At 30.6% G+C, this 115,343-nt stretch carries 120 protein-coding genes, 2 tRNA genes and 3 pseudogenes (1 of these 125 running past the window's edge); 42 read left to right on the top strand and 83 right to left on the bottom strand.

Features of this window, described 5'->3' with window-relative positions; genetic code table 11:
* Nucleotides 1-173: 173 nt before the first annotated feature.
* Nucleotides 174-884 (bottom strand): nuclease-related domain-containing protein, encoded by a 711-nt coding sequence (locus tag QNK89_RS02475; protein WP_340169389.1) that lies wholly within the window; start codon nucleotides 882-884, stop codon nucleotides 174-176.
* Nucleotides 885-1,349: 465 nt separating this feature from the next.
* Here QNK89_RS02475 and QNK89_RS02480 point away from each other — a divergent pair, with 465 nt between their 5' ends.
* On the top strand, nucleotides 1,350-1,847 hold the full coding sequence (locus QNK89_RS02480; RefSeq protein ID WP_340169390.1) for a hypothetical protein: 498 nt from the start codon (nucleotides 1,350-1,352) through the stop codon (nucleotides 1,845-1,847).
* Between the two features lie 180 nt (nucleotides 1,848-2,027).
* On the opposite strand, the gene QNK89_RS02485 is transcribed toward QNK89_RS02480, so the two are convergent.
* Nucleotides 2,028-2,104, bottom strand: a tRNA-Asn gene (locus QNK89_RS02485).
* A 67-nt stretch (nucleotides 2,105-2,171) separates the two neighbouring features.
* Nucleotides 2,172-3,518 carry an RIP metalloprotease RseP gene (gene rseP / locus QNK89_RS02490; RefSeq protein WP_340169391.1) on the bottom strand — a complete coding sequence of 449 codons (1,347 nt, stop codon included), beginning with the start codon at nucleotides 3,516-3,518 and terminating at the stop codon, nucleotides 2,172-2,174.
* A gap of 169 nt (nucleotides 3,519-3,687) precedes the next feature.
* Between rseP and QNK89_RS02495 the strand changes: the two genes are divergently transcribed.
* From QNK89_RS02495 to QNK89_RS02510, 4 genes are all read left to right on the top strand, one after another.
* Nucleotides 3,688-4,359 carry an SCO family protein gene (locus tag QNK89_RS02495; protein WP_340169392.1) on the top strand — a complete coding sequence of 224 codons (672 nt, stop codon included), beginning with the start codon at nucleotides 3,688-3,690 and terminating at the stop codon, nucleotides 4,357-4,359.
* 76 nt (nucleotides 4,360-4,435) lie between these two features.
* Nucleotides 4,436-4,669: a FeoA family protein gene (locus QNK89_RS02500; RefSeq protein WP_340169393.1), complete on the top strand. Its 234-nt coding sequence runs from the start codon at nucleotides 4,436-4,438 to the stop codon at nucleotides 4,667-4,669.
* On the top strand, nucleotides 4,662-6,764 hold the full coding sequence (gene feoB / locus QNK89_RS02505; protein WP_340169394.1) for a ferrous iron transport protein B: 2,103 nt from the start codon (nucleotides 4,662-4,664) through the stop codon (nucleotides 6,762-6,764). The genes QNK89_RS02500 and feoB overlap by 8 nt, the downstream gene beginning before the upstream one ends.
* Nucleotides 6,765-6,896 (top strand): FeoB-associated Cys-rich membrane protein, encoded by a 132-nt coding sequence (locus QNK89_RS02510; protein ID WP_340169395.1) that lies wholly within the window; start codon nucleotides 6,765-6,767, stop codon nucleotides 6,894-6,896.
* A gap of 45 nt (nucleotides 6,897-6,941) precedes the next feature.
* Here the strand turns inward: QNK89_RS02510 and QNK89_RS02515 are convergent, their stop codons facing one another.
* A complete protein-coding gene (locus QNK89_RS02515) occupies nucleotides 6,942-7,364 on the bottom strand; it encodes a hypothetical protein (RefSeq protein WP_340169396.1) in 423 nt (140 codons plus the stop codon).
* Between the two features lie 120 nt (nucleotides 7,365-7,484).
* Between QNK89_RS02515 and QNK89_RS02520 the strand changes: the two genes are divergently transcribed.
* The 6 genes from QNK89_RS02520 (at nucleotide 7,485) to QNK89_RS02545 (ending at nucleotide 13,062) form a co-directional block, all read left to right on the top strand.
* Nucleotides 7,485-8,144 carry a metal-dependent transcriptional regulator gene (locus tag QNK89_RS02520; RefSeq protein WP_340169397.1) on the top strand — a complete coding sequence of 220 codons (660 nt, stop codon included), beginning with the start codon at nucleotides 7,485-7,487 and terminating at the stop codon, nucleotides 8,142-8,144.
* Nucleotides 8,131-8,931 (top strand): transporter, encoded by an 801-nt coding sequence (locus QNK89_RS02525; RefSeq protein ID WP_340169398.1) that lies wholly within the window; start codon nucleotides 8,131-8,133, stop codon nucleotides 8,929-8,931. The genes QNK89_RS02520 and QNK89_RS02525 overlap by 14 nt, the downstream gene beginning before the upstream one ends.
* A gap of 17 nt (nucleotides 8,932-8,948) precedes the next feature.
* Nucleotides 8,949-9,863: a zinc ABC transporter substrate-binding protein gene (locus QNK89_RS02530; protein ID WP_340169399.1), complete on the top strand. Its 915-nt coding sequence runs from the start codon at nucleotides 8,949-8,951 to the stop codon at nucleotides 9,861-9,863.
* Nucleotides 9,864-10,044: 181 nt separating this feature from the next.
* Nucleotides 10,045-10,782, top strand: a complete 738-nt coding sequence (locus QNK89_RS02535) for a metal ABC transporter ATP-binding protein (RefSeq protein WP_340169400.1) — start codon at nucleotides 10,045-10,047, stop codon at nucleotides 10,780-10,782.
* On the top strand, nucleotides 10,782-11,909 hold the full coding sequence (locus QNK89_RS02540) for a metal ABC transporter permease (protein ID WP_340169401.1): 1,128 nt from the start codon (nucleotides 10,782-10,784) through the stop codon (nucleotides 11,907-11,909). Before QNK89_RS02535 ends, QNK89_RS02540 begins: the two co-directional genes overlap by 1 nt.
* Entirely contained in the window at nucleotides 11,902-13,062 is a 1,161-nt protein-coding gene (locus tag QNK89_RS02545; protein ID WP_340169402.1) for a metal ABC transporter permease, read from the top strand. The genes QNK89_RS02540 and QNK89_RS02545 overlap by 8 nt, the downstream gene beginning before the upstream one ends.
* Here the strand turns inward: QNK89_RS02545 and QNK89_RS02550 are convergent.
* The 3 genes from QNK89_RS02550 to QNK89_RS02560 all read right to left on the bottom strand — a co-directional run bounded on the left by QNK89_RS02550 (nucleotide 13,059) and on the right by QNK89_RS02560 (nucleotide 14,655).
* Nucleotides 13,059-13,550, bottom strand: coding sequence for a hypothetical protein (locus tag QNK89_RS02550; RefSeq protein WP_340169403.1), 492 nt, complete (start codon nucleotides 13,548-13,550; stop codon nucleotides 13,059-13,061). The two genes, QNK89_RS02545 and QNK89_RS02550, sit on opposite strands and share 4 nt — an antisense overlap.
* 157 nt (nucleotides 13,551-13,707) lie before the next feature.
* The gene (locus tag QNK89_RS02555; protein WP_340169404.1) at nucleotides 13,708-13,839 is read right to left on the bottom strand and encodes a hypothetical protein; all 132 of its coding nucleotides are present in this window, start codon (nucleotides 13,837-13,839) and stop codon (nucleotides 13,708-13,710) included.
* The gene (locus QNK89_RS02560; RefSeq protein ID WP_340169405.1) at nucleotides 13,840-14,655 is read right to left on the bottom strand and encodes a TerB family tellurite resistance protein; all 816 of its coding nucleotides are present in this window, start codon (nucleotides 14,653-14,655) and stop codon (nucleotides 13,840-13,842) included.
* Between the two features lie 289 nt (nucleotides 14,656-14,944).
* Between QNK89_RS02560 and QNK89_RS02565 the strand changes: the two genes are divergently transcribed.
* The 3 genes from QNK89_RS02565 (at nucleotide 14,945) to QNK89_RS02575 (ending at nucleotide 16,850) form a co-directional block, all read left to right on the top strand.
* Nucleotides 14,945-15,355 carry a BrxA/BrxB family bacilliredoxin gene (locus QNK89_RS02565; protein WP_340169406.1) on the top strand — a complete coding sequence of 137 codons (411 nt, stop codon included), beginning with the start codon at nucleotides 14,945-14,947 and terminating at the stop codon, nucleotides 15,353-15,355.
* A 108-nt stretch (nucleotides 15,356-15,463) separates the two neighbouring features.
* Nucleotides 15,464-16,201: a lysophospholipid acyltransferase family protein gene (locus QNK89_RS02570; RefSeq protein WP_340169407.1), complete on the top strand. Its 738-nt coding sequence runs from the start codon at nucleotides 15,464-15,466 to the stop codon at nucleotides 16,199-16,201.
* Nucleotides 16,194-16,850: an HD domain-containing protein gene (locus tag QNK89_RS02575; RefSeq protein ID WP_340169408.1), complete on the top strand. Its 657-nt coding sequence runs from the start codon at nucleotides 16,194-16,196 to the stop codon at nucleotides 16,848-16,850. The genes QNK89_RS02570 and QNK89_RS02575 overlap by 8 nt, the downstream gene beginning before the upstream one ends.
* A 62-nt stretch (nucleotides 16,851-16,912) precedes the next feature.
* On the opposite strand, the gene QNK89_RS02580 is transcribed toward QNK89_RS02575, so the two are convergent.
* The 6 genes from QNK89_RS02580 to QNK89_RS02605 all read right to left on the bottom strand — a co-directional run bounded on the left by QNK89_RS02580 (nucleotide 16,913) and on the right by QNK89_RS02605 (nucleotide 22,593).
* Nucleotides 16,913-17,695, bottom strand: coding sequence for an enoyl-CoA hydratase-related protein (locus QNK89_RS02580; protein ID WP_340169409.1), 783 nt, complete (start codon nucleotides 17,693-17,695; stop codon nucleotides 16,913-16,915).
* Between the two features lie 48 nt (nucleotides 17,696-17,743).
* Nucleotides 17,744-19,195 (bottom strand): ATP-binding protein, encoded by a 1,452-nt coding sequence (locus QNK89_RS02585; RefSeq protein ID WP_340169410.1) that lies wholly within the window; start codon nucleotides 19,193-19,195, stop codon nucleotides 17,744-17,746.
* Nucleotides 19,196-19,461: 266 nt separating this feature from the next.
* Entirely contained in the window at nucleotides 19,462-20,010 is a 549-nt protein-coding gene (locus tag QNK89_RS02590; protein WP_340169411.1) for a CopD family protein, read from the bottom strand.
* Nucleotides 20,011-20,012: 2 nt separating this feature from the next.
* Nucleotides 20,013-21,053, bottom strand: coding sequence for a ferrochelatase (gene hemH / locus QNK89_RS02595; protein WP_340169412.1), 1,041 nt, complete (start codon nucleotides 21,051-21,053; stop codon nucleotides 20,013-20,015).
* Nucleotides 21,054-21,345: 292 nt separating this feature from the next.
* Nucleotides 21,346-21,594: a hypothetical protein gene (locus QNK89_RS02600; protein WP_340169413.1), complete on the bottom strand. Its 249-nt coding sequence runs from the start codon at nucleotides 21,592-21,594 to the stop codon at nucleotides 21,346-21,348.
* A gap of 99 nt (nucleotides 21,595-21,693) precedes the next feature.
* A complete protein-coding gene (locus QNK89_RS02605) occupies nucleotides 21,694-22,593 on the bottom strand; it encodes an AraC family transcriptional regulator (protein ID WP_340169414.1) in 900 nt (299 codons plus the stop codon).
* Nucleotides 22,594-22,775: 182 nt separating this feature from the next.
* On the opposite strand from QNK89_RS02605, the gene hemA reads away from it, so the two are divergent.
* From hemA to QNK89_RS02670, 13 genes and pseudogenes are all read left to right on the top strand, one after another.
* A complete protein-coding gene (gene hemA, locus QNK89_RS02610) occupies nucleotides 22,776-24,035 on the top strand; it encodes a glutamyl-tRNA reductase (RefSeq protein ID WP_340169415.1) in 1,260 nt (419 codons plus the stop codon).
* Entirely contained in the window at nucleotides 24,028-25,611 is a 1,584-nt protein-coding gene (hemC, locus tag QNK89_RS02615) for a hydroxymethylbilane synthase (RefSeq protein ID WP_340169416.1), read from the top strand. The genes hemA and hemC overlap by 8 nt, the downstream gene beginning before the upstream one ends.
* Nucleotides 25,612-25,699: 88 nt before the next feature.
* Nucleotides 25,700-25,786 (top strand) — tRNA-Ser (locus QNK89_RS02620).
* A 91-nt stretch (nucleotides 25,787-25,877) separates the two neighbouring features.
* Nucleotides 25,878-26,903, top strand: a complete 1,026-nt coding sequence (gene hemE, locus QNK89_RS02625; protein ID WP_340169417.1) for a uroporphyrinogen decarboxylase — start codon at nucleotides 25,878-25,880, stop codon at nucleotides 26,901-26,903.
* Nucleotides 26,904-27,009: 106 nt separating this feature from the next.
* A complete protein-coding gene (locus tag QNK89_RS02630; RefSeq protein ID WP_340169548.1) occupies nucleotides 27,010-27,300 on the top strand; it encodes a GNAT family protein in 291 nt (96 codons plus the stop codon).
* A gap of 29 nt (nucleotides 27,301-27,329) precedes the next feature.
* The gene (hemF, locus tag QNK89_RS02635) at nucleotides 27,330-28,232 is read left to right on the top strand and encodes an oxygen-dependent coproporphyrinogen oxidase (RefSeq protein WP_340169549.1); all 903 of its coding nucleotides are present in this window, start codon (nucleotides 27,330-27,332) and stop codon (nucleotides 28,230-28,232) included.
* A gap of 1 nt (nucleotide 28,233) precedes the next feature.
* Nucleotides 28,234-28,623: a YchJ family metal-binding protein gene (locus QNK89_RS02640; RefSeq protein WP_340169418.1), complete on the top strand. Its 390-nt coding sequence runs from the start codon at nucleotides 28,234-28,236 to the stop codon at nucleotides 28,621-28,623.
* Nucleotides 28,624-28,630: 7 nt separating this feature from the next.
* The gene (gene hemB, locus QNK89_RS02645; protein ID WP_340169419.1) at nucleotides 28,631-29,620 is read left to right on the top strand and encodes a porphobilinogen synthase; all 990 of its coding nucleotides are present in this window, start codon (nucleotides 28,631-28,633) and stop codon (nucleotides 29,618-29,620) included.
* Nucleotides 29,621-29,648: 28 nt separating this feature from the next.
* Nucleotides 29,649-30,240, top strand: a pseudogene (locus QNK89_RS02650) (DUF21 domain-containing protein); the annotation flags it as partial.
* A 119-nt stretch (nucleotides 30,241-30,359) separates the two neighbouring features.
* Nucleotides 30,360-31,505, top strand: coding sequence for a serine hydrolase (locus tag QNK89_RS02655; protein ID WP_340169420.1), 1,146 nt, complete (start codon nucleotides 30,360-30,362; stop codon nucleotides 31,503-31,505).
* A gap of 33 nt (nucleotides 31,506-31,538) precedes the next feature.
* On the top strand, nucleotides 31,539-32,252 hold the full coding sequence (locus QNK89_RS02660) for a 3'-5' exonuclease (RefSeq protein ID WP_340169421.1): 714 nt from the start codon (nucleotides 31,539-31,541) through the stop codon (nucleotides 32,250-32,252).
* Between the two features lie 117 nt (nucleotides 32,253-32,369).
* Nucleotides 32,370-32,816 carry a nuclear transport factor 2 family protein gene (locus tag QNK89_RS02665; protein ID WP_340169422.1) on the top strand — a complete coding sequence of 149 codons (447 nt, stop codon included), beginning with the start codon at nucleotides 32,370-32,372 and terminating at the stop codon, nucleotides 32,814-32,816.
* Between the two features lie 28 nt (nucleotides 32,817-32,844).
* Nucleotides 32,845-34,530, top strand: a complete 1,686-nt coding sequence (locus QNK89_RS02670; RefSeq protein ID WP_340169423.1) for an ABC transporter ATP-binding protein — start codon at nucleotides 32,845-32,847, stop codon at nucleotides 34,528-34,530.
* A gap of 35 nt (nucleotides 34,531-34,565) precedes the next feature.
* Here QNK89_RS02670 and QNK89_RS02675 read toward each other — a convergent pair whose 3' ends face one another.
* From QNK89_RS02675 to QNK89_RS02705, 7 genes are all read right to left on the bottom strand, one after another.
* Complete coding sequence (locus QNK89_RS02675) at nucleotides 34,566-34,922, bottom strand: hypothetical protein (RefSeq protein ID WP_340169424.1); 357 nt, start codon at nucleotides 34,920-34,922, stop codon at nucleotides 34,566-34,568.
* 199 nt (nucleotides 34,923-35,121) lie between these two features.
* On the bottom strand, nucleotides 35,122-35,775 hold the full coding sequence (locus tag QNK89_RS02680; protein WP_340169425.1) for a CoA transferase subunit B: 654 nt from the start codon (nucleotides 35,773-35,775) through the stop codon (nucleotides 35,122-35,124).
* 93 nt (nucleotides 35,776-35,868) lie between these two features.
* Nucleotides 35,869-36,570: a CoA transferase subunit A gene (locus QNK89_RS02685; protein ID WP_340169426.1), complete on the bottom strand. Its 702-nt coding sequence runs from the start codon at nucleotides 36,568-36,570 to the stop codon at nucleotides 35,869-35,871.
* A 97-nt stretch (nucleotides 36,571-36,667) separates the two neighbouring features.
* Nucleotides 36,668-39,019: a transglycosylase domain-containing protein gene (locus tag QNK89_RS02690; protein WP_340169427.1), complete on the bottom strand. Its 2,352-nt coding sequence runs from the start codon at nucleotides 39,017-39,019 to the stop codon at nucleotides 36,668-36,670.
* A gap of 56 nt (nucleotides 39,020-39,075) precedes the next feature.
* Nucleotides 39,076-39,555 (bottom strand): gliding motility lipoprotein GldH, encoded by a 480-nt coding sequence (locus tag QNK89_RS02695; RefSeq protein ID WP_340169428.1) that lies wholly within the window; start codon nucleotides 39,553-39,555, stop codon nucleotides 39,076-39,078.
* Nucleotides 39,545-40,762, bottom strand: coding sequence for a regulatory iron-sulfur-containing complex subunit RicT (gene ricT / locus QNK89_RS02700; RefSeq protein WP_340169429.1), 1,218 nt, complete (start codon nucleotides 40,760-40,762; stop codon nucleotides 39,545-39,547). Before ricT ends, QNK89_RS02695 begins: the two co-directional genes overlap by 11 nt.
* A gap of 213 nt (nucleotides 40,763-40,975) precedes the next feature.
* A complete protein-coding gene (locus QNK89_RS02705) occupies nucleotides 40,976-42,043 on the bottom strand; it encodes a rhodanese-related sulfurtransferase (RefSeq protein WP_340169430.1) in 1,068 nt (355 codons plus the stop codon).
* 475 nt (nucleotides 42,044-42,518) lie between these two features.
* Here QNK89_RS02705 and recA point away from each other — a divergent pair, with 475 nt between their 5' ends.
* From recA to QNK89_RS02725, 4 genes are all read left to right on the top strand, one after another.
* Nucleotides 42,519-43,523, top strand: a complete 1,005-nt coding sequence (recA, locus tag QNK89_RS02710; protein ID WP_340169431.1) for a recombinase RecA — start codon at nucleotides 42,519-42,521, stop codon at nucleotides 43,521-43,523.
* A 116-nt stretch (nucleotides 43,524-43,639) separates the two neighbouring features.
* Nucleotides 43,640-44,047, top strand: a complete 408-nt coding sequence (locus QNK89_RS02715; protein ID WP_340169432.1) for a hypothetical protein — start codon at nucleotides 43,640-43,642, stop codon at nucleotides 44,045-44,047.
* A 25-nt stretch (nucleotides 44,048-44,072) separates the two neighbouring features.
* Nucleotides 44,073-44,618, top strand: a complete 546-nt coding sequence (locus QNK89_RS02720; RefSeq protein WP_340169433.1) for an RNA polymerase sigma factor — start codon at nucleotides 44,073-44,075, stop codon at nucleotides 44,616-44,618.
* Entirely contained in the window at nucleotides 44,618-46,321 is a 1,704-nt protein-coding gene (locus QNK89_RS02725) for a hypothetical protein (RefSeq protein WP_340169434.1), read from the top strand. The genes QNK89_RS02720 and QNK89_RS02725 overlap by 1 nt, the downstream gene beginning before the upstream one ends.
* Nucleotides 46,322-46,429: 108 nt before the next feature.
* Here the strand turns inward: QNK89_RS02725 and QNK89_RS02730 are convergent, their stop codons facing one another.
* Entirely contained in the window at nucleotides 46,430-47,170 is a 741-nt protein-coding gene (locus tag QNK89_RS02730; protein WP_340169435.1) for a lysophospholipid acyltransferase family protein, read from the bottom strand.
* Nucleotides 47,171-47,287: 117 nt separating this feature from the next.
* Between QNK89_RS02730 and trpS the strand changes: the two genes are divergently transcribed.
* On the top strand, nucleotides 47,288-48,256 hold the full coding sequence (gene trpS / locus QNK89_RS02735) for a tryptophan--tRNA ligase (RefSeq protein ID WP_340169436.1): 969 nt from the start codon (nucleotides 47,288-47,290) through the stop codon (nucleotides 48,254-48,256).
* Nucleotides 48,257-48,339: 83 nt separating this feature from the next.
* The gene (locus QNK89_RS02740; protein ID WP_340169437.1) at nucleotides 48,340-48,882 is read left to right on the top strand and encodes a hypothetical protein; all 543 of its coding nucleotides are present in this window, start codon (nucleotides 48,340-48,342) and stop codon (nucleotides 48,880-48,882) included.
* Nucleotides 48,883-48,912: 30 nt separating this feature from the next.
* Here QNK89_RS02740 and dprA read toward each other — a convergent pair.
* Nucleotides 48,913-50,017, bottom strand: a pseudogene (dprA, locus tag QNK89_RS02745) (DNA-processing protein DprA).
* 104 nt (nucleotides 50,018-50,121) lie between these two features.
* Between dprA and QNK89_RS02750 the strand changes: the two are divergent.
* Together QNK89_RS02750 and QNK89_RS02755 are read left to right on the top strand one after the other, a co-directional pair.
* Nucleotides 50,122-51,060, top strand: coding sequence for an SPOR domain-containing protein (locus QNK89_RS02750; protein WP_340169438.1), 939 nt, complete (start codon nucleotides 50,122-50,124; stop codon nucleotides 51,058-51,060).
* 144 nt (nucleotides 51,061-51,204) lie between these two features.
* Nucleotides 51,205-51,714, top strand: a complete 510-nt coding sequence (locus QNK89_RS02755) for an acyl-CoA thioesterase (RefSeq protein WP_340169550.1) — start codon at nucleotides 51,205-51,207, stop codon at nucleotides 51,712-51,714.
* Between the two features lie 2 nt (nucleotides 51,715-51,716).
* On the opposite strand, the gene QNK89_RS02760 is transcribed toward QNK89_RS02755, so the two are convergent.
* From QNK89_RS02760 to QNK89_RS02890, 27 genes are all read right to left on the bottom strand, one after another.
* Nucleotides 51,717-51,908, bottom strand: coding sequence for a hypothetical protein (locus QNK89_RS02760; protein ID WP_340169439.1), 192 nt, complete (start codon nucleotides 51,906-51,908; stop codon nucleotides 51,717-51,719).
* An 80-nt stretch (nucleotides 51,909-51,988) separates the two neighbouring features.
* Nucleotides 51,989-53,218 (bottom strand): peptidoglycan DD-metalloendopeptidase family protein, encoded by a 1,230-nt coding sequence (locus QNK89_RS02765; RefSeq protein WP_340169440.1) that lies wholly within the window; start codon nucleotides 53,216-53,218, stop codon nucleotides 51,989-51,991.
* The gene (locus tag QNK89_RS02770; protein WP_340169441.1) at nucleotides 53,218-53,994 is read right to left on the bottom strand and encodes a DUF4292 domain-containing protein; all 777 of its coding nucleotides are present in this window, start codon (nucleotides 53,992-53,994) and stop codon (nucleotides 53,218-53,220) included. The genes QNK89_RS02765 and QNK89_RS02770 overlap by 1 nt, the downstream gene beginning before the upstream one ends.
* Nucleotides 53,995-55,359: a tetratricopeptide repeat protein gene (locus QNK89_RS02775; protein ID WP_340169442.1), complete on the bottom strand. Its 1,365-nt coding sequence runs from the start codon at nucleotides 55,357-55,359 to the stop codon at nucleotides 53,995-53,997.
* An 85-nt stretch (nucleotides 55,360-55,444) separates the two neighbouring features.
* Nucleotides 55,445-56,464, bottom strand: coding sequence for a sugar phosphate nucleotidyltransferase (locus QNK89_RS02780; RefSeq protein WP_340169443.1), 1,020 nt, complete (start codon nucleotides 56,462-56,464; stop codon nucleotides 55,445-55,447).
* Nucleotides 56,465-56,571: 107 nt separating this feature from the next.
* Nucleotides 56,572-56,862 carry a dUTP diphosphatase gene (gene dut, locus QNK89_RS02785; RefSeq protein ID WP_340169551.1) on the bottom strand — a complete coding sequence of 97 codons (291 nt, stop codon included), beginning with the start codon at nucleotides 56,860-56,862 and terminating at the stop codon, nucleotides 56,572-56,574.
* A complete protein-coding gene (locus QNK89_RS02790; protein WP_340169444.1) occupies nucleotides 56,763-57,005 on the bottom strand; it encodes a hypothetical protein in 243 nt (80 codons plus the stop codon). The genes dut and QNK89_RS02790 overlap by 100 nt, the downstream gene beginning before the upstream one ends.
* A 35-nt stretch (nucleotides 57,006-57,040) precedes the next feature.
* Nucleotides 57,041-58,501 (bottom strand): oligosaccharide flippase family protein, encoded by a 1,461-nt coding sequence (locus QNK89_RS02795; protein ID WP_340169445.1) that lies wholly within the window; start codon nucleotides 58,499-58,501, stop codon nucleotides 57,041-57,043.
* A 124-nt stretch (nucleotides 58,502-58,625) separates the two neighbouring features.
* Nucleotides 58,626-59,156: a hypothetical protein gene (locus QNK89_RS02800; RefSeq protein ID WP_340169446.1), complete on the bottom strand. Its 531-nt coding sequence runs from the start codon at nucleotides 59,154-59,156 to the stop codon at nucleotides 58,626-58,628.
* Between the two features lie 131 nt (nucleotides 59,157-59,287).
* Nucleotides 59,288-60,127 (bottom strand): hypothetical protein, encoded by an 840-nt coding sequence (locus QNK89_RS02805; protein ID WP_340169447.1) that lies wholly within the window; start codon nucleotides 60,125-60,127, stop codon nucleotides 59,288-59,290.
* Nucleotides 60,128-60,224: 97 nt separating this feature from the next.
* Nucleotides 60,225-60,482, bottom strand: coding sequence for a hypothetical protein (locus QNK89_RS02810; protein WP_340169448.1), 258 nt, complete (start codon nucleotides 60,480-60,482; stop codon nucleotides 60,225-60,227).
* A 30-nt stretch (nucleotides 60,483-60,512) separates the two neighbouring features.
* Nucleotides 60,513-60,674 carry a hypothetical protein gene (locus QNK89_RS02815; RefSeq protein WP_340169449.1) on the bottom strand — a complete coding sequence of 54 codons (162 nt, stop codon included), beginning with the start codon at nucleotides 60,672-60,674 and terminating at the stop codon, nucleotides 60,513-60,515.
* Between the two features lie 123 nt (nucleotides 60,675-60,797).
* On the bottom strand, nucleotides 60,798-60,923 hold the full coding sequence (locus tag QNK89_RS02820; protein WP_340169450.1) for a hypothetical protein: 126 nt from the start codon (nucleotides 60,921-60,923) through the stop codon (nucleotides 60,798-60,800).
* Between the two features lie 107 nt (nucleotides 60,924-61,030).
* Nucleotides 61,031-61,891, bottom strand: coding sequence for an ATP synthase F1 subunit gamma (atpG, locus tag QNK89_RS02825; protein WP_340169451.1), 861 nt, complete (start codon nucleotides 61,889-61,891; stop codon nucleotides 61,031-61,033).
* A gap of 59 nt (nucleotides 61,892-61,950) precedes the next feature.
* Nucleotides 61,951-63,531, bottom strand: coding sequence for a F0F1 ATP synthase subunit alpha (gene atpA / locus QNK89_RS02830; RefSeq protein WP_340169452.1), 1,581 nt, complete (start codon nucleotides 63,529-63,531; stop codon nucleotides 61,951-61,953).
* 59 nt (nucleotides 63,532-63,590) lie between these two features.
* Complete coding sequence (atpH, locus tag QNK89_RS02835) at nucleotides 63,591-64,127, bottom strand: ATP synthase F1 subunit delta (protein ID WP_340169453.1); 537 nt, start codon at nucleotides 64,125-64,127, stop codon at nucleotides 63,591-63,593.
* 5 nt (nucleotides 64,128-64,132) lie between these two features.
* Nucleotides 64,133-64,633 (bottom strand): F0F1 ATP synthase subunit B, encoded by a 501-nt coding sequence (locus QNK89_RS02840; RefSeq protein WP_340169454.1) that lies wholly within the window; start codon nucleotides 64,631-64,633, stop codon nucleotides 64,133-64,135.
* 89 nt (nucleotides 64,634-64,722) lie between these two features.
* A complete protein-coding gene (gene atpE, locus QNK89_RS02845) occupies nucleotides 64,723-64,911 on the bottom strand; it encodes an ATP synthase F0 subunit C (protein WP_194551881.1) in 189 nt (62 codons plus the stop codon).
* A gap of 32 nt (nucleotides 64,912-64,943) precedes the next feature.
* The gene (gene atpB / locus QNK89_RS02850) at nucleotides 64,944-66,071 is read right to left on the bottom strand and encodes a F0F1 ATP synthase subunit A (RefSeq protein WP_340169455.1); all 1,128 of its coding nucleotides are present in this window, start codon (nucleotides 66,069-66,071) and stop codon (nucleotides 64,944-64,946) included.
* A gap of 473 nt (nucleotides 66,072-66,544) precedes the next feature.
* Nucleotides 66,545-66,766: an AtpZ/AtpI family protein gene (locus QNK89_RS02855; protein WP_340169456.1), complete on the bottom strand. Its 222-nt coding sequence runs from the start codon at nucleotides 66,764-66,766 to the stop codon at nucleotides 66,545-66,547.
* A complete protein-coding gene (locus QNK89_RS02860) occupies nucleotides 66,738-67,139 on the bottom strand; it encodes a polymer-forming cytoskeletal protein (protein WP_340169457.1) in 402 nt (133 codons plus the stop codon). Before QNK89_RS02860 ends, QNK89_RS02855 begins: the two co-directional genes overlap by 29 nt.
* A 26-nt stretch (nucleotides 67,140-67,165) precedes the next feature.
* A complete protein-coding gene (locus QNK89_RS02865) occupies nucleotides 67,166-69,715 on the bottom strand; it encodes a hypothetical protein (protein ID WP_340169458.1) in 2,550 nt (849 codons plus the stop codon).
* 157 nt (nucleotides 69,716-69,872) lie between these two features.
* Nucleotides 69,873-70,580, bottom strand: coding sequence for an ABC transporter ATP-binding protein (locus QNK89_RS02870; protein ID WP_340169459.1), 708 nt, complete (start codon nucleotides 70,578-70,580; stop codon nucleotides 69,873-69,875).
* Between the two features lie 7 nt (nucleotides 70,581-70,587).
* A complete protein-coding gene (locus tag QNK89_RS02875; RefSeq protein ID WP_340169460.1) occupies nucleotides 70,588-72,063 on the bottom strand; it encodes a DUF5687 family protein in 1,476 nt (491 codons plus the stop codon).
* A gap of 88 nt (nucleotides 72,064-72,151) precedes the next feature.
* Nucleotides 72,152-72,337, bottom strand: a complete 186-nt coding sequence (locus QNK89_RS02880; protein WP_340169461.1) for a hypothetical protein — start codon at nucleotides 72,335-72,337, stop codon at nucleotides 72,152-72,154.
* Nucleotides 72,338-72,879: 542 nt separating this feature from the next.
* Nucleotides 72,880-73,374 carry a hypothetical protein gene (locus QNK89_RS02885; protein ID WP_340169462.1) on the bottom strand — a complete coding sequence of 165 codons (495 nt, stop codon included), beginning with the start codon at nucleotides 73,372-73,374 and terminating at the stop codon, nucleotides 72,880-72,882.
* Complete coding sequence (locus QNK89_RS02890; RefSeq protein ID WP_340169463.1) at nucleotides 73,374-73,712, bottom strand: PadR family transcriptional regulator; 339 nt, start codon at nucleotides 73,710-73,712, stop codon at nucleotides 73,374-73,376. The genes QNK89_RS02885 and QNK89_RS02890 overlap by 1 nt, the downstream gene beginning before the upstream one ends.
* 95 nt (nucleotides 73,713-73,807) lie before the next feature.
* On the opposite strand from QNK89_RS02890, the gene QNK89_RS02895 reads away from it, so the two are divergent.
* Entirely contained in the window at nucleotides 73,808-74,863 is a 1,056-nt protein-coding gene (locus QNK89_RS02895) for a ferredoxin--NADP reductase (RefSeq protein WP_340169464.1), read from the top strand.
* A 53-nt stretch (nucleotides 74,864-74,916) separates the two neighbouring features.
* Here the strand turns inward: QNK89_RS02895 and QNK89_RS02900 are convergent, their stop codons facing one another.
* Complete coding sequence (locus tag QNK89_RS02900) at nucleotides 74,917-75,933, bottom strand: glycosyltransferase family 9 protein (protein ID WP_340169465.1); 1,017 nt, start codon at nucleotides 75,931-75,933, stop codon at nucleotides 74,917-74,919.
* Between the two features lie 74 nt (nucleotides 75,934-76,007).
* Nucleotides 76,008-76,613, bottom strand: a complete 606-nt coding sequence (locus QNK89_RS02905) for a DUF4254 domain-containing protein (RefSeq protein ID WP_340169466.1) — start codon at nucleotides 76,611-76,613, stop codon at nucleotides 76,008-76,010.
* A gap of 74 nt (nucleotides 76,614-76,687) precedes the next feature.
* Between QNK89_RS02905 and upp the strand changes: the two genes are divergently transcribed.
* Entirely contained in the window at nucleotides 76,688-77,347 is a 660-nt protein-coding gene (upp, locus tag QNK89_RS02910; protein WP_340169467.1) for a uracil phosphoribosyltransferase, read from the top strand.
* Here upp and QNK89_RS02915 read toward each other — a convergent pair.
* Nucleotides 77,336-78,259 carry a DUF6427 family protein gene (locus QNK89_RS02915; protein WP_340169468.1) on the bottom strand — a complete coding sequence of 308 codons (924 nt, stop codon included), beginning with the start codon at nucleotides 78,257-78,259 and terminating at the stop codon, nucleotides 77,336-77,338. The two genes, upp and QNK89_RS02915, sit on opposite strands and share 12 nt — an antisense overlap.
* A 43-nt stretch (nucleotides 78,260-78,302) precedes the next feature.
* On the opposite strand from QNK89_RS02915, the gene QNK89_RS02920 reads away from it, so the two are divergent.
* Nucleotides 78,303-78,530 (top strand): uracil phosphoribosyltransferase, encoded by a 228-nt coding sequence (locus QNK89_RS02920; protein WP_340169469.1) that lies wholly within the window; start codon nucleotides 78,303-78,305, stop codon nucleotides 78,528-78,530.
* Here QNK89_RS02920 and purD read toward each other — a convergent pair.
* From purD to QNK89_RS02980, 12 genes and pseudogenes are all read right to left on the bottom strand, one after another.
* A complete protein-coding gene (purD, locus tag QNK89_RS02925; protein WP_340169470.1) occupies nucleotides 78,525-79,796 on the bottom strand; it encodes a phosphoribosylamine--glycine ligase in 1,272 nt (423 codons plus the stop codon). The two genes, QNK89_RS02920 and purD, sit on opposite strands and share 6 nt — an antisense overlap.
* A gap of 183 nt (nucleotides 79,797-79,979) precedes the next feature.
* A pseudogene (locus QNK89_RS02930) lies at nucleotides 79,980-80,075 on the bottom strand (glycosyltransferase family 2 protein); the annotation flags it as partial.
* Between the two features lie 89 nt (nucleotides 80,076-80,164).
* Nucleotides 80,165-81,574, bottom strand: coding sequence for an exopolysaccharide biosynthesis polyprenyl glycosylphosphotransferase (locus QNK89_RS02935; RefSeq protein ID WP_340169471.1), 1,410 nt, complete (start codon nucleotides 81,572-81,574; stop codon nucleotides 80,165-80,167).
* Between the two features lie 3 nt (nucleotides 81,575-81,577).
* Complete coding sequence (locus QNK89_RS02940; protein WP_340169472.1) at nucleotides 81,578-82,570, bottom strand: UDP-glucuronic acid decarboxylase family protein; 993 nt, start codon at nucleotides 82,568-82,570, stop codon at nucleotides 81,578-81,580.
* On the bottom strand, nucleotides 82,570-83,868 hold the full coding sequence (locus QNK89_RS02945; RefSeq protein WP_340169473.1) for a UDP-glucose/GDP-mannose dehydrogenase family protein: 1,299 nt from the start codon (nucleotides 83,866-83,868) through the stop codon (nucleotides 82,570-82,572). The genes QNK89_RS02940 and QNK89_RS02945 overlap by 1 nt, the downstream gene beginning before the upstream one ends.
* A gap of 72 nt (nucleotides 83,869-83,940) precedes the next feature.
* Nucleotides 83,941-85,905: a nucleoside-diphosphate sugar epimerase/dehydratase gene (locus tag QNK89_RS02950; protein ID WP_340169474.1), complete on the bottom strand. Its 1,965-nt coding sequence runs from the start codon at nucleotides 85,903-85,905 to the stop codon at nucleotides 83,941-83,943.
* 94 nt (nucleotides 85,906-85,999) lie between these two features.
* On the bottom strand, nucleotides 86,000-87,124 hold the full coding sequence (locus tag QNK89_RS02955; protein WP_340169475.1) for an aminotransferase class I/II-fold pyridoxal phosphate-dependent enzyme: 1,125 nt from the start codon (nucleotides 87,122-87,124) through the stop codon (nucleotides 86,000-86,002).
* A 70-nt stretch (nucleotides 87,125-87,194) separates the two neighbouring features.
* Nucleotides 87,195-87,395 (bottom strand): sugar transferase, encoded by a 201-nt coding sequence (locus QNK89_RS02960; protein ID WP_340169476.1) that lies wholly within the window; start codon nucleotides 87,393-87,395, stop codon nucleotides 87,195-87,197.
* 271 nt (nucleotides 87,396-87,666) lie between these two features.
* Complete coding sequence (locus QNK89_RS02965) at nucleotides 87,667-88,509, bottom strand: formyltransferase family protein (protein WP_340169477.1); 843 nt, start codon at nucleotides 88,507-88,509, stop codon at nucleotides 87,667-87,669.
* 2 nt (nucleotides 88,510-88,511) lie between these two features.
* Nucleotides 88,512-89,075 (bottom strand): sugar transferase, encoded by a 564-nt coding sequence (locus QNK89_RS02970; protein ID WP_340169478.1) that lies wholly within the window; start codon nucleotides 89,073-89,075, stop codon nucleotides 88,512-88,514.
* 10 nt (nucleotides 89,076-89,085) lie between these two features.
* Complete coding sequence (locus tag QNK89_RS02975) at nucleotides 89,086-89,784, bottom strand: PIG-L deacetylase family protein (RefSeq protein ID WP_340169479.1); 699 nt, start codon at nucleotides 89,782-89,784, stop codon at nucleotides 89,086-89,088.
* 269 nt (nucleotides 89,785-90,053) lie between these two features.
* Nucleotides 90,054-90,812: a glycosyltransferase family 2 protein gene (locus tag QNK89_RS02980; RefSeq protein ID WP_340169480.1), complete on the bottom strand. Its 759-nt coding sequence runs from the start codon at nucleotides 90,810-90,812 to the stop codon at nucleotides 90,054-90,056.
* A 233-nt stretch (nucleotides 90,813-91,045) separates the two neighbouring features.
* Here QNK89_RS02980 and QNK89_RS02985 point away from each other — a divergent pair, with 233 nt between their 5' ends.
* Complete coding sequence (locus tag QNK89_RS02985) at nucleotides 91,046-91,804, top strand: LamG domain-containing protein (protein WP_340169481.1); 759 nt, start codon at nucleotides 91,046-91,048, stop codon at nucleotides 91,802-91,804.
* Here the strand turns inward: QNK89_RS02985 and QNK89_RS02990 are convergent.
* The 14 genes from QNK89_RS02990 to QNK89_RS03055 form a co-directional block, all read right to left on the bottom strand.
* Entirely contained in the window at nucleotides 91,801-92,877 is a 1,077-nt protein-coding gene (locus QNK89_RS02990) for an O-antigen ligase family protein (RefSeq protein WP_340169482.1), read from the bottom strand. The genes QNK89_RS02985 and QNK89_RS02990 overlap by 4 nt on opposite strands.
* 211 nt (nucleotides 92,878-93,088) lie before the next feature.
* A complete protein-coding gene (locus QNK89_RS02995) occupies nucleotides 93,089-94,282 on the bottom strand; it encodes a hypothetical protein (protein ID WP_340169483.1) in 1,194 nt (397 codons plus the stop codon).
* Nucleotides 94,279-95,337, bottom strand: coding sequence for a glycosyltransferase (locus QNK89_RS03000; RefSeq protein ID WP_340169484.1), 1,059 nt, complete (start codon nucleotides 95,335-95,337; stop codon nucleotides 94,279-94,281). Before QNK89_RS03000 ends, QNK89_RS02995 begins: the two co-directional genes overlap by 4 nt.
* A 65-nt stretch (nucleotides 95,338-95,402) precedes the next feature.
* Nucleotides 95,403-96,482, bottom strand: coding sequence for a hypothetical protein (locus QNK89_RS03005; RefSeq protein WP_340169485.1), 1,080 nt, complete (start codon nucleotides 96,480-96,482; stop codon nucleotides 95,403-95,405).
* A 166-nt stretch (nucleotides 96,483-96,648) separates the two neighbouring features.
* Nucleotides 96,649-97,911 carry an oligosaccharide flippase family protein gene (locus QNK89_RS03010; protein WP_340169486.1) on the bottom strand — a complete coding sequence of 421 codons (1,263 nt, stop codon included), beginning with the start codon at nucleotides 97,909-97,911 and terminating at the stop codon, nucleotides 96,649-96,651.
* 46 nt (nucleotides 97,912-97,957) lie between these two features.
* On the bottom strand, nucleotides 97,958-99,229 hold the full coding sequence (locus QNK89_RS03015; RefSeq protein ID WP_340169487.1) for a nucleotide sugar dehydrogenase: 1,272 nt from the start codon (nucleotides 99,227-99,229) through the stop codon (nucleotides 97,958-97,960).
* A 121-nt stretch (nucleotides 99,230-99,350) separates the two neighbouring features.
* Nucleotides 99,351-100,208: a dTDP-4-dehydrorhamnose reductase gene (rfbD, locus tag QNK89_RS03020; RefSeq protein ID WP_340169488.1), complete on the bottom strand. Its 858-nt coding sequence runs from the start codon at nucleotides 100,206-100,208 to the stop codon at nucleotides 99,351-99,353.
* An 82-nt stretch (nucleotides 100,209-100,290) separates the two neighbouring features.
* Complete coding sequence (rfbC, locus tag QNK89_RS03025; RefSeq protein WP_340169489.1) at nucleotides 100,291-100,839, bottom strand: dTDP-4-dehydrorhamnose 3,5-epimerase; 549 nt, start codon at nucleotides 100,837-100,839, stop codon at nucleotides 100,291-100,293.
* Between the two features lie 12 nt (nucleotides 100,840-100,851).
* Entirely contained in the window at nucleotides 100,852-101,715 is an 864-nt protein-coding gene (rfbA, locus tag QNK89_RS03030) for a glucose-1-phosphate thymidylyltransferase RfbA (RefSeq protein ID WP_340169490.1), read from the bottom strand.
* The gene (gene rfbB, locus QNK89_RS03035) at nucleotides 101,716-102,732 is read right to left on the bottom strand and encodes a dTDP-glucose 4,6-dehydratase (RefSeq protein WP_340169491.1); all 1,017 of its coding nucleotides are present in this window, start codon (nucleotides 102,730-102,732) and stop codon (nucleotides 101,716-101,718) included. It lies immediately after the preceding gene.
* On the bottom strand, nucleotides 102,722-103,789 hold the full coding sequence (locus tag QNK89_RS03040; RefSeq protein ID WP_340169492.1) for a hypothetical protein: 1,068 nt from the start codon (nucleotides 103,787-103,789) through the stop codon (nucleotides 102,722-102,724). Before QNK89_RS03040 ends, rfbB begins: the two co-directional genes overlap by 11 nt.
* 15 nt (nucleotides 103,790-103,804) lie before the next feature.
* Complete coding sequence (locus QNK89_RS03045; protein ID WP_340169493.1) at nucleotides 103,805-105,493, bottom strand: hypothetical protein; 1,689 nt, start codon at nucleotides 105,491-105,493, stop codon at nucleotides 103,805-103,807.
* 28 nt (nucleotides 105,494-105,521) lie between these two features.
* The gene (locus tag QNK89_RS03050) at nucleotides 105,522-107,021 is read right to left on the bottom strand and encodes a GH3 auxin-responsive promoter family protein (protein WP_340169494.1); all 1,500 of its coding nucleotides are present in this window, start codon (nucleotides 107,019-107,021) and stop codon (nucleotides 105,522-105,524) included.
* A gap of 1 nt (nucleotide 107,022) precedes the next feature.
* Nucleotides 107,023-107,895 (bottom strand): M23 family metallopeptidase, encoded by an 873-nt coding sequence (locus QNK89_RS03055; RefSeq protein WP_340169495.1) that lies wholly within the window; start codon nucleotides 107,893-107,895, stop codon nucleotides 107,023-107,025.
* Between the two features lie 127 nt (nucleotides 107,896-108,022).
* On the opposite strand from QNK89_RS03055, the gene tatA reads away from it, so the two are divergent.
* Nucleotides 108,023-108,208, top strand: a complete 186-nt coding sequence (gene tatA / locus QNK89_RS03060; protein WP_340169496.1) for a twin-arginine translocase TatA/TatE family subunit — start codon at nucleotides 108,023-108,025, stop codon at nucleotides 108,206-108,208.
* A gap of 69 nt (nucleotides 108,209-108,277) precedes the next feature.
* On the opposite strand, the gene QNK89_RS03065 is transcribed toward tatA, so the two are convergent.
* From QNK89_RS03065 to QNK89_RS03075, 3 genes are read right to left on the bottom strand one after another with little or no spacing between them, the layout of a single operon-like run.
* Nucleotides 108,278-109,264, bottom strand: coding sequence for a DUF4837 family protein (locus tag QNK89_RS03065; RefSeq protein WP_340169497.1), 987 nt, complete (start codon nucleotides 109,262-109,264; stop codon nucleotides 108,278-108,280).
* 25 nt (nucleotides 109,265-109,289) lie between these two features.
* The gene (locus QNK89_RS03070) at nucleotides 109,290-110,873 is read right to left on the bottom strand and encodes a LysM peptidoglycan-binding domain-containing protein (RefSeq protein WP_340169498.1); all 1,584 of its coding nucleotides are present in this window, start codon (nucleotides 110,871-110,873) and stop codon (nucleotides 109,290-109,292) included.
* Between the two features lie 57 nt (nucleotides 110,874-110,930).
* A complete protein-coding gene (locus QNK89_RS03075; RefSeq protein WP_340169499.1) occupies nucleotides 110,931-112,118 on the bottom strand; it encodes a phosphoglycerate kinase in 1,188 nt (395 codons plus the stop codon).
* Between the two features lie 163 nt (nucleotides 112,119-112,281).
* Here QNK89_RS03075 and QNK89_RS03080 point away from each other — a divergent pair, with 163 nt between their 5' ends.
* A complete protein-coding gene (locus QNK89_RS03080; protein WP_340169500.1) occupies nucleotides 112,282-113,436 on the top strand; it encodes a DNA polymerase III subunit delta' in 1,155 nt (384 codons plus the stop codon).
* Entirely contained in the window at nucleotides 113,436-114,356 is a 921-nt protein-coding gene (locus QNK89_RS03085) for a diacylglycerol kinase family protein (RefSeq protein WP_340169501.1), read from the top strand. Before QNK89_RS03080 ends, QNK89_RS03085 begins: the two co-directional genes overlap by 1 nt.
* 96 nt (nucleotides 114,357-114,452) lie before the next feature.
* On the opposite strand, the gene QNK89_RS03090 is transcribed toward QNK89_RS03085, so the two are convergent.
* Both QNK89_RS03090 and QNK89_RS03095 read right to left on the bottom strand, forming a co-directional pair.
* Nucleotides 114,453-114,965: an OmpH family outer membrane protein gene (locus QNK89_RS03090; protein WP_340169502.1), complete on the bottom strand. Its 513-nt coding sequence runs from the start codon at nucleotides 114,963-114,965 to the stop codon at nucleotides 114,453-114,455.
* Nucleotides 114,966-115,177: 212 nt separating this feature from the next.
* A protein-coding gene (locus QNK89_RS03095) for a class I SAM-dependent methyltransferase (RefSeq protein ID WP_340169503.1) crosses the window boundary here: on the bottom strand, nucleotides 115,178-115,343 show its 3' portion. 695 nt of this gene lie beyond the right edge of the window; 166 of the gene's 861 nt are visible here — the last part of the coding sequence; its start codon lies off the right edge, out of view — the gene reads right to left on this strand; its stop codon occupies nucleotides 115,178-115,180.

The following is a 115,343-nucleotide window of genomic DNA, read 5'->3' on the forward strand; positions in this document are numbered from 1 at the left end:
TTTAAATAAAGAAACTTTTGCCCCTGAAGGTAAAAAAGGTCTTAACACTGCTTTTAAAAAAAAATGAAATATTTTCCTCATACTCAAATATAGGAAATGTATATTTAACCTACTTAAGAGGTTTAGAAATAGCTGAATTAAAAGAAGAAGATATGCCTATGGTTTAGTTTTATTTAATCTAGAATTCTGTGTTTTCCTGTAGTGTTTTTGATATTATCAATATGCTGTTTTTGATAATCCTTATTTGCTCCATTTATTACAGCGTTTTTTAAAGTATCAACTACCGCTTGTTTATTTTCATATGGGGCTGGTTCATTATTGACCTTTATTGAGTTTAGGGCTTCTAATATTCTGTGAGGCCTCACAATCATTGTACTTTCTGGTACATAATTAATTTCTTTTAACTCACAATCTCCATAAAATACAATTATTGAAAAGAATGGGATTTTCTCAAACTGCTTTAAGCTGTCCTTTAAGCTTAAAATTTGACTGTTTACTTGCTTTATTGGATTATAAAAACGGTATTTGTTTTTTCCATAAGCCATAATCTGTGTCCAATTGGTTTGATTGCCATTTCCAAATATCCAACCTCCGTAATCTTTAACTTCAATTACAACAATCCCTTGAGTTGTTGCCAACACTATGTCAGCTTGTGAAAACTTACCATTTCCCTTTTTTATAATTAAATCATGAAAGATTGTTTTAGAATTTACACCACTTTTTAAGAGCTTAAGAATTAAACTAAGCTCAGAGTTTGTACCCCTTCTTAATGAAGTTACGGTTTCAATTAATTCTTGATTTTTATGACGCCTGTAAATATTTAGGACTATTGTACATAATAAGATTAGAAGAAACAAAACTCCTATGTATATTATTGCTGTCATTTTTGTAAGAATGTATTGTAATAAATAATCAAATTCTACAATAAAGTTAATTAAAAATATTTGATGATAGCTATATTAATATTATTAGGTGCTCTAATTTACAAAACAGGGTTTGAGTCAATGAAATGGGCTTATTTGGCCAACCACACAGGGGGTGACGCACCTTTTAAAATTTAGCTGGGGAGCAGATCAGTAGGAAGCATAGAGCTTTTAATATACAGATTATTAAAATTACGTTAATAATGCGTTGAAAACTATTCATTGCTATTTTATGACAACCTCTTATTAATTCAGACTTTTGCATTAAGTAAACTGCAAATTAAAAGGCTAAATATAATAATAGAAAGAAATCAAGGAAACATCATAATTAATTGAAATAAAGCAAGTTAGGTCCCTTTTAGTAAAAAATTAATGAAAGTATTTTTTCATTTATGTGTGGTTTATGAAACTATAAATTCAATAATTATGAAAAAAAAGACAAAGTTTAACAAACTAGACTCCAAACGTTACTCAATCTTAGACAAATCTACAGGTGAATTATTTGAGCCTAATAACTCCAACCTTTATACTGCAGCTGATGATGATGGTTTAATTTTTAATAGTAAGCGTTATTTTATTTTTGATGATGATAGACTGAAATGTATGTTATCAAGTGGAATTGATTCTAATACATTAGGTGCATTTATTATATTGACTCAAAACCTAAAAATGAATTACAATATCTGCATGAATTCAGACAAACAGCCGTTTAATGCTAAACGCTTGTCTAAAGAAATTAAAAAATCTACGCAGCAATCAAGATATTACATTAGAAAATTAATTAAACACAAGATAATTCGTGAGTGTATTTTAAAGAGTAGAAAAGATTTAAAAAAAGTATTAGTTTTAAATCCCTTTTTAGCTAGAAAAGGAAAATTAATGGATGATTCTTTAAGAGGCTTATTTGATGATTTTTGTGATTAGCCTTCAATCACAAACATACACCCTATTAAACTTTAAGCTTGAATAGTGGTTTTCCTAAAGAAGCAAAAACAACTGTCTATTTACTGCCAGTAAACTGCCAGTGGATGCTTTTTTTCACTAAATTTGGGTTAATGTATAAGCATAAAAAAAGCCCTTACATCTCTGTAAAGGCTTTATAACTGGCTCCTCTTCTTAGGCTCGAACTAAGGACCCTCTGATTAACAGTCAGATGCTCTAACCAACTGAGCTAAAGAGGAGTGTTTTCGCTGTTGCGAGCGCAAATATAAATTGTTTTTTATATTCTACAAAACAATAATTAAATTTTTATTTAAAAATTGCTTTAAAAATGTCATTTCCGTTGGCAAAAAGTACTAAAGCTATCAAAATAAAGAATCCTACGGTTTGTGCATACTCCATAAACTTATCGCTTGGTTTGCGTCCAGATATCATTTCGTAGATTAAAAACATAACATGACCTCCATCTAAAGCTGGTATTGGCAACAAGTTAAGGACACCTAGCATTATAGATAAAAAGGCTGTAATACTCCAAAACGTTTGCCAATCCCAATAATCTGGAAATACATTTAATATAGCATAAAACCCACCTACACCTTTATATGCTCCTGTACTTGGATTACCAATTTCTTTAAGTTGCCCAAAGTATTTATCTATTTGTCCTGTAAACTTATTGTAACCACCTCCAAAGCTCTCTGCAAAGGTGTAAGTTTTAGTCTTCATTTTATAATAGCCTAGTTTCTGCATTGTTTTTGGTACAGCACCTCCAAAATAAACAATCCCTAATTTTGCATCACTACTAACTTTAAGTTTCTCTGAAATTAATTTATCTTCTCTTAAAAAAGTTATTTCAACTTCTTGCCCTTTATATTCATTTAATATTGGCTCTATTTGATCTAAGTATTTTAATTCCTTATCTCCAATAGTTCTAATAACATCTCCTTTTTTTAAATTTATAGATTTATTAAAAGAAGTATCGGGAATATGAGAAACTATCATAGGATATCGCATCTCGAACAAATCTCTTCTTTTACTATCTGAAAACTGCCCTAAGAAATTTATAGGCATTTTAATTGTTTGCTCTACACCATCTCTTTTTAAAGTTATGGTCTTTGCTCCAATAAAATTTCCTTTTATGTCTGAGTAGTTCTCAACATTATATTCACCAACTTTAGTAATATTGTCTCCTGTTTTGAAACCTAAATCTGTTAACAATGGATTTTCAACTAAATAACCATCTTGGATTGTTGCAGCATCTATATGACTATCTCCATAAACAAAGGATAAGAAAAAATAAATAACATAGGCTAAAATAAAGTTGACTATAACTCCACCAAGCATAATAATTAAACGTTGCCAAGCTGGCTTAGATCTAAACTCCCAAGGTTTAGGTTCTTCAGCCATAGCTTCAGTATCCATGCTTTCGTCAATCATTCCAGCAATTTTCACGTAACCTCCAAGAGGTAACCAACCTATTCCATAAACGGTATCACCTATTTTTTTCTTAAAAAGTGAAAATTTCACATCAAAAAATAAATAGAATTTCTCTACTCTAGTTCCAAATAATTTTGCTGGTATAAAATGCCCAAGCTCGTGAAGTATGATTAATAATGAAAGTCCCAGTAGAAACTGAGAGATTTGTATAATAATTCCCATGTAATTTATCTATTCATATTTATAACTCCCAAAAGTAAGTATTTACACTTAGTTTAAAAAGCTATTGTTATAATGCTTTACGTTTTAACATCATTTTATGACCCAAAAAAATGGTTTGCCAAGTGTTTGCGTTGTATTTTTGTAAAATATTGATTCAAATTTAATTTTTATGCTTTCTTTTTTTAAAGATTACAAAAAATTTGCCATTGGGTTTTTTTTCCTTTCAGCAATAATAATCTATATCATTTACATTATATTAAATGTTGAAAAACCCTTACCAATCTACCAACCAAATAACGTTGAAACTACTTTGGTTGACAGTACTATTCAACACGTAAAAAAATATCATAAAATTGCAGACTTTAGTCTTACTAACCAAAACGGAAAGACAGTTACACAAGATAATTATGCAAATAAAATTTACGTTGCAGATTTCTTTTTTACAACCTGTCAGACTATATGTCCTATTATGACAGATAATATGAAGAACATACAAAAGGAGATTATAAATGATGAAGAAGTAATGCTTCTTTCTCACTCTGTAACTCCTACCATTGATAGTGTTCAGCAACTAAAAAAATATGGAATTAACAAAGGTGTTAATGATGCTAAATGGAATCTAGTAACAGGTGATAAAAAACAAATTTATGAACTTGCTAGAAAAAGTTACTTAGCTGTAAAAGCTGATGGTAATGGAGACCAGTTTGATATGATACATACAGAAAATTTTATGCTTATTGATAAGAAACGTCAAATTCGCGGGTTTTATGATGGTACAGATTCTGAAGCTATTTCTCAATTGCTTGAAGACATTAAAAAATTAAAACGCATGGAGAAATAGCGCTTTCTTTAACTTCAATTTTTTAGCTTAAGTTTTTTCACTTACTTTTGCTTCTTTAAAATCAATCTAAATAAGCTTGCAATACACATTAGCACATTTAAAACGAGGAGAAAAAGGTTTAATTATCGATGTTTCATCAGAATTAATACCATTAAAACTACTTGAAATGGGTTGTCTTCCAGGGAATTTAGTTGAGTTAGTTCAGGTTGCTCCTTTTTCTGATCCATTATATCTTAACATTAATGGAAGCCATCTTGCTATTAGAAAAGAAACTGCTATTCATATTTTAATAGACTTGATAAATGAGTAAGCAAATAAACGTAGCGCTAATTGGTAACCCAAACACTGGTAAAACATCTGTGTTTAATGCCTTAACAGGTTTAAACCAACAAGTTGGTAACTATCCTGGTATTACAGTAGAAAAAAAAGAAGGCATATGTAAATTGCCACGTGGAGTTAAAGCCCATATTATAGATTTACCTGGAACTTATAGTTTAAATGTATCTTCTTTAGACGAAAATGTAGTAATCGAATTGTTATTGAACAGAAATGATAAAGACTTTCCAGATGTTGCAGTTGTTGTAAGTGATGTAGAAAATTTAAAACGAAACTTACTCCTTTTTACACAAATAAAAGACCTTGAGATTCCTTGCCTATTAGTTGTTAATATGGCAGATAGAATGAAAAGAAAAGGTATAACACTAGATCTTAAATACCTAGAACAAGAGTTAGAAACCAAAATTGCTGTTATTAGTACGAGAAAAAATGAAGGTATCGATAATTTGAAACAGCAAATTAGCAACTATAAAGACTTATCTACAAAACCTTGTTTAAACGCTTCAGAAATCGATGTGGCCTATTTTAATAGTCTTCGCAAGGCTTTTCCTAATCAGTTACTTTATAAATTATGGCTTGTAATAACTCAAGATGTAAACTTTGGAAAAACAGATAGAAAAAAAGTTGAAGCCATATCTAGCTTTAAAACTAAAGCAAAAGGAGACCTAAAAAGGCTTCAGCAAAAAGAAACTATAAAAAGATACCAATTTATAAATAATGTTCTTAAAAAAGGGCAAACCATCGATGCTTCACAAGCAACAGATGTTCGTGCGAAATTAGATCGTATTCTTACTCATAAAATTTGGGGCTATTTAATTTTCTTTCTAATCCTTTTAACAATTTTTCAAGCCATATACGATTGGTCTAGTATACCAATGGACTGGATAGACTCTTCATTTGCATCTCTAAGTAATTGGGTAAAAGCAACATTTCCAGGTGGTGGCAAAGTAACCGATTTAGTTGCAGAAGGTATCATATCTGGACTAGGAGGAATTGTTATTTTTATTCCACAAATAGCCTTTCTTTTCCTATTTATTGCAATACTAGAAGAAAGTGGCTACATGAGTCGTGTTGTGTTTTTAATGGATAGAATAATGCGACGTTTTGGGTTAAGTGGTAAAAGTATTGTACCATTAATTTCTGGAACAGCTTGTGCTATTCCTGCAATAATGGCTACTAGAAATATAGAAAGTTGGAAAGAACGCTTAATTACCATTTTAGTAACACCTTTTACAACATGTTCGGCTAGGTTGCCTGTGTATTTAATTATTATTTCTCTTGTAATTCCTGAAGGCAGAATACTAGGTTTAAGCTATCAAGCATTAACACTAATGTTACTTTATCTTATAGGCTTTGGTGCTGCTGTAGGTTCTGCATGGATTTTAAATAAGATACTGAAGATTAAGAGTAAAACCTTTTTTGTTGTTGAAATGCCAAACTATAAAGTACCTCTTTTAAAAAATGTAGCACTTACAGTTTTAGAAAAAACAAAGGCTTTTATTTTTGGTGCTGGAAAAATAATTTTAGCCATTTCAATTGTATTATGGGTATTGGCTTCTTATGGCCCAGGTGATCAATTTAATAATGCTGAAAATATTATTATAACAAAATATGCTAAAGACAACTTAAATGAAGTAGAGTTAGAACAAAAAATAGCATCTCATAAACTCGAACATTCTTTTATAGGTATTACTGGAAGAGCTATCGAACCAGCCATTAGACCATTAGGTTACGATTGGAAAATTGGTGTTGCTTTAATTAGCTCTTTTGCAGCAAGAGAAGTTTTTGTTGGTACTTTAGCAACAATCTATAGTGTAGGAAGTGATGACGAAGAAACCATAAAAAACAGAATGGCAGGAGAAGTAAACCCAATTCTTGGTGGTCCATTATTTAATTTCGCCTCTGGAATTTCGCTGCTTTTATTTTATGCCTTTGCAATGCAATGCATGAGTACATTGGCAATTGTAAAACGGGAAACAAACAGCTGGAAATGGCCAGTTTATCAATTTACAATAATGACTGCTATTGCATATATTGCTGGTTTAATTGCCTACCAATTTTTGAAATAAATGAATATAATACTTCAAAATATCATTATTTTTATAATATTAACTCTAGCTGTTGGCTTTTTAGTTAAGAAATATTTCTGGAAAAAGAAATCTAAAAAAGCTTGTGGAACAAGCGATTGTGGTTGTCATTAAAAAAACCTTTTAAAAAAGGGTCTCATAATATATTATTACATTTAATTACTCCCTTATATCTAGCTGTATAAAATAATCCTTTGGTTTAATTTTATTTCTATATTCTGGATATGGCGCAATGTTGAATCCTGTAACTTTTATTTTTTTAGAAGAAAATAAGTTTCCTAGCGAATTTTGTAGTTGAGCATTTGGAGAAAATATTAATCGTTTTTGCTCAATCTTCGTTCCGTTTTTAAAAACATCTATTAAAACAATAGCTTCTCCAGCCCTAACACATTGTACACCTTTTGGGCAACGCGAATCACTTTCTAAGGTTACAAATTTAAACTCCAAATTATCCACTGCTATCGTTTTTCCAAACATTAATTTAGAAATAATTTTAGGTGTCTGCGCTTTTACCTCAGTTGAATCTTGGGCAGAAACCACAAAAACAAATAGTAGTGTGACTATAAATAGTATTTTTTTCATTTTTATAAACCTTAAAGACTAAATATAACTTAAATCTTACGAAAGTTAGTAGTATTAAAAATTTTAGTTAGATTTGTAAAAAATTTAAGTAAGCTTAAAAATTAATTAAAGGTATTAGAAATGTCTGTAGCTGTAGAAAATTTTGTAAAAGCCATTTACAAGAATAACAATAATGAGAGTAATGATACTAAGCCAGGTAATATTGCAAAAAAATTAGGGATTAGTAATGCTGCCGCAACAGATATGGCTAAAAAATTAGCAACTAAACACTTACTTAATTACGAAAAATATAAAGCTTTAAAACTTACCGATAAAGGAGAGAAAATGGCTTTAAATATTGTTAGAAAACATAGACTTTGGGAAGCTTTTTTGTATAAAACTTTCGATATGTCTTTACATGATATTCATCGTGAGGCAGAATTACTAGAACATGAAACTTCAAATTTTTTAGCAAATAAAATTAGTGAATACCTTGGTAATCCTAAGTTTGATCCTCATGGAGATCCTATTCCAAATATAAATGGTAAAATTACAACAGTTGATGTTTCTATAAGTTTAGCAAATACTCAAGAAGGTAAAAGCTACACCATCTCTCGTTTAATGAGTGATGATAAAGAATTTTTTGATTTTTGTGCTCAAAATGGACTTAAATATGGAAATACTGTTTTAGTTACTAAGCAGTTTAATAAAAATAAAATGACTCAAATATCAATTAATAACAACACGATTCTTCTTAATGAAGATTTTTCAAAAATTATTTATGCTAATGAAATTAATTAAAGAGTTAAAAAGCGTAACGCTTATTCTAAGCATTATAAGTACGTCTTTATTATACGCTCAAGAAGATTCATCTTTGGGTCCATTAATAACAGATAGACCAGACGCAACCGAATCTCCAACAGCAATACCTAAAGGTTTCTTACAATTTGAAACTGGAGCTTTTTATGAAAGTTTTGAAGAAAACAATATTAAAACAGAAGATTTTACCTACAATACCATGTTGGTGAGATATGGCTTACTTGATAATTTTGAACTAAGATTAGGTTACAATTTTACAGATAGTAAAACAAAGTTTAATGGTACTGAAATTACTTCGGCTACTAGTTTTTCGCCATTACTTTTAGGATTTAAAACAACTATTGTAGAAGAGAATGGTGTAATACCAGAAATTGGGTTTTTAGGACATTTAAACCTGCCTTTTTTAGTAAATAATGACATAAGACCAGAAAATACTGGAGTAGACTTTAGGTTTTCTTTTGCTCACACCTTAAATGAAAACTCAAGTTTATCTTACAATTTAGGTGCTGCATGGGAAAATGATAGCTCTGAAGCAGCTTACATATACTCGCTAGCTTATGGACATAGTTTAACAAATAAACTTGGCGCTTATATAGAAGTATATGGTGATGCTCCCGAAAACAAGAAAGCAAACCACCTTTGGGATGTAGGATTTACTTATTTAGTTTCTAACAATTTTCAATTAGATGCAACAGTAGGTTCGAGCATTACTAAAGGTCAAGATATTTTAATAAGTGCTGGATTTAGTTTTAGAATACCAAAATCTTAAAAATTAAAAATTTTATAATGAAAAAAACAATACTTATATTGGTTGTAGCGCTCACTCTTCTTGCCTGTAAAAACAAAGCAAAGCAAGACAACGGTAAATTAAACGTTGTTACGACTACAACTATGATTACCGATTTGGTTAAAAATATTGGAGGCGATTTAGTAAATATTCAAGGATTAATGGGAAGTGGTGTCGATCCACACTTATACAAAGCAAGCGAAGGCGATGTTACTAAATTGGTAAATGCAGATATTATTTTCTATAACGGTTTGCATCTAGAAGGCAAGTTGGTTGAGGTTTTCGAAAAAATGGGAAGTAAAACTAAAACACCTATTGCTTTGGCTGAAGAAATAGATAAAAGTACATTAATAGGTTCAGATTATTTTGCTTCAAATTACGATCCTCACGTTTGGTTTAATATTGAGTATTTTAAACAATTTACAAAAAAAGTGACTTCTGTTTTATCTGAAAAAAATCCAGAAAATGCATCACGTTTTTCAGAAAACGAAAAAGTTTTTTTAGATAAATTAGAAACTTTGCAACAAAACGTATTAAGTACAATCGAAACACTTGCTAAGGAAAAAAGAATTTTAGTGACTGCTCACGATGCCTTTAATTATTTTGGCAAAAATTATAGTTTTAACGTTGTTGGATTACAAGGGTTGAGCACAGCAACCGAAGCTGGTGTTCAAGATGTACAAAAACTAGCGGCTTTTATTATTGAAAATAAAGTAAAAGCTATTTTTGTAGAAAGTTCTGTGCCAAAACGTACAATTGAAGCGTTACAAGCAGCTGTAAAATCTAAAGGTCACGATGTTGTAATTGGTGGTACATTATATTCTGATGCGCTTGGAAATACAGGCACTTTAGAAGGTACGTATGTTGGTATGTTTGAGTATAATGTGAATACGATTGTTAAGGCGCTAAAGTAAATTTAAAGTTGCAATCAAGTTAGCGATATAGAATTGCAACTACAAAAATATTATAGAGTAATGACATTTCGAGTGATTTGTGAAGCACGAACAAATTGTATCTAGAAGTCATCAAAAAAGATCTCGATACTATTCTGAAAGAAAAACTCAGAATCACTCGAACTGACAAAAAAAGGAATTAATGAAATCTAAAATAGCAGTTAAAGTAGACGACCTTACAGTAGCTTACAACTACAAACCAGTACTTTGGGATATTGATTTAGAAATTCCAGAAGGTGTTTTAATGGCTATTGTGGGGCCAAATGGGGCAGGAAAATCGACTCTTATAAAAGCTATTCTTGGTATTTTAAAACCTATTGCAGGAAGCGTTTCTATTTATGGTAAACCATATCATAAACAAAGACAATTAGTCGCCTACGTACCACAAAAAGGAAGTGTAGATTGGGATTTTCCAACTACAGCTCTAGACGTTGTCATGATGGGAACTTATGGTAGCTTAGGCTGGATAAAAAGACCAGGACAAAAGGAGAAGAAAGCAGCGTTAGAAGCTTTAGAAAAAGTAGGTATGCTGGCTTTTAAAAGCAGACAAATTAGCCAATTATCTGGTGGACAACAACAACGTGTTTTTTTAGCACGTGCTTTGGTACAAAATGCATCAATCTATTTTATGGATGAACCTTTTCAAGGTGTTGATGCAACTACCGAAATTGCTATAATTAATATTTTAAAAGAATTACGAAAAGCAGGTAAAACAGTAATTGTCGTTCATCACGATTTGCAAACTGTACCAGAATATTTTGATTGGGTAACTTTTTTAAATGTGAAAAAAATAGCTACAGGACCTGTAAAAGATATTTTTAACGATGATAATCTAACAAAAACCTATGGTATTAACTTTAAAGTAAGTGTTCAAGAATAATGGATTTTCAAGACTATTTTTCATTAGTTTTCTCAGACTACACACTAAGAACCATAACACTTGGAACAGCTGTTTTAGGTGCTGTAACAGGTATGTTGGGTAGCTTTGCTGTTCTTAGAAAACAAAGTTTACTAGGAGATGCAATTTCGCATGCAGCATTACCTGGTATTGCTATTGCTTTTTTAATTACTGGTGCAAAAGACACGAATACGCTGCTTTTTGGTGCTTTAGTTAGTGGTTTAATTGGAACGTTTTGGATTCGAAGTATAGTAAAGAAAACACATTTAAAAAGTGATACCGCATTTGGTTTAATTCTGTCTTTATTTTTTGGTTTTGGTATGCTCTTGCTAACTTTTATTCAAAAACAACCTAATGCAAATCAAGCTGGGTTGGATAAATATTTATTTGGACAAGCCGCTACATTAGTAGAGAGCGATGTATGGTTAATGGCGATTGTAACTGGTTTATGTTTATTTGTATTACTCCTTTTTTGGAAAGAATTTAAAATTCTATTATTTGATGCAGATTACGCTAAAACACTTGGTTTTAACACTAAGTTTATCGATATTTTAATAACTTGTTTTATAGTTTTAGCTATTGTTTTAGGCTTACAAACAGTAGGTGTTGTTTTAATGAGTGCCATGCTTTTAGCTCCAGCTGCTGCGGCAAGACAATGGACAAATAGTTTAGCAACTATGGTTTTTTTAGCAGCTATTTTTGGTGCTTGTTCTGGTGTTTTTGGTACTGCAATAAGTGCTAGTCAAACTAACCTTTCTACAGGACCTGTTATTGTTTTAGTAGCTTCAGTGTTTGTGTTCTTTTCGTTTGTGTTTTCTCCAAGTCGAGGCTTATTATTTAACCAAATTCGTTTTATAAGAAACCGTAGAGATCTAGAGCTTCACAAAACATTGGCGTTTATGCATAATATTGCAGAAACACACAACAATATTTCACATCCACATGCTATTGTCTTACTTAATAACTTTCAAGGTTATACACGTTCAACACTTCAAAAATTAGTAGAGAAAAACTATGTAGAAATAAATGGTAATATGTGGAGTCTAACTAAGGTTGGTTTTGAAACTGCTGCAAATTTATACTCAAAAAAAACCGAAGAAGATGAATAGCGCTCAAATAGAAATACAGCTTATTGCAAGTTTAGTTGCTATTGCATGCGCTATTCCTGGCACTTTTTTAGTGCTTAGAAAAATGGCAATGATTAGCGATGCCATTAGTCATTCAATTTTACCAGGAATAGTAATTGGTTTTTTTATTACACAAGACCTCAACTCACCTTTGCTTATTTTACTAGCAGCTGTTACTGGTATTATTACAGTAGTTTTAGTGGAGTATATTCAAAAAACAGGGCTTGTTAAAGAAGACACAGCCATTGGTTTAGTGTTTCCTGCCTTGTTTAGTATTGGTGTTATTTTAATTGCAAAAAATGCTAACGATGTGCATTTAGATGTCGACGCTGTTTTACTTGGTGAATTAGCATTTGCACCTTTCGATAGGCTACTTATTTCAGGAATAGATGTTGGGCCAAAAGCATTATGGGTTATTGGTGTTATTTTATTAATTACCATTACCTTATTAATTGCTTTTTTTAAGGAATTAAAAATAAGCACTTTCGATGCTGGTTTAGCAGCATCTTTAGGATTTTCACCTGTAATTATTCATTATGGATTAATGAGTGTGGCTTCGGTTACAACTGTAGGTGCTTTTGATGCTGTTGGTGCTATTTTAGTAGTAGCTTTAATGATCGCTCCTGCTGCAGCTGCCTACCTTTTAACCACAGATTTAAAAAAAATGTTAGCGCTAGCTATTAGCTTTGGTGTTTTAAGTGCCATTTCTGGTTATTGGTTTGCACATTGGCTAGATGCATCAATTGCTGGTTCTATAACAACAATGTTAGGCTTATTATTCTTAATCGTATATTTATTTGCGCCAAGTAAAGGTATAATTGCTGTTTTATATCGCGAAAAACAACAACGTACCGAAGTGTCATTATTAACTTTTTTATTGCACTTAAAAAACCATAACGAGTTAGAGGAAAGACATGTAAACCACCTTCGTGAACATATTAATTGGCAAAAAGTAAGAGCAAAAACAGTTCTTGAGTTAGCGCTTAAAAATAATATGATAGTAGTTGAAAAGAATATTGTATCTCTAACCAAAAAAGGAGATGCTTTTACCTCTAAAGCGATAGATTATATTATTACAAACGAAGACTCTCAAATTGAAGATATGAAAGACGATTTCTTTTTGTTTAGAGGTTAATCTTTACTGTATCTGTTATAAAATTTTGTCATTACATTTTTCAATCCAATACCATACCAAAAGCCTATAGATTCTTTTGTAATATTTTTATTTGATCTTAAGTTTCCATCGCAAACAAACTTATCTATATCATTCTCATAAATAGTTTCGCCTCTTTGATAAATATGTATTATCACAACGTCCATTCTATAATCTGAAACCCTATTTTGACCTTGAATGTAGAGATAACCCATTTGATGTTCATGTGGAAAACCATAGCGTTCAATAATATTCTCAAACTCTTTTGAAATTTCAGAAGCCTCTGTAACTAGTTCTTCTATTGTTATTTTAATTCTTCCTTCTCTATAGGCGTGACACCTTTCCCAATTAAAAAACTTGTCCTTTAAAATTAGACTAATCCATCTGTCTTTTAATTCTTGATTAAAATTTTCTTTATAATAAACGATATAATTATTGAAATTTAATTTAAAGTCCTTATACCAACTCATTTTATTAAGTTTTGTAAAATATCTAATTGGAACACCTCCTTTTGCAAGTTTTATTGAAATTTCATTTGCCCAAGATTCATCCTTAACCTTACTTGCAATTAATAAGGCGTTTCCTAAATCTCGACCTAATGGAAAATCTACTTTTAAAAATGCTTTTTTAAAATTTATACTCTTTTTTATTAGATTGTTTTTCTGCTAAATCAACTAATTTATAATATTCTTCATACTTACAATCCTTAGAATAGGATGAAATACTAAACAAAATAAGAATAATTAAGATGTATTTCATTTAAAACCTACGTTCTTTTTGCAGTTGCTCATAAGCTTTTTGTACCTGCTTAAATTTATCCTCTGCTCCTTTTTTGTATTCCTCACCTAGGTATTCAACTTTATCAGGATGGTATTTTTTAGCCATGGTTCGGTAAGCTTTTTTAATTTCGTCTATAGAAGCAGCTTTGGTAATCTCTAAAATTTTATAGGCATTATTACTGCTATTATAAAACATAGCTTTTATACTATTATAATCGCGAGAACTTATACCAAGGTAACCAGCAATAGTAAATATTTGCCTTTCTTCATCTTCAGTCACCATACTATCTGCTTTGGCAATACCAAATAAAAAGTGCATGAGTTGTAATCTAGAAGAATGATCCATCATACGCTGTATTTGCATACAAACTTGACGTAAAGGAATGGTTTGTTGACTTACTCTTTTAAATAAATCGAAAGCTTTATTAGCCTTGTCTTTTCCATACATGCTAACAAATTGTTTGCGTACAAAATCTAATTCTCTTTGATCTTGTTTTCCATCTGATTTAATAACAACAGAAGCTAAAACAAGCAAGCTTACCTCAAAATCTCCAGAGGTTGTTTGATCACGACGTTGTTGCTGGGTTCTATAATTTGGCCTTGAATTTTGCTGTCTTCTACCTTGTTGTTTTTGACGTTGTCTATTAAAAGGGTTATCACCTTGTCCCAAGGTAAAACCTCCTTTACCTGATGCAAAAGCATCGCCAATACTTCCAATTGCTAAACCTATTATTGCACCTATTGGTCCTCCAAAAGACCAACCTAAAGTGGCACCAATCCATTTTAATCCGTTCATTTATTACTTTTATTTTAGAAATGTAAATATAATGCTTTGTTAGTAGCCATCACCTTTGTTTTGTTACGTCTATTTTCTAGTAAATCCTTAAGTATTACATATACTTTATATACATGAAGACATCCTGAGTGATTAAAGACAAAATCATTTCGAAAACTTAACTTATAGCAAGCAACTATAACCTGACCTTATGGCACCATAAGTGTTATAAGAGAATGCAATAATAATAATTGCACAGTTTTTGATTAACTTTGCATGAATAATATAATAATATAAAATTTTAAAAGATATGTATCCAGCAGAATTAGTAAAACCTATGAGCGAAGATTTAACTAACGCAGGTTTTGAAGCATTAAATACAGTAGAGTCTGTTGACCAAGCAATAAAGAAAGAAGGAACAACTTTAGTAGTTGTAAACTCTGTTTGTGGTTGTGCTGCAGCAAATGCTAGACCAGGTGCTAAAATGAGTTTAAAAAACGACAAAAAACCAAGTAATATTGTAACTGTATTTGCAGGTGTAGATAGAGAAGCTACAGATAGAGCACGTGCTCATATGATACCTTTTCCTCCAAGCTCGCCAAGTATGGCCTTATTTAAAAATGGAGAATTAGTACATATGTTAGAGCGTCACCATATTGAAGGCCGTCCTGCAGAATTAATTGCAGAAAACCTTATGGATGCTTATAACGAGCACTGCTAAAAGGCATCATAAAACAACACATCTTGTTTGTTTTAAACTAAGTATTATATAAAAACCACGTTTGTTAAACGTGGTTTTTATATTTTTGGACTATAGATTTTTATTAAAATGAGAAAACTTATAGCCTATCCATTAACCTGCTTTTATTTCCTTTTTTTTGGATTGTTCTTGCTAATATTTCATCCAATACAGTGGTTATGTTTTAATCTTTTTGGGTACACTGCTCACAAAAAAAGTGTAGATATATTACAGTTTTTTTTAATGCGTTGTCATCATCTTTTAGGAAACAGTTACACCTATATAAACACATATAAAATAGAGAATTCACTACCAGTAATAATTGTGTCTAATCACCAAAGCATGGCAGATATTCCGCCAATTATGTGGTATTTTAGAAAACACCATGTAAAATTTGTAAGTAAAAAAGAATTAGGAAAAGGCATACCAAGTGTCTCTTATAATTTACGTCATGGTGGCTCTGTCTTAATAGAACGCAAAAACCCAAGACAGGCTATTATTGCAATTAGAAATTTTTCAGATTACATAGAGTCTAATAATCGTGCAGCAGTTATTTTTCCAGAAGGCACAAGAAGTCGAGACGGTAAGCCAAAACCATTTCAAACTAAAGGTCTAGAAACACTTATTAAATATATTCCTAGTGCAGTTATTGTTCCTGTTACCATTAATAATTCATGGGAAACTTTACGATACGGTAAATTTCCTATGGGAATAGGTAATCACTTAACTTTTAAAGCACATAAACCTGTAAAAGCAATTGATTTTAATTCTACTGAAGCATTACTTTCTTACATTGAAACTACCATAAAAAAAGACATTAATGAATAGTAATACCTTAATTGAAACTACCAAAATATTTGTAAAAAAAGAATTAGTAGAAGCTGAAGGTGGGCACGATTGGTTTCATATTGAACGTGTTTATAATAACGCTATGTTAATTGCTAAAGGCGAAACTGTAAATACAGGAATTGTAGCTTTAGCTGCTTTGTTACATGATATTGCAGACAGCAAATTTTATGGTGGAGACGACACTATTGGACCTAAAAAAGCAAGAAAATTTCTATTTGAACAAAACGTAGATTCTATAATTATAGAACATGTTATAAAAATTATAGAAAACATTTCTTATAGTTTTAATATTGGAAACACAACTAATTTTAATTCTATAGAATTACAAGTTGTTCAAGATGCAGATAGATTAGATGCGCTTGGAGCAATTGGTATTGCACGCGCTTTTAATTATGGAGGCTTTAAAAACAGAGCTATTTACAATCCAGATATTAAGCCAAATCTTAATCTAACAAAAGCCGAATATAAAGCCTCTACTGCGCCAACAATTAATCATTTTTATGGGAAATTATTACTTTTAAAAGATAAGATGAATACTGTTTCTGGTAAAAAAATAGCTGAAAAACGCCATGATTATATGGTCGCTTTTTTAAGACAGTTTTTTGCTGAGTGTGATGGTGAAAGGTAATAAAGATAGCAGTCTACTTTTCTTACACTGTCTTTATTTTAGTGTAAAATTAAAATACAACTTTATTTCCCCGGAAACTCAGCCTTACGCTTTTGTAAAAACGCTGTTGTACCTTCTTTAAAATCTTCGGTACCAAAACAATCTCCAAACTGCTCTATCTCTGTTTCGTAACCATTAACACCATCTTTATAATTAGCGTTTACTGCTTTAATAGCTTTACTAATAGCTACTGAAGAATTTCGTATAATCTTGCTGGCTATTTTTAAAGCTAGAGGCATTAACTCCTCTTGCTCAACAACATGATTAACTAAACCGTAATCTTTAGCGGTTTGTGCATCAATCATTCCTGCTGTCATTACCATTTCCATGGTACGACCTTTACCTACTAATTGTGGTAAACGTTGTGTACCACCATATCCAGGAATAACACCTAAAGATACTTCTGGTAATCCCATTTTTGCATTATCGCTAGCTAACCTAAAATGAGCAGCCATTGCTAACTCCAATCCACCACCAAGTGCAAAACCATTTACAGCTGCAATTACTGGTGTATTTAAATTCTCTACAAAATCGAATAGTAGTTCTTGTCCTTTTGCTGCTAGCTTACCTCCATTTTCTATATTAAAGTTTGCAAACTCACTAATATCTGCACCAGCTACAAATGCTTTTTCACCACTTCCTGTAATGATTATGACTTTTACCTCTGGATCTGTATTAGCAACTTTAAAAGCTTGATGCAACTCTTCTATAGTTGCTTTATTTAAAGCGTTTAATTTTGATGGTCTATTTATAGTTATGGTTGTTATACCGTTTTGAGATGCTGAAAGGATGTTTTCGTAAGTCATTGTTAATTTTTTTATTCTTTAAAATGAATTCCTGCTTAACACAAGAGTTTAGTTTTTAGGAAATGCTACAGTAAAAGTTGTGCCTTTATCTTTTTGCGATACAAAGGTAATTGTTCCTCCGTATGTTTCCATAATATTTTTTACCATTGCTAAGCCTAGTCCCATACCACTTGATTTTGTAGTAAATTTTGGTTCAAAAACCTTAGGCTTATTCTCATCGCTTATTCCTATTCCGTTATCTGATACTTTGATCTTTACGCTGTTGTGCTCTTGTGAGACGTTTACAATAATCTCTGGTTGTCTTTCTTGAGGAATGGCCTGAATTCCGTTTTTAATTAAATTAGTGATTACACGAATAAGTTGAGTTCTATCAAATTTTGCTATAATTTCTTTTCTATCAGATTGAAATGTAATGTAGTCTTCATTAAAAATATCTAGTGTTAAATCTACAACCTCAACAACATTTAGCATTTCGTTTTGTTGAGCTGGCATTTTTGCAAAGTTTGAAAACGCACTTGCAATAGAACTCATGGTATCTATTTGTTGGATTAAAGTTTTCGAGTATTCATCTACTTTTTGATGAATATTTTCATCTTCAGGATTAAATTTACGTTGAAAACTCTGTACACTTAATCGCATTGGTGTAAGTGGATTTTTAATTTCATGTGCTACTTGTTTTGCCATTTCTCTCCAAGCTTGTTCACGCTCGCTTGTGGCTAATTGTACTGCACTTTCCTCTAAATCATCAATCATACTATTATAAGAATCTACAAGTGTGGCTATTTCTTCGCTTGTATCTTGAATTATAATTTTTTCGTTACGTTTTTCTAGTCGTGTAGCACTCATTTTTTCACTAATAGCTTTTATAGGCTTGGTGATATATCTAGATAAAAAGAATGCTAATATTACTGCCATTAACATAACTACTAGAGAAGTATAAGTTAATCGTTCTAAAAATTCGTTTAGCTCTTTGGCAAGAAAATCGTCATTTTCTAAATAAGGTAAATTAATGATTGCTAAATCTTTATATTTTGGATCTGTAATGTAACGATAGGAAGATCTAAAGGTTTCGTTGTCTTCTACTCTTCGTTCTTCAAAACGATGCTCTGCAGTGTTAGATAGTGTATTTAAAACGTTTGGTTCTAAACATTTTTCTGTTACTTCTTGTTTAATATCTGCTTTAGAAGAAATAAGTAAAGAGCCTTCTAAATCGTATAAGTTTATTTGAATATTATGTACTTCTGCAACTTCGTAGATTTTAGTTTTAAAAATAAGCGGAACATTTTCTGTAATTACTGGAAATGTTGTTTCACGAATAACAAAGTCTAAGCTTCTAATAATAGCAGTCTCTTTTCTATCTAAACGTTGTTTGTGGTAATCTTGGGTTTCTTCGTTATATTGATAGATTGCTACTGCTGCTATTAATATTGAAGACAACAATACCAGTAATATCATGGCAATGAATATTCTGGTTCGTAATGACAGTTTTTTTAATTTCATGTCGTTTTTCTAATGCTTTTTTCTTTTTGTACGTTTAGCTTTTTTTCTTGTTTCTTCTTAATTTTCAAGTATTTATGGTGTGCTTTTAGAGGTAAAGAAAATAATCACTGTTTTTAACAGGGCTCTCATAGATTATAATTTTTATAAATATAACAATAATCGCACCATTATTTTGCGTTAGTGGTTGAAACGGCATCCTTTTTTTTGTTGCATTTATGCAAAAAAAGATATAGTGTAAAACACGACCTTTAGGTAACGCCCAAAAACTATGCTTCTGGATTTTTATTTCTAATGTCTTTGTAAATTTTAAACCCTAACATAAGTAAAAAGCCTAAAATAAAAATTCCTAAAACACCAAAAATCCAATTAAATGCACTTTTTAATAGCACTAAAAAGATAACTGCAAAGAGAATAAATGTTGCGCCTTCATTCCAGATACGCATAAAATTTGAAGATTTTTTTACTACGTCCTTTTGTAATTGTTTAAAGTAAACATGGGTTTGAATATGGTAGAGAATAAGTAAAACAATAAAACCAAGCTTTACCTGCATCCAGCTACTTTGCAAAAGAAAGGGATTTAAATAGAGTAATATTACACCAAAAAAAACTGCTAAAATAGCTGATGGCCAAGCTATTATTGACCACAAACGTTTTGCCATTAATTTTAATTGTTTTCCTAATATTTCTTTTTCTGGAGACGGTTTTTGGGAGGCTTCAATTTGATACACAAATAGTCTTGGTATGTAAAACAAACCTGCAAACCAGGTAATTACAAAAATAAGATGTAGTGCTTTTATGTAATAATAGTATTCCATTTCTATGCTTCTGCTTTTGCAGTAAACCACTCGTTAATCCATTTTGCTAATAGTGTAACCCATTCTTTATTAGTGTTTAAACAAGGAATTGTAGTAAACTCTTTCCCTCCTACTTCATGGAAGATTTCTTCACCTTCCATCGCTATTTCTTCTAAAGTTTCTAAACAATCGCTAACAAAAGCTGGAGTTGCTATTGCCATTTTTTTAATTCCTTTTTTTCCTAAACGCTCTATAGTTCTATCTGTATAAGGCTGTAACCATGGATCGAATCCTAATCGAGATTGAAAAGAGGTTGAATAGGTGTCTGGTTCTAATTTTAAATATTCACCAACTAAACGCGTGACTTCTTTACATTGGTGTTTATAACAAAATTCGTGTGCTTTGCTAGGTGTTTTGCAACACACGCAGTTTTCTTTATCATTTGGTTTACAGTGCGATTTTGTAATGTCACTTTTACGAATATGCCTTTCTGGGACACCATGATAAGAGAATAATAAGTGTTCGTAATCTTTACCTTTTAAATCGGCTTTTATGCTATTTGCTAAAACTTTAATATACTCTGGATTGTTATAGAAGGCAGGAAGAGAATCTATTTTCAGGGCAGGAAAAAACTGTGCTCTGATCTCTTCTGCTAAAACCAAAATGGTTTCTGTAGTAGCCATAGCAAATTGTGGATATAACGGAATTAAAAACACTTCGTCACATCCTTTATCTACCAATTCCTGTAATCCTTTTTTTATGGTCATACTTCCATAACGCATGGCTAATGCCACAGGAAGTGCAACTTCTTCTTGTACTTTTTCTTGTAAAGCCTCTGACAATACTATTAATGGCGAACCATTTTCCCACCAGATTTTTTTGTAAGCTTTTGCAGAAGCTTTTGGTCTTGTATTTAAAATAATACCTTTTACAAGTAGTGTTCTAGCCCAAAGCGGTACATCTATTACGCGCTCATCCATTAAAAATTCGCCTAAATATTTTTTTACATCTTTAGGTTCTGGGCTTTCTGGTGACCCTAAGTTTACAAGCAGTGCTCCTTTCATATATATTTTCCCGAGTAAGCGAGAATCTTATTTCTTTTTTGTTTCTATTACTAAAACTCTAAAGTTTCTGTTAGTATAGAAATATCATGTTAAGTTTTTTACAAAAATACGATACTAAATTATATTAATCTATAGATTGAAACATTGGTTATGTTAGAAACAAGTTAAATTTCTATATTTTACTTAAAGTTTCAACGAATTAAATATATTTACTATTCATTACCTATGGACTTTATAAAGGAGTCAAGTTATTAGATAATTTTCCAAAGTTTAAAAGTTATAAAATTGGTAATTACCTATCTAATTCTGGCCAATTCCCAGACTTACCTTCTCTAGATATTGGTGAGGGCATTAGCGGCTTGATAGTATCTATTATACTTTGGGTAGTTATGAGTATTTTTTTAGTAGTATTAATAGTTGCATTAGAGTTTGCTTTTTGGTTTAGCCTCTTTATAATTGTCTTAATGTTATATTGGGTGTGTTTTAGAGCCTTAAAGTTGGTCTTTAATAATGCAAATACTACAAAAGGAAATATCAGCATATCTATTCTGTATTCTGTATTCTGTATTCTGTATTCTGTAAGTTATACTATTCTATATTTAGGTTGGATTTTCGCAATTGTATTTCTTACCCAAAACTTTTAACTCAAAGATTGCACATACTTTTTAGGTGTTGTTCCATACTTTTTCTTAAAAGCAGCAATAAAGTGACTAGAAGTACTATAGCCTAATTTTAAGCCAACTTCGTTTACATTGTGAACACCAGACTCTAGGAGTTTTCTTGCAACCTCCATTTTATAATCTAATAAAAAACTAAAAACAGAATCTCCATAAATTTGTTTAAATCCTTCTTTTAATTTCTTGAGTGTTAAACCAATTTCGTTTGCTAATTCTTGTAGAGTAGGTGGCTCTGCCATTCTAGAAATCACGATATCTTTAGCCTTTCTTATTTTTATTACATTAGACTCATCTACTAAAAATGGACATTGCTCAATATCTGCATCTTCGCTTCTATTAAAATACAAGCTTAAAACCTCGTAGGCTTTGGCCTTAAAATAGATATTTCTTATACTATGGTTAAGATTGTAATTCACCAATTGGTTTAATGCAATTGCCATAGATGGTGATATTTTTCCGTCTTTATAATACTTTTTGTCTCGATTATCTTCACTTAAAAACGTAATATAATTTGCTTCTTGCGAAAACAAACCATGAAATTTTTTAATAGAAATAATAACAGAAACCAACCATGATTTTGGTTTAACTTCAAGGTGAATAGGTAAATCTCGTTGTGGATTGTACAACAATAAAGATGTTTCTTCAGTTAGATTTAAAGTGTAATTACCATTATTAAATAAAAATTGAGCATCTCCTTTTACACAAAAATGAAACTGAATAAAACTACTATCAATCTCGCGTTCTATAACCTTAACTTCCTGTGTTTCATTTTGATGAGTTAAAATAAAAACACCATCATCTGCAAGAGTCTCAACAAAAAAACCTTTAGCGACACTTTTGTTAATTTTTTTTTCTGGAATCATCTTCTTCTTATTTAGATTTGTTCTAAACTAAAACAGCAAAAACACTTATTTACTAAGCAAATATAAGGACTTTAAAAGAGTTTATTAAAAAAACAACGCAAAAAATCCACAAACGATATTAATAGTTCTTTTAGCGTTGTTTTTAAGCTTTTATAGCTATTATTTTTGCTACCGTTAGATTTATGAAACAATATCACATCTCAAAAAGCACAACGTTTTACGCAATTGGCTTAAGCTACAAGAAAGCTGATGCCGAAATTCGCGGTCCTTTTAGCTTAAGTGAAGAGGCTAAATTAAACTTACTTGAACAGGCTAATACTTCTGGTATAGAGAGCATGATAGTTACCTCTACTTGTAATAGGACAGAGATTTTTGGTTTTGCAGAGCATCCTTTTCAACTCATAAAGTTACTTTGCGACAATACAAAAGGTACAGTAGAAGAGTTTCAAAAAGTAGCATATGTTTATAAAAATAATGATGCAATATCACACATGTTTCGTGTTGGCTCTGGATTAGACAGCCAGATATTAGGTGATTTCGAAATAATTAGCCAATTAAAAACTGCAGCTAAAATCTCCAAAAAACATGGTTTACTTAACCATTTTATAGAGCGTTTAATAAATGCTGTTATTCAGGCAAGTAAGCGAATTAAAACAGAAACAAACATTTCTTCTGGTGCAACTTCTGTTTCATTTGCCTCTGTACAATATATAATAAAAAATATAGAAAATATTTCAGAGAAAAATATTTTACTATTTGGAACTGGAAAAATTGGAAGAAACACTTGCGAAAACCTTGTAAAACACACAAAAAATCATCAAATTACTCTAATCAATAGAACAAAAGATAAAGCTGAAGCTATAGCGGGGAAATTTAACTTAGTAGTAAAAGATTATGCAAACCTTCAAGAAGAAATTAATACTTCAGATATTTTAATTGTTGCAACTGGAGCACAAAACCCAACAATAGATAAACACATTATTCAATCTAAAAAAAAATTACTAATTTTAGATTTATCAATTCCAAAAAATGTTAATAGTAATGTTAATGAATTAAGTAATATAAACCTTATACATTTAGATGATTTATCGCAAATTACCGATGAAACATTACAAAAAAGAAAACAACAAATTCCTTTAGCTGAAACTATTATTGAAGAGGTTAAAATAGAATTTAACAAATGGTTGGAAACTAGAAAATTTGCTCCAACTATAAAAGCTTTAAAAATTAAATTACAAGACTTTAAAAAATCAGAATTAGAAACACAGCGTAAAAAAAACGCAGACTTTAACGAAGCTCAAGCAGAGTTAATTAGCAACAAACTAATTCAAAAAATAACAAATCACTTCGCGCATCATCTAAAAGAAGACGCAATTTCTACAAACGAAAGTCTGGAACTTATTCAAAAAGTATTTCAGTTAGAACCAATAAAAAATGTCTAGAATAATAAGAATAGGTACTCGCGACAGTGAGTTAGCACTCTATCAAGCCAACGCAGTAAAAAATCAAATAAAACAACTAGGACACAAAGCAATATTAGTAGCTGTAAAATCTACAGGTGATATTGTTTTAGATAAGCCACTTTACGAACTTGGTATCACTGGAATATTTACTAGAACTTTAGATATTGCGATGCTTAATGGTGAAATAGACATTGCTGTTCATTCTTTAAAAGATGTACCTACCGTTTTACCTAAAGGAATTGTACAAGGTGCTGTTATGAAACGTGGAAATGTTCGTGACACAATAGTTTTTAAAGGAACTGAAGAGTTTTTAGGTAGTAGAGAAGCAATAATTGCAACAAGTAGTTTACGAAGAAAAGCACAGTGGCTTAACCGCTATCCAACGCACACAATAGAAGATATTCGTGGTAATGTAAATACACGTTTAGAGAAATTAGAGAATTCAGACCGTTGGGATGCTGCTATTTTTGCTGCAGCTGGCCTAGGTCGCTTAGATGTTCGTCCCGAGACTGCAGATAATATAGATTGGATGATTCCTGCTCCTGGTCAAGGAGCAATAATGACAACTGCTTTAGAGGAAGACGAAGAGTTACTAATGATTCTAGATGAAATAAATGATAAAGAAACTGAAATTTGTACGCAAATAGAACGTGAATTTCTAAACCGTTTAGAAGGAGGATGTACTGCTCCTATTGGAGCCTTATGTTATATTAAAGATGAAGAAGTGCATTTCGAAGGTGTATTATTAAGCCCAAATGGAACTAAAAAAATCACAGTAGAACGCGTAAAAGCACTTGGTGAGCATAACGATTTAGCAGAATGGTGTGCAAATTATGTTATTGATAAAGGAGGAAAGCGATTAATGGATGCCATAAAGCTATCGAGCAAACCAACAAACATCTACTCTACAAAATCTTTTACTGAAGATCAACGCTTGTTGTTTAATGAGAAAGTAAATTCTCAAAGCAGCGATTTTATAAAAATTAGTTTAAATAGAATAGCGCCAAGATTCTTAAAAAACGAAATTGAGAACGTTATAATTACTAGTAAAAATGCAGTAGAAGCTTTACTAACAAATTTTTCTGCAATAGAACTTCAATTCAAAAATATATACTGTGTAGGTCGTCGTACAAAACGCCTAGTAGAAAATAGAATAGGTAAAGTAAAACATAGCAAAAACAATGCTAAAAAACTAGCAGAGTATTTAGTTGAATATATAGAAGGAACAGAAGTAACTTATTTTTGTAGTGATTTAAGACTAGACGATTTACCTAATATACTTCAAGAAAATAATATTAAAGTAAACGAGATTGAAGCATATCAAACTAAATTTGACAGCCTTAAGATAGATAATAACATAGAAGGAGTTATGTTTTACAGCCCATCTAATGTTAAAAGCTTTATACAAGAAAATATAATAGAAGATAAAACCATTGCTTTTTGTATTGGAGAATCTACTGCAAAAGAAGCTAGTCAACATTTTAAAGATGTAAGAATCGCAAAGTTACCAACTGTTGAGAGCGTAATTGAATTAGTAAACGAGCATTACGTTTAATTTCTATAATCGCAACATAAAGATTGCCTCAATATTTTTAGAAACAGATCACAAAATCCTAAAAATGTACGTTAAAATGAAATAAAAAAGAGAGTTGACAGAGCGGCCGATCGTGCTACCTTGGAAAGGTAGTGTACTTGCAAAGGTACCAAGGGTTCGAATCCCTTACTCTCTGCTAAATAAGCAGATTTAAAAAACCAAAAAGGTTTTATAAAAGTTAAATTGAATTAAAGAGGTTTTCTAGATAGAGGAAATAACAAAAAGATATGTTGAAAAACGATTTATTTTTAAGAGCATTAAAAGGAGAAACAGTAGAACGTCCACCAGTTTGGATGATGCGTCAAGCTGGAAGATATTTGCCGGAATTTATGGAGATTAAGGCAAAATATGATTTCTTTACACGTTGTCAAACTCCAGAATTAGCAAGTGAAATTACTGTACAACCTATTCGTAGATATGGAATGGATGCTGCCATATTATTCTGTGATATTTTGGTAATTCCACAAGCAATGAACATCGAGGTGCAAATGAAACCAAATTTTGGTCCCTATTTACCAAATCCTGTTCGAACTCAAAAGGATGTCGATAATGTTATAGTGCCAGACGTAAAAGAAAGCTTAAGTTATGTTTACGAGGCCATAAAAATGACCAAAGAAAAACTAAACAATGATATCCCATTAATTGGTTTTGCAGGTTCTCCTTGGACAATATTATGTTATTGTGTGCAAGGTCAAGGTTCTAAAAACTTTGATAAAGCAAAAGAATTTTGTTTTACAAATCCTGTTGCTGCTCACCAATTATTACAAAAAATAACAGATACTACAATTGCATATCTAAAAGAAAAAGTAAAAGCAGGTGTTAATGCTGTTCAGGTTTTCGATTCTTGGGGAGGTATGCTATCTCCTGTCGATTATCAAGAATTTTCTTGGAAATACATTCAACAAATTATTGATGCTTTAAAAGATGAAACACCAGTAATCGCCTTTGGAAAAGGATGTTGGTTTGCGCTTGGAGATATGGCAAAATCTGGAGCTGCAGCTTTAGGTGTAGATTGGACTTGCTCCGCAAGAAACGCGCGTTATTTAACAGGAGGAAATATTACTTTACAAGGTAATTTTGATCCTACGCGTTTGTTCTCTCCACCTTCAGAAATTAAAAAAATGGTACACCAAATGATTAATGAGTTTGGTAAAGACAAATACATTGTAAATTTAGGACATGGTATTTTACCAAACATTCCATTAGAAAACGCCAAAGCGTTTATAAATGCAGTAAAAGAATATAAAGCGTAATTAGTTTGTGTAACTTATTAAACCTTTTTGCGTCTTTTAAGTAGGTTTAATTAAACACTTATTTAATGATAAAAAACATACTGAAACGCGTAAACTAGTAGCTATCATATACATTAAAGAGCTAAATTGGTCTATAAAACAAGGTGAGTTTGTTTACTGTATAGATTATAATTTTAAAGGAAAAGGCCTCATTTCAAAAGCTGTTAAGGTATTATCTAAACATGCTTTTACAAAATTAGAGTTGGAAACGCTTCAAATTATAGTACATAAAGATAATCTACCAAGTGTGAACGTCGCTTTAAATAATGATTTTAGTAGGCAAAAAACTTTAGAAAAAGAATTTACTCCAATTGGTGAAAAACCATTAGACATGGAGTTATATGAATTGTATAAATAATAAAAATGAAACACAAATTCAACACAACCATAAAAGACAAGTTCTTTAACTACATACACGAATTACAAGACACCATAACATCAGCTTTTGAAGCCATTGATGGTAAAGCAACATTTCAAGAAGATATTTGGGAACGACCAGAAGGTGGTGGTGGACGAACGCGAGTAATCGAGAACGGAAATGTTATAGAAAAAGGAGGTGTAAATATTTCTGGTGTACATGGTAAATTACCAGAATCTATGCAAACCTATTTTGGAGTAGAAGATGCTGATTTTTTTGCCTGTGGATTAAGTTTAGTCATTCATCCTACAAATCCAATGGTGCCTACTGTTCACGCAAATTGGCGTTATTTTGAAATGTACGATAAAGAAGGAAACATTGTAGACCAATGGTTTGGTGGTGGTCAAGATCTTACACCTTACTATTTGTTTAATGAAGATGCAACACACTTTCATCAAATTTGCAAAAAGGCTTGCGACAAACATGATCCTGGATTTTATCCAAAATATAAAGCACGTTGTGATGAGTACTTCTATAACTCACATAGAAATGAAGGTCGTGGAGTTGGCGGATTATTTTTCGATTACTGTAAAGCTTCAGAAAATATGACTATGGAAAACTGGTACAATTTTGTTACAGAAATTGGTAATAGTTTTGTATCGGCTTACTGCCCAATCATGGAAAAAAGAAAAGATTTAAATTATACCAATGCACAACGAAAATGGCAAGAAATACGTCGTGGACGTTATGTGGAATTTAATTTAGTACATGATAAAGGCACGCTTTTCGGTTTAAAAACAAACGGAAGAATAGAAAGTATATTAATGAGTTTACCACCACATGTTCAATGGGTTTACAATCATAATCCAGAAAAAGGTAGTGAAGAAGAGCGTTTAATTAAAATTTTACAAAACCCAATCGATTGGGTTTAGTATGAACTGTTACTGCGGAAATAATAAAACCTTTAAAGCATGTTGCGAGGTTTTTCATCTAAATAATGGAAAAACCGAAACAGCACAACAACTAATGCGCTCAAGATATAGTGCATTTGTATTGGCAAATGGAGATTATTTAATGCAAACACACCACAGTTCTACAAGACCAATTACAGAGAAAAAAGCGATTGTAAAATGGGCAAAATCTGTAGAATGGATTAAATTAGAAATAATTGAAACCACAAATGGTCTAGAAAAAAATAATGAAGGCACAGTAACCTTTAATGCTTATTTTTATGAAGAAGGAAATATTGAAGTTATTCACGAAAAATCTGCATTTATCAAAGAAAATGGAAAATGGTATTACCTAGGTTATGCCAAAAACTAAAAAAAATATGTATCCAATAAAAAGAAACAGAAGATTAAGAAGCAACGAAGCGATTAGAAGTTTAGTTCGAGAAACCATTATTTCGCCAAACGACTTTTTAGTACCATTATTTATCGTTGAAGGTAATGGCATAAAAGAAGAAATTGCTTCAATGCCTAATTACTATCGCTTTAGTTTAGATTTATTAGAAACTGAAGTAAAAGAACTTTGGAAACTAGGATTAAAATCGGTTTTATTGTTTGTAAAAGTACCAGATAATTTAAAAGACAATAAAGGAACTGAAGCTTTAAATCCAGACGGATTAATGCAACGCGCCATTAAAACAGTAAAAAATATATGTCCAGAAATGCTAGTTATGACAGATGTTGCTCTAGATCCTTACTCTTCTTTTGGACACGATGGCATTATAGAAAACGGTAAAATAGTAAATGATGATACTGTTGAGGTTTTAGCCGAAATGAGCTTATCTCATGCCGAAGCTGGAGCCAATTTTGTTGCACCAAGCGACATGATGGATGGACGCATTTTAGCCATTCGAGAAACATTAGAAGATGAAGGTTATACAGATACTGGAATCATGAGTTATTCTGCAAAATATGCCTCTGCATTTTATTGCCCTTTTCGTGATGTTTTAGACTCTGCTCCTGCTGCAATAAAAGATATCCCAAAGGACAAAAAAACATATCAAATGGATTATGCTAATCGTTTTGAAGCCATTCGTGAAACCGAAATGGATATCGATGAAGGTGCAGATATTGTGATGATAAAACCTGGCTTATGTTATTTAGATATTGTACGAGAAATTAAAAACGAAGTCGATGTTCCTGTAGCTGTTTATCAAGTTTCTGGTGAGTATGCTATGCTTAAAGCAGCAGCAGAAAAAGGTTGGCTAGACCACGATGCTGTTATGATGGAACAAATTATAGCTATTAAACGCGCTGGAGCAGACGTAATTGCAAGTTATTTTGCTAAAGATGTGGTGAAATTAATATCGTAAATTAGCAAAAAAACAAACTAAAAAATCCATGGGATTATTAATATTTTACGGAGTTATCTCCATTTTCTTTTCATTTTTATGTTCCATTTTAGAAGCAGTGCTTTTAAGTGTAACACCAACATTTATTAATCTTAAAAAAACAAGAAGGTAAGCAATATGCTGAAGGCTTGGAGACTTTGAAAAAAGACGTCGATAGACCATTAATTGCTATTCTAACTCTTAATACAATTGCACATACTGTTGGTGCTATTTTAGTAGGTAAAGAAGCCGAAGAATTATATGGAAATGGTGATGTCTATGGTGTTTTTATTGTCTCTGCAGTAATGACTATTTTAATTCTAGTCGCTTCAAAAATTATACCAAAAACCATTGGTGCAACCTACTGGAAAAGTTTAGCTAATTTTACAACAAAAGCTTTAAAAGTTTTAATTTTTCCATTAAAATGGACAGGTTTGTTATGGTTAATGCAATTAACCACAAAACTAATTGGTGGTAAAGGACATGGCGGTGTATTAAGTAGAGAAGGCTTTTTAGTGATGGCAGATATGGCACAAGAAGAAGGTGTTTATCATGAAAGTGAAAGTAAGGTTATAAAAAACCTGTTAACGTTTAAAGATATTATGGAGATTAAGCAGCATTAAAACTATAATAGAAATTTAAGAATTGTATCTCTTAAACCTTTAATTTCTTATCTTTAACATTATCTTTAATACTTTCAATTCTTACTAATTTATGCCTCATGAAATTACTTAAAAAACTACTTAAAGCATTCATAATTCTTTTTACATTACTAATAGCAATACTTTATGTCACAGATACAGATTATTTAATAAAAGCCGTAAGAACTATTTATGCACAAGGTTACACTACAGCATTTTTAGACGATTACAAAAAGTTTGACAACCAAACTATAGATAATAGCACACCTCAACCTTGGATTAACCATAAAAACTATAACACTGCAAAAGAAACAGAAGTATTAAGTAAGGCCAATAAAGATTATGGAACCATAGCTTATGTTATAATTAAAAATGATAGTATATGGTTCGAAAACTATTACGATGGTTATAATGAAAATTCTAAATCTAATTCTTTTTCAATGGCAAAAAGCTACGTTTCTGGATTACTAGGAAAAGCAATAATGGAAGGTCATATAAAAAACTTAGACCAATCTGTTTGTGATTTCTTACCAGATTTTTGTGATGGTTTAGCAAAGAAAATGACGGTTGGAGATTTATCTACAATGAGTTCTGGCACAAATTGGGATGAAGCCTATTATTCACCTTTATCCATTACCACACGTGCCTATTTTGATGATGATTTAGCAAAAGTAATGAATGGGCTAAAAGTGGTAGATGAGCCAGGAAAAGCCTTTAAATACGCGAGTGGAGACACACAAATGTTAGCAATGGTTATTGAAAAAGCCACAGGTAAAAAACTATATAATTATTTTGAAGAAAGTTTTTGGAAACCTCTTGGTAGCGAAAACCAAACGCTTTGGCAAGTGGATAGTGAAGACTACGATTTAGTAAAAGCATACTGTTGTATAGCAAGTAATGCAAAAGACTTTGCACGTTTTGGTAAACTATATAAAGACAATGGTAAATGGAAAGGTAAACAAATATTAGATTCTACTTTTGTAGCTAAATCTTTAACTCCAAAATACGATCCTGTTTATGGGTTCGGCTGGTGGTTAAAAAACCATAATGGTAAAGATTTTAAAATGATGCGTGGACATCTTGGCCAATACGTTATTGTGCAACCAGAAGATAACGTAATTATTGTGCGTTTAGGTCACCAAAAATCTCCAGACGAAGGTATTGGAGCTTACACAAAAGACATCTCAATTTATATTGATGAAGCTTATAAAATGATGAATAATTAACATTTAATAACATGCCCTAATTATTGAAATGCTATGATCTCAAAACTCAACCTAGAAAACATATTATTCTTAGACATTGAAACTGTACCAGAAACACATCTTTTTTCTGAATTAGACACTGCTAAGCAAGACCATTGGGATGCAAAATCGCGTTACCAAAGAAAAGAAGAGTTTTCTGCTGAAGAGTTTTACGATCGTGCAGGAATTTGGGCAGAATTTGGTAAAATTATATGTATTTCGGTTGGTTATTTTACAAATCAAGGTGAAACACGATTGTTTAGAACAACCTCTTTTTATGGTGAAGAACCTACGCTTTTAAGAGACTTTAAAAACTTATTAATTTCACATTTTAGTCAAGCTAAACATTTATTATGTGCACATAATGGTAAGGAATTCGATTTTCCATACATAGCAAGACGCATGATTATAAATGATATACAATTACCATATAAGCTTAACCTTTTCGGCAAAAAACCATGGGAAGTACAACATCTAGATACTTTAGAGTTATGGAAATTTGGTGATTATAAAACCTATACTTCTTTAAAGTTAATGACAAATGTTTTAGGAATTCTATCTCCAAAAGACGATATAGATGGTAGCGAAGTTTATAAAACCTATTATGAAGATAACGACATCGATAGAATAATTACCTATTGCGAAAAAGATACTATCGCTGTAGCTCAAATTTTCTTAAGATTACGTGGTGAAGCTATTTTAGAAGATGATGAGATTATACATGTTTAAATACTAAAGAGTAACAAAACGCTCTCTTGTTTACAAAATAAATAAAGGAAAAGGTTTTTAAGATTAGTATAAATAAATTGGTAATAATTATATGAAAAACGAAAGAAACAAAGTACAATGAAACATATTATTATAATTGCATTAGTAGGATTATCAATCATTTCAGTATCTGCACAAGATGCTTGTTTAAACAAAGAGAATCTTAAAAATTTAGATGCTTCATGGGAAAAGGCTCAATTAGAATTAAACTTTGATTATATCAAGTCAATTTTAGCTGACGATTTTATATGGGTTCATAATCACGCAAATACGGTTGATAATAAATCGGCAGTTTTAGAAAGAATTAAAAGATATATAAATAGTAATAATAAAAGCACTAAATCACGAATTTCAAAAGATGTTAAAGTGATCATTTCTGGTAAAACTGGAATTGTAAGTGGCATTACAATTATTGATAGAGGTCCAAGACCAACAACTTATCATTTTATGAGAACTTATGTTGAAATTAATGAAAAATGCTATCTCATTGCTAATCAAACTATGGCGATTCCTGATATAGAATAAAAAAATCTAGCGCAACATCCGCAAAAAAATGAGCCATCTATTATCCATAAATAACCTTTCTATTTCTTTCTCTTCTAACGGAAAAGAAAACGAAGTGATTCATAATATCTCATATCATTTAAACACTAATGAAATTCTTGGTATTGTAGGTGAATCTGGTTCTGGGAAATCGGTATCCTCTTTAGCCATTTTAGGATTGCTTCCTGAGAAAATATCAAAAATAACCTCTGGCGAGATTCTATTTAAAGATGAAGATTTAACGCAGTTATCATCTAAAGGTTTTCAGCAAATAAGAGGAAAAAAAATAGCTATGATTTTTCAAGAACCTATGAGTTCTTTAAATCCTTCGACCACTTGTGGAAAGCAAGTAGAAGAAATACTGTTTCAGCATACTAAATTATCTAAAAAAGAAGTAAAAGCAGAAACGTTATTACTTTTTGAAAAAGTGAAATTACCAGAACCACAACGCGTATTTTCGTCTTATCCTCATGAAATTTCTGGCGGACAAAAACAACGCGTCATGATCGCTATGTCAATTGCTTGTAAACCGCAAATTTTAATTGCAGACGAACCCACAACAGCTTTAGATGTTACGGTTCAAAATGAAATAATAAGCCTATTAAAAGCATTGCAAGCGGAAACGAAAATGAGTGTTATTTTTATTACACACGATTTATCTTTAATTTCTGAAATTGCAAATCGCGTAGTCGTTATGTATAAAGGTAATATTGTTGAGCAAAATACGGTTGAAGCTATTTTTAAATCGCCAAATCACGATTATACAAAAGCACTTATAAATTCTAGACCTTCTTTAGCAACAAGGCTAAAACGTTTACCAACTATTAGCGATGTTATGAGTGATGCAGTTAATAAAGATATTATTACTCCAGAAATGAGAGCAATTCAGCATGAAAACATATACAATAATAAGCCTTTATTAGAAGTTATTAATCTTGAAAAAGAATACATTTCAAAATCTGGGTTGTTTTCTAAAGCCAAAAAATTTAAAGCTGTCGATAACGTTAGTTTTAAATTGTATGAAGGTGAAACTTTAGGTTTAGTTGGAGAATCTGGTTGCGGAAAATCTACACTTGGAAATGCCATTCTGCTTCTAGACAGACCAACAGCTGGAGCTATTTTATTTAACGGTAACGACATTACAAAACTAAAAGCGTCTCAAGTAAAAGCGCTTAGAAAAGACATACAAATAATATTTCAAGATCCATATGCTTCTTTAAACCCAAGATTAACTATTGGGCAAGCTATTGTTGAACCAATGAAAGTTCATAATTTATTTTCTAGCGATGCTGAAAGACAAGAAAAGGCTATTGAAATTTTAGAACGTGTTAGCCTAGAGCCTTCACATTTTAATAGATATCCTCACGAGTTTTCTGGAGGACAAAGACAGCGAGTAGGTATTGCAAGAACTGTTGCTTTACAGCCTAAATTAATAGTTTGCGACGAATCGGTTTCTGCTCTTGACATTTCTGTTCAAGCTCAAGTGCTAAACTTATTAAATGAACTAAAAGAAAATTTTGGATTCACCTATATATTTATCTCTCATGATCTTGCAGTTGTTAAATACATGAGTGACCAACTATTGGTTATGAATAAGGGCAAGATTGAAGAACTTGATGATGCTGATGTTATTTATAATACACCAAAAAAAGAATATACTAAGAAGTTAATTGATGCTATACCTAAAGGATTGTAAGCTAGAATTTTTCATAAAAAAGTCTTCTGCTAAAATTATTTTTTACTTCTTCCGACATTAAAACCTGGTATGTTTTGTTCACTTTTACTATAAATAATCCATTTTGATTTGTCTTTTTTTTCGAACCTAAATTCTAAAGTATCTCGATTAATAACAGTAAACTCCTTATTTGTTTTAATTATAGAAATATCACCTTCGCCGATTTTATCATAGTTAAAATCTCCAATCTTAAAGTATTCAAAAGAATTAGATTCTTCAAGCAATGCAGATAATCTATCGTCATTAATAAGTTTTATCTTATAGTTTGACCTTTTGTTAATAACTTCTTTACGCTTTAAAGGTATTGTAATAAATTCCATAGGGAAACCATAACCAAACTTATTGGCTGGCAATCTATATTCGTCTAATAAAATGAATTTTTCATTTTTTGTGTTTTCACCTTTATGTCTTAAAATAGAATTAAAAGCAACTGTAATAAATAGTTCTTTTTGAAATTAAAATTCATTTTCTGTTTTAATTTTTTTAGTTGAGTAACATCCACTAAAAATGAATAAAAAAAATATAATTTTGATTTGAACAAGAAAAAAAATTTTATAAATTCATTTCAAGAATATCGCCTTCAATAATTAAAGTACCTTCAGTTGCGTTTTTAATCTCTTCAACCGAAACTCCTGGAGCACGTTCTAAAAGCTTGAAACCTTTGTCTGTAACTTCTAAAACTGCTAAATTGGTTACTACTTTTTTAACACAACCTACTCCTGTTAATGGTAAAGAGCATTTACTAAGTATTTTAGATTCGCCTCTTTTGTTAGTATGCATCATAGCAACAATAATATTTTCTGCACTTGCAACTAAGTCCATTGCGCCACCCATTCCTTTTACCATTTTTCCTGGTATTTTCCAGTTGGCAATGTCTCCATTTTCAGCTACTTCCATAGCTCCTAAAATGGTTAAATCTACATGCTGTCCACGAATCATAGCAAAACTAGTTGCGCTATCAAAAAAACTTGCTCCAGGTAGTGTTGTTATGGTTTGCTTTCCTGCATTTATTATGTCTGCATCTTCTTCGCCTTCAAAAGGAAATGGTCCCATACCAAGAACACCATTTTCACTTTGAAATTCTACTTCTATATCATCGCGTACATAGTTTGCTACTAATGTTGGAATACCTATTCCTAAATTTACATAATAACCATCTTGTACTTCTTTTGCAATACGTTTTGCTATTCCTGTTTTATCTAACATAATTTAATTTGATAATGTGTTGATTTTACAATTTGATTTTCTTTGTCGTTCCTCATCTTCAAATTATATAATCTTCAAATTGATTAATTGTTTTTAAGCTTTCTGTCTTACTGTTCTTTGCTCAATGCGTTTCTCGTATTTTTCTCCTTTAAATATACGTTGCACAAAAATTCCTGGAATGTGAATCTGGTTTGGAGCTAATTCACCAACTGGTACTAATTCTTCAACCTCAGCAACAGTAATTTTTGCTGCTCCAGCCATACACGGATTAAAATTTCTAGCCGTTCCTTTAAACATTAAGTTTCCAGCTGCATCACCTTTCCAAGCTTTTACAAAAGCAAAATCGGCTTTAAAGGCGTGTTCTAAAACATACATTTTACCATCGAATTCGCGAGTTTCTTTTCCTTCTGCAACCTCAGTTCCATAACCAGCTGGTGTGAAAATCGCAGGAAATCCTGCTTGTGCTGCACGACATCTTTCGGCTAAAGTACCTTGAGGTATTAGTTCTACATCTAGTTCTCCGGAAAGCATTTGGCGCTCAAATTCGTCGTTTTCTCCAACGTAAGAAGAGACCATTTTATTTATTTGTTTTTTGTGTAATAATAAACCTAAGCCAAAATCATCTACTCCTGCATTATTAGAAATACAAGTTAAACCTTTTACACCACTCTTAACTAGAGCTGCAATAGCATTTTCTGGAATTCCAGACAAACCAAAACCACCTAGCATAAACGTCATGTTGTCTGTTATACCTTTTGTAGCTTCGTTAACCGAGTTTACTTTTTTATTTATCATTTTTATATTTTTATTCGTGGCTTAAATTTATGAAATAAAAAAACCATTCTATAACGAATGGCTTTTAAATATTTTTAGACTGTTTAAAGTTTTATGATTACAATTCTAAACCATCAGATATTTCTTCAATGGGAGTTTCATTTTCTCCATCTAAATTATCAGCTTGGTATTTATCGCAATCTACTTCTATAGATAAATCCTTGGGTTTTTCGAAGTTATCTTTAGATACTTTTAGCGTGTCGTCTTCATAACAACTTTTCATGTACATTCCCCAAATTGGCAATGCCATTGCTGCGCCTTGACCATAAGTTATACTTTTAAAATGTGCTGCTCTATCCTCTGCTCCTACCCAAACACCTGTAACTAAGTTTGGAACCATTCCCATAAACCAACCATCACTCTGGTTTTGTGTTGTTCCTGTTTTTCCAGCAATAGGATTTTTAAATTCGTAAGGATAGCCTGTAATAATTTCTGGATATACACCTTTCTTAGGCATCCAAGTTGTACGTAAACGTGCTCCAGACCCACTTTGTGTAACACCTTCCATTAACTTAACGGTTACATAGGCAGATTCTGCACTTAAAACATCTCTTGTTTCTGGTGGAAATTGATATAAAACAGTTCCGTTTTTATCTTCAATACGTTCAATCATTACTGGTTTTGTATACACACCTTGATTTGCAAATGCAGAATAAGCACCAACCATTTCGTAAACACTAATATCTGGTGTTCCTAATGCAATTGATGGCACTTCTGGAATCTCTGAAGTAACCCCTAAACGTCTAGCTAAATCGGCAACTGGTTGTGGTCCTACTTTATCCATTAGTCTTGCAGTAATGGTGTTTACAGAATTTGCTAAGGCATCTGTTAGTGTTTTTTCTCCACCGTAATCTCCATTATCGTTTTTAGGTGACCATGGTTCTGGATTACCATATTTATTAGCTTCAATAGTTATTTGAGATAATGGTAATTTATCACATGGCGACATGTGTAATTGGTCTATTGCAGTTGCATAAACAAAAGGTTTAAAAGTAGAGCCTACTTGTCTCTTACCTTGGTTAACCATATCGTATTGAAAGTGCCTGTAATTCATACCACCAACCCAAGCTTTTACATGTCCTGTTTGTGGATCCATACTCATCATTCCCGTACGTAAAAAAGATTTATAATAACGCATAGAGTCCATAGGCTTCATGATAGTATCTGCTTCACTAGCTTTACCATCTACCCATTTAAAGACAGTCATTTTAGTTGGCACATTAAAAGACTCTTCAATTTCTTTATTACTTTTTCCTTGTTTTTTTAATATCCTCCAACGTTCTCCACGTCTCATACCATTTTTCATTAGCGATTCAATTTCAGAATTAGATAAGTCTAAAAAAGGTGCTGTTTTATTTATTTCTGGCGTGTTTTGATTAAAAAATTCTGCTTGCAATCTTGGCATATGCCTATTTACAGCTGTTTCTGCGTATTTTTGCATACGCGAATCTATGGTTACAAACACTTTTAAGCCATCGCTATTAATGTTGTACTTTTTTCCATCTGGCTTTCTGTTGGCTTTATCGTTAGTCCAGTCTTTCATCCATGATCTTAAATACTCTCTAAAATAGGTAGCTGTACCATCTCTATGAGACTGTGGTGAATAACGTAAGTCTAGTTCTGTTTTTTGAAGCGAATCTTTTTCTGTTTCACTAATATATCCATATTTGTGCATTTGTGCTAACACTACATTTCGTCTGTTCTTTACACCTACGGGATTTCGTCTAGGATTGTATAGTGACGAATTCTTAAACATGCCAACTAACATTGCAGACTCTTTAATACTTAATTCATTTGGCTCTCTATCAAAATAGATATTTGAAGCCGAGCGAATACCATCTCCATTATTACCAAAATCGTAAATATTAAAGTATTGAGTAATAATTTCTTCTTTTGTGTATTGGCGTTCTAATTTTGTAGTTATTACCCATTCTTGAGCTTTCTGCACTATTCTTTCTATGGTATTAGTTGCTGCTGGACCTACAAACAACTGTCTAGATAATTGTTGTGAAACTGTACTTGCTCCTCCTTTAGAGCCTAAGTACACAATAGCTCTTAAAGTTCCTCTTGCATCTATACCAGAATGTTCATGAAACCGAACATCTTCTGTTGCAATTAATGCATCGACTAAGCTTTTAGATAAATCTTCATATTTTACTGGTGTTCTATTATCATCAAAATAAAATTTACCTAATGTTTTACCGTCACTAGATACAATTTCTGTTGCTAGATTAGTTTCTGGATTTTCTAATTGAGTATGGTCTGGCAACTCGCCAAATACACTCCATGAAGCTAATAGAAAGAATAATGCTATTGCAATAATACCTCCTAAAAATAACATCCAAAACCTACGAACGTATTTTTCGAAACCTTGATGAACTTCTGTTTTTTTTGTTTTTGTCTTTGCCATATTAAACTATTTCTTCTCTCTACAATCTTGAGTAAGCAAAATCACTCGAAGTGACATTATTTTGTTTTTTCAATTCTAAAACCAATATCTGTAATACCTTCTAAATTAGCAATACCATTAACCTCTCCGTTTTCACGCATAGCGTGTTTTATATTTACAGTATAATCTCCTTTTTCATTAAAAACAACACCTTCTTTGTACCACAATTTGTTCTCTTTAACACTGGATAAACCAGTGCCTAGAAATGCGCCATTTGGTTTTGCCATTTTGTATTCTAAAGTATCAACAATATTTTTTCCGTGAGGAAAATTCATTTCAACAATTAAAAATAAATTACTGTATTTGTAATCTGTAGTATTACGTAGGTTAACAAATAAGTTGTATGCGTTAATAGAGTCTGGTGGACTTACATTAAAGCTTATGTTTTTGTCTTTATTCCAAACATCTGGAATTGTTTCATACTCATCGAAAACACTTTTAGAGTCGCAAGACACTAAAATTAAAGAGAATAGTAAAAAAAAAAGTTTACTTTGCATCTTTAGGTTTGTTTTTAGGCTTATTTTGTTCTTTGCTTTGAGGCTTATTATTTGAGCTATTTTTGTTGTTACGATTACGGCTCTTATTATTTCTACGTTTTTTATTGCCTTTTGGACTATCGAAACGTGTTAAACTATCTTGGCCAACTACGTTTTCGAATGCTACAGCAACCTCTTCTTCCAGTTCTGACGCGTATTCCTCTAAACTAGCAATCTTTTCTCTTTCCTTATTATTATTAATTTTAATAATTCCTCTAGCTTGATCTGTAGTTATCTTATGCCAATTCATCCACTCACCTTCGTAGGCATACCACATATGTCCTTTAAAAATATCTGTTTTTTGGCAAACAGCAGTTCCTTTTTCTGTGTATAATTTAGTGTCTGTTTTTGGGAATGCTTTTAATGCGTCTTGATAAGAGTCTAGCTCATAATTTAAACAACATTTTAACTTTCCACATTGTCCAGAAAGCTTTTGTGGGTTTAAGGATAATTGCTGATATCTTGCTGCACTTGTACTCACAGATCTAAAATCTGTTAACCATGTAGAGCAACATAATTCGCGACCACAAGAACCTATACCACCAAGTCTTGATGCTTCTTGTCTAAAGCCAACTTGTTTCATTTCTATTCGCGTTCTAAATTCGCGAGCAAACACCTTAATTAGATCTCTAAAATCTACACGTTCTTCTGCAGTGTAATAAAAAGTAACCTTACTTGCATCTCCTTGGAATTCGATATCTGAAATCTTCATTTGAAGCTTTAAATCGATAGCAAATTGTCTTGCACGAACCTTGATTAGCTCTTCTTTATCACGTACTTCGCTCCAAATGTCTATATCTTTTTGAGATGCTTTTCTATATATTTTTAAAACGTCTTCTGGTTTTTCATTGATTTTTTTGCGTTTCATTTGTACGCGAACCAACTCTCCTGTTAAGGTTACCATACCAATATCATGTCCTGATTGTGCTTGTGTAGCAACAATATCTCCAATAGATAATGATAAATTTTCAGTGTTTTTATAGTAGTGCTTTCTTCCGTTTTTAAAACGAACCTCAACAAAATCGAAAGGTTTTTCTCCGTTTGGAACAGACATATTTGCTAACCAATCGAAAACAGTTAGTTTATTACAGCTGTCTGTACCACAGGTACCGTTATTTTTGCAGCCTTTTGGTGAGCCATCTTTAGTTGTGCAACTTGCGCAAGCCATATGTGTAGATATATTGATTCTGAATGCTTTACAACTATAAAACAAGACGCTTGAGCATCAGAAGACGATTAATATTATTTTATTTTGTACTGAAATATTCTGCTTTCAGCTTAGAATAAAATCTAACGGTAAAGATAAGATTATTATTATGACTTTAAAATATAAAAAAACCTGAGAAGCTAATCTCAGGTTTATATCTAGTAATTAAATGTATTAGTCTTTTTTAAAGTTCTCGAAAATATTACGTAAATCCTTTTTGTAAGGTAGATGATCTGCTCGTCCTTTTTTAAAGATGTCGTTACTATTACCTTGAACTTTTCTTAATTCTTTTTGTTCTTCAAAAGGTAATGCATGTATTTCTTTGCAGGTAGTTGAGCAACAATTATTCATTTCTTCTTTACAGGTTTCACATTGTAAAAAAAGTAAATGACATGCATCGTTAGCACAATTTGTATGCACATCGAAAGGGTTTCCACATTGGTGGCATTTTGCAATTACATCTTCACTAATTTTTTCAGCGCGTCTATCATCAAAAACAAAGTTTTTCCCAATAAATTTATTCTCAATGCCATCTGCATTTACTTGTCTTGTGTACTCTATAATTCCGCCTTCTAGTTGATATACGTTTTTAAAGCCTTTATGTTTATAATAAGCGCTTGCTTTTTCGCAACGGATTCCTCCTGTGCAATACATTAAAAGATTTTTTTCTTCTTTGTGCTCCCGCAAATCGGCTTCAATAATATCTAAACTTTCACGAAAAGTATCTATATCTGGAGTAACAGCACCGTCAAAATGGCCTATTTCACTTTCGTAGTGATTTCGCATGTCTACACAAACCGTATTTGGGTTTGCAAGCATCTCATTAAAATCTTTGGCTGAAAGATGTACGCCTTTATTTGTTACATCAAAGGAGTCATCGTTTAAACCATCTGCTACAATTTTGTCTCTTACTTTGACTTTTAGCTTTAAAAAAGACATGTTATCTTGTTCTACAGCAATGTTTAATCGAATGCCGTTTAAAAAATCTATGCTATCTAGATGTATTTTAAAGGCTTCAAAATTATCTGCAGGTAGAGATAATTGCGCATTAATACCTTCTTGTGCGACATAAATACGCCCTAAAACGTCTAAACTGTCCCATTTAATAAATAAATTGTCACGTAATTGTTGTGGATTGCCAATTTGAGTATAAGCGTAAAACGATAACGTTAAACGGTCTTTTCCTGCTTTTTCTATAAGCTCTGCTCTTTCTTTGGCGCTTAATTTGTTGTACAGTTGCATGCTATACTAAGTTTTTAAGGTTAAAGAATTCCTAATATAGCTTTCAAAAAGAAGCTTTTAGGTTTATAACTGCAAAGGTATTATTTTAAATGAAAGTGGCAAGTTTCAAACAGTAAAGCACAAAAAAAGTCCGTTATTTGCGTAACGGACTTTTAATAGACTAACTCGTTATTAAATTTTTTATCTCTAAAAAAAACAAACGAGCTAACCTCCATCGGCTTTAAAGCTGCTGTTAACTGTAACAGAGGCTGAAACACCTAATGCTTTTGATGTTAATACTTTTTTTAAATACCTCATGTAATTACACTTATAAATTAAACATGAATTTAAAAATGAGATTAATTTTTCTTTTTCATAGCTAAAATTTTCCTACTTTTATTAATAGATGCAAAAAGTTTGAAAAGGTTGCGTGAGAAATTAAAAAAAAGATTAAAAAAGTAGTATTTTAGCACGAATAACAGTAAAAATAGATACTATGAGCAATGAAAAAGAAGCGAAATTAAAGGCACTAAAGCTAACTTTAGATAAATTAGACAAGGCATACGGAAAAGGAACAGTAATGAAAATGAGCGATGCTGCAATTGTAGATGTCGAAGCTATTCCTTCTGGTTCTTTAGGTTTAGATATTGCATTAGGCGTTGGTGGTTATCCACGTGGGCGTGTTATAGAAATTTATGGTCCTGAATCTTCTGGTAAGACCACACTTACACTTCATGCTATTGCTGAGGCTCAAAAAGCTGGTGGTATTGCTGCTTTTATTGATGCAGAGCATGCTTTCGACCGTTTTTATGCAGAAAAACTTGGTGTAGATATAGATAATTTAATTATCTCTCAACCAGATAATGGAGAGCAAGCATTAGAAATTACAGATAATTTAATACGCTCTGGCGCTATTGATATTGTAGTAATTGACTCGGTTGCCGCATTAACACCAAAAAGTGAAATTGAAGGTGAAATGGGTGACAGTAAAATGGGACTACATGCACGTTTAATGTCTCAAGCCTTAAGAAAATTAACAGCATCTATAAGTAAAACTAATTGTACAGTAATATTTATTAACCAATTGCGTGAAAAAATTGGTGTAATGTTTGGAAACCCAGAGACAACAACTGGAGGTAATGCACTTAAGTTTTATGCCTCGGTACGTTTGGACATAAGACGTTCTACACAAATAAAAAGTACTGATGGTGCTGTATTAGGAAATAAAACTAGAGTTAAAGTTGTTAAAAACAAAGTGGCTCCACCGTTTAAATTAGCAGAGTTCGATATCATGTATGGAGAAGGTGTTAGTAAAGTTGGTGAAATTTTAGACGTAGCAGTAGAAAAAGAAATAGTTAAAAAAGCTGGTTCTTGGTTTAGTTATGGAGACACTAAGTTAGGACAAGGTCGAGATGCTGTTAAAGCAATAATAAAAGACAATCCTGAACTTTGTGATGAGCTTGAACAAAAAATAAAACAAGCCATTAAAGACGATATGTAAATATTAAATAATTACTAAATCCTGATTTTTTCGGGATTTTTTTATTTTTAGACGCAACCTTTTTAAGATTTTTGCATCTACCTATAAACACACGTAAATAGAATTCAAATTTAAAGATGAAAAAACTCCTAGTTTTATTAATAAGTTTAACCATTCTTTCTTGTAGTACAAATGACGATTCTCTTGAAACCTATCAAGAGGCTATGCCTGTAGAATCTGTTACATTACCTGAAGAATTTATTGTTAATGAAGATTATGAGGTTACTTTAACTTATTTAAGGCCTACAACTTGCCATGCTTTTAATGACATCCTATTACAAAAACATAACAACCAAGGCAATGTATATGTTATAGGTACTGTTTTTCAAAGTAATGGAGATTGTACAGAGTTAAACTCTGAACTAGAGGTCTCATTTAATTTTAAAGCTACCCAAATTGGGACTTATACTTTTAAATTTTGGCAAGGTGAAAATGATAATGGAGAGGAAATTTACTCAACAGTAGAGGTTCCTGTAGTAGAATAATTACTAACTAATACATGGATTTAATTTGAGTTTAAACCAACTCATAGAAAATTGTAAGATTAATGATACCAAAGCACAAAGTGAACTTTATAAGCTCTTTTCGAGCAAGTTGTTTTCTGTATGCTTGAAGTACTCAAGAAACTATGCAGAAGCTGAAGATAATTTACAGGATGCATTTATAACTATTTTTAAAAAAACAGGACAATATAAAAATAAAGGTTCTTTTGAAGGCTGGCTAAAACGAATTGCTATAAATACTGCATTACAGTGCTATAGAACTCAAGGCGTTTTTGATATTGTAAATGAAGATTTAATTGAAGATGTTGCAGTTACAGTAGAAGATGATGATTCTATTTCAATAGACTACCTTCTTCAAATAATTCAAGAACTACCAGACCGTTATCGTTTGGTTTTTACCCTTTATGTAATAGATGGTTATTCGCATAAAGATATAGCCGAAATGCTGAAAATAACCACAGGAACATCAAAATCTAACTTGGCAAGATCCAGGCAGATTTTAAGAGATAAAATAACAGACTATAAAACGAGACTACAATCTCAATCTTTATAATGAGTGAAAAAAAACATATAGATAGGCTTTTTCAAGAAAAGTTTAAAGATTTTGAAGCTAAACCAAGCAGTAATGTTTGGGCTGGTATTCAAAATAAAATGCAGGATCCAGAACAGAAACCAAAAAAAGTATTACCGCTTTGGTTACGTTTTGCAAGTATTGCTGCAGCTTTAATTTTATTATTTACCATTGTAAAATTAGCATTTAATAACGAAAACAAGGACAATAACAACACAACTATTGTAGAAACTAAAACTACAGAAAGTATAAATACTAATTCGAAAAGTATAGATACAAATAACTCTAAGGACTCTAAAAACACTATAGAAAACAATAATAATGAAGGTTTAGAAAGCACAACCCAAAAGGGAAATACTCTAATAGTAACTAGCGAGAATAATACTAAAGAAGTAAACCAAAATGAAGTTAGTAATTTAAGTTCTAAAGCTTCAAATAGAGAGAATACTTTAGAACAAAATAAACCAAATACTAATAATTATGTTACTAACCAAAATAACAATAATTCTAATGGTGCAAATGGTATTGGTAAAATTTTAGAACATAAAATCGTACTAAATTCATCAAAAAATTCTGAGTCTTTAACACAGAATAATTCAGTAGAAAAAATAAATAAGGATGTATCTAACAATACAAATATTGCTACTGCAAACGCAAATAATAAGGCTACAACAAATAAAACCTCTATTACAAAGAGTAAGGCTTTAGAAACTACAATACCCAAAAATAATATCAACACAAACAGTATTACAAACAATAACAGTTTAACTAATAAGAATACTATAGATACAAATGCTATAGAAAACAATACTGCAACAATTAATACAGCTGTTGCAACAACAAATAGTGAGAAAGAAAAGGAAGAAGAAAAAATGATGGAACCAGACAGCGCAAACTCGTCTAACACCATCGAAGAGGCTCTTGCCAAGACTGAAAGTCTTGATGAAAAAGAAGAAGAAAACTTAGACAGGTGGTCGGTAAACGCAAATGCTGCACCTGTTTACTATAATACTCTTGGCAAAGGTTCTCACATTCACGAACAATTTGTAGATAATCCTAAAAATGGAGAAATTAATACCAGTTATGGTGTTAATGTAGGCTATGCTTTAAACAATAAATTAAAATTACGCTCTGGTGTTAACAAACTAAATTTAAGCTACGATACAGCAAATGTTATTGTTTATGAAAATGTTACAAATACACCAAGTAGTTCACCTCTCAGAAATATAGATTTTACGCCTACAAGCGCTGGTCAAACTATTTCTGTTTTAAGTAGTAATAGTTTATCTGTACAACAAATAGACGGTTTTATTAACGACGACCTTAATGCTGCTTTAAGTCAGCGATTAAGCTATTTTGAAGTGCCATTAGAATTAGAATATGCAGTTGTTAATAAACGTTTTGGTTTAAATATTATAGGTGGATTTAGCACCTTTATTTTAAGTGATAACGAAGTTGTTACAGAAGTAGATAATAGAAAAACAAAGATTGGTGAAGCCAATAATATTAATAATTTAAGCTTTAGCGCAAACGCAGGAATAGGTATAGATTATAAATTTAACAATTCTATTAAATTTAATTTAGAGCCTACTTTCAAATACCAAATTAATGCTTACAGCGAAACATCTGGAAATTTTAGACCTTACATCATTGGTGTTTATACTGGTATCAGTTATAAATTTTAAATTTTAGGTTATTTTAGTTGGTTAGACTTTTACTTAGTACCTCATTAAATTAAGAACACAATGATGATTTAAAAGCTGCTCTGTGCCAAGGGCAGCTTTTTTAATTTATTATTTTGAAGAAAACACTATCAATTGATTATAAATTAATGCTTTAGAACGCTCTTTAATTACAGCAGAATCCTTAGCTGTTAAGTCTTTTGTTTCTATAAACTTATGAATTTTAGCTCTCATCCTTCCAGGTCCTCCGCTAAAAAAAGTAAAAGAAAAAAGTTTTTTATTGTCTGCAAAAGTGATTGGCACAATTGGTATTTGATAATTAATGGCTAACCTAAAAGCACCAGATTTAAAATCTGCAAGTAAGACCTCTTCTTCTGGCACTAAACCTTCAGGAAAAATACAAATACTTAAACCTTGTTTTAAGCGTCTTTGCGCACTTTTAAACACTTCTTTTCTACTCTTTTCATTACTTCTATCAACCAATATTGCAGTGCGCTTATAGAAGAACCCAAACAAAGGAATCTTAGCTAACTCCGCTTTACCAACAAATACAAAAGGATTTTTAACTGTTACTAACATGAGCATAATATCTGCCATAGAGGTATGGTTAGCAATAAACATATAGCTTTTATCTTGTGCAGGAATTTGTTCTCTAATAATTTTAGTATTAAATCCCATACCAATTAAAATAGCTCTTGCCCAAATACGTGCTAATTTAAAAAAATAGGGATACCAAGACTCTTTTAAAATAGATAGTATAAGCAACGGAAACATAATAATAATTGGCAAAGCAACCATAATATAGAACCAAATGCGATACAACACCCAAAAAATGTACTTAAATACAATCATAAGCGCCAAAAATACATAATTGTTTTGAGCTATTTTAATCGAAAAAAAATACCTTTGTTTTTTTAGATTTTAAAAGAAGTTGAATTAAATAGATTTCCGTTTACACGGAAAGTAAACATGGCAAGAATACTTACAGGAATACAAAGTACAGGAACACCACATTTAGGAAACATTTTAGGCGCATTAATGCCAGCAATGGCTTTAGCTAATAATTATGCTAACGAGTCTTACTTGTTTATTGCAGACATGCACTCCTTAACTCAAATAAAAGATGGAGGCACTTTACGTAATAACACGTATTCTACTGCGGCTACTTGGTTAGCTTTTGGTTTAGATATAGAAAAAACAGTGTTTTATAGACAAAGCGATGTACCACAAGTTACAGAGTTATCTTGGTATTTAAGCTGTTTTTTTCCTTATAATCGCTTAACATTAGCACATAGTTTTAAAGACAAAGCCGATAGGTTAGAAGATGTAAACTCTGGTTTATTTAGCTATCCAATGCTTATGGCTGCAGATATTTTATTATATGATGCTGAAATTATTCCTGTTGGAAAAGACCAATTACAACACATAGAAATGACGCGTGATGTTGCCTCTCGTTTTCATGCTAAACTAGGCGAAACCTTTGTGCTACCTGAAGCTAAAATACAAGAATACACCATGCTTATTCCAGGCACAGATGGTGCTAAAATGAGTAAAAGTAAAGGTAATATTATCAATATATTTTTACCAGAAAAAAAACTACGTAAGCAAATAATGACCATCGAAACTGATAGTACACCACTTGAAGACCCTAAAGATTGGGCTACTTGTAACTGTTTTGCTATTTATAGTTTATTAGCATCTGAAAATGAAATAACAACAATGAAAGCCAATTACGAAAATGGTAATTATGGTTACGGGCAAGCCAAACAAGCCTTGTTTGAATTGGTTTTAAAAACTTTTGAAACACAACGCGAACGTTATGAGTTTTACATGAATAACTTAGACAAAATTGATGAAGCATTAACTAAAGGTGCTGAAAAAGCTAAGCTTGTGGCTAATGCTGTTTTAGAGCGTGTTAGGAAGAAGGTTGGGTATTAGTTTTTACTCAAGTAAAAATAGCTTTCACTCATTTCTATTATTATAATTTGTTTTAAAGGTTAATCTTTGGTGAAAGCGCATAAATGAAAAACTTCTTAAATATCATTCTAGTTTTATTAGTTGTATCCTTTACTAGTTGTAAGGTATCAAAAACATACAAGCTTGAAGAAACAAAAGAATTATTTGCTTTATTTAAAACTATTAAAATTGAAGACACCTTTTTAAAAATTGAAAAAAAACAAATTACTCTTACAACGCAAAATAAAATAGAAGAGCCATATAGATTGATGATTCCAAATATTAGTATATATCAAACTTCTGGGACATTTAGCTCTATTCCTTCAGAGCATATTTTTAAATATGATAATGGTAGCTCCATTTATATAGTTAAAAATGGACATCTAAATTCTAATAAAATTAAATTTCAAAATCATTACTTGCTAAAAAAGAAAGAATTTCTTGATTTAATATGGAAAAACAATATTAGCAACATTGATGATGTGAAGTTAAAAAACAATAAATTTCATGGAGTTCGTTTTTACAATGAAATAGCAATACTTTATATTAATGCTAAAGAAAAAGATTTAGAGTTATTTAATAAGTCTATTTCTAGTTTAAAAAAATAAAAGTGATGAGACTCCTGCCTTCGCAGTAATTTAAATAACCTCAAACAATTTACCAGGCAAAGGTCTCACTACACCTTTTAATTCGATATTTAACAACAATCCAGCAATTTTTAAAAGTTGGCATATTACAGTTTAAAGCAATAATATCTAACATTACTTTATTGTTGTCTTTTAAGTAATTATAAATTACTTTTTCGTTATCATCAAGTTCTACAAATAATTGTTTTTGTACAGCTGGTTTTACATCGTCTTCTAATTGCCTATTTAATAAATATGGCACATCTAAAGGCGTTGATAATAAATGGGCTTTTTGCTGTTTTATTAAATTATTACAACCTACACTTTGCGAATCTGTGCTGCGACCTGGTACTGCAAACACATCACGATTGTAAGAATTTGCAATATCTGCAGTAACTAAGCTACCTCCTTTTTCGGCAGATTCTACAACAATAGTAGCTTCACTAATACCTGCAATTATTCTGTTACGTTTTAAAAAATTATTACGAGCAAAATTTGCTGTACTCCAAAAATCGGTATAAAAACCTCCATTGTTTTCAACCTCTGCCATATACTTTTTATGCGTTTTGGGATAGATTTGGTTTAAACCATGAGCCAAACAACCAATGGATTGTAAATTATGTTTTATCGCTGCTTTTTGTGCAGTAATATCGGTACAGTAAGCAAACCCAGAAACAATAACGGTATCATAAATTGCCAATTCTTCAATTAGTTTTTCGCAAAAAGCAATACCAGAAGTCTTTATTTTTCTGGCTCCAACAACACTTATTATATATTTTTTGTTAAGATTTATATTTCCAGCTTCAAACAATAAAATAGGACTATCAATACAATGCTTTAGTCGTTCAGGATATGTTTCAGAATTAAAATAATGTGTTTTTATACCTTCGGCTTTAATAAACTTAAGCTCATTTTCTGCAGATTCAAGGTGATTTCGGCTAAACAAATCTGAAATAGTAATACTTCCAATCCCATCAATATTTAAAAGATTTTGCTTTTTCTCTTTAAGCACAACTTCGGCAGAACCACAGTGTGCAATGAGTTTTTTAGCAGTTACATCGCTAATTTTTGTGACGTTTTGTAGTGCCAAAACATAAAGCAATTCATTTTCCGTCATTTTATCTAATTGATTTTGAGACTACAATAAAAGAATTTTAGCGGTGTTAATAACTAATAGAGCGTAGGTTTTATTATCTAACAAAAAATATTAACTTTGTTTCTATGCAATTAGAGACTTACATAAGCGATTTATTATACCGTTACGAATGTGTAACTGTACCTGAGTTTGGTGCCTTTTTATCACAACGCGTATCTGCAACTGTTCACGAATCTACAAATGCTTTTTATCCACCAAAAAAACAATTGTTATTTAACGAGCAAATACAAACTAACGATGGTTTACTTGCGCATTACATTGCTGATGTTGAGAAAATTCCTTTTGAAACAGCAACAGAGAAAATTGCAAAACGCGTTAAAACATTAAAGTCTAATTTAACTCAAGGTGAAACTATTTTACTTGAAAATATTGGTGAGTTAAAATTAAATAACGATAGTAAAATTGAATTTAACCCAAGCTATCATTTAAATTACTTAACAGATGCTTTTGGATTATCTCAATATGTATCTCCATCTGTTACTAGAGAAGTTTACAAAGAAGAGATTGAGGCCATTGAAAAGATAATACCACTAACAATTACTCCAGAAAAACGCAGAACAAAGCTCTATCTTAAATATGCAGCTATTGCTTTAATTGCGCTAACTGTAGGTGGTTTAGTTTCTGGTAATTATTATGTAAGTGATATTAACGCTCAAAATGAAATTGCTCAAGAAGAAGCGAATACACAACTAGAAACACAAATTCAAGAAGCAACTTTTATTATAAGTAATCCATTGCCAGCTGCTACATTAAATGTAAGTAAACAATCTGGAAATTACCATATTGTAGCTGGTGCTTTTAGAGTAGAAGAAAACTGCAATAAGAAAGTTGCCGAACTTAAAGCATTAGGTTTTAAAGCAAGAAAAATTGGTGCTAATAAATACGATTTACATCAAGTAGTTTATTCTAGTTTTAGCAATAGAAACGAAGCTTTACGTGAGTTAAGAAGTGTTAGACAAAGTAACAATAAAAACGCATGGTTGCTAGTTAAAACACTAGACTAAACTTTCTCTTAAATTTTCCTAAAACTTAAGGCTGAAATTCTAAATCGGCTTACCCCATTTCAAAAAATAACTAAACCGAATAATAGTAGTTCGTTATCGTTATTATAATATTTAAAACAAATTCCTGTCTTGGCAGGAAATATTATGGAAGCAAGAACAGCAAAAGACTCAAGAACAATAATGACAGATATGGTTTTACCTGGTGAAACCAATCCAATTAACAATCTTTTTGGTGGCGAATTACTAGCTAGAATGGATCGCGCTGCAGGTATTAGTGCACGTCGACACTCTAGACGTATTGTTGTAACAGCATCTGTAAACCACGTGGCTTTTAATCGTGCCATTCCATTAGGTAGTGTTGTTACTGTTGATGCTAAAGTTTCTCGTGCTTTTAAAAGCTCTATGGAGATTTATATTGATGTTTGGATAGAAGACAGAGAATCTGGCGTAAAAGCTAAGGCAAATGAAGCTATTTATACTTTTGTTGCGGTTGACGAGACTGGGAGACCTGTTCAAGTTCCAGAATTAATTCCAGAAAGCGATATTGAAAAAGAACGTTTTGAAGGTGCTTTAAGGCGAAAGCAATTAAGCTTAGTTTTAGCAGGAAAATTGAAGCCAAATGACGCCACAGAATTGAAGGCTTTGTTTGAATAATTTTAATTGTAAGGTTTAATAAAAATACTATATGCACATAGTATTAAAGCCAGAAAAAGAGCTGAAATGGTATTATTTAATGATATGTCTTCTAAATATTCTTCAAAAAGTTTTTCTTTAAAAATTTGCCATCTAATAAATGCTCCTGGATATTTTAGTATTAATCCTAAAATGATTTTAATAATGAAACCCATATGTAATTATAATACTATTGGAAGTTTCTATAAGTAGGATAGTTCGTAAAGGTTTCAAAAACTTATACCTTAACGGGAATTTACATCTTATAAATCCAGCTCGAAGGATTCTGTGTTTTATCATCCTTATCAATTCTAAATTTTAGAATCGTTTCTCCTGTAGTTGGGTTAGTAAAAACCTCTCCTATCTCCTGTTTAGTTGTTACCTTATCTCCTTTCTTAACGTAAATTTTCCCTAAGTTTTGGTATGTAGTAATATAGTTACCATGCTTAATCATTACAATAGGGTTACTTCGTCTAGGTTTTAAAATACTCATAACCTCACCATTAAATACAGCACGTACTTTTTCGCCTTTAGCAGTAGAAATTCTTACACCATTACTATTAATGGTTAATGTACGGTCTAAAGGAGATGGTTGTTTTCCATAACGTAATTTTATCACACCTTTTTCTACAGGCCAAGGTAATTTACCTTTACTACCAAGAAAATCTGCGGCAAGAGCTTTTGCTTCTGCGGTTAAAGCAAAGCTTTTAGATTTTGTTGTAGTCTTTACTCCTGCTTTTTTATTAGAAGCAGTAATAGCGTCACGAATTAATTTATCTATTTCATTGTCTATACGTTTAGCTTCTTTTTGCTTAGCTTTAATTTGAGCAGTATATTTATTTAGATCTTTTTTAATAGATTTCATGATCTCCTCGTGCTCCATACGTTCTAACTGTAAGGTTTTTTGCTCAATTTTATTTTCGGCAATAAGATTACTTTTAACTTCTTTTTGTTCTAAAAGTTTAATATTTGCCTTCTGTAAATCTATGGTTTTCTGTTTTATTTTATCTGCTTGTTCCTTTTGGTAGTCTGCATACTGGTTTAAATATTGAACACGTTTATATGCTTGTTTAAAATTATTAGAAGACAATAAGAACATGACACGACTTTGTTTGTTTTTGTTCTTGTAAGCTTTTTGAAGCATTTTAGCATAACTTTCTTTTAATAGCGTAAGTTCTACTCTGTTTTCTGTAATTTGCTTTTGGTTAGAATTAATTTCTCTAGTTAATAAATTTGCCTGCTGGTTAGTAACTTTAATAAGGTTTTCTCTAACGCTTAATTTATGGTTTAAGTCTTCAATTTGAGATATTTGTGACTTTTTTTTAGATTGATTTGATGATAATAATACATTTATTTGCTGAATTTCTCGAGACAATTCCAAACGCCTCGCTTCTAATTCTTTTTGCTTTCCGCCTTGTGCAAAAACAAAAGTACTACTAAAAAAAAGTAGGCATAAAACTAATATTCTGTGTTTAAAAATATGCATTATTTAAGCGTTATTAGATTGTAACCTGAAGGAATGGTAAAAGGAAATTTAAGGTCTTGATTTAATTGTACACCTTTAAATTCCATATCTATTTTTAATTGTTTTTCGTTTTCAAGAGCGATAATTTTAATACGCTCTGGTAATATTTCTTTTTCTACATCTTGATATGCCAAATAATTTATTTCAAGATGTCTCTGTTCTTTAGGCTGACTTATTTGATGAGAATCCATTTTAAAATGTGTTGGATTAAATAGCAAAAACAACTCATATAAATCGTTTTGATTTTTTGGCTTAAGCATATAAGATTTTTCGAAAACAGAAGCCTCATATTCTTTAGTATTTGGTTTAAAAACAGCCTCTCCTAAAAGTAAGGATTGTACTTTATTAAAGTCCAGCTCTGTACCTAACAGCTGACTTAAATAAGTGAAATCTCCATCGAAATAAGTGCCATCTAATTTATTATAAAATGCAACTCTAGTTGGAGTAATAATAGCTTTAACAATACCAAGTTTACTCATCCAAATGGTTTTATCTTTTTCCATTCTAAAGGACACAGAAACAGACTGTGACTTATCTCCATCGTATGAATCTATTTTTAACCTTGCACTTAACGTGTTAAGATTAGTGTTGTTTTTAGTGTTATTTTTAATAATTTGCTTTGCAGAAAGGTTTGCATTTAGAGTACCGTTTTCTACTATTGTTTTAGCAGATTTACAACTTACAAAACCAATATAAAGTATAAATATTAGCGAAACTATTTGTGGTTTAAAGGTCATTTAATTTGGTGTTTCTAACTTCTTAGCTTTATCACTAAACGTTTTTGCTTTTGCTAAATTGTTTAAACCTGTGTAGGCTTTACTTATTTGCTTATAAAAATCTGCTTCCAATTTAACATCTTCAATAATATAATCTAAACCTATTTCAAGTGTTTCTATAGCTTCTTTATATTGAGACAACTGGTTTAATGCTACGCCATTTATTAAATATAGTACTGGTTGAGAAGGATACTTTTCGAGACCTAATGTGCTTTTTTGTTCAGCTTGTTCAAACTCATTTAAATCTATATGTAATAGTACAATATTTCTTAATATGCCAAAATTTTCTGGCTCTTGAGCTTGTGCTTTTGTGTAATATTCTATTGCTTTTTCCTTATCGTTTTTTGCTAAATAATACTCTGCAAATTCTACAAAAGTCTTAGCATCTGTAGTGTTTTCTGTTACTAAAGATGTAATTTCTACTAAGTCGTTTTCGTATTGAGGGTTTTCACCAACAAAACTCACAAAATCTGCTAATACTTTTAACTTTGCTTCGGGCTTTATTTGCCTACTAACTAAAACAACTTTCATAGATTGTATTGCCAAAGCAGCATTGTCATCTTCTAAATAGAATTTGTATAGTGCTAAATGTACTAATTGGGATTTTGGATTAATTTCCAAAAGCTTCTTAGCTGTTTCAAAGGCTTTCTTCTTATCATTATTTTCGCTATACCTAAAAATTAAAGCTAGGTAGTTTTTTTCTGCATCTGGATTATTTTCAACGCGATCTTCAAGATTTTTTATTTGTTCTTTTTTTTGACCTGTAGCATTATAAATTTGATTTCGTAAACGGTCTCTTTCATCTGAAACACCTAACTCATCATCAATATCATCCAGTACTTTTAGAGCGTCTTTGTAGTTTTTTGTTCTTACGTATAATGCTGCTAAATCTTCTTTATAATCAGGATGGTATTTTACAAGCTGTTTAATGGTTTTTATAGCTTTATCGTAGTCTTTTTGCTGTGCATAACTTTCGTATAGTTCGTCTAAATACCACTCGTTATCAGGAACAATACTAACTGCCTTTTTAAGTGCATCTTCTGCTGCACCAAAGTTTTTTAGTTTGTTATAATTTTTACCTAATTCGAAATATAAAATAGATTCAGAGTCATCAATATCAATACATTTTTGTAGTGCAATAATCGCTTTATCGTAATTCTCTATTGCTTTTTGCTGAAGCGCTTCATAAAACAATTCTTGAAACTCATCTGAAACATTTCCTAAGTCATCATCTGGTTTTGCATTAAAATCTATTTGTGCAATAGATGCTTGCGGAAATAAAAGTATTCCGAAAATAAAAATTAGTATGTATTTTAGTTTGTTCATTTATTTAGATTCTTCGCTATCGCTCTGAATTACATTTCAACAATTATTCCAAAAAAAATATGAGATTCCTAGATGCTCAAGAATGTTACTCTAAAACTGAATAATCTCCTATACTAATTTTAGTGAATTTACCATCGTATTTTACATGATTACCTATCATAGCTTCAACTAAATTAGCATTTTTTATTGTGGTATTGTTTTGTATTAGGCTATTTTTAACTGTACTATTTTCTATAACACAGTTGTTCCCTATAGATACATTTGGGCCAACTATAGTGTTTTTTAAAATTACATTTTCACCAATATAACAAGGTTCTATAATATTTGAATTTTCCTTTTTTATAGAGTTTGCTTGTAATTGCTCCTCACCATCTGCTTTTAAAAAGCCTAACATACGTTGATTGGTTTCTAGAGTTACAGCTTTATTACCACAATCCATCCACTCGCTAACTTCACCTGTTTTAAAAACTTTTCCGTTAGCCATCATACCCTTAATTCCATCATTAATTTGGTATTCTCCACCATTAATAATGTTATTATCAAGTACTTTTTGTAGTTCTGTTTTTAATACAGAAACTTCTTTAAAGTAATAAATACCAATAACTGCTAGATCGCTTACAAATTGCTCTGGCTTTTCTACAAGTTCAACAATTTCTTTGTTGTCATTTAACTTAACAACACCGTAAGCTTCTGGTTTATTTACTTGTTTTACCCAAATAACAGCATCTGTTTCTGGATCTAAATTAAAATTAGCACGTATAAGTGTATCTGCATAAGCTATTACGGCTGGTCCAGATAGTGATTCTTTTGCACACATAATTGCGTGTCCAGTTCCTAAAGGTTGGTCTTGTCTATAAATAGAAGCTTTAGCGCCTAAACTTTTAGCTAAGTCTTTTAAACTAGAAACAACATCGTCTCCAAACCAAGCTGGATCTCCTAGAACAAATGCAATTTCTTCAATTGGTTGGTTTAATACTTTAACAATGTCTTTTACTAAACGGTGCACAATAGGTTGTCCTGCAACAGGTATTAACGGTTTTGGTACTGTTAAACTATGTGGTCGCAGTCGAGAACCTCGTCCTGCCATTGGTACTATTATTTTCATGGAAAATTATGTTTTCGTTTCCGTGAAAACGGAAATGTGATTATTAAATATTTAAAATAGGTTTAGACTACCCTAAACCTAATATTCTTGTAAATATATAAGGTTTATTAAGAAACTCCTGTACTACCAAAGCCACCTTCACCTCTTTTAGTTTCAGAAAGTGTTTCTACCTCCTGCCATTGAGCTCTTTCATGTTTAGCTATTACTAATTGTGCTATACGTTCTCCATTTTCTATTTCAAATTCTTCCGAAGATAAATTAACTAGAATTACACCTACTTCTCCTCTATAATCTGCATCTACCGTTCCAGGAGCATTAAGCACTGTAATACCTTTTTTTGCAGCAAGCCTACTCTTGGTCTTACTTGTGCTTCTATACCTACTGGAAGCTCTAAGAATAAGCCTGTTGGTACAATGGTGCGCTCCATTGGTTTTAATATGATGCTTTCTTGAATATTTGCTCGTAAATCCATACCAGCTGAGGCAATGGTTTCGTAATGCGGTAAGGCGTGATTGGATTTATTTATTATTTTTATGTTCATTTTATAAGATTCTTAGCTTCACTGCCAATGACAGATTACTTACTTTTTAATAGTTGTTTTAATTCCTTTTTTTCAAGCTGAAAAACGATGGCTAAAAATACAATTAATGCTCCAATTCCAATAACATAATTACCTCTAAAAATGTAAAAGTACAACATAGAGAACAGTACTGAAAGGCTAAAATATAATACTATCTTTTTTATGTTATATGGTATTGGATAATACTTTCTACCAAAGAAATAAGACAACAACATCATTACTGCATATGCTGAAAGTGTTGCAATTGCTGAACCCTTAAAGCCAATTTTTGGAATTAATAGGTAATTTAATACTAATGTAATAATAGCACCAAATATTGAAATATAGGCGCCAAAATTTGTGCGATCTGTTATTTTGTACCATACCGAAAGGTTATGATAGATACCTAGACAAAAGTTTGCTAGTAAAATAAAAGGAACAATCCACATAGCGTCGTAATACGCTTCGCTTCTAATAATGAAAGGTTTTAAAACATCGGCAAAAACAACAACAGCTAATAAGATAATAGAACCGAAAACAACAAAAAACTCTAAGATTTTTGCATAGTTTTTTTGTGGGTTCTCAGATTTAGAATGACTGAAAAAATAAGGCTCAATACCTAAACGAAATGCTGTTGCAAACAAGGTCATAAACAAAGCTAGTTTGTAACAGGCAGAGTACATTCCAATCTGCTCATCTGCTATATTGGCTGGTAATAATTTCTCTAGTAAAATTCTATCGAAGGTTTCATTTATTGAAAACGCTATTCCAGCTATAAGCACAGGCATTGCATAACGCATCATTTTTTTCCAAAGCACTTTATCAAATTTAAATTTGATTTTAGTATAAAATGAAAGTAACAACAATAAGGTAATTGCGCTAGCTATTAGGTTAGAAATAAATATATAACTGATTTCGAAATCTTGAATATAAATAGTATTAAAAATCGAATGTTCTTTTACTAAGTCCTTTAAGTATAAGAGGAGGAAAACATTAAGACCTAGGTTTATTATGACGTTTAATATTTTAATTATTGCATAACGCATAGGCCTTGCTGTTGCACGTAACCAGGCAAATGGTATAATAACTAAAGCATCTAATAATAATATTATAAAGATTAAATTTAGATACTTAACCTCTATATTTATTAACGTAGAAATTTGATTCTTGAAAAAAAAGGCTGTTCCTAATAAAACAAAAGAGCTTATTATTAATGATATAGAAGAAGTACTTGTTACTTTTTCTTGGCTCTCTTCTTTATTAAAAAACCTAAAAAACGCGGTCTCCATACCGTAAGCTAATACTACATTAAAAAGTACAAAGTAGGCAAATATAAAAGAAACACGCCCATACTCTGCTGTAGATAAAACAGCAGGATCTGTATAAAGTGGCACCAAAATAAAGCTTAACATTCGTGGTAACACCGTTGCTAAACCATATATAAATATTTGCTTAAAAAGAGATTTAAATCCGCTCAAATTGGTATATAATAATTAGTCTAAATGTATCGATTTTGTTAGACCTATAAAAGTAATTTAGATTACATTTTATCTTTTACTAGTTAGTATTTATAATCGTTTATGCTATTATAAACTAAAAAACCTAATCTTTATTTTGTTTGGGTGGAGCAGAAGGATAATATTCTGCGACTTTTTCTGCTATATTATACACTTGAAAGTATTTTGTTTCACCATTATCTATGTAACTTATTATGCATTCGTTGTCTTTTAGTTCGAATGGAAAAGGTTCTAAAGCTGTAGGTGTTGTGTTACCATACTCTGCATTTTTCTCATTACTCATTACTAAATCTGATTTGTTAGATTTTAGATTTGCAAAATACATGGCTTTTCCAGATTGTATATCTCCTACCATACTTCTAAAATAAACAGATATTAGCTTATAATTTGAAGCGTTAATAAGCTCTGGGAAATAAATATTTATTCCAGAACCTCCTGCTTCTTGTCCTGCAACCCAACGTTGAAAATAAGCATTATTAATAATCATTGGCATTTCTTTTTCTTGAGTAATCACTTCTTTAGAATTAGATTTATTTTTAGAGCTTTTACAATGTGTGATACTTGTTAGTACAAGAATAGATAATGCTAAGAATGCTAATTTTTTTAACGGTTTCATGGTGTTTTATTAAGTTTTAAATATAGTAAAACAATATTCATTCCAATTTTTAAAGCTTTAAGATGTGTTATTAAAAGAATAAAGCCTTACTCAATAATAGAATAAGGCTTTATAAATATTGTTAGTTATTTTTATTTTAAAATCAACTCTCCTAAAGAACTTCCTTTTTTATTACCTCCATATATAAGATAATTATTAGACGTTTTACTGTACTTTGTTGCTGGTCTTACGACAATTTGCTTTTTTTTAAATTCGCTAGGATCGTCTCTTGTTAATTCTCTTGTTTGCTCGTTAAATGAAAAGGCTACAGGTATCATTTTATTTACGTTTCTAACTTTTCTAACATCATCCATGCTTGTAATTCCAATATTTTTTGGGTCGTCATTTACAATTACTGTTAATTGCCCATTATGATAAATTGGTATTGCGCTTAAGTATTCTGGACCACTACCCAAAACAGTTAATGGAAAATAGAATCCAGCTGAAACTGACACTCCTCCTGAACCTCCAAAAAGTCCAAAAGAAAAACCTAATTCTGATACGGTAACTTGTTGCTCTTTTGGAATTACATTACTCCAATCTAAAGTACCATCCTTTTTTAAGGCTGTAACTATAATTTCGTTTGTTATGTATGTATAAGGTGTAATAGATAATGGACCAAAACCACTAGACCTTCCTTCTATAATAACTTTATATTCTGAAAGTACAATGACACCTCCATTATCTCTTTCTACAAATGAAATGTTTTTATAAAATGGTTTTAAATCTTTTCCTTTTTTTGCTCTTCTCTCGCCTATAAGCTGTTTTTTAACATCGAAAGTAAACTCATTAAATGTTTTCTTTGTTACTTCTACTGTTGTGTAATTAAAAGTTACATCGTATATACCTTCAACTTTGTATTCTGCTCTTCCACTTTTCTTAATATCTGAATAAAAACCAATTGCATGTAAAGTATTGTCTTTAGTTTCCATTAAGCTACAGTTTAATGCTCTTTTACCAGTTAAACTTACTTTTGTTACTTGCTTTTTATAATAGCTTTTTGCTAAATAAGAATGAATTGTAATGTTATTAACTTGTTTTCTTCTTCTTGTCTCTATAGCTTTCTGTTGTTGCAATTAATACATCTCCATGCTCATTTACTTGTACATCTGAAAAGTCAAATAACTGTCTGTTTTTTTCTTCAAATACAATTTCGTAGCTATCTGTTAAAAGCGCTGTAAGGTTATCGTCTAATAGTGTAACTGTGTACTTTAACTGCTCTTTTCTAGAATTAATACCAACGTGAGCGATAAGGTAATTAAACTCATCAAAAGAGGGAGTAAACACAAAACTTCCTCGCTTACTTTTACTTTCTACTTATACTGAAAGCACATTCGTTGTTTTTATAATTTTTTTAACTTCTATTTCTTTTGCTAAAAAATTATACGTCTTAGCTTTTTTATCATAATAAGACAACATTAAAAACACTTTTTCTCCTACAATAGTTAAAGCTTCTATTAGTAATCTACTACCATTCATCTTGTCGAACTTTAGTAAAGAACTACTTTTAAAAGCTTTTGTAGAAGCGTCGAATGTTTGTAAGAAAAATTTCTTTTTCTTTCTAGCTATTGCATAAACTATGTTTCCTTTTTCTCCTGCAATTTAAATTACATCTCCATCTTTGTTTTCTATGGTTTCTCCAAAATTTAGATCGATGTTACCAACTTTTAATTGTGCAGATGCAATTGAACAAATTAATAACAGAAGAATTGGTAAAAGTTTTTTCATAATAAGGTTTGTTTTAAATGCTATAAATAGCCATTTTAAGTTTTAAAATAAAAAACCTTGCTCAAGAAGAACAAGGTTTTTTATTTTTATTTTTGATTTATCAGAAATTAGTTATTTAAAGCTTCTGCTCCACCAACAATCTCAAGGATTTCGTTGGTAATTGCAGCTTGACGTGCTTTATTGTATGTTAATTTTAACTGGTCTCTAAGTTCCGTAGCGTTATCTGTTGCTTTGTGCATTGCTGTCATACGTGCACCATGCTCACTTGCAAAACTATCTCTAATACCTTTATATAATTGGGTCTTTAAAGACTTTGGTATTAATTGTTCTACAATTTCGATTTTTGAAGGCTCAAATATGTAATCTGCATTAACATTTACTTCTCCTTCTACAGGAACAATTGGTAAAAATTGCTCAGTCATTACAATTTGAGTCGCTGCATTTTTAAACTTGTTATAAATAATTTCGATTTTATCGAACTCACCAGTAACAAACTTATCCATCAACATTTCTGCTATTGCAGCAACATTATCGAAAGTTAAATCATCATAAATCTCACTATGATTTGCAATTACAATTCCTTTCTTAGAAAAAGAATCGTTAGTTTTCTTTCCTATTGCAATTACCGAAACCTTTTTTCCTGAGTGTACATTATCAATTAAATATTGTGTTTGCTTGATAATATTGGAGTTAAAAGCACCTGCTAAACCTCTGTTTGATGAGATTGAAACAATAAGTACATTTTTAACTTCTCTTTCTTCGGAATACTGGCTTCCAGAGTCAGCATCAAGAGTTGCACTTAAGCTTTGTAAAAGCTCAGTTAACTTGTCTGCATAAGGACGCATTGCTGTAATAGCGTCTTGGGCTTTCTTTAACTTGGCAGCAGATACCATTTTCATGGCACTAGTAATCTGCATCGTTGAAGATACCGAAGATATTCTATTACGTATTTCTTTTAAATTTGCCATATTTTAAAATATGAAATATAATATTCCCACTTCTAAATGTTTAAAAGTAGGAATGTTAATTATGATCTGTATTTAGCAGAAAGGTCGTTACATACAATTAATAATGTATCTGTAACCTCGTCTGTTAATTTTCCTTCTTTTAAAGTATCTAAAACATCTCTATGTTTAGCGTTTAAAAATTCTAAGTAATCTCTTTCGAATTCTTTTACTTTTTCTACAGGAACGTCTTTTAATAAGTTTCTAGATCCAGCATAAATAATTGCTACTTGGTCTTCTACTTTAAAGGGATCGTTTTGACCTTGCTTTAAGATTTCAACGTTACGCTTTCCTTTGTTAATTACATTTAAAGTAACAGCATCTAAATCTGAACCAAACTTAGCAAACGCTTCTAATTCACGATACTGTGCTTGATCTAGTTTTAATGTTCCAGACACTTTTTTCATTGATTTAATCTGTGCATTACCACCAACACGAGATACAGAAATACCTACGTTAATTGCTGGACGAACACCAGAGTTAAATAAATCTCCATCTAAGAAAATCTGACCATCTGTAATAGAAATTACATTTGTTGGAATATATGCCGAAACGTCACCTGCTTGTGTTTCAATAATTGGTAAAGCTGTAAGAGAACCTCCACCTTTAACGATTGGCTTAAGCGAATCTGGTAAGTCGTTCATCTCTTTAGCTATCGCATCATTATTAATAATTTTTGCAGAACGCTCTAATAATCTTGAGTGTAAATAAAATACATCTCCAGGATATGCCTCACGTCCTGGTGGACGTCTTAATAGTAAAGATACTTCACGGTATGCAACGGCTTGTTTTGATAAATCATCAAAAACAATTAATGCTGGTCTACCAGTATCTCTAAAATATTCTCCAATAGATGCTCCAGTCATTGGTGCATAAACTTGCATTGCAGCAGGATCTGATGCATTTGCAGCTACTATTGTTGTGTAAGCTAAAGCTCCTTTTTCTTCTAATGTTTTTGCAATTAAAGCTACTGTTGACGCTTTTTGCCCAACTGCAACATATATACAATATACAGGCTCACCTGCATCGTAAAATTCTTTTTGGTTTAAGATAGCATCAATACAAACTGCCGTTTTACCTGTTTGTCTGTCACCAATTACTAACTCACGCTGTCCTCTACCAACTGGAATCATAGCATCTATGGCCTTAATTCCTGTTTGTAATGGCTCTGTTACTGGCTCTCTGTAAATTACACCAGGTGCTTTACGCTCTAGTGGCATTTCGTATGTTGTTCCAGTAATAGGACCTTTTCCATCGATAGGATTTCCAAGTGTATCTACTACACGACCAACAATACCTTCACCTACTTTAATAGATGCAATACGGTTAGTACGATTTACAGTAGAACCTTCTCTAACGCCTACTGAAGTTCCTAATAATACAATACCTACGTTATCTTCTTCTAGGTTAAGTACAATACCTTCTAATCCGCCTTCGAATTCTACTAATTCTCCATATTGAGCGTTAGCTAATCCGTAAGCACGAACGATACCATCACCTACAGTTAATACTGTTCCAACTTCATTAAGTGAAGCGCTAGCTTCAAATCCTGCAAGTTGTTGTTTTAAGATTGCTGATACTTCAGCTGGTTTTACTTCTGCCATCTTTATTTAGATATTAGATGTTAGGTTTGAGACGTTAGACGTCTTATTTCTAACATTTTTTAATTTAATGTAAATTCTCTTCTTAATTTGTTTAGTTGATTTGTAATACTTGCATCGTATTGTAAATCTCCTACTCGTAATATGAAACCTCCAAGGATAGTTTCGTCTATAATATTTTCTACAGCTACTTCTTTTCTAGTAAGTTCTTTAACTTTTGCTAAAACTTTTACTTTTAAATCGTCTGTTAATGGTAAAGCTGTAGTTACTGTTGCAACTTCAGTTTCATTTAATTTATCGAATAAAACAGTGTATTGCTTTGCTACTTCTGGAAGTATAGCAATTCTTTTATTAGCAACCAATGTATCTATAGCGTTTACTGTTAAAGGATTAATACCTTTAAAAATTTCTAGTAAAGCAGATTTTTTAATTGAAGTGCTAACTACTGCATTATTAAGCATATCGCTTAAGTCTTTGCTTTGCTCAACAGTATTTGTTATTAGCTTCATATCATTATTTACAACATCTGTTGTTTTTTGATCTTTTGCTAAGCTTATTACTGCTTTTGCGTATCGTATTGCTGCTCTTGCTCCTGCCATAACTACTAGTTAAGTGTTGCTTCTTTTAATAAAGAATCAACTAATGCTATTTGCTTGTCTTTGTTAGATAATTCTTGACGTACTACTTTCTCTGCAATATCTACAGATAAAGTGGCAACATGACTTTTAAGTTCTGCCATTGCTGCTTTCTTTTCGCTTTCTATAGCTGCTTGTGCTTGAGCAATCATGCTGTTTGCTTGCGCTTGTGCTTCTGCTTTAGCCTCGTCAATCATTGTGTTTTTCATCTCACGTGCTTCTTTAAGCATTGCTTCGCGCTCTGCACGCGAATCGTATAATAACTTTTGGTTATCTGCTTGAAGATTTTGCATTTCTAATTTTGCTTTTTCAGCAGAATCTAATGCGCCTTGAATACCTTCTTCTCTTTCGTTTAAAGAATTCATAATAGGCTTCCACGCGAATTTTACCATTAATAAAATTAATAGTAAAAGTAAAATAGTTTGGACTACAAATAATCCAGGTGAAAAATCATTTAATAACTTATCCATTTCTAAATGTGTTTGTTTTTTTGTCTAATTTTAAAAACACAACCTGCAACCAACCGTTGCAGATTTGTGTTTTAAAGTTTGATTGCTGCTTATCTTCCTAAGAATAAAGCACCGAATGCAAGCCCTTCTAAAAGTGCTGCAATAATAATCATCGCTGTTTGGATTTTTCCTGTTGCTTCTGGTTGACGAGCAATACCTTCCATTGCTTTTCCTCCAATTTGACCAAGACCTATTCCTGCTCCGATTACGATTAAACCTGCTCCAATTAAATTGTACATAGTAATTGATTTATTAAATTAAACAAAATGTATTAATGATGCTCGTGCTCTGCTACTGCCATACCTATAAACAATGCTGAAAGCATTGTAAAGATATAAGCTTGTAAGAAAGCAACTAAAACCTCAATTAATGTTATAAAAAATGATAATACTAACGACAATCCTGTTGCACCAACCACACCAAGTGATTCTTTTAGTGTAAACATAATTGCTATTAAACTCATTACCACAATGTGACCTGCTGATATGTTTGCGAACAAACGTACTAATAATGAAAACGGCTTAATTATTAAAGCTCCTGCTAATTCTATAATTGCCAATACTGGGCGAATTAAAATTGGCACTCCTGGCATCCATAAAATATGCATCCAGTAATCTTTGTTTCCACTAACTGTATAAATAACTAATGTAAATATTGCTAAACAGGCTGTAACTGCTAACTGTCCCGTTACATTAAAACCAAATGGTGTTAAACCTAGTAAGTTTAATATCCATATAAAGAAAAACACTGTTAGTAAATAACCTGTAAATCTTCTGTAATGCTTTTCTCCAATATTTGGTCTTGCAATTTCGTCTCTTACATATAATACTAAAGGCTCAAGGACTCTTGCAAAACCTGTTGGTATTTGTTTCTTTTTATATTGTCTTGCTAAACCAGAAAACCAGATTAACATTAATAAACCTATTATTAATACACCAAAAACACTTTTTGTGATTGAGAAGTCCCAAATTCTATGTGCATTTGTTGCATGATGATCTTCATCGTAAGCAACTGTAGTTGCTCCAGCATCTAATTCGTGAATTTTAGAGTGAATTTTTACAAATTTTGATCCGTTTTTCTCAACTATAACACTTCCATCGTCATTATGATGAAACTCTGAAGACATAAACGTTACTAATCCATTACTAGACCATAAAATTACTGGTAGCGGAAAACCTAAATGTTTACGTTCTCCTGAATCGCTCGTGTAAGAGTATAAAGAAAAGTCGTGAGAATCTTGAATGTGATGAAGAATATAATCTTCTACCTCCTTTTTTGTATCTACTTGACCCCCATCTGATTTACCATCATTAACAGTTGTATCTGCCATTGCAAAAGCGCTTGCAAAAAGCATAGATATAAAGACGAAAAATTTAAAAGTTTGTTTAGCTACCTTCATTGTTAAAAAAATCAAAAAACTGTATTTTAAATTCCGTGCAAAGGTAGGTAATTATTTGAAAATAAAATTAATTTTTCTTTAATAACTTTTTAAGCTGTTTTTTGTTTAAAGTTCTAGCAATAAAATAGACTTCTAGAAATAGAAAAAGGAAGACAGGTATTAGAAGGTTTAGGGCTTCTATTTTAGTTAAAGAAGTGTCGCCAAGAATATTATTTTTAAACACTATTGCAAAAAATAAAATCTTTGTTAAGAATGTAAACATATACATAAAACCTAATTGCGAAGCCCATTTTAAGGAGTTAGACAAGAGCAGGAAAACAAAGGTTATTATAAAGGATGCTGAAAAATGAAAAAGGTAAACTTGTAAAAGAGAAAATGGCAAATATATTTCTGAACTTTTTAAAGTATAGTCTTGAGCTATAAAAGCAACAAAAAACAAACTTAAAAAAGAAAGAAAACAGTAAACAATTTGTTTAATCATTATCCTTAGATATTTTTAAAACCTGACTTATTACTAAATACATTGCTGTAAAAACAGCTAATAATGTGATTGTATTCTCTAAATAGGTTGTTTGGTATTTATTGTCTAACCATTCACCAAGCATATTACCAAGCCAAATTGTGCCACCCATTTGAAAAGCAACAGATGTAAATCTTAAATATGGATTAAGCGATTTTTTTGGTTTTTTGTTCACTATTAAGATCTTTTACTGTGCTTTTCATCACGCAAGAGACGTTAAATGTTGCACCTGGTTCTACTGCTAGTTTTTGTGTAACAACATCGCCTTCAATATATGCAGAAGCTTTTAAGGTTAGTGTTCCTGTTAGGTTTAGTTTACCTATTAGTTTTCCTTCAAAATAAGCGTTTGTACTCTGTAAAGAACCATGTATTTCTCCTGTTTTACCAACAACAACTTTACCAGGAGTTATTACATCTCCTTCAATTATACCATCTACTCTTATGTCTCCTTCACTAGTAAAGGTGCCAACAATTTTTGTTCCTTTTGCTATTATGTTTTGAATTGAAGAATTTTCGTTTTGTTTGCCTTTTTTGTTATCAGAAAACATTGCTATTAAATTTAGGGTTATGCGAACTATAGGTTAGTTGTATATACTTGTAGGTTTTTATGTATTTGAAGTGTTCTATAATTATTGGTTGAAATGCCAAAAAACGGACGTTCTATTTTTTCTCTTAATTCTTCATGAAATAAAGCTATAAAGGCCTTTGCTGTTTCAATACTTCTTAATCCATGTACTACAATAAATGTTTTGTCTTTATCGTAAACATCTATAGAGCTAGACATATTATTATATTTTGCTTCTGCTAATGTTTCTTCTAAAGCTTTCTGGAAATCTTTCATTTCCTTTTTTGCTGTACTTGCAAATTGATAAACTACTTTACATTTGGTAGCACTTGCATCGTTTTCGAATCTTGAATTTTCTAAGCCTTTTAGAGACTTATCTATTATAGATTGAGCTTGGACTCCTTCTTCTGTATTAGCATAATTTACTGCTACATCGTTTAGTGCTTTTTTATAGGCAACAAAACCTTCTAATCTTCCTTTTGCAAACGCTTTTAATAATTGGAATTTAGGCACAATTTCATCTCCTTCAAAAGCACTTACATATTGTTCACACTTTTTTATAACTGCTTCGAATTCTTGTGCTTCAAACTGCCTGTAGGTTTCTTCGTAAATACTTTCTGGGCTACTATCGTCTTTTGCTAAAGCTGTTTCTGGATTACTTAAAATTTGAGCGTAACGAGTTTCTGGGTAATTAGAAATAATATCGTTTTTAAGGCTTTCTGCTGCTGCTGTTTTTCTTAAGATTTCATTTATTTTAAATAAATTATATTTTGAAGGTAATATTAAACGCTCTTCTGGGTTGTTATTTAACAAATTTGTAAACTTAGACTTAGATAATTCGAACTCTTTAAATTTCTCTTTATATATAAGCCCAAGTTGATAGTAGGCAAAATTTCGTTCTTTAGCGATACTGTCTATTACTTTATTATCTGATGGAATCTGTTCTAGATAAAAATTTAAATCTAAGAATTTATCTCCTTCTACACTTGCAACATCTGTATTAGAAGTTGCTGAAGATTTTGAACTTTTTGAACCGTCAGACCATCTCCAATTATCTGTATTTTCTCTATCTCCCCAAATACGCAAAAACTCGTTTTTTCCATAAGCAACTGTTTGGTTGTTATAAAAATAAAAAGAAGATGTTGTTGCGTTGCCTGCTTTAGGATTGACATTATTACCTTGAGTTTGGCCTGCATTATTTTGAGCCAATCCTGCTTTTTGTTTTTCTATTGCTAAACGTTCTGCTTCCTCTTCCTTTGCTTGCTTTAATTTTGCAACATAGTCATCAAAATAAGCTTGTCTTTCTGGTTTACTCATTTTGACCAGACGTATTATGCTGTCGTTTACCTCAGCAATGCCTTCATAATAAATAACATCGTCTAAGTTTTCTCTTTTTCGTTTAATGGCGCGATATGGTTTACTGTTTAAAACCATTTTAGTCATTGTACTATCGAAATAAGCTCCTGCTATTTTATAATTATTGATATCGAAATTCATATCTCCTAGAATCTCGGAGTTTCTAGCCATTAGAATTTTATCTTGAGAATTTGTGCGCAGAGACTTATTATAGTAAACTGTTGCTAAGGAATCGGCTTTTAAATTAGAGTGGTATTGTGCTACTTGGTGATATATTTGATCTAGAAAAGGTCTGTTTTCTCTGTCCTCCTCTAAATCTGTTAGATACTCTATAAATTCTAATTTATTTCCTTTATCGTAATCGAAATTTTTAGCCTTCTCAACATGAGCACTTATTAAATATTTACGTGGAATTTTTCGGTTTAAATCTATTACTTTATCAAAAGCTAAGTTAGCACTATCTTTATCTTGTAATGCATTGTACAATTGTCCTTCTATAAAGTAATACCTACCTTCTTCGTTACGTATTTTAGTTGTGTTTGCCGCAATTTTAATTTGGGTTAATGCACTGTCTAAAGATTGTGTATTAATATAGGCTTGTGCAATTGTAGAAGAAGCATCTGCCAAGTCTTGGACTTTTAATTCTTCTTGAAATAAAAGCGTTTTAATATTTTTAATAGCTAACTCGTCGTTCTCTAAACGTAAATTAGTTTTCTCTCTCCAAATTCTTGCTTGGTTAATATTACTACTTGCTGGATATTTATATAATATATAGTTAAAGGCTTCTAAAGCAGGTACAAAACGCTGATCGAAATAACGCGCTTTTCCTAAAAGGAGATACGCTTCGTCTATTTGTGGATTATATTCTTTTCCTTGAATATTCATCCCATGCTTCTGTATGGCTTTTACAGCTTTCTCTTCTGCTGTATTAAAGCTTGGATTTTTAGATTCTCCAGGCATAAACATCTCTTCAGAAACTTGCATACGCTCTACTGGTAAAATTTCCCAATAGTTATCTCTATAAGCATTATTTAAAGTTGTCTTCCCTTGTTCTAGAGCATTGTATCCATTAAATAAGGCATTATATTCTGTAGTTACAGCATGAAAATTTCTTGTAATAAAGCTGTTTTTTTTACGAGAACAACCAGTTATAACTAAGGCAGTAACTGCTATAAATAGTATATGTTTTTTTACTGTTTTCAACGGTATTGTATTTAGTCTAATACATAACTTTAAACTTAAACGAATATTGTTAGCTATTAGATAAGCACGTAAAAATAAGCATCTTTTTGAGTTTTAGCGATAAAACAGTAAGAAATTCCAGAAAAGCACCTGTTAAAATGTAAGGGTTTTAGGTGGTTTAACTTTCTGTAACTCCAGAAAAATGAGCTTCTAATTCTTTTAAAGTCGCCTCACTTGTTGCTAGATCTTTAATTATTTCTCCTTTTTCGAGAACAACAATACGCTCGCAAACGTCTGTAACGTGCAATAAATCATGACTTGATACTAGGACAGTTATACCTTTAGTTTGTGCCAAATCTTTAATAATTCCTTTTAGTCTAATTTGGGTGGTTGGATCTAAGTTTGCAAAAGGCTCATCAAGAATTATTACTTCTGGATTACCAATAAGCGCAGCAACAATACCTGCTTTTTTTTGGTTTCCTTTACTTAAATCTCTCAAATATTTTTTCTTATTTAAGATTTCTTCATGGAAAAAATCCTCAAATTGAGATAAAAGCGCATCTACTTCTTGTTTGTTTTGCCCTCTAAGTTCTCCAATAAAATAAAAATATTCTTCTGCTGTTAAATATCCAATTAAAAAAGTTTCATCTATAAAAGCAGACGTAAAAGGTTTCCAGTCTTCACTTTCGCTAACTAATACATTATTGTTTTTTATATGTCCTGTTGTTGGTTGAATAAGATCTAGAAGCAAACTAAAATAAGTTGTTTTTCCTGCACCATTATTACCAACTAAGCCAAAACTTTGTCCTTTTGGAATGTCTAAATTTTCTATATTTAAAACGGATACACCGTTGTAAGATTTTGAAAGGTTTGAGGTTGTTATCATAGTACTGTTAATTATTTTGTTTGTATGCAGCTAATGTTTTATATTTTTCTGCTTTGTAAATTTTTTCTATAATACTGAAGACTTTATTTTTAAATAAAAATCCTATTACACCAAATACTGCAACAAGTACAAATCCAAGAATTTCTCCATAAAGAAAATGTCCTACAGCATAAATTACCATTGGTAATACTAATTTTGGTATGGTTAATAATAACGTTTTTACATTGAAAGCTTTTTTGTCTCCAAAAGCCTTTTTATTAGTTGATAAATCTATTGGTGTTTTTATATATGCACCTCCCCAAAGTACAACATGAGAATTTACACCAATATTATAGATGGCTCCAACAACCACTGCTGCATAAGCTTGCCAGCCAAAATAGAGATAAAATGAGGCTATTACAGTAGAGATTACTGTTGCAATAACCATTAAATACCATTTAGATTCTAAATATTCTTTATAGCGAATATTCTGGCTCATCATTAATGGATAATAGGCACTGTCCCAACTTGGCACAAATTGTCCAAAACTAAATAGAAATCCTCCAGAAATAAATATTCCTGCAAAAACGCGCCAAAAAGGACCATCGTACATTTCTACAGCTCCTGTAAAAAATAGCATACCATAGAATATAAAAATTACACTCATTATTACTGTTGTCTTAGAGCGCTTATTTCTTCGTATTAATTTTATATCGTTTTTTAAAAAGGTTGAAACACTACCAAACCTATCTAACCATAACATATTATCTGTTTCTGCAATGGCTACTTTTTTTGCTAATCCAGCATCTAGATAGAGGTTTTTTCTAAAATAACTAAAAGCCATTTTATATAATATATAAGCTAAAATTAATGGAATTATTGCTAGATAGGGTGTGTCAAAAAATGCTTGAAAAACTGGTGCAGTATAAATGGTAATATCAAAAACATCAAAATATAATAATGCTACTAAACCAAACAAAACTAAAATTATTGAGTAAAATACTGCGTCTTTACTATTTACAAATATGTTTATAAAATTATTACAAAAGAACAGACCTAATAATGCTATATGCCAACCTAAAACATTAACAAAGTCGTGACCTCCTTTTGCAATTAAAACAATAGAAAATGGAATAAAAAAGAAACCATGAATAATATTAAAAAAAGAAATTATGGTTTTATTAATACCAAAACTTACAATTTCATTCTTTTTTAATGGCAAATAAAGCAGTGGCTTTATATTTACAATAGGCATTTTTTGAAGAAAATAACGTATCGCTAAATCTACAACTAGATAGAAAATTAAAAACTTATTAATTATTTTTAATGGATTAGGGTCTACGTGGTCCTCGATAAGGAAATACGCACCTACTCCTATTAAAGTGGCATACAGGAGCATAAAAACGGCTCCAATAATCATTAGTATTTTTAGTGCTAAATTCACTTTAAAAGAAGTAGATCTAAAAAAAGATTTCCATTCTAAACTAATAAAATATTTAAGCATAGTCTTTGGTTTAGTTAATTAGTGTCCAAAATACCACATTTGTTACAAAGAAAATTCTAGATAGGTTTCTTTTAGTAGTTTTTCTGCTTTATTGGGAAGCAATTCTAAACTTATATAATTTAATAAAAATAAGTATTGTAAAAACGAATGCTAATGCTGAAACGGTATAATTATTATCAGAAAATTTATCTGAAACATCAAAAACAACATGCAATTGAGATAGAAAAATTAAAGTTGCACCTCCAGCTTGTATAAAAATAAGGTCTTCAAGCATATACTTTCTAGTAGAGTTTTCCTTTAAACATATTAACAGTTTACTTAATCTCCAGCTTTTATGACCACATCATAATGCTATTAAAATATAAAAAGTAACCGAAAGGTGTTTAGCGTAAGGTGTTGATAACGCTATATAAAAAAATAAAAATAGTGCTGCCGTTATTATAATTTGAGGTATTACAAACCACTTTTTAAGTTATGTCCACAAATAACGTATGACCTTTTGTTCATAGTTTTTTGCTTTTGCTCTATAGGTTCCATAAAACCGAAGATGCCAAATTTTTTAAACGCTTTTGCTTTTGCATCTTCAAAAGAGAGTTTTGGTTGTTCTTGCCATGTTTACTCGATATCGTTTACTAAATGGTCTACGAGCTCGGTTTGCAAGTCATAATATTCTACAAAATGGTTTTTTGTAAAAGTATATAGGTTTTGTATTTGAGTTTTTGTTAATTTCATGCAACGGTTTTATATCTTGATATGTAAGACTTGATAACGTCTATTGATACTTTGACGAAAGTATAGATTAATATTACGCTTGTATTAAGCAATAATCCTACTTATTACAGTACTAAATTCTTCTATTCTTGGCTGTGTTATAATTGATATAAAATGGAAAATATTAAATAAAATAGTGAAAATAAAACCAAGCCGTTCTACTCCAGAGAATCTTGAAAAATCGTACATTTTAGTACAGATAAGATACACTATTGCAATAGGTATCATTAAAAACATTGGAATAAAAAACACATGTTTTATTGTTTTAAAGTTTATTAATTCTTTAAGTATTAATTTCCAGTTTTGGTTTGTAACAGCATTAACAAATTTTTTGTTTTCATTAAGTAAATTTGCTTTGTTTTCAACCATATAAGATTTAAAAACATCATAAAAAATAGCTGTTTTATCAGTTTCCATTATCGCTTCAATTTCTGAAGCGATGTGGTCTGTAATTTCTAAACGTATATCTGCATAAATAACCTCAGAATTGTCTAGATAATTATCTATAAACTGTATCTCTTCTTTTGTTAATTTTACCATTATTCTAAACTAAATTTAGGGTTAACCAATGCTTGCATTGTAGCAATATAATTAGCCAATTCGTTTAATTTATTGCTAGATTCTTTTGTTCCACTTTCGGTAATGTTATAGTATTTACGCAAGCGGTTGCCTACTTTTTTAACCTCAACATTTAGTAAGCCTTCAGCTTCAAGTTTATGCAAGGCAGGATACAATGCACCTTCGGTAATTTTTAGCTCACCTTTAGTAAGTTCTTTTACTTTTTGTGTAATCTCGTAACCATACATTTTATCGCTTTCGTTTAAAAGCTTTAGAATAATAGTGGTTAAACTACCTTTATATAATTTAGAATTACTCATTTATCAATTATACATAATTTTCTTATGCATAATATTTTTACAAAATTGATTTAAATTGGTTTAAAGCTTCACTATTTTTACAAAAAATAAAAAACATGTCGCAATTTCATACGCTTTCCATAAATAATATAACACGTCAAACTAACAAATGTGTGACGTTAAGTTTTACTATTCCAGACCAGTTAAAATCTAATTTTCATTTTATAGCAGGACAATATATTACACTTAAAACAACTATAGAAGGCAATGAGGTACTTAGAGATTACTCTTTGTGCTCATCTCCAAAAAGTGGAGAAATAACTGTGGCAGTTAAAGAGGTTGAAAATGGAACGTTTTCTAAATACGCAAACAATGCACTAAAAGAAGGTGATACTTTAGAGGTTGCAGAACCTCAAGGTAGATTTATGTTTAAGGCAGATGCTTCAAAAACTAGAACTGTAGCTGCTTTTGCTGCTGGAAGCGGTATTACTCCAGTATTAAGTATTGCAAAAACGGTTTTAGAAGAAGAGCCAAACAGTACTTTTGTTTTAGTTTATGGTAATAAAACAGCTAAAGACACTATCTTTTTTGAAGAGCTACTTAAGCTTCATCACTACTATAAAGAACGTTTTGATATTAAGTTTATTTTTAGTCAGTCTCAAGAACCTGATGCTTTATTTGGTCGCATAGAAAAAAGCACTGTAAACCTTATTGTAAAAAACAAATATAAACACACTATAATAGATGCCTTTTACCTTTGTGGACCAGAAGCCATGATACATACTGTAAAAGATGTACTAACTGAAAATGGTATTGCAGAAGATACTGTCTTTTTTGAACTTTTTAAAGTTACTAAAACAGAACAAACTATTGAAAACGCTATAAATACAGGAGAAACAGAAATTAAAGTAATTGTGGATGACGAAGAAGAAACTTTTGTTATGCCACAATCTCAAACCATTTTAGAGGCTGCATTAGCAAAAGATTTAGATGCACCTTACTCTTGCCAAGGCGGTATTTGTAGTAGTTGTATTGCAAGAATAACAGAAGGAGAGGCTACTATGAGACAAAACAATATTCTAACAGATAATGAGGTTGCAGAAGGTTTAGTTTTAACTTGCCAAGCACATCCTACAAGCTCAAAAATAGTTGTAGATTATGATGATATTTAAAAAATAGTACTCAACTTTTAAACCCATAGCCTTACTAAATAGTGAGGCTTTTTTTATAAAACAGATTCAATTTTTTTAATCACTGTTTCTGGTGCTATCGATCTAGAGGCTTCTTTATAATGTTCTGGATATTTATTCCCATAAATAGAGGTAGGTATTAATGGAAACTGCTCTCTATTGGTTAGCAGATTATATTCTTTTGGTTGATTAAAAGGAGAAAAGCCTGCATATGGATGCGTAACATTCCAAATCGAGATTACCTTTTTTCCTAACATTGCTGCTATATGTGCATTCCCAGAATCCATAGACAACATAACATCTAGATTAGAAATTACTTCTAATTCTTCTGTTAACGTTAATTTGCCTGCTAGATTAATAACATTATCATGCTTTTTTTGTATGGTGTCTAATACTTTAACTTCTTGATCTCCACCACCAAATAAAATAACCTTGTGCCTTTTAGATAATTCTTGAATAACGCGTTGTAACAAGTCTAATGGATACATTTTTGATTGATACTGAGCAAAAGGTGCTATACCAATCCAATGTTTATTATCTTTTTCTAAAAACGTTTGTGTATTTTCTGTAAGTTTTAATTGCTCTGGAAATATAGGGTTAACTAAATCTAGAGTATAACCTAAATTTCTAAAAACATCTGCGTAACGCTCATATGTTGTTTTTAATTGCTGAAACAATACTCCGGCAACTAATGCTTTTTTTTCTTTTCTTCCTTTATCAATTTGTTTGAATGTTTTTCCGAAGAAAAAAAACTTTAAAATTTTAGTTCTTAAAACATTGTGTAAATCTGCTACCTGGTTAACTCCCAAATTTTTAAGTTCTTTTGAGAGTTTATATAGCCCAAAAATGCCTTTATGCTTTCCTTTTAAATCTGCAGAAAACACTGTTACATTTTTTAAATCTTTAAAAAAAGGTTTAAAAAAGGCTCTCGTTAAAACGGTAAGTTTAATATTAGGATGTTGTTGTGTAAAGGCACGTAAAACAGGTACAGACATAGCAACGTCTCCCATTGCAGAGAGACGAATGACTAAAATGTGTTTTTGTTTTGGCATGTTAAAATTACTTGCTAATTGTAGCAAAAATACCACCCTATAAAAGATGAGATTCCAGCATTAGCAGGAATAAACTACTTCTGACCTCTTAATACAGGATTAAGCTCATCATCATTATACATTTTCATTTGCTTATACACTTTCATGTATTTATCTCCTTTACTTATGTCTTCTAATAAAGTGTCTATTGCTGTAGATAAATCCACACGTTGCTCTAACAAAATGTCTAGTTTTTTCTGGCAAGCAGCTCTATGCGAATCTGAGGCTTCTGTTCTTGTCGCTTCTTCCTCCATATGGTAAACTTTTAGTGCTAAAATAGAAAGCCTATCAACTCCCCAAGCAGGACTTTCTGTATTTATTGTAGCATTCTCCTTAACAGAAACTGCATTATATTTTTCTAAGAAATAGCTATCTATAAACTCAACCATATCTGTTCTATCTTGATTAGAAGCATCTATTTTACGCTTTAATGTTAACGCTGCAACAGGATCTATTTGTGGGTCGCGAATAATATCTTCGTAATGCCATTGTACAGTATCTATCCAACATTTTCTATATAATAAATATTCTAATAAATCTGATTTTTCATATTTATTAGTAAATGACTGGTCTACAGTATTAATCTCGTGATATTTTGCAATTACATCTTGAAAAATAGCATTTGCTTTTGTTGAAAACATATTGATTTAGTTTTAGAACTGTAAAATTACGTATAAATATTTAACTTTACCATTCAATACTTAGATTCACTACTATGCATATTTATAATTTATCTGAAAAAAATTCAATTTTAAACACTTTTATTACTGAAATACGTGATGTTAGTATTCAAAAAGACAGCATGCGTTTTAGGAGAAATATAGAGCGTATAGGCGAGATTTTGGGTTATGAAATGAGTAAATCTTTTAAGTTTGAAACTAAAATAATAACAACTCCTTTAGCTAAAACCGAAATACAGTCTATTAGTAACGATGTTGTATTGTGCTCTATTTTAAGAGCAGGTGTGCCTTTACATAATGGGTTGTTAAACTATTTTGATACTGCTGAAAATGCTTTTATCTCTGCTTATAGGCATCATCTAGAAAACCCTGAAACCTTTGAGATTATTGTAGAGTATTTAGCTTGCCCAAGCCTAGAGGGTAAAATATTAATTCTTGCAGATCCAATGGTTGCAACAGGACAGTCTCTACTTGCTACTTTTGAAGCCTTGAAACCTTTTGGTAATCCTAAAGAAATACATTTGGCTGCAGTAATTGGAGCGCAAGAAGGTGTGGACTTTGTTGCTAAAAACTTTCCTAAAAACACTCATTTATGGATTGCAGCTGTAGATAATAAACTTAATAGTAAAGGCTACATAGTACCTGGATTAGGTGATGCTGGAGATTTAGCTTTTGGTGTAAAATTACAGCAATAATAAAATAAATGGTATGGCTAAAAGCAACAAAACAAAGCTCTCTTTAAACCATCTCTCTTCTATAGTTTCTATATAATTAGAAATAATAATACTTAATGGAGCAAACAAAAACAAAAACTCACTTCCATCTTTTTTAGGAGCAATAGCTATTACTATTGTAGCAACCAAACAAGCAACGAATATTACTTTGTAAGACGGTCTATAGGTTTTCATCTTCTTTTTTATATCTCTTAAATAAAACAAAGAAGACCATAACCCAAAGGACAACAAAACTGTAATAGCAACTATAAATTGTACAGAATTATAAGCTGTAAAATTAAATCCAACTAATGGGTTAATATTTAACGTTGTTAAAAAATCGTCGTTATAAATTAGAGAAAAACCTACGGATATTATTACTATAGCTATTAAGCCTACAAATGGAACGATCCATTTTTTTATTTCTGATTCTGCATAAAATAGAAGTGCAGTGAAAATTAACACAAAAAACAAGATCGACCAAAAGTAAAATAAGGTTGCTAAACCAATTAAAAATCCAGCATCAAATAGTTTTTTTACGTGCTCTTTTTGTGTTCTTAAGCTTACTATTCTTCTTAATGCTAAAAGCACTAAAAAATTAGAAAATACAATTTCAAAATCTATAAAAACTTGAGGAATGGTTAATAAAAATACACTAAACAAGAGGACTTCGGCATTACCTTTTTGAGATAATGAATTTTTAGACACTATAAAATCTACCAGTAAAACCGATAAAAAACAGCAGATAAAAATAGAAGTTAATTTAAAAACATTAAGTGTGTTTAAATTAAAATTTGTGTGCTTATGTACAGCAACAAACAACGCTAATAAGCATAACGAAAAAACAATTAAAAAATTAATTGGTTTAGATTTCCTAAAAACACTTGTAATCATTGTCTGTTTTTGTATTTTTGTGTTTTAATATACTATTATACTTATGAAAGATTTATTTTACGCCATAGAGGACTTTTTTGTAAATGTTGCATTTGCACCATATGACATGTTTAGAGCATTGGAACTAGAAAACTGGTTTGCAGCAAACGGTGTTAACTGGTTTTTTATGATTGTTGGAATGCTTACTTTTATTTATTGGATGCTACAATTAAAATCATTTAGCAGTAATAACGAAGAAGATAAAAGTATCACTTCGCATTCTTACTTATAAATCGAAACCAATATCTTTTCGATAATTCATCTTATCAAAATGTAGCTTTTCTATATTTTGATAAGATTTTTTTATGGCCTCTTGGTACGTACTTCCATAACTAGTTATTGCTAATACACGTCCTCCAGAAGTTATTACTTTATTCTCTTTTATTTGTGCTCCTGCATGGAATACAATTGAATCTTCTATTTTTTCTAACCCTGAAATTTCTTTACCTTTCTCGTAAGCCTCAGGATATCCTCCAGAAACTAACATTACTGTGGTAGCAGCTCGATCATCTATTTCTATATCTATTTTATCTAATGTCTGGTTTGCTACTGCTTGAAAAACATCTACTAAATCATTTTTTAAACGCGGCAAAACAACTTCAGTTTCTGGGTCTCCTAAACGCACATTATATTCTATAACAAAGGGATCATTACCTACTTTAATCAGACCTATAAACACAAAGCCTTTATACGGCAAATTGTCTTTTTGTAAGCCATTAATAGTTGGTATCACAATACGTTCTTTAATTTTAGACATAAAAACATCGTCTGCAAAAGGTATTGGAGAAATGGCTCCCATTCCGCCTGTATTTAAACCTGTATCTCCTTCTCCTATTTGCTTATAATCTTTTGCTGTTGGTAAAATTTTATAGTTTTTTCCGTCTGTTAACACAAAACAACTTAATTCTATACCGTCTAAAAACTCTTCAATAACTACTTTAGAACTTGCATTACCAAATTTAGAGTCTACAAGCATTGCTTTTAATTCGGCTTTTGCTTCATTAATATCCTCTAAAATTACAACTCCTTTTCCTGCTGCTAACCCATCTGCTTTTAAAACGTATGGTGGCTTTAATGTTTCTAAAAAAGCGTAACCAGCTTCTACTGTATTGGCATTAAAACTTTGGTAAGCAGCTGTTGGAATATGGTGTCTATATAAAAACTCTTTAGCAAATTCCTTACTACCTTCTAATTCTGCTGCTGCTTTTTGTGGCCCAATTATAGCAACATTTTTAAGCGCCTGATCTTCTAAGAAAAAATCATGAATGCCTTTTACTAAAGGATCTTCTGGGCCTACAACTACCATTGTAATATTATTATTTAATACCACCTCTTTTATTGCTTGAAAATCTGTTACACTAATGGGTACGTTAGTGGCTATTTTTGCAGTTCCAGAGTTACCAGGCGCAACATAAAGGTTTCTACAGTTTTTGCTTTGTGCAATTTTCCAGGCGATGGTATGTTCTCTTCCGCCAGAACCAAGTATTAAAATGTTCATAGTTGTAGTTGTTTGCGCAAAAATAATTATTTACTTTACAAATTCATATTTATAATTTTTTCTTTTGAATCTATTTGACCTTTCTTTAAAACTAAAAGGCTTTCCAATTAAAAAAGCGAAGCTTGCTTTGGAAAAAATTAATGCATTATCTGTAGAACAATCGTCTATTAAAAGTAACTCCTAATTAGTATACGTTTGCTTTGAAACAGATTGAATTGTTTCGATTATAAACGTTTCCGAATTATAAAGAGGTGTAATTATAGAAACAAGTGCTTTCATGTGTTTATACTATTCTTTTTAATTGTCACATACCGTTCGCTATTAATCCTTTCTATGAGCAATACCATTTTAATATGCTGATTTCAAAATTAATAAGCTTTTTCTTGACCTTTAAAAATATTTAAAGTGGTTTGAATAATAATTTTGATGTCTAATAATAGTGACCAATTTTCGATATAAAAATTATCGAATTTTACACGGTTTATAATGTCTTCATCACTTTTAATTTCACCTCTGTAGCCTTTTATTTGGGCTAAGCCAGTAATACCTGGTTTAACATGGTGACGGAAAATAAAATTATACTTGTCAATTTTTTTAGAATAATCTTCAGTGTAAGACAACATGTGTGGTCTTGGCCCAACAACAGACATGTCTCCTTTAAAAACATTAATAAATTGTGGCAACTCATCTATACTTGTTTGACGAAGAAACTTACCAATTTTAGTAAGTCTATTATCATTTTGTTTAACGTAAGTTCCTTTTACTTCCTTTACTGTTCTTAAAGACCTAAATTTATAACAGTTAAACTCTTTATAATTAATACCATTACGTTTGTGCTTATAAAATAAAGGGCCTTTAGACTCTAATTTTATTAAAATAAATAAGATTATAGAAACCCAAGATAAAATAAAAACAATTATAAATATTGAAAAAACAACATCGAAAGTTCGTTTCACCAATTTATTAAAATCATGATTTATTGCAACTTGCTGTAAGGAAAGCACAGGAAGGTAGTTGTAAAAATCTGTTTTTAAACGCTTAGAAAACAGCTTTTTAGTTTCCGGAATAAATTTAATATTACAATGGTGTATGTTTGCGTATTTTACAAATTCGTTAACTTGATTTTCTGTAAGTTCTTCTATTGCACAATAAATCTCGTCAATATTTTCGTTAGCTTCTAGAAAAGAAAAACTTTCATTTAAATTACCTGTAATATCTTTAGAGTTACTGTTACTAAAACGTGCTAACAGTTTATAACCTAATTCTTTTTTTTGAATAAAAATATTTTTTAATTCATTCGCACCTACTGTATCACCAATAATAACGATCCTTCTTACATTTCCTTTTAGTTTTAAACGATAAGCTCTAAGCAAATAATAACTCAAAAGTTTTATTGAGCCAATAATAATAAAAGTTGAAGCTAAATATTTAAAGGTTACAAAAGCTTGAATATTAACACTCCTAAATACACCTATAAAGGCATACACTAAAATTGAAAAAATTAAAAACTGTTTTATTAAAAGTGATAAAATATTTAAAGCCGAAGTGTATCTATACACTCTATAGAAACTAATAAAAGAGGTAGAAAACATCCAAAATATAACACAATAGACTATGAATAATAGGTGCTTGTTATTAAAAAAAACTGATGAGAAAAAATATAGATTATCTTGGTTAAAATTAAAATAATAAAACGCTAGAAGATTAATAATGAAGAGGTCTAAAAAAACCAACAAAGGTCTTATTAACCAAGAATATCTTCCGCGTATATATTCCATTTGCTACTTGTTATTATAATTTGAAAAGTCTTTGTGTTCGCTTTTATACAACTCGTCTGCACTTAAGCTTTTAAAATAATCAAAGGTGATTTTCATTCCTTTTGTTCTTCCTGTTTTTGGTTCCCAGCCTAATAATTTTTTAGCTAAAGAAATATCTGGCTGTCTTTGCATAGGATCGTCTACAGGTAGATCTTTATAAATTACTTTTTGTGTTGTACCTGTAAGTTTAATAATCTCTTCGGCAAAATCTTTTATTGTAATTTCATGTGGATTTCCAATGTTTACAGGATAACTATAGCCGCTTAGTAGCAACCTATATATTCCTTCTACTTGATCTTCCACATAACAAAAAGAACGCGTTTGCATTCCATCTCCAAAAACAGTTAAGTCTTCACCTCGTAATGCTTGGCCCATAAATGCTGGTATTACTCGACCATCATTTAGTCTCATTCTTGGTCCATAGGTGTTAAAAATACGAACAATACGTGTTTCTAAACCGTGAAACCTATGGTAAGCCATTGTTATAGATTCTTGAAAACGCTTAGCCTCATCATAAACACCTCTTGGTCCAATAGTGTTTACGTTTCCATAATATTCTTCTGTTTGTGGGTGCACTAAAGGGTCTCCATAAACTTCGGAGGTAGAAGCTATAAGCAGTCTAGCATTTTTAGCTTTAGCTAAACCTAATAAATTATGTGTACCTAATGAGCCTACTTTAAGTGTTTGAATTGGTATTTTAAGGTAATCTATTGGACTTGCTGGTGATGCAAAATGTAATACGTAATCTAATTCGCCTTCAATATTAATAAACTCGGTAACATCGTGTTTAATAAAGCTAAAATTAGGTTTATCTTTAAGATGTGCAATGTTTTTAATATCTCCAGTTATAAAGTTATCCATACCAATAACCTGATAGCCTTCTTTAATAAAGCGATCGCACAAATGTGAGCCTAAAAAACCTGCTGCTCCTGTTATTAATACCTTTTTTAAACTCATTATCTTCCTATTGAAACGTATTTAAAGCCCTCACTTTCAATGTCTTTAACATCGTATAAATTACGACCATCAAATATAACATTGTTATTCATTACGGACTTCATTTTATCTGTATTTGGTGTTCTAAAAATACTCCATTCTGTACAAATTACTAATGCATCGGCATTTTCTAAAGCTTGATACATACCTTCTGCATATTGTATTTTATCTCCTAATCTTCGTTTAACATTTGGCATGGCTTCTGGATCAAAAGCGATAATATTTGCGCCAGATTCTAGCAGGCTATCTATCATGAAAAGCGCTGGTGCTTCTCGAATATCATCAGTTTCTGGTTTAAATGCTAATCCCCAAATAGCAATATTTTTACCTTTTAGATTATTACTAAAGTGTGATTCTATTTTAGGTATTAAAACCAGTTTTTGTCTTGCATTTACATTAATAACAGCATTTAAAATTTGAAAATTATAATTATTATCTTTTCCTGATTTATGAAGTGCTTTTACATCTTTTGGAAAACAAGAACCTCCATATCCTATACCTGGGAATAAAAAGCGTTTTCCAATTCTAGAATCTGTTCCCATTCCAATTCTAACTTTATCTACATCTGCTCCAACTTTTTCACAAAAGTTAGCTATCTCATTCATGAACGTAATTTTAGCAGCTAAAAATGCATTTGATGCATACTTTGTAAGTTCTGCGGATTTTTCATCCATTACAATTATTGGATTACCTGAGCGTACGTATGGTTTATACAATTTCTCCATAAGTTTAACTGCTCTATCACTACTTGAACCAACGACAATGCGCTCTGGCTTTAAAAAATCGTCTACAGCAAATCCTTCTCTTAAAAATTCCGGATTAGAAACGACATCAAAATCTACAGTAGCATTTTTTGCAATTGCTGCTTGTACTTTTTCTGATGTGCCTACTGGCACTGTGCTTTTGTCTACTATAACTTTATAGTCTTTTATAAGTTTTCCTATATCGTTTGCTACGCCTAAAATATATTTTAAATCAGCAGAGCCATCTTCATCTTCTGGTGTTGGTAATGCTAGAAATATAATATCTCCATGTTCTAAACCTTCGTTTAAATTGGAAGAAAACCTAAGGCGGTTGGCTTTAATATTCCTTTCGAATAAAACATCTAAATGCGGCTCGTAAATAGGTACTTTACCTTGCTGCATTTGTTTTACTTTATTTGCATCTATGTCTATACAAAGCACATCGTTTCCTGTTTCTGCTAAGCATGTGCCTGTAACCAAACCTACGTATCCTGTGCCTATTACTGCTATTTTCATCTAAAAATTTATACTGTTATATTAAAAAACGCTTCATGTTAATGAAACGCTAGAGTTAAAATTAATTATATTTTAAACTATCTTTTTATCTAGTCTCTCGAAAACTGAATTCATGCTTAGAAACTCTGGAACTATGTCTTTCATTTTAAGTACTATTTCGTTTTTGGTTCCTCCTTTAGCTGTATCTGCCAAATCTAAAATTAGATTATTTATTAGTGTATAATCATAGCTTTCTATTTTGGCTATCATTATTTTTTCGTTATAGGTTGGAAGCGTTTCTGATTTATCGTTTAAAAGTTCTTCAAAAAGCTTCTCTCCTGGTCTTAAGCCTATAACCTTTATATCTATTTCTTTGTAAGGTGTATATCCGGCAAGTCTAATTATCTTTTTAGCCAAATCAATAATTTTTAATGCTTCTCCCATATCGAAAATAAAAACTTCTCCACCATTACCCATTGCCCCAGCTTCAATAACAAGTTGGCAGGCTTCGGGAATAGTCATGAAATATCTTATAATATCTGGATGTGTTATGGTTAATGGTCCTCCTTCTTCTATTTGTTTTTTAAATAAAGGAACTACAGAACCGTTTGATCCTAGTACATTACCAAACCGTGTGGTTACGAAGTGGGTTGTAATTTTATTGTCTGTTTTTAATTTTCCTTGTAAGGCTTGAATATATATCTCTGCAATACGTTTAGATGCTCCCATTACATTACTTGGGTTTACAGCTTTATCTGTTGAGATCATTACAAATTTTTCGGCCTTGTATTTATAAGCCATATCTGCAACGTTTTTAGAACCTATAACGTTTGCAAAAACTGCTTGTGATGGATGTTTTTCCATTAATGGTACATGCTTATATGCAGCAGCATGATAAACAACATTAGGTTTGTGAGTTTTAAAAACCTCGTCTATAGCGTCTCTATTTCTTACATCTGTAATAATTGCTTCAAAATCTAAATTTGGAAATTTTTGGTTTATTTCATGCTGAATTCTGTATAGAGGTGTTTCTGCATTGTCTAGAATTAATAGTTTTTTAGGTCTATAATTTGCAACTTGTCTTACAATTTCACTTCCAATTGATCCTGCTCCACCTGTTACTAGAATACATTTATTATAAATTTCTTTTGCAACAAGTTTATTATCTAGCTTTATTGGTTCTCTTTCAAGAATATCTTCAATTTGAATTTTCTCAATTTGAATTGACAAGCTTTTATTGTTCCCTATATCTGATAGTAAAGGCGCTCTAAACACTTTAAAGTTATACTCTAGGCAATTGTCTATAATTGCTATACTTTCTTCTTTAGACAGCTTATTATCTGCTATTATTAATGCTTGTGCTCCATTAGCTCTTAATGTTACTGCCGTTTTTCTATGAAAATGAATAATAGGTAGTCCTAAAATTTCTTTACTCTTATTTTTACCTTCTTTGTCTATAAAACCTAAGACTTTATAACGCGATGGTTTTTCCGATTTTAATGCCGATGCAATAGCAATTGCGTTTTCATCTGTACCATAAACCAAAACGTTTAGTTGGTCTTCTATATATTGAAAATTCAAATAAGCTTCAAAAATATGCTTTACTAAAATTCTAAAAAGGAATAATCCACAGAATGAAATTATTGAGTAAACTAAAATTTCTGGTATTAAAAAAATACTGCTTTCTGTAAATAAGAAATAAGTATAATGGATACCTAAAGTGGTTAAAAGTGTTGCAGTTGAAGCTAAAAAAAACTTTACAGCATCTATAAATGTTGAATGCCTAATTAATCCGGCATAGGTTCTAAAAAAGATAAAGAACAATACATTAACTACAATTACTATTAATTCTTGACTTATAGGAAGGTAGGAAGCGTTAAAAATTCCACTTTGCAGGTTTGTTATAATAATTTTGGTAAGCACTAGTGCTATTAACAAAATCGCGCTATCGAAACACAATATTACCCATCTTGGAAGATAGCTAATATTTTTAAAATCTATCTTTTTACGACTAGATTCTAAAACTTGAAATAATGCTTGTTGTAATTTTTTATACATTTAGAATATTATAATTGGGACTACAAATATCTTAATTATAATTACAATATAGAAATATAAGCCCATTTAACAAGCGAAATAAGCATAATAAAGGCTATTTAAGGCTTTCGATAACCTTGAAAATACGATCTCTATCTTCTTGTAAAAGATTAGATCCACTTGGTAAACACAGTCCGTTTTCAAATAGTGTTTCACTTACATTATCTCCATAATAAGGCGCATTACTAAATATTGGTTGTAAATGCATAGGTTTCCAGAGCGGTCTGGTTTTTATATTGGCTTCTAACATTTTATTATAAAATTCGTCTTTTGAAAATGGTGCATTTTCCCCAATAAGTATACAACTTAACCAATGGTTCGAAAATACATCTTGATTAGATTCTGTAAATACTGTTACTCCTTCAATGTCTTTGAATATTTCTATATAAAAGGCGTTCATACTTCGTCTTAAAGCAATATGTTTATCTAAAACCTCCATTTGTCCTCGACCAATTCCTGCACAAATATTGCTCATTCTGTAATTGTAACCTATTTGAGAATGCTCATAATGTGGCGCTTGGTCTCTAGCTTGTGTTGCTAAGAAAATAGTGTTTTTCTTTTTTTCTTCAGTATTACAAACCATTGCACCTCCTCCAGAAGTAGTAATTATTTTATTTCCATTAAAAGATAAAATTGAATAGTCTCCAAATGTACCACACTTTCGTCCTTTGTATGTTGATCCTAGTGCTTCTGCTGCATCCTCAACTACAGGGATATTATACTTATTTGCAACTGCTAATAACTCATCTACTTTAGCTGGCATACCATATAAATGTACCACTATTATGGCCTTTGGAATTTTACCTTTAGCTATTCTGTCTTTTATTGCTGTTTCTAGGTGAACTGGACACATGTTCCAGGTTTCTGTTTCGCTATCTACAAATACAGGAGTTGCTCCTTGATAAATTATTGGGTTTGCTGTTGCAGAAAAAGTGAAAGTTTGACATATAACCTCATCGTTTAAACTAATTCCTAGTTGTACTAATGCTAAGTGAATCGCTGCTGTTCCAGATGATAAGCATGCAACATGTAAACTTTCTTTTAAATAATGTTTTAAATCATTTTCGAAAGCATTAAGGTTTTGACCAAATAAAGACAATTGGTTTTTTCTAAATGCACTTTCTACAAACCTTAGTTCGTTACTTTCTATATGAGCTTCTGAAATTAATTTTCTTTTCATGATTTAAAAAAGAGTCTTATAAATATAATATAAGTCTTTTGTAAAACTATAATTTGTTATGTAGGTTTTATTAATTTATTTTTTTAGGCCAAATAACGTTTAAGTTATATTGATTAAGATTAGGCTGGTTTTCTAATAATTGCTCTTCATTTCTATAATATATTGAAGCAGGTCCTGTTATTCCTGGTTTAACTGTTAATATTACAGCATCTTCTCCGGTTAGCTTATCAGCAAATCCAGGAAGATCAGGTCTAGGTCCAACAATACTCATATCACCTATTAAAACATTATATAATTGCGGTAATTCGTCTATTTTAAAACGCCTTATAAATTACCGTATTTAGTTAGTCTTTTGTTCTTGTTTTTAATAGACTTTATTATAAATTCTTTGCCTTTATAACCAATTTTTTTTGCTTAAAAACGCTTTTTCTAGGAAAGCAAACATGGAGTAGAGCGTAAAAAAACAAATTATTGGACCTAATATCATTAATCCTAATACAGAAGCTATAATATCGAAAATGCGTTTAATATTTTTTTGTAGGTTAGTCAATAATTAATTTAGATTCAAAGTTTGTAGCATAATAAAAGCCATCTTGTAGTATAATTTCAAAAAAGGCTTTATTACTAATTTTATTTGCAGACATTTTTCCTTCCCATATTATTATTTTACTATTATTTTCAATATAAAAGGCTCCTGGATATGGTATAGTGGTCGCTCTTACCAATCTATCTACCGCAGACATTGATATTAAATTATTAATTTTTCCGTCTTGTGGATTCCTTCCCTTCCAATATGTTGCTTTACTTTCGTCTTGTTTTAATGCTGTTATCTCGTTTGCTTTTAATTTTTGATATAATATTTTTATAAATTCTTCGTGTGCGGTATTTACTTTGTTATAAAGCGTTGTTGCTGTTTCGTATTCTTCAATAGGTATTACTTCTTGACCTAAAACCAAACCTGTATCTACACCAATATCCATTTTAAAAAATGTTACCCCTGTTTTATCTAATCCTTTAATTATTGCCCAAGGTATTGCTGCTCGGCCTCTACCAACTGGTAATAATGTTGGATGTGCTCCTATTGCTCCTAAATTAGGTGCGCTAATAACATTTTCTGATGCAATTTGAGACCAACCAATAATAAATAACCAATCGATATTATAGTCTTTTATTGCTTGGACAGCTTCTAAATCGTTAATATGATTAACTTTTAAAACAGGTATATTATGCTCTTTAGCAAATTCATCTACATATATTCTACCAGACTTTTTCTTAGCTTTATTATCTGGAATAGTAATGATTAAATCTAATGTACCGTTACTATTGTAAATAGATTCAATACAACTTAGTCCAATTTTAATACAGGTTACAAATGCAAATTTCATAATTAATATGTTGGAGGTTTTTTAGTAAAATAGATGACTGTTTTAAACAAAATTAATAAATCCATTTTTAAAGAGATTCTACTAGCGTACTCTCCATCAAATAAAGCTTTATTCTCTTCTGACATATTATCGTAAGAGTTTACTTGTGCCCAACCTGTAAGTCCCGGTTTTAAGTATAACGCTTTATTTGCCTTTCTTAAAGCAATTAAGTTTGTTTGAGTTGGTATTGGTGGTCTTGGTCCAATAAAACTCATATCTCCTCTTAGTACATTAAAAAACTGAGGTAGCTCGTCTAAATTAGTTCTTCGAATAAACTTACCAAAAGGTGTTATTGTTAGTTTTCCTTTTTCGTGAGATTCTACATTTGCTGTTTTTAATGGCATACTTCTAAATTTATAAAACCTAAAATTATGTCCTCCATAACCAACTCTCAATTGTTTAAAAACAGGAGTTCCACTGTCTTGTAAAAAGATAATTAATGCTATTATTACATAAACAGGGAAAAGTAAAATTATTAAGCAAATTGCTAGAAAAAAATCGAATAATCTTTTAAATAATAAAAACATGTTTTGCAGTTTACGGTTCGATAATATGCATTGCGGTTTGGAAAGCTTCACAATAGTGTCTTCCAACTTGAGATCCTCTTAAGGTTGCTAAGGCTTTAATAGACTCATCACTTCTTGGATGTGGATAAGGACGCATAACACCTTCATAAGCATAAAGTGCTTTTAATTTTTGTTCTACTCCTATTTTTCCTACTTCGATAAAAGTGTCTGGCGTAAAATTTTGTCCATCTACAGGAAAAGCCCAATCTGTTGAGGATGGGATTTCCATAAAATACAACCCTATTAATGGTTTACAAGGTTTTCTTTGGTATAACCTAGCAGCTGCTTGACACGCTTTTGATGTATGGTAATGATCGTTATTTAAATCGTATGGATGATGTGTAATAATAACATCTGGCTGAACCTTTTCAATAATTCCTTCTATATATTGAACCAAATCTAGGTGTGCTACTGTATTGAATTTAATATTTGGAAAATGTCCTAGAATTACTGGTTTCGCTCCCATAAATTTTTGAGCATTATCTGTGTGTTCTTTTAGCTCTTTTTCATTAGGTCTATGCCTTCGAGCATCTACTTTACCAGATAAAATACAATTAAAAATTTTATGCCCTTTTTGTGATAACACATAAGAGCTTGCTCCAAAACCTAAAGCCTCATCGTCTGGATGTGCTGTTACTGTTAGGTATGTTTTTGTGGAAGATATTCTCATTTTACTTCTTAATTTATTTTGACCAAAAAAACTTCATGCTTTTTTTGAAACCCTGTTTAACAGTCAAAGGTAAGTTAATATTGAGTGTTTCTTTTATTTTTTTAGCTCTTGCTCTTTTTAGTTAAAGAGACTCCTTAAAACTGTAGGATCGTTACAATTATAAATTTCATGGCTATATGTTAATTTATCCTTAATTTCAGAAGGATTATTATATTGAATTTAAAAAAAAATAATTACATAAAGAGTGAGCAGATATGAATAGTGTTAATCTAATAATATTTTATTATCCCATTAACTCCCCAATATAATGTATAATAAACTGACTCAAAGAAACTCAACCTTTGCAGTTTTCTTAGAAAAAGGTAATGTTTGAATATTAATTTATATTTCTTATTGGTTGCAGAGTTCCTACTTTGTCTGTAGAACGCTAACTCTTCCCTCAAAGGGATCGAATTAAAACCTAATTTTAAAATAGATAGCCAAAGTCCATAATCTTGTTTTCTCATTAACTCGGGCATATATTGTTTCCCAACCTTCCTTACATCATACATTGCTGTTAAGCAACTAATTTCTGTTCTCTTTAATAGTTTTCTATATGTAACAGGTTTGTCACTAACGTGATATGTTTTCTTTATTACATTCCCTTCCTCATCAATAAAACCATAAGATGAGTGTGAAAATGCAGCATTTGTTTTAATCATGAATGCTACATGTGTTTTTAATTTATTTTTCACCCAAATATCATCACTATCTAAAAATGCAATAATATCTCCTTTTGCTTCTTTAATAGCCTTATTTCTTGCTACTCCAGAACCTGAATTTTTATCTAACAAATAAAGTTTAAACCTTTCATCTTTTTCCTTATGCTTTCTAACTATCTCTACAGAATTATCAGTTGAACAATCATCAACAAAAATCATTTCCCAATTCATATAGGTTTGATTTTTTACAGAAGCTATTGTTTCTTCCAAAAATTTAGACGAATTATATAGTGGCGTAATTATGGAAACTTTAATCTCGTTTGTCATTTTATTTATTTACAAAATAAATTATCATTAATATAATAAAAAAGCAAAAATTAGCTTAAACATAACATTATATTTAATTCGCTATCAAAGTCTTTATTAATAAAATATACTCAATCTATTAGATATTAAATAGATACAAAAGTAATGCATAATAATTTAAATTTTTAAAAATTGGAAATGTATAATGTTTAATAAAACATTATTTTTGTTTTAAATCTTTATCTAAATTATATATGAAATATTCTGTTTTTTTATTATTTATTTTAATAATAGCATGTAAAGAAGAAAAAGGAAATAATTCTAAAACAAAAAAATCAATAGGAGTTTCAGATAGTAGAACAAGAAGTGTTATTTCCATCGAAAATGAAATTTTTCACTTAAAATTAGATAAAAATAATAATAAAAGTAATGTAACAGATATATTTGGGAAGCATTCAATAGATCGATTTAAGAAAACAGATGGAGCTCTAAAATTAGATGGCATCAGTGATATGGTTGAAATTTATAATATCCCTGAAGTTAACACAAAAAAACAAATAACTATTTCTATATGGTATAAACCAGACTCTTATAAAGGAATTGGCCAAAACGCAATAGTCTGGAAAGGAAGTCTAAATACAGATAAACCTTATTGTCAGTATTTATTAAGCGCAACTGGTAATTTGTACCACAAAAACCCGGGATCTTTTAAGCTCGGCTTTTCAATTAATGGTAAATTTAGCAACCTTAAAACTAATGAAAGAATATGGGAGCCTGGAGGTTGGTATAATTTAACAGGTACATATAATGGTAACAAAATGAAATTATATGTAAATGGAAATTTGGTTTCACAGCGAACAGTTATTGGATCATTAGATGTTTACGACACCTCTGTTTTTATTGGGAAAACACCTTACAAAGAGTATTACACATCTGGAGAGTTTGATGATTATAGAGTTTTTGACAGAGCTTTAACAGAAGAAGAAGTTTTAACTTTATATTCTGAAAATTAACTATCTAACTCTAGTTCATTCTTTTTTAAACCAATAATACAACAGTAAAAAAAAGCAAAACAAATTAGACCCGAATATCTATTTAAAACAGATTCAAACAAAAAGTTAATATTAATTATTAATAAAAAGTAAAGACTAAATAGCCTATGCTTATTATTAACTTTTGGCAGTAATACATACTGTATGATTAATAGACACATTAAACCCAATACACCACATTCTATTACTATTTGAAGGTATTGATTATGAGAGTTTAATCTATTTCTATAAGGCACAACATATCGTTTTTCTTTATAAACTTTTTGTAGTTGATTATAAGCATTAGAAAATCCGACACCTAAGGCTAAATTGTTTTTAATAACATTTAATGATGCATCCCAGACTAAAATTCTAGTACCAAAACTATTTTCTGCCTCCCGATCCGTAACTAACTCAAAGTTTATAACTTTATCTATTAATACTTTTGTTCGTGGATTATTAAAAAGTATTAAACTTCCAAATACTAAAACTGAAAAAAATAATATTAATTTAACCCTTAAACCATTAACAGTAAGTAATCTAAATAATAATAGAAGAAAAAACACAACTATATTAACTCTATTTGATATCTGAAAAATAATTAATCCAAAAAAAAGTAAAAGAGTGTATTTTAAAATTAATCTAAGTTTTATTATATCTGTAAATAACAAAATAATTACCGAAATATTTATAAAAAGAGCAAAATATACAGATTGATGGAATATGGAAAAATTATCTCCAAAAAAATGATTACCACCATACATAGAAGATTCTAAAAAATTGTTTTTAAGGGAACTCGTTGACTGAAAGTCGAAATGCAATCCACCAATAAAAGATAGAGAGTTAAAAAAAGCATTGAAATAACAAATAATACATGCAATTAAAGTTCCATAGACAAAATATGAGAGAATCTGTCTGTATTTTTTTTGTGTAAAATTACTACACGTAAAAGCTATTGGTAATACTAGTAAAGCTGCCTTTTTTTCAATTACAGACATATCGAAAGGCTGGTGTAAGGCCTCAAATAGTATATATACAAAATACAAAGCTATCAAGGGAATAAGTTTTTTATTTAAATTGTTTTTTTTAAAATAAAAAAAAGAAATCCCTACTACTATAAATAAAATAATAGTAGATAACTTTTGGCCTAATGGAATAGTAAGTGCAAATAAAAGATATATGTAATAATAATTATGTTTAAATATGTTCTTTAATTTTATCATAAGTATAATGCTACCCTTCTATAGTTAAGTATTTAAAAATCCGCTATTCTTTTTCTAAAATATCGCATGTTATGATAAACAAATACAATAAAGTCATTAATAAAATATTAAATAAGAAAGCGCCATATATCATACCAATAACAACATATCCTATAATTAGAAGTTTTATTGTTCTGTTTCGCAAAACATTAAAAAAACATTTATATATAAAAAACATATATGATAAGCTTCCGACTATTCCAAAAAAAACAAATAAATCAAAAGGATCAATTTCTATCCTTAAATGGTTATAACTTGTGCCACCAAATAGGTAATTTATAGGCAGCCAATTTTGATTAATATAATCAAATGTGCGATGAAAATTCAAATCTCTTGTCGAAAAAATGACAGTCCAAAAGCCTCTTTCTTCCAATAGTTTTTCCCAAAAAGGAAAAAAACTTACGATGTATTCAATAATTATTTTCTTAAATATTAATACTAAACCAGTGATCGAAACACCTAAAAATATGAATACTGTTTTATATTTAGATTGAATGCAAAAATGTATTAAATAAAATAATGGAATAATTAGAAACGCAATTTTCTTTCCTGATAATAAAGCTATTATTACAAAATAAATTACCGGTAATATATGCTTACCTTTTAAAAATTGTATATAAAAATAGATGCTTATTAATAAATACAATAATGTACTTTCTCCCGATTTTACAAATAATCCCGAATACCCAAACCTTGTACTTCCTGGAAAAGACTGAAATAAGTTAACGTCAAAAACAAAACCTATTAAAATCAAAATAGAGTTTAATGACAACACTATTATCAATGTGTTTATAACAGACTTAGAAAGTTCTATTTTACAACTATACTCTTTTATTACGGCAACAAAGAGTATTATGAAAAAATATTTGTTTAAATGATATATATCACCCTTTAAAAACTCATCTAATAGGTTATTATCAAAAATAGAGTTTTTAACCAAAAAAAACTGGCCAATAAAAAAGCTAGAAGTTAAAATTAATATTAGGTAAACAAACCTTTTATTAATTTTATTTTTAAAAGCAAATAGTAATAAATATAGTTGAAAAGTGATTTTTAAAACCCCACTAAATCTAAAAAAAGGAAAGATTTGATAAACCAAATTTAGTTTCATCAAAAAATCTGATAAGAGCATTAAAATAAAAAACAATGCAAATATTTTAATACTATGCTTATTCGAAATTATTTTCTTTAAAATCATAAATTCACATTAGACTTATTTAATACCTTTTTGTATATATTAAATAGTTTTATTTCCTCATGTTTAGAATTAAACTGATCCAATACTGCTTTTATACCATTCTCTCCCATTGTTTTAACTAAACTATCATCCATAAGCAAAATCTCTATTTTATCTGCTAGTTCTTCAGCAGAAAAAGGATCAATACAAAAACCAACATTGTGTCTTTCTACAACTGCTTGATATAAAGGGAAATTAGACGTTATAACAGGTAATTTTACAGACATATACTCAAAAATCTTGGTTGGATAAGACTCTACATAATTTGCTGTTGGTTTTAAAACGGCTAATCCTACTTTACATTTTTTTGATACTCCGTAGCCTTTCATTAAATCCATTCTACCATAGAATTTAATATTATCTTCAATACCATTAATATTTATTTTTGAAAGTGTAGAATTAGATATAGCGCCTATATAGTGCATAAAAAAGCTTATTTTTCTTTTCTTAAGTATATGCAAAGCCTTAATAGTTATATCTAGCCCTCTTTCATTCGAAACACCTCCAATATAAAACACGCCGTTTTCTACTCTATCGGTTTTTATAAAATCTTTAAAAGAATCATTCTCAGGAAGATTTAACACCGTCGTAACAGACTTACCTTTAACGCTATAAATTTTGTTATATGAGTCTTCTGCAAGTATGAGATGAAAATTATTAATAAGTAATTTTTCTGTTATCCTGTATGCATAATGTAGTGGTTTCCTTAAGTAACTTTTTAAATGTTGTTTATCTAATATTTGAGCCGAGACGTTTTCATGGACATCGTAAAAAACAGGAATTCCCCTTTTTTGTATTGCTTTACCAACTATCATTAATTCTGCATCATGGAAATGTACTAAATCTGGATTTAGTTTTTTTACTAATTTTAATATTGCAAAATATGAATTAATGAAATTTGAAATTCGCCCTTTAGCTTTTCCTAAATCTAGAACACGTACACCTTCAACGCTTTCGTTACCAAATCCATCAGATACAATTAATATTACTTGATAGCCTTCTTTAACCAAACTCAAACATTCCCGGTAAAAAATCCTTGTGTCTCTCCTAGGGTGTATTGTTGATATGTGAATTACAGTTCTCATTGTTTGGTGTGTGTTTTTTTCTCTCTAAGTAAGAAAAAGGTGATTAATAATAATAATAATCCTCCATGAGTTATTAATACCGTTGAAATAGCAGTTGTAAGGAAACCATATAAAATAAAAAAATAAACGCCAAAAAACTTCATGTCAATATTACAATTCTTGATTATTAACATGTAAGAGTTAAAAATAAAAATAGTGATACAAAAGCCAAAAAAACCTCCATTTGAAAATCCATCAGATACTAATCCATTATTAGCAGCCATATCTTCTTTATTAAAATATTCTAGACCAATAAGCCTAGGAGAAGATTCACTATAAGGATAGTCTAATATTCCTTTTAAAAAACTATTAGACCAATATAGGTGTTTATCACTAAAAAAATCAAAATAGCAATAGTCAAGGATCTGTGGAACAAACATCATTCTTCTAAAAACCACTACAGATAAAAAATTTCTATCATGTATATCATTAGGAATTAATAATAACGCTATTAATAGTAATATAATAAGGCCTTTTAAAATCATTGGCAATATTTTCTCTCTTCTTATAAAATAGAAAATCACAACCAACAAACTGCCTAATAAAACAGATTTCACTGCTCCCATCAAATATAAAAAGAGTAGTAATACTGTATTAGCAATTGCGATTACCTTAAGTCTAAATTTTAAAGCAAGGACAAATATAATAGGTATTATAACTCTAGTAAACCAAGAGTGAGTATAACCAGAATAGGTATCGAATAATCCTCTAAATTTTAATCTTGTTATATATATATCCTCTAAAATTAGATTTTTTAAATCAATATAAGGCACATACCTTAAATATGGTAGTACACCTACAAATGTAATAATAATTAAAAAAAATAATACTTGCTTTTTTTTGAACGTTATTAAATTAATTGGAAACTTTAATTTTAATGTTATAAATAAAGAGAAAAATAATAGTGTGTGGAAAAGATAGATTCTCCAGTCTAATGCTGTACTTGAAAAAAATATTGAACTAGGTATAAAGTCTAAAACCAAAACGAGTCCTAATATACTCTTTCCAAAGAAATCGTGATTACTCTTTTTTAGCAATCTAATTGTAAAATAAACAAAGAAGGAAATAAGAAAAAATCTAAAAAACAAAAAACCAAACTCAATTCCTTTGTTTTCTGTTAATTTCCTAAAAACCCAAGTGTTTTTTATAGAAAGAAAATAGAGCAAAGAGATTAGTATATAATAAATCTCAAATAACCTGTTATTAATTAAACTCATTTTTTAGTGCTCTTAATTGCATTATTATTATTCCTAAATATACTATATATACAAAAGCGACTGAAATACTATAATAGAATATAAATGACAAAAATGAGACTTTAAATTCATTTAATAGTAAAAACATAAGTATTGCCATAAAAATAAATCTACCATATTGCCAATAAGCGTTTATTTTAACTTTATTTATTGCAATTAGAAATATCCCTAAAGGACTAATTGTCATTTGAAAAAGAAAAACAATTGCTAATAAGCTAGCTATTTTCCCTGACATAAGCCAATTCTCACCATAAACAAATGAGAAAATAAATTCACTTCCAAAAAAAATAATTAAAAACACAGGAATAGCTATTGCTAATAATAAAAAAAATGTTTGATAAAATGTTTTTGTTAACTGACTATAGTCCTTTGATATATAATTCTCGCTAACTTTTTGAAAAAAAATACTTCCAACACTTTGGGAAATAAAGGATATTGGTAATAATATAATCATATTAGCTAATCCAAAGTAACCAAAGTTTTCCTTTGAAAAATAAACCCCTATAAAAACAACTATTAATTGTAATCCTATAACATTGATTAAATTTGATGGCGCATTGTGCAATGGGAAATCTTTATATTTAATTAAAATGTCTTTGAGGTTTTTAAAAGAGGTTTTTTTTAACTTAAAACTTGAATACTTATATAAAATTATTAGCGCTATTAACACTCCTAAAATCTTACCTAAGGCTAGACCTAATTGATTATTACCTATTAAATAATACAAACTTAAAAGGAACATAAGATATGTAATAGATTCAATTACTTTTGAATATGCCTTTAATTTAAATTTCTTTACCCTAACAAACCAAAAATTAAGGATATTAAGCAAAGAGTAGGATAATATATATAATGGCACAAATTTAATTACCGTATTGATTTTAAATACTTTGGCGATTTCTTCTTCAAAAAAAAGTATACCAAAAAAGGCTATTATAGCATAACTAAAGCTTAGTAAAACAGTTAAAAAGACTATTTGCTCTGCTTTTCTATCTTCTTTTTCTAAAACGATTGCATTTTCTATTTTAAGAGACGAAAAAACTAATAATATACTACTAAAACTAATTAATCCTGTAATTTCTGCTATAGCATTCTCGTTATAAAGTCTTGCTATTACAGGACTAAATATTACCGGAATCAATTGCGCAATAAAAACTAAAATTGCTTGATTATAAATATTCTTAAAATATTCTGTTTTTAAAATTTTCAATTTTAGTTTATTAGGCAATTCACATAATCAAATTTCAAGTATAAAATTATAGTCTTCCATTGGTATTCGCTGATGGCAAATTCCCTTTCACGTCATAAACTATAGATTTATGTTTTTTAAATTTATCAAAATTAAAATCTAAGAATTGATCATGTGATACAACGTGAACAATAGCATCATATTTATCAATAGGTTCGATTATGGTATTAATTCCATACTCATGGTTAACCTCTTCACTTGATGCCCAAGGGTCATAAACATCAACATTCATATTAAAATTTGTTAATGCATTAAACACATCTATCGCTTTTGTGTTTCTTATATCTGGACAATTTTCTTTAAAAGTTATACCCAACATTAACACTTTAGCATTTTTTATGGCTAAGTCGTTCTTAACCATTAGTTTTAAAACTTCATTAGCTACATATACCCCCATACCATTATTTAACCGCCTGCCTGCTAAAATAATATCTGGGTGATAACCAACCTCTTGAGCCTTTTGAGCTAAATAATAAGGGTCAACACCTATACAATGACCTCCAACTAAACCAGGTTTAAAGGGTAAGAAATTCCATTTCGTAGATGCCGCTTCTAATACAGCATGAGTATCTATATCTAACTTATTAAAAATCATTGCAAGTTCGTTAACAAAAGCAATGTTTATATCTCTTTGAGCGTTTTCAATTACTTTTGATGCTTCTGCAACTTTAATAGACGGAGCAAGATGAGTACCTGCTGTGATTACAGAATTGTATAAATTATCTACTTCTATTCCAATTTCTGGAGTAGACCCAGAAGTAACCTTCTTAATATTGGCTACTGTATGCGTTTTATCTCCTGGATTAATTCGTTCTGGTGAATAACCACAATAAAAATCTTGGTTAAACTTTAATCCACTAGTTTTTTCTAGCACTGGAACACATTCATCTTCAGTAACACCAGGGTAAACCGTAGATTCATAGATTACTATGTCTCCTTTTTTTAATATACTCCCAATTGTTTGAGAAGATTTTATTAAGGGTGTTAAAATTGGTCTATTGTTTTTATCTACAGGTGTTGGAACTGTAACAATAAAGACTTGACATGAAGTTATAGTGTTAATGTCGCTTGAAATAGTTAAGCCTATCTCCTCATTCTTGTTTAGCACAGTTTGCAAATTAGCATCAGTAACTTCCAAAGTACTGTCATGACCTGAATTTAAATCGTTAACTCGAGATTCATTTATATCAAAACCTACAACTTGATATTTTTTTGCAAATTCTACAGCTAAAGGAAGACCTACGTATCCTAAACCAATAACGGCTATTTTTTTGTTCATTTATTTTCATAATTAAAAAGCAGATTGCTTTTTTTTGTTATACAATCAAGCACTTAACGCTTGTAAAAATAGTATATTATTTATATTCTATTACCAGATTGTACTAAAATAATATTTATCGTTAAAAAGTCTCTAAAAAATGAGCTAATGCTTTTTTCCAATTATTTGGTTTGTAATCAAAATTTGATGCTATTTTGTTTTTAGACATTACACTATATTTTGGCCGTTTCGCTTTTGTTTTAAAGCCTGCTACTTTATCTAATTTATTCTTGTGTTGAGAATTTAAACTCTTTTCTATCTCAACTGCTAAATCATACCATGTGGCAGCTCCTTCATTACTGAAATGATAAATGCCATAATTTTTACTCTTATTTTTTATTAAAGCATATAGGAAATAGCTTAAATCTATACAGCTTGTAGGAGTTCCTGTTTCGGCAGTAGTGATTTTTAGTTTTGCTTTCTCTTTTATTTTATTAACTATTGTATTTACAAAATTCTTACCGTAGTTAGAATAAAGCCATGATGTTCTAATTATAAAATGCTCTTTTAAAGCATTAGAAATATATTGTTCACCTTTTAATTTAGACTTCCCGTACTGATTGATTGGGTTTGTTTGATCTGTTTCAAGATAAGGTATTTCTTTTGTTCCATCAAACACGTAATCAGTAGAAATATGTATTAAAATTATTTTATGCTTTTTACATAATTTAGCTAAGTTTTTTACAGCTTCTGCATTAATTTTAAAGGCTAATTCTATAGATTCTTCTGCTTGCTCTACATTGGTATATGCTGCACAATTAATACAATAATTGTATTTGTTTAAAGAGAAGAAATTAGATAACTCTTTAAAATTAGTGATGTCTAACTCCTTTTTACTAGCAAAAACAAACTGAATATTATCATCGTTTTTATTATAAAGTTCTTTTATTGTTTGTCCTAATTGGCCGTTCGCTCCTGTTACTAGAATTTTAGTTTTCATGTGTTATTTTGTTTTTTTTATTGTCACATGTTGTTCACTATTGGCCATTTCTTTAACTTTTAAGCTTTTTTGTTCGCTCGTTTCATGGCAAAATTGCATTTTTAAGCGTTGGAAGTATAGTGTCTTTTTCTGAGATTATAAACTCACTTTCTTGCAGCTTCCAGTCTATATTTAAATCTTTATCATTAAATATTATTCCTTGTTCCGACGCTTTATTATAAAAATTATCACATTTATAAGAAAACACAGCACTTTCGCTTAACACTATAAAACCATGTGCAAAACCTCTAGGGACAAATAATTGCTTCTTGTTTTCTTCAGTCAGTTCAATTGAAACATGCTTTCCAAAAGTTTTAGAGTTTTGTCTTAAGTCTACAGCAACATCTAAAACTTTCCCTTTTACAACTCTTACCAATTTAGCTTGAGCATGCTCTCCCGTTTGATAATGTAATCCTCTTAAAACACCTTTTGTTGAAAGAGACTCGTTATCTTGAATAAATATAGTATCTGTTTTTAATAATTCTTGAAAGGACTTTGTATTAAAACTCTCGAAAAAATAGCCTCTTTTGTCTTCAAAAACCTTAGGCTCTATAATATAACAACCTTTAAGTTTAGTTTCTAAAACTTTCATTTAAATAAGTGTTTATTGCTCTAAAATACTAAGAAGGTGTTTGCCGTAACCGCTTTTAATTAGTGGATTTATTAGCGCTTTAAGTTGTGCCTTATTAATATAACCCATCCTGTAAGCCACCTCTTCTATGGCTCCAATTTTTAATCCTTGTCGTTCTTCTATAACTTGAACAAATTGAGACGCTTGCATTAATGACTTAAATGTTCCTGTGTCTAACCAAGCTGTTCCTTTATCTAAAACACTTACTTTTAATTTGCCTTGCTCTAAATACGCTTTATTTACATCTGTTATTTCCAGTTCTCCTCTATGACTTGGCTTTATGTTTTTGGCAATATTTACAACATCATTGTCATAAAAATAAATACCAGGAACAGCATAATTAGACTTAGGTTTTTCTGGTTTTTCTTCTATTGAAATTACATTCCCATTTTTATCAAATTCTGCAACACCATAACGTTCTGGATCGTGAACATGATAAGCATATATTACACCTCCTTTTGGGTTGTTATTTTCTTGTAAAAGTTTTTCTAAACCTGTACCATAAAAAATATTGTCTCCTAAAATTAATGCTACTTTATCGTTTGCTATAAAATCTGCTCCAATTATAAAAGCTTCAGCCAGACCATTAGGCTCTTCTTGAATAGCATATTGAAAATGGCATCCAAACTTTTTTCCATCTCCTAATAAAGCTTCAAATAATGGTAAATCATGAGGTGTAGAAATAATTAAAATATCTTTAATTCCTGACCACATTAAGGTAGATAAAGGATAATAAATCATTGGCTTATCGTAAATAGGCATTAATTGTTTACTTACTGCCAATGTTAATGGATGTAAACGTGTGCCAGATCCTCCTGCCAAAATTATTCCTTTCATCTATTGTTCATATTTATTTAAATACCATTCTATTGTTTTCTGTATTCCAGATTCAAAGTTTTCATCCGCTTCCCATCCTAATTCGTTTTCTAGTTTATTTGCATCAATAGCATATCTAAAATCGTGACCAGGTCTGTCTTTTACAAAAGTAATTTGCTCTTTATATGATTTTTTTGCTGGTCTGATTTCATCAAGAATTCCACATATTACATCTACAATATACAAATTGTCTCTTTCATTTCTTCCTCCAATATTATAAGTCTCTCCTGTAGTGCCTGTTTTATAAACTAATTCTATGCCTTTACAGTGGTCTAAAACATATAACCAATCGCGTATGTTTTTACCATCTCCATATATTGGAATGTTTTCTCCAGAAATGGCTTTTCTAATAATGGTTGGAATTAACTTTTCATTATGTTGTTTTGGTCCGTAGTTGTTAGAGCAGTTGGTTGTTATAACATTCATGCCATAGGTATGAAAATAGCTTCGTACAATAAAATCTGAGGAGGCTTTAGAAGCGCTATAAGGACTATTAGGCGCATAAGGAGTTTGCTCTGTAAATAAACCTGTTTCACCTAATGTACCATAAACCTCATCTGTAGAAATGTGATGGAACCTATTAGCTTCTTTACCTTTAATAAATTGAAATGATGCAGACATCCAATGTGCTTTTGCAACATCTATTAAATTAAAAGTTCCAGTAATATTAGTGTTAATAAACGCTCCTGGATTGGTTATAGAGTTATCTACGTGAGACTCCGCAGCGAAATGAATTACGCCTTGAAATTGGTATTTATTAAAGAGTTCCTCTATTAATTTTCTATTACAAATATCACCCTCTACAAAGGTGTATTTTGGATTATTATCAACATCTGTGAGGTTTTCTAGATCTCCTGCGTAAGTTAATTTGTCTAAATTTACTAAGTGTAAATCAGGGTTGCTTTCTAAAAAAAAAGGAACAAAATTAGAGCCTATAAAACCAGCTCCTCCAGTAATTAAAATACTATTAGTCTTCATAGTTGTTAGTATAATTTATTATTCTTCTCATAACGTAAAAGAAACATAATAATATAAATCCTAATACAGGAAACACAATAGAGTGTCTATCTAAAAGGCCTTTTTTCTGGCTACCTACAGGTTGGAAACTAGAAATAACATCTACAAAAACATCTTCTCTAACTCGTTTTTCTTCTAATAGCCTTAATTGATTTCTTAATGCCAACTCTTTATCTAATAAAGCATATTCTTTAGTGTCTAATTCTTTTTCTTTAGTTAGTAAAAACTCTCCCGCATTAACGCGTTGTCCAGGATTTTTAGATTGATCTTGTAGCGCCTGAATGTATATCGCTTGAAGCTTTTGAACTTCATCTAAACTTTTTTCAATATTTTCTCTTTGTATCTTATAAAGTAATGTGTCTTTAATTTTTTTAGAATTAGAATAAGCGTTTGTAAATGCAGAGTTAATTCCGTAAGTTAGATCTTGAAATATGTCTTTTTTATCAGATTTTGCTATTATTAAATAAATTTCTCCTGTATAAATACTCCTATTTTCTATAAAATTATTGTAATCTAATTGTTCACGACCAAAACTATCTAATTCTTTAACAAAACTTTGATATTGCATAACTCTATCATTTTCTGTTTCTGGACCTGGTTGAATAATAAATTGCTTCAGATTTTTTACTTCTAATTTTGCTGTACTATCTGAATTAAATATATTATTTAATTGCTCATAATCTTTATTAGAAATTAGTGAATTAAAAAAAGCTATATTATTAACTAATTGATATTTAGAATCAAAATAAGGTTTAACCAACATATCAGATTGATACAGAATTGGTTTAGTGTATTCTAAAGCAAAACCAATTACTGCTGAAGTTAAAACAACACCTAATATTACTTTCCAGCCATCTATAAATACTTTAATAGTATGAATAAGCATTGAAAAAAGTGTTTTTAGAATTGAGGCAATAAAGTTAAAAACCTTAATTAAAGCATTGCCTATAAGGTTAAAAAATACAATTAAATCTACCTCTTCGTTTGTGTTTTTATTTGATGGTAATTCTTGACTCATAATCTAAAATTGTAGTTAATTAAATATTTGTTGTAAAATTTTTCTTGTTATTAAATAGGTTGGTTTTACTCCTGAGCTTCCTAAACCTCCAGAAGCTAAAGTACTACCTGTTTCTAATGGATTATCACTTGCATAATATGCATATCTTACCTTTACATCTGGATTAATACTCCCTCTCACTTTTGATGCTGATTGTATTGCTTTTTGATAATGCGCTCCTTCCATTTCAAGACCAATAACATTCCATGTTGATGTAAAAAAGAATTTTAAAATATCTTTATTTTGCAGTGATGTTCCTAAAACCGTAATCATGCTGCCTTGATAAACATTAACTCCTTCTCCTTCTAGATCCTCTTTACATAATTCATTTTTAAATGGATAATTATCTGCAGTACCTTCAAAAATATGAGCAGAAGGAATCATGATGTCTCCTTTTCCTCCTTCTAAAATTCCTGCTTTTCCCATAATTGAGATTGACTCAATATTTAAAAAGGTTTTCTGTTTTGTGTCTCCATATGACTTTAAAAACTCATCAATAGTCTCATAAGCTTGCTCTCCAAAAGCATAATCCATAACAAAAAGCACAGGCTTTTCACCGTCTTTATCTATTTCTTTAATACCTAAGCCTGTTAAACTTAAATCTAGTTTTACTGTGTCAAAAATCTGAACATTTATGTTGGTTCCAGAGGTGTCTTTGATATATATCATTCCTTGCTGTAACGCTTTTTGTGTAACTTTATTGCGTAAGCTTTCGTTTTCCGAGCTGCTTAAGGCTTCGTAAACTTCAAAGATGTCTTTTTTAGTAGTTAAATTTTTAAGTGCTTGTGGTGCATACAACGTGTTCATTACACTATGTAAATTAGCACTAATAATATGAATAGGCCTTGTTAGTAAGCCATTAGTTTTTAATGTTTCCTTTATGGTGTCTGCCCAACGCTCTCCATGAATATGGTGCCCTAAACGTTCACGAAGAACAGGACTAAATGTTATGGTTCGTTTATTATTGTTTATAACCTCGTCAATAGCTAGCTTTCCTAACCAATAAACAATTTCTAATAGACGTTCTGGGTGTTTTGTTGTTGCAAAGTCACCATAAACATCGCTTAGCTCTTGAAATGTTCGACCTAATATATTAGCAGTATGTGTTATTGCTACTTCTTTCTCTTGCTTTGTTAGTTTCTTTTTGCTTAAAACAACATTCTCTAGCTTAATCCAGTCTCTTGTTGTAGCGCCTTTATCGTCTATTACTACACGTTTAAAAATTTTATGTGATTCTACAAAAAGAAATGTTAAGTGCGTTAAAATATCATAAATTTCACTGCGCCCGCGTGTAATTTCAATATTCATTTGCTCTTCATCTATTCTGTAACAATTACGTCTTCTTTTTGGTGGAATTATAGCTTCAAAATGAGAGTCTGCATAACCTTCGTCGCTTGTAAGATTTATAAAACGACATTCTTCTATACCTATAGGAAGTCTGTCTATTACATAAAGTAACCCTTCTATTTCTGCTTTTTCATCTGCAATAGAGCCATAAATTTCGGGTCTTAATACTAAGAGTGCCTCGCGTAAAGTTTCTCCAGAAACCCCCATTGGTTTGTAAAAACCACGATTGAATAAATGTCTCATAGTTATGTACATTCTTTCAATAGCATTCGAGCTCTCTTGTGCTCTAGTTCTTTCGTGTTTTTTTGTTTTTTTCATGTAACTTCGTTAGCTGGCAAATATAGTATTATTTACGTATTATTTCAGAATTTAAAGCATCTGCTATTTTGCGGTCATTTGCTAAACGTGGAATTTTATTTTGTCCGCCTAATTTTCCTATAGATTTCATGTAATTTTGAAATCCGTTTTTATTAATAATTGTTATTTTTAATGGCTGTAATACCTTTCCCAGAATTAAGTCTAAATAATAACTATTTTGTTGTTGCAACGCTTTATCTATGTTATGCGCTAAAGTCGAAAGGCTTTCTGGTTCATTTTCGAATTCTATAAACCATTCATGGTAAGGTAAACCAGATTCTGGATTAATTTGTGGTGCAACTGTAAACTCGTTAATTCTAACTAAAGTGTTTTCAGTAGCTTCTTTTAAAGCATGTTCAACCTCTTTACCTATTACGTGTTCGCCAAAGGCTGAAATAAAGTGTTTAATACGTCCAGAAACTATAACTCTATATGGTTTTGTGCTTGTAAATATCACGGTATCTCCTACATTATAAGCCCATAATCCTGCATTTGTAGAAATTATTAACACATAGTTTTTGCCAATTTTTACATCTTTTATTGTAATCCGTTTTGGATTTTTTTTGAAGAATTCTTCAACTAAAATAAACTCGTAAAACATTCCAGAATTTAACTGAAGTAGCATTCCTTTCTCATCTTGTTTATCTTGAAAAGCAAAGAAACCTTCACTTGCTGGATACAGTTCTATACTATCTACTTTTCTTCCTATTAGATTTTCAAATTTTGCTCGATAAGGTTCATAATTAACACCTCCAAAAATAAATAAATTGAAGTTTTTAAAAATATCTCCTACCTTTTTGCCTGTTTTTTTCTGAAGCTTTTCAAAATACATTTGTATCCAAGAAGGAATTCCAGAAATAATAGTCATATCTTCTGGTAAAGTTTCTTGAACTACTGCGTCTACTTTGGTTTCCCAATCTTCTATACAATTAGTTTCCCAAGATGGTAATCTGTTTTTTTGAAGGTATTTTGGCACATAATGTGCTACAATTCCAGACAATCGTCCTAATTGTACGCCGTTTTGTTCTGTTAAAATTGGGCTGCCTTGTAGAAAAATCATTTTACCATCTACAAATTTAGATTTCCCGGTTTCATGAATGTATAGCAATATTGAATTTCGCGCTGCGTTAACATGGTTAGGCATGCTTTCTGCTGTTATAGGAATATATTTTGCTCCAGAGGTTGTGCCTGAAGTTTTAGCAAAATAAAGTGGTTTTCCTTTCCAGAGAATGTCTTTTTCTCCTGCAACTACTCTTTTAATATATGGTTTTAGTGCTTCATAATCGCGAATAGGTACACGTTTTACAAAATCGTCGTGCTTGTTAATATTAGCAAAATCATGATCTTTTCCAAACGCGGTTTGCGAGGCTTCAAAAATTAAGTTTTTAAATACTTTTTCTTGAGTTTCTATAGGGTTGTTGGCCCATTTTTGAACTTTTTTATAAATGCGTTTTGCAAATGGCTTGGCAAGTATTGATTTTATTGACATATTATTTCTTAAAATCTATAAAATTTGTTGGATTAACAGAATACCCATCACTCCATAATTCGAAATGTAAATGAGGTCCTGTAGTTAAATCTCCTGTATTTCCTGATGTGGCTATAACCTCTCCTGCCTTTACTAAATCTCCTTGTCCTTTTATAAGTGTAGCGTTATGTTTATAAACAGAAAGTAAGCCATAACTATGCTCTATTAAGATTACAAAACCAGTTTGGGCTGTCCATTCTGCAAAAATCACTGTACCATCTGATGTTGCTTTAACTGGTGTGTTTTTAGCAACAATAATATCTACTGCATAATGTTTTTCTTTAGCATTATATTGTTCGCTTATATCACCATTTACAGGAGGAAATAACACAAAATTTGTTTTAGATTTTGCTGTTTCAAAAAGATTGTATTTATCTTCCTTATCTACCTTTGCTCTTAGCACAGAATCTGCCTCACTTAAAGATAGATCTACTTCTCCTATGTCTTTATTTGCTGCTTCAATAATAGAATCTCTATTAAACTTTACAGCGCTTACTTCTCCTTTTAATACTTTTTTTATGGACGTATAATATTGATCGTTATAAGTAATAACTTGTTGTAAAGAGTCTGTTTTAAAACTAAGTTCTACAGCTTGTTTTTTTAAGGCTGTTGAAGAGTATCCAGGAATATATTCTCTTAATGGAGTAAAAGTAATTAATAAAATAGTGAAAACAACTAATGCTATTGATGAAATACCAAGAAACACAAACACATTTAAACGTGTAAGTTTAAAGGTTAGTTTTTCTTCAAAAGTATCTTCGTTTAAAATAACTAAACGGTATTTGTGGAAAAGTTTTTTCGAAAGTTTTTTTCTAGATTTAGTCTTCTTAGCCATAAGATCTCGTATTGAAACAAAAGTAAATAAAATTATAACTTCATCTATTTAACAATATACTAAAGTTAGGTCTAAAACGCTTTAATTAAACTTTAATTACTAACTTTGTACTTTAAATACATTTATTATGATATCATTAAGTATATTTTTAGGCATGATTGGTGCTTGGCAATGGGTTATTATTGGGTTAGGTATTTTACTACTTTTTGGAGGTAAAAAAATTCCTGAACTAATGAAAGGTCTAGGAAGCGGAATTAAAGAATTTAAAGACGCGAGCAAAGAGGACGAAGAAAACATTGAAGAAAAGAAGTAAAATTGAATACTTTATAAATAAAAAACCATCGCAATGCGATGGTTTTTTGTGCTCAATAATATGTGTTTCTTAATTAACTCTTATAGATTTTATAATAGATTCTAGCTCAAAAACATAATTTCTTTTAGAAACTGAAGGTGCAAAAACAAAGCCTTCTGCTACAATATATCTATTGTTTACTTTATCTTCAATTAAATACATTATAAAAGGTCCAGACATAAATTGTTTTTTTACATCCCAAAGACCTTTAACTTCTATAGTTGGTTTGTTATCTATTGTTGTTTCGTAAACATGAGGAGCATATGCCATTTCTGTAGCCATATAAGTACCATCTACAGGTCCAGGAATATATTTTTTGCCAATAGAGTCTCTAGTTTTAATAATTTGGCTCACTAAACTATCGTTCTTTTTTATTGCACTTAAAGGCAACTCATAAAATAAAATGTTTGTGTATCCCGTTGGAATATCTCTTTTAATCCAATTAAATTTATCTTCTGGTTTTGCTATAGTATTAGCTACTCTGTAATAGGAAGGAAACTTTACTTTTATATCTAAAGATTCTTGAACATCTTTGGTTCTTGATAAGGACTTAGATATTTGCTTTTGCTTATGTCTAATTTCTTCAGCCTTTAAGGCTTCTATAATTCTAGAAGAATTTTTGGTAATTTGTTCTTTAATATCTGAAATATTTTTACCAGTAACTGTAATTATTTTTTGTGGTCTTGAATGTACGTCTCTTTCTATTTTAAAAGCTGTTTCTCCTTTTTCTACTTTTAAAATACTTCTTCCTTGTTTAGCGAAACCTGTAAATACCTGAATTGGAATTTGGTTTAATGTGAACATAGGTTCGGGTTGTGGTAAACCGTCTATAGGTTGTGCCATAACAGTTCTTATTGTTTCTCCTACACTATTATTCCATAACTCGTTGTCTACAACAATAGCCACTTTATTAAATGGTCCAGCAGAATCTGGCAATATTTTTACTGCTTTTTTATTACTATCATTACAAGATAATACTGTAGCAAGAACAGCTACTAATAAAATAAGTTTACGCATAATAATTTATTGTTTTATTGAGTTATTAGCTTTTAGACAAACGTAAAGTCATGCCTATTTTTAATTTGTTACCACTAATATCGTTCCAATCTTTAATATCTTGAACAGAAATCCCTGGAAATTTTTGAGAAATACTCCATAACGAATCTCCACTTTTAACTTTATAGGTTTTTCCGTTAAACTTTGTTGTGCTTTTAGGTTTAGCAGATGCTTTAGCTATAGCTGGTATATTTCGAGGATAAACTATTAGTCTCTGACCTATTTTTAAGTTGTTACTTCTTAAACCATTCCACTTTTTTAACTGACTTACGCGTACGCCATACTTTCTTGCAATTTTACCTAAATAATCTCCTTGTCTAACTTTATATCTTATTCTAGTATCTAAATTTTGAAGTTGTGGTAAAGGTTTTTCGCGTTTATTAAATTCTGCTTTAGCAAAAGCATACATTTCTTTTTCATTATTTACAAAAGCACCAACAACATTTCTTGGCAATCTTAAAGTGTAATTTTTTCCTTTGATATAAGGAATAACATCTAATTTATAAGATGGGTTTAAAAATTGAAGTGTCTCCATTTCTACACCTGTAAACTCCGACACTTGATCTAAAGTAATCATCTGTTTTACTTGTATAGTATCAGTTTCAACATAATTAAATTGTGGTTTATGTTGAACAAAACCATGCTCTTTGGCATACTCAAAAATATACATTGTTGCTAGAAATGCTGGAACATATCCTGCTGTTTCACGTGGTAAATTTGGTCTAATATTCCAATAGTTTTTATAACCTCCAGATCTTCTAATTGCTTTACTTACATTTCCTGGTCCAGAATTATAAGCTGCAAGCGCTAAATCCCAATCTCCAAAAATTTGATATAGTTTTGCTAAATATTTAGATGCCGCTTCTGTAGATTTAATTGGATCGCTGCGTTCATCTACATAACTACTTACATCTAATCCATATTGTTTACCTGTAGCATACATAAATTGCCACAAACCTGTTGCTCCTACTCTAGATTTTGCTCTTGGTTTTAAAGCAGATTCTACTATAGAGAGGTATTTTATCTCTAAAGGGATATTATAATTATCTAATTCGCGCTCAAACATAGGAAAGTAAAACTTACTTAAACCCATTAATCGCTCCATAGATTGGTGTCGGTTTTTTAACCAACGTTTAATTAAGTTTTCTAACTGTGGATTGTATTCTACGTTAAAAGGTGTTCTTGGGTTTAAACGTTCTAGTCTTGCTTTTAAAGTGTCTGTAGAAAGTTCTGGATAGTATACCGCTTCGTATTTAAGGTTTGTAACGTCCTGATAAATCGTGTCGAAAAGAGAAGTGTTATACAACTCTTCCATCCATTTTTTATCGATTTCTGAAGCCAGGGCATTGTCTTGTAATTCTTTTGTTAGATCTATTTTCTTGAGTGGCTCTATCGTTTTTTTAAAAAATGCTTTTCCATCAACAATAGTGTCTATTACATAGTTTTCACCAGCAACTAAATCGGCTTCTGTAAGTCTTGTGGTTTTAACAGATAAAGAGTCTTGAGCGTTTAGCTCTAGCCCTAATAAAATTAAAAACAATAGAATTATGTAATTAGGAAGTAGTCTCATTTAAAAAGAATCGTGTTTAAAGCTAACGCAATAGTTATGAAATTGTTATAAACCGTATTAGTCTAGTATTGCTGCTATTCCTGGTAGTGTTTTACCTTCAAGACTTTCTAACATAGCACCACCACCCGTACTTACATAACTTACTTTTTTATCGAAGCCAAATCGTTTAACAGCTGCCACAGAGTCTCCTCCTCCAACTAAAGAAAAGGATCCGTTTTTGGTAGCCTCTGCAATTGAGTTTCCTAAAGCTATTGTTCCATTTGCAAAATTTTCCATCTCAAAAACGCCTAAAGGTCCATTCCATAAAATAGTTTTGCTTTGCATTACTATATCGTGAAATTGTTTTCTTGAGTCTGGTCCTGCGTCTAATCCCATCCAGCCTTCTGGGATTTCTGTTATGTCGCAAGCTTTAGTGTTTGCATTGTTAGTAAAATCGTCTGCAATTACAGAATCTGTAGGAATGTGTATGGTTACGTTTTTAGCTTCTGCTTGTTTTAAAATATCTAAAGCCATTTCTAATTTATCGTCTTCAACCAAAGAATTTCCTATTGTTCCTCCTTTTGCTTTTACAAATGTAAAGGCCATACCTCCTCCAATAATAATATCGTCTACTTTATCTAAAATGTTTTCTATAACTGTAATTTTAGAAGACACTTTTGCACCACCCAAAATAGCTAAAACAGGTCTATCGTCAGATTTTAAAACCTTATCAATACTTTTTATTTCTTGCTCTAATAAATAACCAAAACACTTTTTTTCTGGAAAAAACTGTGCAACAATTGTAGTAGATGCATGCGCTCTATGTGCTGTTCCAAAAGCATCGTTCACATATAAATCACCTAGCTTAGAAAGTTGTTTAGCGAAATCACGATCTCCTTTTGTTTCTTCTTCATGAAAACGTAAGTTTTCTAAAATTAATAATTCTCCTGGTTTTAAATTTGCTGCTGCTTCTTCAGCTTCAGTTCCTATACTATTGGAAACAAATTTAGTTTCTACACCAATTATATCTTCAACTTTACTTGTTATATGTTTTAAAGAAAATTGATCTTGTACTCCTTTTGGGCGTCCTAAGTGAGACATTATTATACAGCTTCCTCCATCTTCTAAAATTTTAATTATTGTAGGCTTTGCAGAAGATATTCTTGTGGCATCTGTAACACTAAAATTTGCGTCTAATGGCACATTAAAATCTACTCTAATTAATGCTTTTTTATCTTTAAAATTAAAATCGTTTAAGGTTTTCATGGTGTTATTTTATACTTTTAATCTTTCAAATATATATAAATAGTACGACACCTTTTTGTGATAAAGTGTTTAAAAATTGGTTTAAAACAACAACAACATAAAAAAGTGATATTTTATTTAACGTTACTTTCTAACTATAATTGGTATAAGCTATATTTGCAGTATGCTTTTTAGTGATATAATTGGTCAAGAACACATAAAAAAACACCTTACAACAAGTGTTAATAATGGTCGTGTGCCTCATGCTCAACTATTTATTGGTCCTGAAGGTTCTGGAACTTTGCCAATGGCAATAGCTTATGCACAATATGTATTATGTGCTAATACAGATGGCGAAAACAATAATGAAAATGCTGCTTGTAATTTAAAATTTAATACTTTTTCACATCCAGACTTACATTTTGCTTTTCCTGTTACTACAAACGATAAAATAAAGAGACATCCTGTTTCTAGCCATTTCTTAGAAGAATGGAGAGATTTACTAACCAAACAACCTTATGGCAACTTATTTGATTGGTACAAACAGTTAGGCGTAGACAATAAGCAAGGTCAAATAGGTGTGGATGAAGCTCAAGATATTATAAAGTCTTTAGCATTAAAAACCTACGAAGGAGGTTATAAGGTGATGGTAATATGGATGGCAGATAAAATGAATACCGCAGCTTCTAATAAACTTTTAAAGCTTATTGAAGAGCCTCCAAATAAAACTGTTTTTATTTTAATTGCTGAAGATGAAGAACAAATAATTAACACTATTAAGTCTAGGTGTCAACTTTTACATTTTCCACCTTTAGCAGAAATTGATATTAAAAATGCACTGATAAAAAACTATGGTTTAAATGAAGCCGTAGCTACCAAAATAGCACATCAAGCAAACGGAAATTATAACAAAGCTTGTGATTTAGTTTATAATGATAGTGAAGATATCCAGTTTGAAACTTGGTTTATTTTTTGGATTCGTGCCGCCTTTAAAGCTAAAGGTAACAAAGCAGCTATTCATGATTTAATAAAATGGAGTGAGGATATTGCAAAAACTGGTCGTGAAACACAAAAACATTTTTTAAATTTTTGCTTAGATTTTTTTCGTCAGGCATTATTACTAAATTATAATGCAGATAGCATGGTTTACATGGAAATAAAAACCGAAAAATTTGAACTTAGCAAATTTGCTCCTTTTGTTCATAATAACAATATTTTAGATATTTCTAACGAATTACAAGACGCAATTTATCATATTGAGCGCAACGGAAACTCTAAAATAATACTTACAGATTTATCTATAAAATTAACGCGATTACTTCATAAAAAATCAGAATAATGGAGCTCTCCAGCTGGTTTGTTATTATTAATCCAAAAGCAGGAAATGGTAACGCTTTAAAGCAATGGCCAAAAATTAAAATGCTATTAAATGCGTCTCAATTTAATTTTAAATTTGCATTTACAGAGTATAAAAATCATGCTGCCACTTTAACTACAAACGCTATTAATGAAGGCTTTAAAAACCTGATTTGCGTAGGTGGAGATGGTACTTTACATGCTATTGTTAATGGTTTAATGCTTGAAAATACAACAGAATCCAGTCTTATAACAATTGGCATAATTCCTATTGGCACTGGAAACGATTGGGTGAAAACTTATAGTATTCCTACTAAAATTGAGGATGCAATTCAAAGAATAAAAAAAAAGAATAAAAAAAGCCAGGACATTGGGAAAATAGACTTCCTACATTCTAAAAAACAACCACTTTACTTTAATAATCTTGCTGGTATTGGTTTTGATGGATTAGTTGCTAAAAAAACACAAAAACTTAAACATTTTGGTAAGGTTTCTTATTTAATAGCTGCTTGCCAAGCTTTACTTACTTTTAAAAACTTTAAAGTAGAAGTTGTTTTAAAAAACAATCATTTTACTTCAAAATCTTTAATGATATTGGTTGGTTTATGCCAATACTCTGGAGGTGGCATGCGACTTACCAATAATCCAAACCCTAAAGATGGTTTGTTTGATGTCACTAATGTTAAAGACTTTAATACTTGGAATTTTATAACCAATTTGCATAAGTTATATAATGGAAAAGTTCACACAGTAAAAAAGGTAAAGACTTTTAAAACAGACATGCTCATAATAAAAAGAAATCTTGAAAAAAACAAGCTCTATATTCAAGCAGATGGAGAGGTTTTAGAAGCGGAGAATATTAAGATATCAATTTTAAAAAAGGCTTTTAGTTTTTATTGTTAATTTATACTCATTATTATATATTCTTAGCAAAAGATAGCGCATAAAAAAACGCTAAATACAAATTTAACGTTTTAATAATCAGCTGTTTGGCTCTGTTTATTTTTTATAAACAGTATCAATTTCTTTAATAATGATATCTGTTAAATCTAAAACTTCTTCTACATACAAAACAGTACCTACAGATTCGTTTGTTCCTAAAATAAATTTGTAAGCATTTGCTTTTCCATAGTCTTTTACAGTTGCTTTCATTTTAGAAATTACTGAATCTATTTCTGTTTGATAAGCAGTTTGCATTTTTTGTTGTTCTGCTTGCATCATTTGTTGATACTGTTGCGCTTTAGCTTGAAACGATTGCATTGCTTCTTGTTGTTTACTTTGAGACATTCTAGCTGCTTTTGCTTGAAGTGTTAAGTATTCTGATTGGTATGTTTTACCAATACTATCTGCACGTAATTTAAACGATTCGTTTAATCCATCGTATTTTGCTTCGATATCTATTTTCTCTTGAATGTCATTAATTACCTTTCCATTATCTACATATCCAATTTTTTGGTCTTGGCAAGATGCAAATGTTACTAATACAATTAGTGCTACTATTAAATTTTTCATTTTATTAATTATTTATGTTTCCGCAAAAATAGAAAAGTAACGATAAATTTTATCTATTAAATTAAAAAAAAAGAAACTATAAGAGATAATTATCTAAAATTAGCTCTTTTATAGTTTTTAGTTATAATAAATGAGTTGAAATAAGCGCGTTTAAGAAGGTTTTAGAAACTCTGTTAGTGTTTGTGAATAAAAATAATATTGTCTTTTAAAAATTAATCCTTGTTGTTTTTTAGTACATAAATGAGTGAAGAATATTCTCCAGAACGTTTTGCCTTAATATTAGAAAGCAATCCCATGTAAAAAGCTGGGATTAATTTTAAAAAACTTTTTTTATATTTTTCTGAAAGTAGACTCACATAAAAGGAATCAAAAAACATA

This window comes from Lacinutrix sp., assembly GCF_037625555.1.
Taxonomy (GTDB): Bacteria; Bacteroidota; Bacteroidia; order Flavobacteriales; family Flavobacteriaceae; genus Lacinutrix.

Bases quoted from the DNA above. Each gene is read 5' to 3' on its own strand.
- QNK89_RS02475 (WP_340169389.1), bottom strand. From the start codon at position 884: ATGACAGCAATAATATACATAGGAGTTTTGTTTCTTCTAATCTTATTA.
- QNK89_RS02480 (WP_340169390.1), top strand. From the start codon at position 1,350: ATGAAAAAAAAGACAAAGTTTAACAAACTAGACTCCAAACGTTACTCA.
- rseP (WP_340169391.1), bottom strand. From the start codon at position 3,518: ATGGGAATTATTATACAAATCTCTCAGTTTCTACTGGGACTTTCATTA.
- QNK89_RS02495 (WP_340169392.1), top strand. From the start codon at position 3,688: ATGCTTTCTTTTTTTAAAGATTACAAAAAATTTGCCATTGGGTTTTTT.
- feoB (WP_340169394.1), top strand. From the start codon at position 4,662: ATGAGTAAGCAAATAAACGTAGCGCTAATTGGTAACCCAAACACTGGT.
- QNK89_RS02510 (WP_340169395.1), top strand. From the start codon at position 6,765: ATGAATATAATACTTCAAAATATCATTATTTTTATAATATTAACTCTA.
- QNK89_RS02515 (WP_340169396.1), bottom strand. From the start codon at position 7,364: ATGAAAAAAATACTATTTATAGTCACACTACTATTTGTTTTTGTGGTT.
- QNK89_RS02520 (WP_340169397.1), top strand. From the start codon at position 7,485: ATGTCTGTAGCTGTAGAAAATTTTGTAAAAGCCATTTACAAGAATAAC.
- QNK89_RS02525 (WP_340169398.1), top strand. From the start codon at position 8,131: ATGAAATTAATTAAAGAGTTAAAAAGCGTAACGCTTATTCTAAGCATT.
- QNK89_RS02530 (WP_340169399.1), top strand. From the start codon at position 8,949: ATGAAAAAAACAATACTTATATTGGTTGTAGCGCTCACTCTTCTTGCC.
- QNK89_RS02535 (WP_340169400.1), top strand. From the start codon at position 10,045: ATGAAATCTAAAATAGCAGTTAAAGTAGACGACCTTACAGTAGCTTAC.
- QNK89_RS02540 (WP_340169401.1), top strand. From the start codon at position 10,782: ATGGATTTTCAAGACTATTTTTCATTAGTTTTCTCAGACTACACACTA.
- QNK89_RS02545 (WP_340169402.1), top strand. From the start codon at position 11,902: ATGAATAGCGCTCAAATAGAAATACAGCTTATTGCAAGTTTAGTTGCT.
- QNK89_RS02550 (WP_340169403.1), bottom strand. From the start codon at position 13,550: ATGAGTTGGTATAAGGACTTTAAATTAAATTTCAATAATTATATCGTT.
- QNK89_RS02555 (WP_340169404.1), bottom strand. From the start codon at position 13,839: ATGAAATACATCTTAATTATTCTTATTTTGTTTAGTATTTCATCCTAT.
- QNK89_RS02560 (WP_340169405.1), bottom strand. From the start codon at position 14,655: ATGAACGGATTAAAATGGATTGGTGCCACTTTAGGTTGGTCTTTTGGA.
- QNK89_RS02565 (WP_340169406.1), top strand. From the start codon at position 14,945: ATGTATCCAGCAGAATTAGTAAAACCTATGAGCGAAGATTTAACTAAC.
- QNK89_RS02570 (WP_340169407.1), top strand. From the start codon at position 15,464: ATGAGAAAACTTATAGCCTATCCATTAACCTGCTTTTATTTCCTTTTT.
- QNK89_RS02575 (WP_340169408.1), top strand. From the start codon at position 16,194: ATGAATAGTAATACCTTAATTGAAACTACCAAAATATTTGTAAAAAAA.
- QNK89_RS02580 (WP_340169409.1), bottom strand. From the start codon at position 17,695: ATGACTTACGAAAACATCCTTTCAGCATCTCAAAACGGTATAACAACC.
- QNK89_RS02585 (WP_340169410.1), bottom strand. From the start codon at position 19,195: ATGAAATTAAAAAAACTGTCATTACGAACCAGAATATTCATTGCCATG.
- QNK89_RS02590 (WP_340169411.1), bottom strand. From the start codon at position 20,010: ATGGAATACTATTATTACATAAAAGCACTACATCTTATTTTTGTAATT.
- hemH (WP_340169412.1), bottom strand. From the start codon at position 21,053: ATGAAAGGAGCACTGCTTGTAAACTTAGGGTCACCAGAAAGCCCAGAA.
- QNK89_RS02600 (WP_340169413.1), bottom strand. From the start codon at position 21,594: ATGCTGATATTTCCTTTTGTAGTATTTGCATTATTAAAGACCAACTTT.
- QNK89_RS02605 (WP_340169414.1), bottom strand. From the start codon at position 22,593: ATGATTCCAGAAAAAAAAATTAACAAAAGTGTCGCTAAAGGTTTTTTT.
- hemA (WP_340169415.1), top strand. From the start codon at position 22,776: ATGAAACAATATCACATCTCAAAAAGCACAACGTTTTACGCAATTGGC.
- hemC (WP_340169416.1), top strand. From the start codon at position 24,028: ATGTCTAGAATAATAAGAATAGGTACTCGCGACAGTGAGTTAGCACTC.
- hemE (WP_340169417.1), top strand. From the start codon at position 25,878: ATGTTGAAAAACGATTTATTTTTAAGAGCATTAAAAGGAGAAACAGTA.
- QNK89_RS02640 (WP_340169418.1), top strand. From the start codon at position 28,234: ATGAACTGTTACTGCGGAAATAATAAAACCTTTAAAGCATGTTGCGAG.
- hemB (WP_340169419.1), top strand. From the start codon at position 28,631: ATGTATCCAATAAAAAGAAACAGAAGATTAAGAAGCAACGAAGCGATT.
- QNK89_RS02655 (WP_340169420.1), top strand. From the start codon at position 30,360: ATGAAATTACTTAAAAAACTACTTAAAGCATTCATAATTCTTTTTACA.
- QNK89_RS02660 (WP_340169421.1), top strand. From the start codon at position 31,539: ATGATCTCAAAACTCAACCTAGAAAACATATTATTCTTAGACATTGAA.
- QNK89_RS02665 (WP_340169422.1), top strand. From the start codon at position 32,370: ATGAAACATATTATTATAATTGCATTAGTAGGATTATCAATCATTTCA.
- QNK89_RS02670 (WP_340169423.1), top strand. From the start codon at position 32,845: ATGAGCCATCTATTATCCATAAATAACCTTTCTATTTCTTTCTCTTCT.
- QNK89_RS02680 (WP_340169425.1), bottom strand. From the start codon at position 35,775: ATGTTAGATAAAACAGGAATAGCAAAACGTATTGCAAAAGAAGTACAA.
- QNK89_RS02685 (WP_340169426.1), bottom strand. From the start codon at position 36,570: ATGATAAATAAAAAAGTAAACTCGGTTAACGAAGCTACAAAAGGTATA.
- QNK89_RS02690 (WP_340169427.1), bottom strand. From the start codon at position 39,019: ATGGCAAAGACAAAAACAAAAAAAACAGAAGTTCATCAAGGTTTCGAA.
- QNK89_RS02695 (WP_340169428.1), bottom strand. From the start codon at position 39,555: ATGCAAAGTAAACTTTTTTTTTTACTATTCTCTTTAATTTTAGTGTCT.
- ricT (WP_340169429.1), bottom strand. From the start codon at position 40,762: ATGGCTTGCGCAAGTTGCACAACTAAAGATGGCTCACCAAAAGGCTGC.
- QNK89_RS02705 (WP_340169430.1), bottom strand. From the start codon at position 42,043: ATGCAACTGTACAACAAATTAAGCGCCAAAGAAAGAGCAGAGCTTATA.
- recA (WP_340169431.1), top strand. From the start codon at position 42,519: ATGAGCAATGAAAAAGAAGCGAAATTAAAGGCACTAAAGCTAACTTTA.
- QNK89_RS02715 (WP_340169432.1), top strand. From the start codon at position 43,640: ATGAAAAAACTCCTAGTTTTATTAATAAGTTTAACCATTCTTTCTTGT.
- QNK89_RS02725 (WP_340169434.1), top strand. From the start codon at position 44,618: ATGAGTGAAAAAAAACATATAGATAGGCTTTTTCAAGAAAAGTTTAAA.
- QNK89_RS02730 (WP_340169435.1), bottom strand. From the start codon at position 47,170: ATGATTGTATTTAAGTACATTTTTTGGGTGTTGTATCGCATTTGGTTC.
- trpS (WP_340169436.1), top strand. From the start codon at position 47,288: ATGGCAAGAATACTTACAGGAATACAAAGTACAGGAACACCACATTTA.
- QNK89_RS02740 (WP_340169437.1), top strand. From the start codon at position 48,340: ATGAAAAACTTCTTAAATATCATTCTAGTTTTATTAGTTGTATCCTTT.
- QNK89_RS02750 (WP_340169438.1), top strand. From the start codon at position 50,122: ATGCAATTAGAGACTTACATAAGCGATTTATTATACCGTTACGAATGT.
- QNK89_RS02755 (WP_340169550.1), top strand. From the start codon at position 51,205: ATGGAAGCAAGAACAGCAAAAGACTCAAGAACAATAATGACAGATATG.
- QNK89_RS02760 (WP_340169439.1), bottom strand. From the start codon at position 51,908: ATGGGTTTCATTATTAAAATCATTTTAGGATTAATACTAAAATATCCA.
- QNK89_RS02765 (WP_340169440.1), bottom strand. From the start codon at position 53,218: ATGCATATTTTTAAACACAGAATATTAGTTTTATGCCTACTTTTTTTT.
- QNK89_RS02770 (WP_340169441.1), bottom strand. From the start codon at position 53,994: ATGACCTTTAAACCACAAATAGTTTCGCTAATATTTATACTTTATATT.
- QNK89_RS02775 (WP_340169442.1), bottom strand. From the start codon at position 55,359: ATGAACAAACTAAAATACATACTAATTTTTATTTTCGGAATACTTTTA.
- QNK89_RS02780 (WP_340169443.1), bottom strand. From the start codon at position 56,464: ATGAAAATAATAGTACCAATGGCAGGACGAGGTTCTCGACTGCGACCA.
- QNK89_RS02790 (WP_340169444.1), bottom strand. From the start codon at position 57,005: ATGAACATAAAAATAATAAATAAATCCAATCACGCCTTACCGCATTAC.
- QNK89_RS02800 (WP_340169446.1), bottom strand. From the start codon at position 59,156: ATGAAACCGTTAAAAAAATTAGCATTCTTAGCATTATCTATTCTTGTA.
- QNK89_RS02805 (WP_340169447.1), bottom strand. From the start codon at position 60,127: ATGGAAACTAAAGACAATACTTTACATGCAATTGGTTTTTATTCAGAT.
- QNK89_RS02815 (WP_340169449.1), bottom strand. From the start codon at position 60,674: ATGAATGGTAGTAGATTACTAATAGAAGCTTTAACTATTGTAGGAGAA.
- QNK89_RS02820 (WP_340169450.1), bottom strand. From the start codon at position 60,923: ATGAAAAAACTTTTACCAATTCTTCTGTTATTAATTTGTTCAATTGCA.
- atpG (WP_340169451.1), bottom strand. From the start codon at position 61,891: ATGGCAAATTTAAAAGAAATACGTAATAGAATATCTTCGGTATCTTCA.
- atpA (WP_340169452.1), bottom strand. From the start codon at position 63,531: ATGGCAGAAGTAAAACCAGCTGAAGTATCAGCAATCTTAAAACAACAA.
- atpH (WP_340169453.1), bottom strand. From the start codon at position 64,127: ATGGCAGGAGCAAGAGCAGCAATACGATACGCAAAAGCAGTAATAAGC.
- QNK89_RS02840 (WP_340169454.1), bottom strand. From the start codon at position 64,633: ATGGATAAGTTATTAAATGATTTTTCACCTGGATTATTTGTAGTCCAA.
- atpE (WP_194551881.1), bottom strand. From the start codon at position 64,911: ATGTACAATTTAATTGGAGCAGGTTTAATCGTAATCGGAGCAGGAATA.
- atpB (WP_340169455.1), bottom strand. From the start codon at position 66,071: ATGAAGGTAGCTAAACAAACTTTTAAATTTTTCGTCTTTATATCTATG.
- QNK89_RS02860 (WP_340169457.1), bottom strand. From the start codon at position 67,139: ATGTTTTCTGATAACAAAAAAGGCAAACAAAACGAAAATTCTTCAATT.
- QNK89_RS02870 (WP_340169459.1), bottom strand. From the start codon at position 70,580: ATGATAACAACCTCAAACCTTTCAAAATCTTACAACGGTGTATCCGTT.
- QNK89_RS02875 (WP_340169460.1), bottom strand. From the start codon at position 72,063: ATGCTTAAATATTTTATTAGTTTAGAATGGAAATCTTTTTTTAGATCT.
- QNK89_RS02880 (WP_340169461.1), bottom strand. From the start codon at position 72,337: ATGCTTGAAGACCTTATTTTTATACAAGCTGGAGGTGCAACTTTAATT.
- QNK89_RS02885 (WP_340169462.1), bottom strand. From the start codon at position 73,374: ATGGTAAAATTAACAAAAGAAGAGATACAGTTTATAGATAATTATCTA.
- QNK89_RS02890 (WP_340169463.1), bottom strand. From the start codon at position 73,712: ATGAGTAATTCTAAATTATATAAAGGTAGTTTAACCACTATTATTCTA.
- QNK89_RS02895 (WP_340169464.1), top strand. From the start codon at position 73,808: ATGTCGCAATTTCATACGCTTTCCATAAATAATATAACACGTCAAACT.
- QNK89_RS02900 (WP_340169465.1), bottom strand. From the start codon at position 75,933: ATGCCAAAACAAAAACACATTTTAGTCATTCGTCTCTCTGCAATGGGA.
- QNK89_RS02905 (WP_340169466.1), bottom strand. From the start codon at position 76,613: ATGTTTTCAACAAAAGCAAATGCTATTTTTCAAGATGTAATTGCAAAA.
- upp (WP_340169467.1), top strand. From the start codon at position 76,688: ATGCATATTTATAATTTATCTGAAAAAAATTCAATTTTAAACACTTTT.
- QNK89_RS02915 (WP_340169468.1), bottom strand. From the start codon at position 78,259: ATGATTACAAGTGTTTTTAGGAAATCTAAACCAATTAATTTTTTAATT.
- QNK89_RS02920 (WP_340169469.1), top strand. From the start codon at position 78,303: ATGAAAGATTTATTTTACGCCATAGAGGACTTTTTTGTAAATGTTGCA.
- purD (WP_340169470.1), bottom strand. From the start codon at position 79,796: ATGAACATTTTAATACTTGGTTCTGGCGGAAGAGAACATACCATCGCC.
- QNK89_RS02935 (WP_340169471.1), bottom strand. From the start codon at position 81,574: ATGGAATATATACGCGGAAGATATTCTTGGTTAATAAGACCTTTGTTG.
- QNK89_RS02940 (WP_340169472.1), bottom strand. From the start codon at position 82,570: ATGAGTTTAAAAAAGGTATTAATAACAGGAGCAGCAGGTTTTTTAGGC.
- QNK89_RS02945 (WP_340169473.1), bottom strand. From the start codon at position 83,868: ATGAAAATAGCAGTAATAGGCACAGGATACGTAGGTTTGGTTACAGGC.
- QNK89_RS02950 (WP_340169474.1), bottom strand. From the start codon at position 85,905: ATGTATAAAAAATTACAACAAGCATTATTTCAAGTTTTAGAATCTAGT.
- QNK89_RS02955 (WP_340169475.1), bottom strand. From the start codon at position 87,124: ATGAAAAGAAAATTAATTTCAGAAGCTCATATAGAAAGTAACGAACTA.
- QNK89_RS02960 (WP_340169476.1), bottom strand. From the start codon at position 87,395: ATGAGTATTGTTGGACCTAGACCTGATCTTCCTGGATTTGCTGATAAG.
- QNK89_RS02965 (WP_340169477.1), bottom strand. From the start codon at position 88,509: ATGAAATTTGCATTTGTAACCTGTATTAAAATTGGACTAAGTTGTATT.
- QNK89_RS02970 (WP_340169478.1), bottom strand. From the start codon at position 89,075: ATGTTTTTATTATTTAAAAGATTATTCGATTTTTTTCTAGCAATTTGC.
- QNK89_RS02975 (WP_340169479.1), bottom strand. From the start codon at position 89,784: ATGAGAATATCTTCCACAAAAACATACCTAACAGTAACAGCACATCCA.
- QNK89_RS02980 (WP_340169480.1), bottom strand. From the start codon at position 90,812: ATGACAAACGAGATTAAAGTTTCCATAATTACGCCACTATATAATTCG.
- QNK89_RS02985 (WP_340169481.1), top strand. From the start codon at position 91,046: ATGAAATATTCTGTTTTTTTATTATTTATTTTAATAATAGCATGTAAA.
- QNK89_RS02995 (WP_340169483.1), bottom strand. From the start codon at position 94,282: ATGATTTTAAAGAAAATAATTTCGAATAAGCATAGTATTAAAATATTT.
- QNK89_RS03015 (WP_340169487.1), bottom strand. From the start codon at position 99,229: ATGAACAAAAAAATAGCCGTTATTGGTTTAGGATACGTAGGTCTTCCT.
- rfbD (WP_340169488.1), bottom strand. From the start codon at position 100,208: ATGAAAACTAAAATTCTAGTAACAGGAGCGAACGGCCAATTAGGACAA.
- rfbC (WP_340169489.1), bottom strand. From the start codon at position 100,839: ATGAAAGTTTTAGAAACTAAACTTAAAGGTTGTTATATTATAGAGCCT.
- rfbA (WP_340169490.1), bottom strand. From the start codon at position 101,715: ATGAAAGGAATAATTTTGGCAGGAGGATCTGGCACACGTTTACATCCA.
- rfbB (WP_340169491.1), bottom strand. From the start codon at position 102,732: ATGAAGACTAATAGTATTTTAATTACTGGAGGAGCTGGTTTTATAGGC.
- QNK89_RS03040 (WP_340169492.1), bottom strand. From the start codon at position 103,789: ATGAGTCAAGAATTACCATCAAATAAAAACACAAACGAAGAGGTAGAT.
- QNK89_RS03045 (WP_340169493.1), bottom strand. From the start codon at position 105,493: ATGAAAAAAACAAAAAAACACGAAAGAACTAGAGCACAAGAGAGCTCG.
- QNK89_RS03050 (WP_340169494.1), bottom strand. From the start codon at position 107,021: ATGTCAATAAAATCAATACTTGCCAAGCCATTTGCAAAACGCATTTAT.
- QNK89_RS03055 (WP_340169495.1), bottom strand. From the start codon at position 107,895: ATGGCTAAGAAGACTAAATCTAGAAAAAAACTTTCGAAAAAACTTTTC.
- tatA (WP_340169496.1), top strand. From the start codon at position 108,023: ATGATATCATTAAGTATATTTTTAGGCATGATTGGTGCTTGGCAATGG.
- QNK89_RS03065 (WP_340169497.1), bottom strand. From the start codon at position 109,264: ATGCGTAAACTTATTTTATTAGTAGCTGTTCTTGCTACAGTATTATCT.
- QNK89_RS03070 (WP_340169498.1), bottom strand. From the start codon at position 110,873: ATGAGACTACTTCCTAATTACATAATTCTATTGTTTTTAATTTTATTA.
- QNK89_RS03075 (WP_340169499.1), bottom strand. From the start codon at position 112,118: ATGAAAACCTTAAACGATTTTAATTTTAAAGATAAAAAAGCATTAATT.
- QNK89_RS03080 (WP_340169500.1), top strand. From the start codon at position 112,282: ATGCTTTTTAGTGATATAATTGGTCAAGAACACATAAAAAAACACCTT.
- QNK89_RS03085 (WP_340169501.1), top strand. From the start codon at position 113,436: ATGGAGCTCTCCAGCTGGTTTGTTATTATTAATCCAAAAGCAGGAAAT.
- QNK89_RS03090 (WP_340169502.1), bottom strand. From the start codon at position 114,965: ATGAAAAATTTAATAGTAGCACTAATTGTATTAGTAACATTTGCATCT.